At 45.6% G+C, this 96,144-nt stretch carries 81 protein-coding genes and 8 pseudogenes; 65 read left to right on the top strand and 24 right to left on the bottom strand.

The window, feature by feature from the left end; all coding sequences use genetic code 11:
* Nucleotides 1-611: 611 nt before the first annotated feature.
* The 4 genes from BM283_RS06985 to BM283_RS06970 all read right to left on the bottom strand — a co-directional run bounded on the left by BM283_RS06985 (nucleotide 612) and on the right by BM283_RS06970 (nucleotide 7,006).
* Nucleotides 612-1,055, bottom strand: coding sequence for a response regulator transcription factor (locus BM283_RS06985; protein ID WP_254776247.1), 444 nt, complete (start codon nucleotides 1,053-1,055; stop codon nucleotides 612-614).
* A gap of 179 nt (nucleotides 1,056-1,234) precedes the next feature.
* Nucleotides 1,235-2,641 (bottom strand): TolC family protein, encoded by a 1,407-nt coding sequence (locus BM283_RS06980; RefSeq protein ID WP_254776246.1) that lies wholly within the window; start codon nucleotides 2,639-2,641, stop codon nucleotides 1,235-1,237.
* Between the two features lie 13 nt (nucleotides 2,642-2,654).
* Entirely contained in the window at nucleotides 2,655-5,897 is a 3,243-nt protein-coding gene (locus tag BM283_RS06975; protein ID WP_090691348.1) for an efflux RND transporter permease subunit, read from the bottom strand.
* A 23-nt stretch (nucleotides 5,898-5,920) separates the two neighbouring features.
* Nucleotides 5,921-7,006 carry an efflux RND transporter periplasmic adaptor subunit gene (locus BM283_RS06970; RefSeq protein WP_090691346.1) on the bottom strand — a complete coding sequence of 362 codons (1,086 nt, stop codon included), beginning with the start codon at nucleotides 7,004-7,006 and terminating at the stop codon, nucleotides 5,921-5,923.
* Between the two features lie 501 nt (nucleotides 7,007-7,507).
* On the opposite strand from BM283_RS06970, the gene BM283_RS20325 reads away from it, so the two are divergent.
* From BM283_RS20325 to BM283_RS06925, 12 genes and pseudogenes are all read left to right on the top strand, one after another.
* Complete coding sequence (locus tag BM283_RS20325; protein WP_302848279.1) at nucleotides 7,508-7,633, top strand: hypothetical protein; 126 nt, start codon at nucleotides 7,508-7,510, stop codon at nucleotides 7,631-7,633.
* 170 nt (nucleotides 7,634-7,803) lie between these two features.
* A pseudogene (locus BM283_RS06965) lies at nucleotides 7,804-9,128 on the top strand (IS110 family transposase).
* 432 nt (nucleotides 9,129-9,560) lie between these two features.
* A complete protein-coding gene (locus BM283_RS06960) occupies nucleotides 9,561-10,178 on the top strand; it encodes a hypothetical protein (RefSeq protein ID WP_217646466.1) in 618 nt (205 codons plus the stop codon).
* Nucleotides 10,153-10,452, top strand: coding sequence for a hypothetical protein (locus BM283_RS19385; protein ID WP_217646465.1), 300 nt, complete (start codon nucleotides 10,153-10,155; stop codon nucleotides 10,450-10,452). The genes BM283_RS06960 and BM283_RS19385 overlap by 26 nt, the downstream gene beginning before the upstream one ends.
* A gap of 22 nt (nucleotides 10,453-10,474) precedes the next feature.
* Nucleotides 10,475-11,167 (top strand): response regulator transcription factor, encoded by a 693-nt coding sequence (locus BM283_RS06955; RefSeq protein WP_090691343.1) that lies wholly within the window; start codon nucleotides 10,475-10,477, stop codon nucleotides 11,165-11,167.
* Nucleotides 11,151-12,464 (top strand): sensor histidine kinase, encoded by a 1,314-nt coding sequence (locus BM283_RS06950; RefSeq protein ID WP_090691340.1) that lies wholly within the window; start codon nucleotides 11,151-11,153, stop codon nucleotides 12,462-12,464. Before BM283_RS06955 ends, BM283_RS06950 begins: the two co-directional genes overlap by 17 nt.
* 45 nt (nucleotides 12,465-12,509) lie before the next feature.
* Nucleotides 12,510-13,019 (top strand): annotated as a pseudogene (locus BM283_RS06945) (transposase); the annotation flags it as partial.
* A 360-nt stretch (nucleotides 13,020-13,379) separates the two neighbouring features.
* Nucleotides 13,380-13,889, top strand: coding sequence for a DUF1993 domain-containing protein (locus tag BM283_RS06940; RefSeq protein ID WP_090691337.1), 510 nt, complete (start codon nucleotides 13,380-13,382; stop codon nucleotides 13,887-13,889).
* A 159-nt stretch (nucleotides 13,890-14,048) separates the two neighbouring features.
* Nucleotides 14,049-14,258 (top strand): annotated as a pseudogene (locus tag BM283_RS18740) (IS5/IS1182 family transposase); the annotation flags it as partial.
* Between the two features lie 585 nt (nucleotides 14,259-14,843).
* Nucleotides 14,844-15,176 carry a hypothetical protein gene (locus tag BM283_RS06935; protein ID WP_090691334.1) on the top strand — a complete coding sequence of 111 codons (333 nt, stop codon included), beginning with the start codon at nucleotides 14,844-14,846 and terminating at the stop codon, nucleotides 15,174-15,176.
* Nucleotides 15,177-15,190: 14 nt separating this feature from the next.
* Entirely contained in the window at nucleotides 15,191-15,502 is a 312-nt protein-coding gene (locus tag BM283_RS18735; protein WP_090691332.1) for a hypothetical protein, read from the top strand.
* Nucleotides 15,503-15,741: 239 nt separating this feature from the next.
* Nucleotides 15,742-15,975 (top strand): hypothetical protein, encoded by a 234-nt coding sequence (locus tag BM283_RS06925; RefSeq protein WP_090691329.1) that lies wholly within the window; start codon nucleotides 15,742-15,744, stop codon nucleotides 15,973-15,975.
* A 133-nt stretch (nucleotides 15,976-16,108) separates the two neighbouring features.
* Here BM283_RS06925 and BM283_RS06920 read toward each other — a convergent pair whose 3' ends face one another.
* Entirely contained in the window at nucleotides 16,109-17,083 is a 975-nt protein-coding gene (locus BM283_RS06920; RefSeq protein ID WP_090691326.1) for a LysR family transcriptional regulator, read from the bottom strand.
* A gap of 176 nt (nucleotides 17,084-17,259) precedes the next feature.
* Here BM283_RS06920 and BM283_RS06915 point away from each other — a divergent pair, with 176 nt between their 5' ends.
* The 5 genes from BM283_RS06915 to BM283_RS06895 all read left to right on the top strand — a co-directional run bounded on the left by BM283_RS06915 (nucleotide 17,260) and on the right by BM283_RS06895 (nucleotide 21,995).
* A complete protein-coding gene (locus BM283_RS06915; RefSeq protein ID WP_090691323.1) occupies nucleotides 17,260-18,735 on the top strand; it encodes a ribulose-bisphosphate carboxylase large subunit in 1,476 nt (491 codons plus the stop codon).
* 21 nt (nucleotides 18,736-18,756) lie between these two features.
* The gene (locus BM283_RS06910) at nucleotides 18,757-19,191 is read left to right on the top strand and encodes a ribulose bisphosphate carboxylase small subunit (protein ID WP_090691320.1); all 435 of its coding nucleotides are present in this window, start codon (nucleotides 18,757-18,759) and stop codon (nucleotides 19,189-19,191) included.
* A 271-nt stretch (nucleotides 19,192-19,462) separates the two neighbouring features.
* Nucleotides 19,463-20,392 carry a CbbX protein gene (cbbX, locus tag BM283_RS06905; protein ID WP_090691317.1) on the top strand — a complete coding sequence of 310 codons (930 nt, stop codon included), beginning with the start codon at nucleotides 19,463-19,465 and terminating at the stop codon, nucleotides 20,390-20,392.
* 36 nt (nucleotides 20,393-20,428) lie between these two features.
* Complete coding sequence (locus BM283_RS06900) at nucleotides 20,429-20,770, top strand: hypothetical protein (protein ID WP_090691314.1); 342 nt, start codon at nucleotides 20,429-20,431, stop codon at nucleotides 20,768-20,770.
* 40 nt (nucleotides 20,771-20,810) lie between these two features.
* Nucleotides 20,811-21,995 (top strand): class II fructose-bisphosphate aldolase, encoded by a 1,185-nt coding sequence (locus BM283_RS06895; RefSeq protein WP_090691311.1) that lies wholly within the window; start codon nucleotides 20,811-20,813, stop codon nucleotides 21,993-21,995.
* Between the two features lie 764 nt (nucleotides 21,996-22,759).
* Here BM283_RS06895 and BM283_RS06890 read toward each other — a convergent pair.
* Complete coding sequence (locus BM283_RS06890) at nucleotides 22,760-23,071, bottom strand: hypothetical protein (RefSeq protein WP_090691308.1); 312 nt, start codon at nucleotides 23,069-23,071, stop codon at nucleotides 22,760-22,762.
* 760 nt (nucleotides 23,072-23,831) lie between these two features.
* Between BM283_RS06890 and BM283_RS06885 the strand changes: the two genes are divergently transcribed.
* A complete protein-coding gene (locus tag BM283_RS06885) occupies nucleotides 23,832-24,941 on the top strand; it encodes a tyrosine-type recombinase/integrase (RefSeq protein ID WP_254776244.1) in 1,110 nt (369 codons plus the stop codon).
* A 15-nt stretch (nucleotides 24,942-24,956) separates the two neighbouring features.
* Here BM283_RS06885 and BM283_RS06880 read toward each other — a convergent pair whose 3' ends face one another.
* Entirely contained in the window at nucleotides 24,957-25,778 is an 822-nt protein-coding gene (locus BM283_RS06880) for an IS630 family transposase (protein WP_090691305.1), read from the bottom strand.
* A gap of 295 nt (nucleotides 25,779-26,073) precedes the next feature.
* Between BM283_RS06880 and BM283_RS20505 the strand changes: the two are divergent.
* The 10 genes and pseudogenes from BM283_RS20505 to BM283_RS06830 all read left to right on the top strand — a co-directional run bounded on the left by BM283_RS20505 (nucleotide 26,074) and on the right by BM283_RS06830 (nucleotide 35,300).
* Nucleotides 26,074-26,409: pseudogene (locus tag BM283_RS20505) on the top strand (DNA methyltransferase).
* A gap of 68 nt (nucleotides 26,410-26,477) precedes the next feature.
* Nucleotides 26,478-26,708 carry a hypothetical protein gene (locus BM283_RS06870; protein ID WP_090691301.1) on the top strand — a complete coding sequence of 77 codons (231 nt, stop codon included), beginning with the start codon at nucleotides 26,478-26,480 and terminating at the stop codon, nucleotides 26,706-26,708.
* Between the two features lie 31 nt (nucleotides 26,709-26,739).
* Nucleotides 26,740-27,081 (top strand): hypothetical protein, encoded by a 342-nt coding sequence (locus tag BM283_RS06865; RefSeq protein ID WP_090691299.1) that lies wholly within the window; start codon nucleotides 26,740-26,742, stop codon nucleotides 27,079-27,081.
* 94 nt (nucleotides 27,082-27,175) lie between these two features.
* Entirely contained in the window at nucleotides 27,176-27,382 is a 207-nt protein-coding gene (locus tag BM283_RS06860) for a hypothetical protein (protein WP_090691296.1), read from the top strand.
* A 784-nt stretch (nucleotides 27,383-28,166) separates the two neighbouring features.
* The gene (locus BM283_RS06855) at nucleotides 28,167-29,252 is read left to right on the top strand and encodes a glycosyltransferase family 4 protein (RefSeq protein WP_090691292.1); all 1,086 of its coding nucleotides are present in this window, start codon (nucleotides 28,167-28,169) and stop codon (nucleotides 29,250-29,252) included.
* On the top strand, nucleotides 29,249-30,520 hold the full coding sequence (locus BM283_RS06850) for an MFS transporter (RefSeq protein WP_090691366.1): 1,272 nt from the start codon (nucleotides 29,249-29,251) through the stop codon (nucleotides 30,518-30,520). The genes BM283_RS06855 and BM283_RS06850 overlap by 4 nt, the downstream gene beginning before the upstream one ends.
* On the top strand, nucleotides 30,501-30,746 hold the full coding sequence (locus tag BM283_RS18010; RefSeq protein WP_139225213.1) for a hypothetical protein: 246 nt from the start codon (nucleotides 30,501-30,503) through the stop codon (nucleotides 30,744-30,746). The genes BM283_RS06850 and BM283_RS18010 overlap by 20 nt, the downstream gene beginning before the upstream one ends.
* Nucleotides 30,743-31,576, top strand: a complete 834-nt coding sequence (locus BM283_RS06840; RefSeq protein ID WP_090691285.1) for a BON domain-containing protein — start codon at nucleotides 30,743-30,745, stop codon at nucleotides 31,574-31,576. The genes BM283_RS18010 and BM283_RS06840 overlap by 4 nt, the downstream gene beginning before the upstream one ends.
* Before the next feature lie 71 nt (nucleotides 31,577-31,647).
* Nucleotides 31,648-32,907: an MFS transporter gene (locus tag BM283_RS06835; protein WP_217646464.1), complete on the top strand. Its 1,260-nt coding sequence runs from the start codon at nucleotides 31,648-31,650 to the stop codon at nucleotides 32,905-32,907.
* Between the two features lie 227 nt (nucleotides 32,908-33,134).
* Nucleotides 33,135-35,300, top strand: a complete 2,166-nt coding sequence (locus BM283_RS06830) for an amylo-alpha-1,6-glucosidase (RefSeq protein WP_175492055.1) — start codon at nucleotides 33,135-33,137, stop codon at nucleotides 35,298-35,300.
* 244 nt (nucleotides 35,301-35,544) lie between these two features.
* Here the strand turns inward: BM283_RS06830 and BM283_RS06825 are convergent.
* Nucleotides 35,545-36,770, bottom strand: a pseudogene (locus tag BM283_RS06825) (IS66 family transposase); the annotation flags it as partial.
* Nucleotides 36,771-36,855: 85 nt separating this feature from the next.
* Here BM283_RS06825 and BM283_RS20320 point away from each other — a divergent pair.
* Nucleotides 36,856-36,990, top strand: a complete 135-nt coding sequence (locus BM283_RS20320) for a hypothetical protein (RefSeq protein WP_302848278.1) — start codon at nucleotides 36,856-36,858, stop codon at nucleotides 36,988-36,990.
* A 488-nt stretch (nucleotides 36,991-37,478) separates the two neighbouring features.
* On the opposite strand, the gene BM283_RS06820 is transcribed toward BM283_RS20320, so the two are convergent.
* A complete protein-coding gene (locus BM283_RS06820; protein WP_139225212.1) occupies nucleotides 37,479-37,859 on the bottom strand; it encodes a hypothetical protein in 381 nt (126 codons plus the stop codon).
* A 518-nt stretch (nucleotides 37,860-38,377) separates the two neighbouring features.
* Between BM283_RS06820 and BM283_RS18005 the strand changes: the two genes are divergently transcribed.
* The 4 genes from BM283_RS18005 to BM283_RS06805 all read left to right on the top strand — a co-directional run bounded on the left by BM283_RS18005 (nucleotide 38,378) and on the right by BM283_RS06805 (nucleotide 39,730).
* Nucleotides 38,378-38,641 (top strand): hypothetical protein, encoded by a 264-nt coding sequence (locus tag BM283_RS18005; RefSeq protein ID WP_139225211.1) that lies wholly within the window; start codon nucleotides 38,378-38,380, stop codon nucleotides 38,639-38,641.
* Nucleotides 38,641-38,895: a transposase gene (locus tag BM283_RS06815; protein ID WP_090691273.1), complete on the top strand. Its 255-nt coding sequence runs from the start codon at nucleotides 38,641-38,643 to the stop codon at nucleotides 38,893-38,895. The genes BM283_RS18005 and BM283_RS06815 overlap by 1 nt, the downstream gene beginning before the upstream one ends.
* Nucleotides 38,858-39,124, top strand: coding sequence for a transposase (locus BM283_RS06810; RefSeq protein WP_090691270.1), 267 nt, complete (start codon nucleotides 38,858-38,860; stop codon nucleotides 39,122-39,124). The genes BM283_RS06815 and BM283_RS06810 overlap by 38 nt, the downstream gene beginning before the upstream one ends.
* Nucleotides 39,125-39,499: 375 nt before the next feature.
* Nucleotides 39,500-39,730, top strand: coding sequence for a hypothetical protein (locus BM283_RS06805; RefSeq protein ID WP_090691267.1), 231 nt, complete (start codon nucleotides 39,500-39,502; stop codon nucleotides 39,728-39,730).
* A 296-nt stretch (nucleotides 39,731-40,026) separates the two neighbouring features.
* Here BM283_RS06805 and BM283_RS18000 read toward each other — a convergent pair whose 3' ends face one another.
* On the bottom strand, nucleotides 40,027-40,341 hold the full coding sequence (locus BM283_RS18000; protein WP_139225210.1) for a hypothetical protein: 315 nt from the start codon (nucleotides 40,339-40,341) through the stop codon (nucleotides 40,027-40,029).
* Between the two features lie 780 nt (nucleotides 40,342-41,121).
* Here BM283_RS18000 and BM283_RS20500 point away from each other — a divergent pair.
* From BM283_RS20500 to BM283_RS06775, 7 genes and pseudogenes are all read left to right on the top strand, one after another.
* Nucleotides 41,122-41,382: pseudogene (locus BM283_RS20500) on the top strand (hypothetical protein); the annotation flags it as partial.
* 333 nt (nucleotides 41,383-41,715) lie between these two features.
* Nucleotides 41,716-43,032, top strand: a complete 1,317-nt coding sequence (locus BM283_RS06800; protein WP_254776239.1) for an alpha amylase C-terminal domain-containing protein — start codon at nucleotides 41,716-41,718, stop codon at nucleotides 43,030-43,032.
* A gap of 361 nt (nucleotides 43,033-43,393) precedes the next feature.
* Nucleotides 43,394-44,470 (top strand): gluconate 2-dehydrogenase subunit 3 family protein, encoded by a 1,077-nt coding sequence (locus tag BM283_RS06795; protein ID WP_090691261.1) that lies wholly within the window; start codon nucleotides 43,394-43,396, stop codon nucleotides 44,468-44,470.
* 50 nt (nucleotides 44,471-44,520) lie between these two features.
* A complete protein-coding gene (locus BM283_RS06790) occupies nucleotides 44,521-46,362 on the top strand; it encodes a GMC oxidoreductase (protein WP_090691258.1) in 1,842 nt (613 codons plus the stop codon).
* 5 nt (nucleotides 46,363-46,367) lie between these two features.
* The gene (locus tag BM283_RS06785) at nucleotides 46,368-47,510 is read left to right on the top strand and encodes a cupin domain-containing protein (protein WP_090691255.1); all 1,143 of its coding nucleotides are present in this window, start codon (nucleotides 46,368-46,370) and stop codon (nucleotides 47,508-47,510) included.
* 17 nt (nucleotides 47,511-47,527) lie between these two features.
* Nucleotides 47,528-48,775, top strand: coding sequence for a cupin domain-containing protein (locus BM283_RS06780; RefSeq protein WP_090691252.1), 1,248 nt, complete (start codon nucleotides 47,528-47,530; stop codon nucleotides 48,773-48,775).
* Nucleotides 48,776-49,051: 276 nt separating this feature from the next.
* Nucleotides 49,052-49,423, top strand: coding sequence for a Kelch repeat-containing protein (locus tag BM283_RS06775; RefSeq protein WP_175492054.1), 372 nt, complete (start codon nucleotides 49,052-49,054; stop codon nucleotides 49,421-49,423).
* 206 nt (nucleotides 49,424-49,629) lie between these two features.
* Here the strand turns inward: BM283_RS06775 and BM283_RS06770 are convergent, their stop codons facing one another.
* Both BM283_RS06770 and BM283_RS06765 read right to left on the bottom strand, forming a co-directional pair.
* Nucleotides 49,630-50,109 (bottom strand): hypothetical protein, encoded by a 480-nt coding sequence (locus tag BM283_RS06770; RefSeq protein WP_090691244.1) that lies wholly within the window; start codon nucleotides 50,107-50,109, stop codon nucleotides 49,630-49,632.
* A gap of 100 nt (nucleotides 50,110-50,209) precedes the next feature.
* Nucleotides 50,210-51,688, bottom strand: coding sequence for a tyrosinase family protein (locus BM283_RS06765; RefSeq protein ID WP_090691241.1), 1,479 nt, complete (start codon nucleotides 51,686-51,688; stop codon nucleotides 50,210-50,212).
* A gap of 573 nt (nucleotides 51,689-52,261) precedes the next feature.
* On the opposite strand from BM283_RS06765, the gene BM283_RS06760 reads away from it, so the two are divergent.
* Nucleotides 52,262-52,582, top strand: a complete 321-nt coding sequence (locus BM283_RS06760; protein WP_090691238.1) for a BON domain-containing protein — start codon at nucleotides 52,262-52,264, stop codon at nucleotides 52,580-52,582.
* Nucleotides 52,583-52,729: 147 nt separating this feature from the next.
* Here BM283_RS06760 and rlmKL read toward each other — a convergent pair whose 3' ends face one another.
* Nucleotides 52,730-53,785, bottom strand: a complete 1,056-nt coding sequence (rlmKL, locus tag BM283_RS06755; RefSeq protein WP_090691236.1) for a bifunctional 23S rRNA (guanine(2069)-N(7))-methyltransferase RlmK/23S rRNA (guanine(2445)-N(2))-methyltransferase RlmL — start codon at nucleotides 53,783-53,785, stop codon at nucleotides 52,730-52,732.
* A gap of 906 nt (nucleotides 53,786-54,691) precedes the next feature.
* Here rlmKL and BM283_RS06750 point away from each other — a divergent pair.
* Nucleotides 54,692-55,546: an Hsp33 family molecular chaperone HslO gene (locus BM283_RS06750; RefSeq protein ID WP_090691232.1), complete on the top strand. Its 855-nt coding sequence runs from the start codon at nucleotides 54,692-54,694 to the stop codon at nucleotides 55,544-55,546.
* Nucleotides 55,547-55,878: 332 nt separating this feature from the next.
* Complete coding sequence (locus BM283_RS06745) at nucleotides 55,879-57,189, top strand: DUF3422 family protein (protein WP_090691363.1); 1,311 nt, start codon at nucleotides 55,879-55,881, stop codon at nucleotides 57,187-57,189.
* 383 nt (nucleotides 57,190-57,572) lie between these two features.
* Here BM283_RS06745 and pnp read toward each other — a convergent pair whose 3' ends face one another.
* The 4 genes from pnp to BM283_RS06725 all read right to left on the bottom strand — a co-directional run bounded on the left by pnp (nucleotide 57,573) and on the right by BM283_RS06725 (nucleotide 62,181).
* A complete protein-coding gene (gene pnp / locus BM283_RS06740) occupies nucleotides 57,573-59,681 on the bottom strand; it encodes a polyribonucleotide nucleotidyltransferase (protein WP_090691229.1) in 2,109 nt (702 codons plus the stop codon).
* A 122-nt stretch (nucleotides 59,682-59,803) separates the two neighbouring features.
* Nucleotides 59,804-60,073, bottom strand: coding sequence for a 30S ribosomal protein S15 (gene rpsO / locus BM283_RS06735; protein WP_090691225.1), 270 nt, complete (start codon nucleotides 60,071-60,073; stop codon nucleotides 59,804-59,806).
* 249 nt (nucleotides 60,074-60,322) lie between these two features.
* The gene (locus BM283_RS06730; RefSeq protein ID WP_090691222.1) at nucleotides 60,323-61,771 is read right to left on the bottom strand and encodes a sensor histidine kinase; all 1,449 of its coding nucleotides are present in this window, start codon (nucleotides 61,769-61,771) and stop codon (nucleotides 60,323-60,325) included.
* 2 nt (nucleotides 61,772-61,773) lie between these two features.
* Complete coding sequence (locus tag BM283_RS06725) at nucleotides 61,774-62,181, bottom strand: response regulator (protein WP_090691219.1); 408 nt, start codon at nucleotides 62,179-62,181, stop codon at nucleotides 61,774-61,776.
* 481 nt (nucleotides 62,182-62,662) lie between these two features.
* On the opposite strand from BM283_RS06725, the gene nhaC reads away from it, so the two are divergent.
* Both nhaC and BM283_RS06715 read left to right on the top strand, forming a co-directional pair.
* Nucleotides 62,663-64,078, top strand: a complete 1,416-nt coding sequence (nhaC, locus tag BM283_RS06720) for a Na+/H+ antiporter NhaC (protein ID WP_090691216.1) — start codon at nucleotides 62,663-62,665, stop codon at nucleotides 64,076-64,078.
* A 91-nt stretch (nucleotides 64,079-64,169) separates the two neighbouring features.
* Nucleotides 64,170-64,568 carry a TIR domain-containing protein gene (locus tag BM283_RS06715; protein ID WP_090691360.1) on the top strand — a complete coding sequence of 133 codons (399 nt, stop codon included), beginning with the start codon at nucleotides 64,170-64,172 and terminating at the stop codon, nucleotides 64,566-64,568.
* A gap of 5 nt (nucleotides 64,569-64,573) precedes the next feature.
* Here BM283_RS06715 and BM283_RS06710 read toward each other — a convergent pair whose 3' ends face one another.
* From BM283_RS06710 to BM283_RS06695, 4 genes are all read right to left on the bottom strand, one after another.
* Nucleotides 64,574-65,764, bottom strand: coding sequence for a MalY/PatB family protein (locus tag BM283_RS06710; RefSeq protein WP_090691213.1), 1,191 nt, complete (start codon nucleotides 65,762-65,764; stop codon nucleotides 64,574-64,576).
* On the bottom strand, nucleotides 65,761-67,872 hold the full coding sequence (gene ovoA / locus BM283_RS06705; protein ID WP_090691210.1) for a 5-histidylcysteine sulfoxide synthase: 2,112 nt from the start codon (nucleotides 67,870-67,872) through the stop codon (nucleotides 65,761-65,763). The genes BM283_RS06710 and ovoA overlap by 4 nt, the downstream gene beginning before the upstream one ends.
* Before the next feature lie 233 nt (nucleotides 67,873-68,105).
* Entirely contained in the window at nucleotides 68,106-69,269 is a 1,164-nt protein-coding gene (dinB, locus tag BM283_RS06700; RefSeq protein WP_090691208.1) for a DNA polymerase IV, read from the bottom strand.
* 76 nt (nucleotides 69,270-69,345) lie between these two features.
* Entirely contained in the window at nucleotides 69,346-70,086 is a 741-nt protein-coding gene (locus BM283_RS06695; RefSeq protein ID WP_090691205.1) for a DUF72 domain-containing protein, read from the bottom strand.
* A gap of 201 nt (nucleotides 70,087-70,287) precedes the next feature.
* Between BM283_RS06695 and BM283_RS06690 the strand changes: the two genes are divergently transcribed.
* From BM283_RS06690 to lipA, 14 genes are all read left to right on the top strand, one after another.
* Complete coding sequence (locus BM283_RS06690; protein ID WP_090691202.1) at nucleotides 70,288-70,764, top strand: hotdog fold thioesterase; 477 nt, start codon at nucleotides 70,288-70,290, stop codon at nucleotides 70,762-70,764.
* A 255-nt stretch (nucleotides 70,765-71,019) separates the two neighbouring features.
* A complete protein-coding gene (gene hrpA / locus BM283_RS06685) occupies nucleotides 71,020-74,781 on the top strand; it encodes an ATP-dependent RNA helicase HrpA (protein ID WP_090691200.1) in 3,762 nt (1,253 codons plus the stop codon).
* An 88-nt stretch (nucleotides 74,782-74,869) separates the two neighbouring features.
* Nucleotides 74,870-76,771: a type I restriction endonuclease subunit R gene (locus BM283_RS06680; protein ID WP_217646463.1), complete on the top strand. Its 1,902-nt coding sequence runs from the start codon at nucleotides 74,870-74,872 to the stop codon at nucleotides 76,769-76,771.
* Nucleotides 76,659-77,387 (top strand): type I restriction-modification enzyme R subunit C-terminal domain-containing protein, encoded by a 729-nt coding sequence (locus BM283_RS19380; protein ID WP_254776238.1) that lies wholly within the window; start codon nucleotides 76,659-76,661, stop codon nucleotides 77,385-77,387. Before BM283_RS06680 ends, BM283_RS19380 begins: the two co-directional genes overlap by 113 nt.
* Complete coding sequence (locus BM283_RS06675; RefSeq protein ID WP_090691197.1) at nucleotides 77,384-78,829, top strand: restriction endonuclease subunit S; 1,446 nt, start codon at nucleotides 77,384-77,386, stop codon at nucleotides 78,827-78,829. The genes BM283_RS19380 and BM283_RS06675 overlap by 4 nt, the downstream gene beginning before the upstream one ends.
* A gap of 14 nt (nucleotides 78,830-78,843) precedes the next feature.
* Complete coding sequence (locus BM283_RS06670) at nucleotides 78,844-81,369, top strand: DEAD/DEAH box helicase (RefSeq protein WP_090691194.1); 2,526 nt, start codon at nucleotides 78,844-78,846, stop codon at nucleotides 81,367-81,369.
* Nucleotides 81,366-82,976: a type I restriction-modification system subunit M gene (locus BM283_RS06665; RefSeq protein WP_254776236.1), complete on the top strand. Its 1,611-nt coding sequence runs from the start codon at nucleotides 81,366-81,368 to the stop codon at nucleotides 82,974-82,976. The genes BM283_RS06670 and BM283_RS06665 overlap by 4 nt, the downstream gene beginning before the upstream one ends.
* A gap of 196 nt (nucleotides 82,977-83,172) precedes the next feature.
* Entirely contained in the window at nucleotides 83,173-83,769 is a 597-nt protein-coding gene (locus tag BM283_RS19375) for an amidohydrolase family protein (RefSeq protein WP_217646461.1), read from the top strand.
* On the top strand, nucleotides 83,730-84,575 hold the full coding sequence (locus BM283_RS19370; protein WP_217646460.1) for an amidohydrolase family protein: 846 nt from the start codon (nucleotides 83,730-83,732) through the stop codon (nucleotides 84,573-84,575). The genes BM283_RS19375 and BM283_RS19370 overlap by 40 nt, the downstream gene beginning before the upstream one ends.
* A gap of 540 nt (nucleotides 84,576-85,115) precedes the next feature.
* Nucleotides 85,116-86,255, top strand: a complete 1,140-nt coding sequence (locus BM283_RS06655; RefSeq protein ID WP_254776234.1) for a D-alanyl-D-alanine carboxypeptidase family protein — start codon at nucleotides 85,116-85,118, stop codon at nucleotides 86,253-86,255.
* A gap of 16 nt (nucleotides 86,256-86,271) precedes the next feature.
* Nucleotides 86,272-87,141, top strand: coding sequence for a D-amino acid aminotransferase (locus BM283_RS06650; RefSeq protein WP_090691188.1), 870 nt, complete (start codon nucleotides 86,272-86,274; stop codon nucleotides 87,139-87,141).
* 32 nt (nucleotides 87,142-87,173) lie between these two features.
* A complete protein-coding gene (locus BM283_RS06645; protein WP_090691185.1) occupies nucleotides 87,174-87,440 on the top strand; it encodes an HP0495 family protein in 267 nt (88 codons plus the stop codon).
* 54 nt (nucleotides 87,441-87,494) lie between these two features.
* Complete coding sequence (lipB, locus tag BM283_RS06640; RefSeq protein ID WP_090691182.1) at nucleotides 87,495-88,109, top strand: lipoyl(octanoyl) transferase LipB; 615 nt, start codon at nucleotides 87,495-87,497, stop codon at nucleotides 88,107-88,109.
* Between the two features lie 4 nt (nucleotides 88,110-88,113).
* Nucleotides 88,114-89,058: a lipoyl synthase gene (gene lipA, locus BM283_RS06635; RefSeq protein ID WP_090691179.1), complete on the top strand. Its 945-nt coding sequence runs from the start codon at nucleotides 88,114-88,116 to the stop codon at nucleotides 89,056-89,058.
* A gap of 998 nt (nucleotides 89,059-90,056) precedes the next feature.
* Here lipA and BM283_RS19900 read toward each other — a convergent pair.
* Nucleotides 90,057-90,467 (bottom strand): annotated as a pseudogene (locus BM283_RS19900) (IS982 family transposase).
* An 892-nt stretch (nucleotides 90,468-91,359) separates the two neighbouring features.
* Between BM283_RS19900 and BM283_RS06610 the strand changes: the two are divergent.
* The 3 genes from BM283_RS06610 (at nucleotide 91,360) to BM283_RS06600 (ending at nucleotide 92,945) form a co-directional block, all read left to right on the top strand.
* Nucleotides 91,360-92,103: a retropepsin-like aspartic protease family protein gene (locus BM283_RS06610; protein ID WP_090691164.1), complete on the top strand. Its 744-nt coding sequence runs from the start codon at nucleotides 91,360-91,362 to the stop codon at nucleotides 92,101-92,103.
* Between the two features lie 229 nt (nucleotides 92,104-92,332).
* Complete coding sequence (locus BM283_RS06605; RefSeq protein ID WP_090691162.1) at nucleotides 92,333-92,629, top strand: type II toxin-antitoxin system RelE/ParE family toxin; 297 nt, start codon at nucleotides 92,333-92,335, stop codon at nucleotides 92,627-92,629.
* Between the two features lies 1 nt (nucleotide 92,630).
* The gene (locus BM283_RS06600) at nucleotides 92,631-92,945 is read left to right on the top strand and encodes an addiction module antidote protein (RefSeq protein ID WP_090691159.1); all 315 of its coding nucleotides are present in this window, start codon (nucleotides 92,631-92,633) and stop codon (nucleotides 92,943-92,945) included.
* A 9-nt stretch (nucleotides 92,946-92,954) separates the two neighbouring features.
* Here BM283_RS06600 and BM283_RS19895 read toward each other — a convergent pair.
* A pseudogene (locus BM283_RS19895) lies at nucleotides 92,955-93,600 on the bottom strand (IS5 family transposase); the annotation flags it as partial.
* A gap of 122 nt (nucleotides 93,601-93,722) precedes the next feature.
* Nucleotides 93,723-94,145 (bottom strand): helix-turn-helix domain-containing protein, encoded by a 423-nt coding sequence (locus tag BM283_RS06585; protein WP_090691150.1) that lies wholly within the window; start codon nucleotides 94,143-94,145, stop codon nucleotides 93,723-93,725.
* A 214-nt stretch (nucleotides 94,146-94,359) separates the two neighbouring features.
* Between BM283_RS06585 and BM283_RS06580 the strand changes: the two genes are divergently transcribed.
* The 3 genes from BM283_RS06580 to BM283_RS06570 all read left to right on the top strand — a co-directional run.
* Nucleotides 94,360-94,653 (top strand): hypothetical protein, encoded by a 294-nt coding sequence (locus BM283_RS06580; RefSeq protein ID WP_090691147.1) that lies wholly within the window; start codon nucleotides 94,360-94,362, stop codon nucleotides 94,651-94,653.
* Between the two features lie 83 nt (nucleotides 94,654-94,736).
* Nucleotides 94,737-95,765 (top strand): phage/plasmid replication domain-containing protein, encoded by a 1,029-nt coding sequence (locus BM283_RS19890; protein ID WP_139225209.1) that lies wholly within the window; start codon nucleotides 94,737-94,739, stop codon nucleotides 95,763-95,765.
* An 89-nt stretch (nucleotides 95,766-95,854) separates the two neighbouring features.
* The coding region (locus BM283_RS06570; protein ID WP_090691144.1) for a major capsid protein at nucleotides 95,855-96,144 on the top strand (290 nt) is incomplete at its 3' end.

The following is a 96,144-nucleotide window of genomic DNA, read 5'->3' as shown; positions in this document are numbered from 1 at the left end:
AGTATTACTGATTGGTTGCGGTTGAGAGTAATAGGTCGAACGTGCCAGATTCAACAACTGGCATTGACGAACCTGACTAAGACTCCCATGGGGCTAAATCATCTCTTTGCGTTCTACAAGACTTAATGATTGAGCTTTCTCACTAAAAAATCGCGTTCTACCGTCAATTGACCAATAACCCGCTGCAGGTCATCTGTTGTAGGTTGCTCCTTATTGGCGGCAGTATTATTTTTAGAAAATAGCTCGGCAGCTTGCTCAATGAGTTGCCGTTTCCAGCTATTGATCTGCGTGGGATGGACATGATAACGCGCGGCTAATTGGGGACAGTTTCATCACCGCGTATCGCTGCCAGCACTAGTTTTGCTTTGAATTCACTCGAATAGTGTATGCGCTTTTTACTCATCGTCATTAAGCTCCTTTTTAATTCTGCCAGAGCTTAACAACCTGTACAGTTTTTGGGTACCACTTCAAGCTGGCCTACATGGACTTTTCTATCAAAGAAAGCAAGGTTTGGGGTAATGATCAAGAAAATAGACTGCAGCTCTACATACGGCCTGTTTGGAGCATTGCCCCGGCCTTGATGGAAATCGCTGGGCAGGCCAAACCGCGGACTATAAGGGTTTCGTCAGGACTTTCACACGTGCTGCCAGTTCTCGCAAAGAAAAAGGCTTAGTCAAATAGTCGTCAGCCCCTGCATTAAACGCTTCTAATACATTTTCAAGCGAGTTTCTGGCTGTCAGCATGAGCACTGGCATGGTCCGCTGTGCGTCTTGACGAAGTCTTCTGCAGAGATCGACACCATCTATATCCGGCAACTCCAGGTCTAGAATAATAGCGTCATAATCTTTCGTAATCGCCAAATGTAAACCCGTCGTTCCGTCACCTACCGCATCAATCGTATAACCAAAAGTTTCTAGATAATCATAGATGTTGGAGGCAATATCCTGGTTGTCTTCTATAATAAGAATATTCATGGGTGCGCTCACCGATAAATTTTGAAACAAGTCACGACCAATCAAGCAAAGTGGTCTGGGTGCCGGTATCAATATTGTCATGATTCAGGCTGGCGTTGATAATATGTTTGGAATGGTTTTGCAGCGGCAGGCTGGCAGAGATTTGCACCCGAAGGTTCTCCTCTGCCAAGGTTACATTGGATATGGACCAGGTAGGTATAGTTGCCGCCGAAACTAAACCCTACCCAGCCATGGATGGATGAAATCGAGATACCTGAGGCTCACTGCCACCCTCCACCAAGTGATCTATAAAGATCCACCATTGCGTCAATTTGCTTTTGTTTCATTTCAATTAGATCCGCTTTGGCATCCAAGGTCTCCCTTTGTGCCAACAGCACATCCAGGTAGTCCGTACGAGCAGATTTGAATAGATTGTTAGCGATATCAATTGATTTGCTGAGCGCTTCAACTTGCTCTGACTTAAGCTGATAGCTTTTGTCGAGGTTATTGATATTTGAAACTTGATTCGCTACTTCAGTATAAGCTCTGATAATTCTTTGCTCATACTCATAAGCTGCCTGAATCTGCCTGGCATTGGCATTTTTATATTCCGCCTCGATGGCATTCCTATTGACCAATGGAGCCACTAATTCTCCCGCGATCATGGCCGCCAATGACTCTGGGGTATTGATCAGATACTTAACTGCAAAAGCTTCAAATCCTATTCCAGCCCTTATGCCAAAGGAGGGATAGAAGTTAGCCCTGGCCACCTCTATATTTAATGCCGCCGCCGATAGCTCAAGCTCTGCTTGCCTAATATCAGGCCTATTTTGCAGCAATTGTGACGGAATGCCTGTCTTAAGCATGAAGGGTTTGAACTCCATAAAACTACCAGAAGCACGCTGGATAGGTTGCGGCGTCCTCCCTAGCAAAAAATTTATCCGATTTTCAACAACAGTAATGCTCTGATTAATTTGGTATAGTCTACTTTTGTTTTTTGCCACTTCTGCTTCATAGCGTTTGATGGCAAGTGTACTTGCTCTTGCGTACTCTTGCAGACGCCTGACCATCGTCAGAGCATTTTGCTGAATACTAATATTTAACTCTACATTGTTAAGCTGGTTGTCCAAGGAAAGCAGTTCATAATACGAATGGGCAATTTCAGCGACCAGGTTAGTCACTAAAAAATTTCTACCTTCTTGTGACGCCATATACTCGAAAACAGCGACCTGCTTCGCATTCCTCAACTTTTTCCATATATCTATCTCCCAGGTTGAAAACAGCCCAAAGCGATAATCCCCCACGTACCTAGGAAAATGCCGGCCTTCCTTTACTGGCAGATTTTCTTCAACAGCGCCAATTTGTGTAAACTCGCCGACTCTTTCCTTACCTGCACCAGCACCAATACCTACAAATGGCAAGTATTGGGCTCGGCGTGCTTGAATTTCATTCTGTGCAAGATTGATACGCTGCATCACGATATTAATTTCTTTATTATTTTCAACAGCTATATCCAGCAAACTTACTAAATTAGGGTCACTAAAAAAATCTTCCCATTTAATATTTGCCGCATTGTCCTCATCCGAAACACCTTCTTTAAAAACAGTAGGAAGATGTGTGTCTTCTTTTTTGATGAGTGCATCAGGTATGCAGGCTTGCAGCATAAGTACCAACGCGCTTGAAGCCATAATCTGAAGTAATTTAGTCTTTGATCTCATTTTTTGGAGGGCCATAGTCATAAGTCTCGGTTAAGGGGCCAATGTCTTCATTTTTAATCTCATCTGAAGGGCCATATTTATAAGTCTCGGTTAAGGGGTCAAGGTCTTCATCTTTAATTAATTTTCTACCTTCGGCTAATTTGGCAAATATATAATAAAGCCCTGGAATAATGATGACACCAAACACGGTACCGAAAATCATCCCGCCCAGCGCTGAGGTACCAATTGTCCTGTTGCCGACTGCCCCCGCTCCCGTGGCCATCGCCAAGGGTACCAACCCAGCTATGAAAGCAAATGACGTCATCAAAATCGGTCGGAAACGCGTTTGTGCACCCGCAATCGCTGCCTGCATAACCGTCATGCCTTGGGCTTGCTTCTGGGATGCAAATTCGACAATCAATACTGCATTTTTCCCGAGTAAACCAACTAACATCACCATTCCCAGTTGTGAATACACATCATTGGCGAGCCCTAATTCTTTTAATAAAAGGAAAGCACCAAAAATACCGGGGGGCAGAGAAAGTATTACAGCCAAGGGTAAAAGAAAACTTTCGTATTGCGCGGCCAGCACCAAGTAGACAAACAAGATAACGACAAAGAAAATCGCCAGTGCTTCGTTGCCCCGGCCGGCTTCGTCATATGTTAAGCCTTCCCAGGCAATGTCAAAACCTTTTGGCAGGGTGTCTTTTGCGACTTCCAGGACTGCATTGATGGCGTCGCCGGTGGTATAACCTTTTGCGGGTTCAGCGCGAATTGCTGCCGTGTTATAGAGGTTAAAACGCGTGAGCTCGTTGGGTCCCTGCATTTTCTTCATGGTCATGAAGGCGGATAACGGTACCATTTCACCTTCATCATTTTTCACAAATAATTTCAGCACATCCTCGGGGGCACGCCGAAATTGCGGCAAGGCCTGAACGTATACTTTAAAAAAGTTATTGAAACGGATAAAGCCCTGTTCATAGGTACTGCCGATCATGATGTCCAGGTGATTCATCACATCATTGATGTTAACCCCTTTTTGCATGGCAAGCTGATTGTCGATGATCAGCTCGTATTGTGGATAATTGGCCGCATAAAAGGTAAACAAACCGGTCAGCTCTTTACGTTCACGCAATCCTTTCATGTAACTTTTGGTAAGCTCATCGAATTCATAGTAGTCTGTATCTAGTGTCTTATCTACCAAGCGAAATGCCAAACCCGATGCCGCGCCGTACCCCGGCACCGCCGGAGGTTGAAAATACTCAATGACCGCACCCATGTCATGGCTTTTTTCTTCCAACTCTTCGATAATCTCCGTTACAGAATGTTTACGCTCCGACCAATCTTTCAAATTGATAACAACGGTCCCTGCATTTGACCCGCGACCTTCAGTGAGTACTTCATACCCAGCTAGAGAAGAAATTGATTGAACACCGTCGATTTTTTCAGCTAGCATTTCCAGTTCTCGTGCCACTTTGTTGGTTACTTCGATGGTTGAGCCGGGCGGCGTTTGGATAATCGCATAAATCATGCCTTGGTCTTCGCCGGGAATAAAGCCGGAAGGCAAGAATCTACTGACCATGAAAATACCGAAGGAAAACACGGCCAATATCAAAAGCGTGACAATGCGCCGGGTGACCATGATGTTCATCAATCGGATGTAACGCCCGGTGACTTTTTCAAAAACAAAATTAAAACCATTGATGAAAAGGCTGATGGGATCTTTTCGTTTCGGCTGACCATGAGTATTTTTAAGAATCATGGCACACAATACCGGAGCAAGCGATAGCGCCACAATTGCTGAAATAATGATCGACGATGCCATAGTGATAGAGAATTCTCGATAAAACACCCCAACCGGTCCTGGCATAAATGCAATAGGGATGAACACCGATACCATGACCAGCGTAATCGCTACAATGGCGCCGCCGATTTCTCCCAATACTTTTCGAGAAGCTTCATAAGGGCTGCAATGCTCATCGGCCATTTTTGCATGCACAGCTTCCACTACCACAATGGCATCATCGACCACAATACCAATAGCCAGCACTAAAGCAAACAAGGTGATAAGGTTGATAGAAAGCCCGAACGCGGACATAACGGCGAATGCTCCAACCAGCGAAACCGGTACCGCGAGGATGGGGATCAAAGTAGAACGCCAGTCGCCAAGAAAAATAAAAACCACCAGAGAAACCAGTACGAAGGCTTCTAACAAGGTGTGTAACACTTGTTCGATGGACGCCTCGACGAAACGCGACACATCATAGTTGATTGCGTAGTCCATACCCTCTGGGAAGGATTTTTTCAATTCTTCCAGTTTTGCCTTCGTTTCCGCTATAACTGTTTGCGCGTTAGTGTTGTAATTTTGCTTAAGCACGATAGACGCCGAAGGGTATCCGTCTTTGTCAGAGTAAATATTGTAAGACGAACTATTCAGGTCGACCTCAGCTATATCTTTTAGGCGTAGAATCTTGCCTTCCGAAGAAGCTCGAATAATAACGTCTCCGTATTCTTCCGGCTTATTGAAACGCCCTTTATAGACCAGCACATACTCCTTGGACTCGGCGGCTTTGCCTGTGCTTTGCCCGAGACGACCGGGACGCCCAATGATGCTTTGTTCTCCCAGGGCTTTCATCACATCGTCTATCGAGACATGATAGACTCGCATCCGTTCCGGGTTCAGCCAAATGCGCATCGCATATTGGCGAGCACCCAGTATGTTCGCTTGGGCGATTCCCCTAATGCGCTGAATCTCTGGAATGACATTGACGAAGGCGTAATTATATAAAAGTTTCTGATCAGCGTTTTTGTCCGTGCTGAAGATATTGACATACATAAGCATGCTGGGCTGGACGAAGTTCACGATCACGCCTTCCAAGTTTGTCAGCACTGGCAGTCGGCTCGTCATCTGATCCACACGCGCCTTCACGTTGACCATCGCAATATTGGGATCAACGCCTTGATCGAAATACACTTGAATGGTTGCTTCGCCGGCGCTGGTTGCATCCGAAGTGATGTACCTCATGCCGGGCACGCCATTGATAGCACGCTCTAAGAGGATCAAAGACGATTTCACCAATACATCGGCACTGGCACCGGGAAATGATACCGAAACCGTGACCCGAGGCGGTGCAATATCTGGAAACTGGGCAACTGGCAATGATTTCATCGCCAATAAACCCATAAATAAGAACATCAGTGATAACACAATCGCCATCACTGGCCTTTTAAGAAAGACACTAAACATGGCTTAATCCTTAAACTAAACAGTTATTCGGTATACAACTCTAACTCCGGGACAATCTCTTCGGGCGGTCTTAAATTGATACTCACTTTGTCTCCAGGACTAACTCTTCGTATACCTTCAAGCAACACCCTGTCGCTTTCATTAAGGCCGTCTTTAATAAGAAACAGTTTTGTCATCTCGGCCGCTATATGGATAAGCCTTTGCTCCAGCTTTTCTTCTTCATTGATGACGTAGACATAGTTTTTATCCATGATTTCGAACACCGCTTTTTGCGGAATAATCAGGGCATTTGGGTAATGCTTGGTCAATAGGATGGTTCCTGTCTCCTCATGTCTTAGAAGTTTGTCCGGGTTAGGAAATAAGGCACGAAATTGAATAGTGCCGAAAGTGCTATCAAAATCACCTATAATCGTCTCAATGACACCCTTGTGATCATAAATCTTGCCGTTTGCCATTTTTAGTTGTACGGTTTCACCAATTTTGTCGCCTTCTTGCATTTTAAAATTCAGGTAGTCTGCTTCTGGAACGTTGAAATAGACCCACAATTGTCTGATATCAGATAGCTCCGTCAGCAACTCGCCTTCATCGAGAAGACTGCCGATCCTGGCATAAAAAGGACCCATAATTCCATCAAAAGGCGCTCTGATATCGGTAAAACCCAAACGGGTTTGCGCTAACCTCACCCTTGCATTAGCCTTATCTAGTTTTGCTTTTCCCAAAGCAAGCTCATTGGGCGATACGATATTCTCATCAGCCAAACCTTTGGTATTAAGGTATTCGATCTTTGCAGATTGCGCTTCGGCTTTCGCTTTTTGGTATTCTGCCTCATAAACTTTGGGCATAATTTTAAACATGGGCTGTCCTGCTTTTATCCACTGCCCTTCATCCACAAAAATACTCTCTAAGTAGCCCTTTTCCAAAGCGCGGAGTTCAATATGCATAATGGCTTTAATCAGACCGACATAGGGCGAAGGTAAAGAAATGTCTTTACGGAACGGTGTCGTTGCCTCAAATTTTGGCAGCTCATGATGCGTTTCAGTTTCTGTGTTACACCCATTCAAAAACAGAGCGGCGATTAAGCTTAGAACTACGGATAATTTAGTAATCATTTTTCTATCATTTAGGTTGTCAGGGAGCAAAGTATTTTGTTAGGGGAAGCAAGACCAAGTCTATTTTCTATTTTAATGAGAACCAAAAAGTCTGCATGGTGCAGCTTAACGAGTGCGGATATATCTTTCCTAACAGACGCATAGATAGGACAGAACTTTCGCACAACGATACTATTTGATCTGGTCAAGCCTTTCCCTCCCGTCCGCAGGTCGTGTTAGGTATTCCTATTGGATCTCTTGAAACCAGAATTCCTTAGCTGCCTTTCTCTCACAGCTAGATTAGGCTAATAAATGTTAGAAAGGGATCAAGAAAATGCTAAAAGAATGTTAAGACAAACACTCTTTGTATTTCACGATCTAGTTCTTTGTTAATCGGTTACAAAAGACTGAGCAAATAGTTTTGTTCCTACGGACTTTCGAAATACCTTGACGGGGGACAATTCCTACCTTCGGAGCTAAATAGGTCATGTGTTGAGGAAAAATGCTGCAGAGCGACTATAAGTGTACCGACAGCGACAGGAACAACAGAATAGCGAAATAATCGACCCGACACCGCAAATCGCGCCGAAGAAACACAAAGCGGCTGGATTATGGCAAAGTGGAGTGTGGCGCTGCAAAGACCGATAGAGCAATGGTGCCTATTGCCCGTAGAATAGCGTGGTCATGGGTGACGTCATCGACATAAGTGAAACGACTCGGCGGTTCATAGCCGTAGAGACAATATCCCGTTTGAGAGAGTGAGCAAGACAACGTACCCGATGCAGCGCCACATTTCACCATGAATAATGGAGCAAACCATGTCCAGACGCAATCGCACGATCAACCTTAAACCGGGCAAATCCCGGGCCGCCCTGACCATCACCCACCCCAACGCAGCTGGCATTGACATTGGCAGCGCCTCTCACTTTGTTGCTGTGCCACCTGAACGGGATGATGAACCGGTACGGGAGTTTCCGAGTTTTACGCATGACCTTAATGCTTTGGCCGACTGGCTCGACGCCTGCGGCGTAGATACGGTTGCCATGGAGTCTACTGGAGTGTATTGGATTCCCTTGTTCGAGTTGCTGGAATCGCGCGGCTTCACTGTGCTGTTAATCAACGCACGCCACGTCAAGAACGTCTCGGGTCGTAAATCCGATGTGCTCGACTGCCAATGGCTGCAACAACTCATGACCTATGGCTTGCTTCGTGGCGCATTTCGTCCTTCTGATGAGGTATGAGCATTGCGTTCGCGGTGGCGTCAGCAAGGAATACTCCAGCAAACCCAAGGACGTCATGTGCAGCACATGCAGAAAGCACTTACGCAGATGAATATCCAGCTCACCAACGTCATCTCCGACATAGTGGGGGAAACAAGGCAGAAAATTCTGCGCGCCATCGTTGCTGGCGAGCGAGATGGACAGATATTGGCTGCGATGAAGAATGTGCGCATCCGCGCCAGTGAGGATGAGATTGCCAAAAGCCTGCAAGGCAACTGGCGCACCGAACACCTGTTTGCACTTAAGCAGGCGCTTGCCATGTTCGACTTCATCGGCTTGCAGCTGGTCGAGTGTGACCGGGAAATCGAGGCCCAATTGCAAAGCCTGCAAGTGCATGACGGTGAGCCAGCCAAAGGTAAGAAGCGAAGCCGTCCCCGCAACGCACCGAAGTTTGATCTACGTACACAGCTGTACAGGATGTGTGGAGTCGATCTCATGCGCATTGATGGTATCGATGCCACCACCGCACTCGCGGTGTTTCCGAGACCGGGACGGACATGTCATGCTTTGCTACGGTCGGCCATTTTATGAGTTGGTTGGGGCTGTGCCCGGGTACCCGGATTACCGGCGGCAAAGTGATGAGCGACAAGACTAAACGGGTAACGAGCCGCGCGGCCCAAGCCTTAAAATTGGCCGCATCGGCATTGCGTAGCAGTCAATCTGCGCTTGGCGCGTACTTCCGCAGAATGTGTGCATGCATGGACAAGCCCAAAGCCGTGACTGCGGCTGCACACAAGCTTGCGCGGCTAATTTACACGATGCTCATCAACGGTGAGGAATATATCGATCGAGGTCAAGATTACTACGAAAAGTGGTTGAAGAAAGTGTGCCGACTCAGATCAATCTTGCAGAAAAGTTATTAGTGGGAGCTCTTGAGTTTCCCAACGGCCTCCTCATAAACAGGAACCAGGAGCAAGCAGCCACTCTACGTTTTATCCGTTAAAACTGATTTTATTTCCATAAATTTGGTCAAGGCCACCGCCTTTAGACGGTGGCCTTGACTTTAAATGTGTGGATTCATGCGCGTTTAGCTTGGTGCGCGGGTAGACGATTTTAGTCGTCTGCACCCAAGCTGCGCTAACCCACCTGCTTCCAGTAGACGGCAGTTTTGTTCCTGACTTTAAAAATTAACATTTTCTTGACATTGTTTTAACTATACTGAGCCATTCATTCAATAGTAGTCTTAAAAAATATGATAACTAAATGCGAATTAAGAGCTGAAATAGAAGCCAGTCCATCAATAACGTTAAACTATTAGGAAAACATCACCCAACCTCAATCAATCAAGGTAACGAATGAACTGGCAAAACCGATTAATAACGATTTATCTCTATGTTTGCAAGCATTATCAGCAAACTCTTTGGGTTTATAGTCAAAGAATGAGCAACCACGCGGATTTAAGCTTTAGCGACGAAGAAGTCATTACTCTCTTCCTGTTCGGTGTAATGGACAAGCATCGAGAGATCAAAGGTATTTATGAGTATGCGGATCGCCACTTACGCGATTGGTTTCCACGACTTCCAAGTTATGTGGCTTATGTTCAGCGCCTGAATCGGGTAGCCGATGTGTTTGCCCCCTTGTTAGCACTGATTCAGCAAGAACAGGAAACCAGGAATGCCGGGCAGGTTTGGTTGACTGATTCATTTCCGGTCATCCTTGCGAGGCAAGGTCGCCGGTTTAACGCGTGTGTAGCGAAACAGTTGGCGGATTCAGGCTACTGCTCAACCAAGAAGTTGTACTATCATGGTGTACGGGTTCATATCATAGGCCGCCGCCAACCAAGCTCATTGCCGATCCCTGAGTACATCGGTGTGACTGGCGCGAGCGACCATGACGGCAAGATATTTGATCAGATTCGGCCACAATTGCACAACAATGAGCTGTACGGTGATAAAGCTTATCAACGGGCCTGACGCTGAATATATCAGGCGAGCTCAGAATCTGACCGTCCTGACACCGGTTAAAAAACAAAAAGGGCAGCCCCATCTGAAGCCACAGGATCAATGGTTGGCTACCGCAGTTTCTCGCGTGCGGCAACCAATTGAAGCATTATTTGCCTGGATAGAAGAAAAAACAGGCATTGAATGTGCCAGCAAAGTTCGTTCCTATAACGGGCTTATGGTACATGTATTTGGAGAGCTGGCTGCGGCTCTGTTTTTCTGGAATTTTTTACGAGTCAGCTCCTAATTCACATTATAGGAACACATTCATGAATGTGCTTATTATAGAAGATTCTAAAGAAATTGCCGCAAGTATCTGTGATTACCTGGAAACTTTAGGTTATACAATAGATGCCGCAGGCGATGGGGTTACGGGCTTACATCTTGCTGTCACAAAGAATTACGATGTCGTAATCTTGGATCTAGGTCTGCCAGGAATCGATGGTCTTGACCTTTGTCGTCGGCTTCGTCAAGATGCATTGCGGCTTATACCAGTGCTCATGTTGACTGCTAGAAATACACTGGAAAATAAACTAGACGGATTCAAAGCAGGCGCGGATGATTATTTGCCGAAGCCATTCGATCTAAAAGAGCTTGCAGCCCGAGTTAAGGTATTGTCTGAACGTATCAGCCGCATGCCGGCCTCGAAATTTCAAGTCGGAGATCTTTTGCTTGATGTGGATACGCATAAAGTGACTCGTGCGGGTAGGTCTATCCATCTCAATCCGATATTATTCCGGTTAATGGTGTTTTTGATGCAAAATCCCCACCGGGTGATCAAGCGTAAAGAAATCGAATATGCAATTTGGCAGGACGATTCGCCTGATAGCGATTCCTTGCGAACCCACCTTTCGTATCTGCGTCAGGCTATCGACAAACCATTTGATCAACCGCTATTGCACACCGTGCGCGGATTTGGGTACAAACTAACCGATAAGCATAAGCATGCAAAAGACGACTAATCGCATCACTCGTCGTATTACCATTGCGTTTTTAATATTTGGGGTTGTGTTAACCCTTATGCTTGGGCTGGGCTTGGTCGCTGCATTCAAATCAGTCGAGAAAACCATGCTCGACGATATTTTGGCTGCTGAACTCCAGCATTTTCGATCCGAGATTGAGAATGCGCACGCACACAGCTTTTTTCATTCACGTACAACGAGCATTTACGTTGCACCTCTTGACGCAATATCTCGTCTGCCAGAGCATGTGCGCCATCTTTCCCAAGGCAAACATGATTTGGTATATAAAAATAGAAACTATCGAGTCCTGGTTAAAGACATTGATAGCAATCGTTACATTGTAAAATTTGACGATACAAGTATCCGTGAGCGTGAGCAGGAGTTTATCAACTTGACTTGGATATATTCGATTACCGTCCTGATCGTTGCTCTCGTTATCGGTTTGAAAGCATCGCATCAAATTATTCGCCAAATCAAACAACTCGCTAATCAGATTACTTCATTTAAGAACAAACCCGATGCCTATCTAGACTTATCGCAATTCAATAATGACGAGATAGGTATTCTGGCACGTGAGATACAGCACTATCATGATCAACTGCAGCAAACTCTCCTTCGGGAAAAGGAATTTGCAAGAAACGTAAGTCACGAATTACGAACGCCGGTTACAAGCATAAGTCTGGCTGCACAAATATTAGCGATGAAAAAGAATCTGTCTGTGGAAGAACGCAATCGAATTCAGAGAATTCAAAGAGCTGTAGATGAAATGTCAGAATTAATTGAAACATTTCTCCTGCTGGCACATAATTCCAGTAAACCAACTAAAAAATATAATTTCGTTGATTGCGAGGTAGGCCCAATTGTTCACAGAGTAATCGAACAGCAACGGATATGGTTAGGCAGCAAACCAGTCGACGTCGTCGTCAAGGAAAAAGAGCAATTAATTGTCTCTGCTCCATCAGGGGCTATCAGTGTTCTGGTTGCCAATCTTGTTCGCAACGCATTTTTATATACTGAGCAAGGTACTACTATAGTGGTGATAACATCCAGTAAATTAAAAATTATCGATACTGGCATCGGAATGGATCCCTCAACACAGGCTGGAGTATTTAATCATCGAGCAAGGACCAATCTAGGCGATATGAATAAAATTGGCGGCTTTGGTTTACCCATCGTGCAACGTATCTGTGAGTGTTATGGGTGGAAGGTATTTTTTGAAAGCAAGCAAGGGCTAGGGTCTCAGTTTACAGTGCTATTCAATGTTTCCCGTCAGCATAAATTGGACAAAATAGCGTGATTGCATAAGAGAGGGTTTTGGTTCATCGTTACTTAAAAGGAAACGATGATGACAGAGAAGACCAATCAAAACCGCAGTGTTGAGAAAACCGTACGCGATATACGCCGTGCTACCGGCCGTAATTATTCAGTAGAAGAAAAGACCGGATCGTGCTGGAAGATCTACGAGGCGAAGACAGTATTGCAGAGCCATGCCGTCAGGAAGGCATCAATGCCAATGTCTATTACCGCTGGTCAAAAGAATTTTTGGAAGTCGGGAAGAAACGGTTAGCCGGAGATACTGCTCGCGAGGCGACGTCCGTGAAGTCAGGAATCTACGAGGCGAGACCCGTGCACTGAAAGAAACCGTGGCGGAATTGTTAATGGAAAACCGCCTGCTTAAAAAAAGCATGATCGGGGATGGGGAGAGCGGTATATGAGATATAGCGCTTCTGAGAAATTCGAGATCATTCGTTTGGTTGAACAATCCAGTTTATCAGTACGTCAGACATTACTTCAACTTGGCATTCGCGGATCCACTTTCTACAATTGGTTGAAGCGCTATCAATCAGACGGCATAGATGGAACAGCTGGGCGCGAGTTGATTCAATTTGACAGACAAATGGACGCCTTGGCATTCCCGAAAAGTTTTGATTCCTACTGATAACTTTATAGAGAAAGATGACTACGGTTTTCGACTTATCCAAGGAGATAATTGGTAATGCCTGCTTCTCACAGTGTGCCCGCAATCTGGGTTCTACATGTCAAAAGTTTATTTATCCGGCGTTACTATGCTGGGCCTACTTGTAGCTTGCCTTCTTGGATTCCGTTTTTGATTGCTTACTTCAAGTGTTGAATGCACAACATCATGCCCATTCATGAGATACTCAATGTCAACGTATAACAAGCACTGAATTCAATTAACTGATATAAATATATGACTACTTATATGTACACTACGTCCGTACCTGTTTTCAAACAGCTACTGAAGAGCCTCAGTGCTATTTTGACCAAGGCTGAGGCATATGCTATCGAGAAGAAATTTGAACCAAAAGTATTGCTGGATGCGCGATTGTTCCCTGATATGTTCCCCTTGATCCGCCAAGTGCAAGTCGCAGCCGATTTCGCCAAGAGTGTATCAGCGCGGCTGGCAGGAGTTGAGGTTCCGGTGTATGAAGACAACGAACAGACCTTCGCTGATTTGCAGGCACGAATTAGCAAGACCTTATCGTTCATCGAAAGCCTGACGCCCGCGCAATTTGAAGGCAGCGAAACGCGTGAAATCGTGTTACGCCCGGGCACGCCGAAAGAGAAAAAACTGGTTGGCCACAACTACCTGTACAACTACGGCATTCCTCAATTCTTCTTCCATGTAACCACTGCCTATGCGATTTTGCGGCACAATGGTTTGGAAGTCGGCAAAGGTGATTTTATGGGAACCTATTAAAGTTGTTCAGAAGAGATTAATCAGAAAAACAGCTCCTCTGATTGTTCCTCATTATGGCCTCACCTCATGATTAAGCAAGTGCCAAGCGTGTTTTACTCTCATAGACATTATCCAAGGAAGGATTCTTTCGATACAATCGGCTAAAATCAGCTCCCAAAAATCGATGGCCAAGGACTTCCTCATGCGATTGTCATTACGACCACTGATGTGATGGATCGCAAGGGTGCTCTCCTTGCGCTCGGACGATGTGTTGGAGAATTGCAGCAATTGCAATGCATTCTGGCTGATGGCGGATACCAAGGCCTGACTTTCGCCGTCATGCCGCAACGCTGGATGGTCGAGCGGGCTTTTGTTTGGCTGAAAAAATGCTGAAGACTATGGAAAAACTGCACACGAAAACTCAATACTAGTTTGCGCGTGGATGAAGGGTGATAAAGCTGAAAAGATGAGTGCGATTATAGATAAAGCTTTTGTTTCTGGTCCTTAGTTATTAATTCTATATGTGGCGACCAGGATCTTCAACACCACAACAAGATGGCTCTAACCTTAGCCTTTCGCTGTTTTTCGGTTTCGCACTACCGGTTTAAAACTTTTGTAGGAGAAAATGAAACATTTTTTTGAGGCCTATTGCTGAATGGATTGAAAAGAATTTATATTCTACGACGGAAAAAGCCCCGGATATAACATCCCCTTGCCTTTAGAGTTCTTACCATTCAAATAAACGAAAGGGTAGGGATTCATGATCCATTTTCCTGTGCGGCGCAAAATAAATATTGATAACGCGCCATCAGCAGAAGTGATTGCTGGTTTGGTTCTTATCTGTAATTACATATTAGAGCCTGTTCGTGAGTGGCTTGGTATATCGCTCCTACAAAAAAGGTGTAACTGCATGAGCCTATTAACTATCAGGGGAAGTAATACACGCCACGGACTCATCAAGTAGGGGCTATCAAAATGCAAGATCAATTTCCTCATTCAATGGAGTTATGTGCTCACAAAACCAAGACCGAGAGTCTTGAGAAAGAGATAGAAACTCTCAAAGCTTCTCAGAACAGCAAGATACTGGAGCTTGGGAAACAGATAAGTCATTTGGCTGAGATTGCTAGGGAAAATGCTGATTTTCTTTTACAAGACAAAGCGAGAAGGGGTGGTTTCATCAAAACCATGCATACGACAGCAACGTTGATCGGTTACGCAGCCATCATATTTGTATTGCTGGTGACCGTTAATTTCATGACGGGGCTGGATTTTTTCATCAAATTTGCTACTTCATTAATTGTGAAATGATATAGAAGAAAGAATTGTTTATTATCATTAAAAAAGAGAAGAATGACGAGAAAAAATATGTTTTCATCATTTCACATAGTAATAATGATTGCACTTACAGGAATGGTCTCTGCGTGAACGGATTTCCCACCATGAATAATGAAGCGACCTATATCAAGCATGAGGTGGATATCGGTCAGGTCATGGCAACAGCCACCAATGTGAACATGATAGATGTTGACCATCAAATCGTTCAGTATGCTGTGAGTAATTCAATAACTTTAAAAGCAAGTGGAAAGCCGAGACCGATAATTTTAGTTTGTCAGATATTTCGCAGAACGAGTTGATAGCTGATTACTTGGATCTACGCAATCGTTATTCAGAAGTCAACGCGATCGCGCATAAAAATTGAGGTAGCTATGACGGTGAAAACTGCCAAGGATGGTCTGGGGTGTGGGGTGGGTGGCTGCGGCTGCTTCCATGGTGGCTAAGGTACATTAAAGCCTCATGAATACAGATCACCTGTAATGAATTGACTCTTATATAATTCTACGTCGGCCGAAAGGGAAGGAGAGCCGGTCGGCTGATGATCGAAAGCAAGTTTATCAAGAACCATCGCTGTTCCGGAGCGGAAAATGGGGCTTTCGTACATGCTACTAATCGCAGCAAAGGTGGACGAACAACAAAAATACATCTCGTGACTATCGGCAAAGGGCGTCCGTACGTTATGCGTAATGATTCACACACATCCGCGGCCAAGTCACCGACCACAAGGCCGCAAAAGCCCATCAGCACATTTACACCTGCCTGTGTCAGGTGACTGATCATCTTTCCCAGCGAGGCGTTTTTTACTAATCACTAGACCGATATCCTGTATACTCAACTGATCAAACCATGAGTTATTGGAAAATTCCTATAAATGTATGATTGAGTAATTCCTGGAAAAAACGACGTTATCCACCGGATTTTATACCGGTCCCATTTATTAGCAGCGGACAATGGCCCGTGATGGCATGGCGGCAGGATAAGTCTCCCAGAGAATGATGTGCCTGGCGCAAATAGTCCAGGAAAGTTTGCGCCACAATCGATAACTTCTTGCCAGATGGATATGCAAAATACCAATGCCGTTCAATTGGAAAACCTTCGACATCTAATACTGCGAGCTGCCCCATCGGCGCATCCAATGCCAGGGTATGGCTGGATATTACCGCGATTCCCAAATGTCCGACAATCGCTTGCTTGATGGCTTCATTGCTACCCAATTCCATGCGAACCTTTAGTTTTTTGTTGCGTTCCGAAAAAAAACGTTCGGTCGCCATACGTGTACCCGAACCAGGCTCGCGCATTATGAAAAGCTCATCACAAATGCGGTCAATACTGATGTTCTTGTGATTGACTAGCGGATGATCCGCAGCCGCTAGCACGACTAACTGATTATCCAAGAAAATCTCTGCCACGGCATCAATCCCTTCCGGAACTTGACCCAAGATGTAAAGATCATCCTGATTGTTGGTTAATCGCTCCAGAACACGCTCGCGGTTGGTCACTTTTAACGCTACATCAATGCCAGAGTATTTCTGGCAAAACATGCCTAATAATCGCGGCGTGAAGTATTTGGCGGTCGTTACAACTGCAAGCCGCAATTTCCCGGATTTAAGGCCTTTCATGTCCGACACAATCATCTCGAATCGGGAAAAATGCTCAAAAATACTCTGGCAAGTCTGATACAGCTCTTTCCCCGCATCGGTCAGATAAATTTTTTTACCTATCTGCTCAAAAAGCGGTAAGCCAATATCATCAGTCAGCTTTTTGATTTGCATCGACACAGTCGGTTGCGTCAAAAATAATTCTTCAGCCGCACGAGTGAAACTATTCAAGCGTGCAATAGCTTCAAAAACCTCCAATTGTCGAATGGTGCTGTGGCGCATGGAATTTGAATTCTCCTTTCCATATTTCAATAGATTATTATCTATTGAGACTATCAAAATAATTGATTATTATTTATGATTCCCTAATTGTATACTTTTTTTGAACCGCAGGTAAAAAATCCTCCTGACTCTAGCAATCTACCGCGCGGGTTCATTTAAATAACTTGGAGATAACCATGACTTCAGAAACTATTAAAGAAGGAAAAGAACGGTATAAATCCGGCGTAATCCCCTACAAAAAAATGGGCTACTGGGAACCGGACTATATTCCCAAAGACACCGATGTGATTGCGTTGTTTCGTGTCACACCACAAGAGGGTGTGGAACCGGAAGAAGCGGCCGCAGCCGTCGCTGGCGAATCATCAACTGCAACTTGGACTGTGGTTTGGACCGACCGTCTAACAGCGTGCGAGTTATATCGCGCCAAAGCATATCAAGTTGATCCAGTTCCTAATACTGGGCCAGGTACCAAAACCGAACAGCAATATTTTGCATATATCGCCTATGACTTGGATCTGTTCGAGGAAGGATCGATTGCCAACTTAACCGCTTCCATCATCGGTAACGTATTCGGCTTCAAAGCTGTGAAAGCATTGCGGCTGGAGGACATGCGTATTCCGGTTGCCTATCTCAAAACTTTCCAAGGACCAGCAACTGGTATTGTGGTCGAACGTGAACGCTTAGATAAATTTGGCCGACCATTACTCGGTGCCACAACCAAACCGAAGTTAGGGTTATCCGGTCGCAACTATGGTCGAGTGGTCTACGAGGGACTCAAAGGCGGCCTCGATTTCATGAAAGACGATGAAAATATCAATTCGCAACCTTTCATGCACTGGCGCGATCGCTTCTTATTCTGTATGGAGGCAGTTAATAAAGCATCAGCCGCTACCGGTGAAGTCAAAGGGCATTATCTGAATGTCACGGCAGCTACCATGGAAGACATGTACGAACGTGCTGAATTTGCCAAATCGCTGGGCTCGGCCATTATCATGATCGACTTGGTGGTTGGTTACACGGCCATTCAATCGATGGCGAAATGGGCTCGCAAGAACGATATGATCTTGCATTTACATCGTGCTGGTAATTCGACTTATTCCCGGCAAAAAAATCATGGCATGAACTTTCGGGTCATTTGTAAGTGGATGCGCATGGCCGGAGTTGACCATATTCATGCCGGAACCGTTGTTGGAAAACTGGAAGGAGACCCACTCATGATCAAAGGTTTCTACGATACCTTGCGTGAAGCCAGAACCGAGAAAAATCTTGAACATGGCCTGTTCTTTGATCAAGAATGGGCATCCTTGAGAAAAGTGATGCCAGTGGCATCCGGTGGGATTCATGCCGGCCAAATGCACCAATTGCTCGATTACTTGGGTGAAGACGTGGTGTTGCAATTCGGTGGTGGTACTATAGGACATCCACAAGGCATTCAAGCAGGCGCAACCGCTAACCGCGTAGCACTCGAAGCCATGATCATGGCGCGTAATGAAGGCCGCGATTATGTCAAAGAAGGACCTGAAATTCTCGCCGAAGCAGCGAAATGGTGTACGCCATTGAAACTGGCATTGGATACTTGGAAGGATGTCACGTTCAACTATGAATCCACCGACACCGCAGATTTTGTACCTTCAGCCACTGCCAGTGTTTAATGGGTTAAAGGAGAAAATATCATGATGACAAATCCAGGCAATCGTCTCACACAAGGGCAGTTTTCTTTTCTGCCGCCGTTAACGGATAAACAAATCTCAGCGCAAATCAAATATGCGTTGAACAATGGATGGGCAATCGGTGTTGAGTACACGGATGACCCTCATCCGCGCGATACCTACTGGGAAATGTACGGTAATCCAATGTTTGATTTGAAGGATCCTGCGGGAATACTGATGGAAATCAACAATTGTCGTAAAACATTTCCCAATCACTATATCCGGGTAACTGCTTTCAACTCTACACGTGGTTTTGAAAGCCCGACCATGTCTTACATTGTCAATCGACCTGAAAAAGAACCTGGTTTCGGTCTGATTCGTCGAGAGACGGCGGGTAGAAATATTCAATATTCCATCCATTCTTATGCAACAGATAAACCGGAAGGAGAGCGTTACTAAAATTGCTTCAATCCTCTCTTTACTTCGAACATGTAAAGGGAGGAGGAGAATAATGATACTTTCGTATCGCATATAGAAATGAACGCGTGTTCGATTACTTTTCGTGGGAGAGGCAGCATGAAACGAGAATCTAAACACCTCAGAACTGCTGAAAATCTTTCGGTTGATTTGGATGCTGAATTCTATAAGTCGATTGAAAAAGCAAGTTACATTTGCGTTTATTACTTAAGAAAATACTCAGAATCTAATTATCTTGCTTAAAGGACTTATCATGGCTGAGCAATCTAAAATTCTAAAAGCGGATGAACAGTTCGTCGATTTAGATGCAGAATTTCGAGAATCCAACATACGTGAAGTACTGGACAAACTGGACCGCGAATTGATTGGATTAAAACCAGTCAAGGCTCGTATTCATGAGATTGCAGCGTTGTTACTCGTGGATCGCGTCCGCAAGCGACTCGGATTATCAGCGGGCGCTCCAAGCTTGCATATGTGCTTTACTGGTAATCCTGGTACCGGCAAAACGACTGTAGCATCGCGCATGTCTGAAATTCTGCATCGCTTGGATTATGTGCGGGAAGGACATTTGGTTTCGGTAACACGAGATGATCTGGTTGGTCAGTACATCGGACATACCGCTCCGAAAACCAAAGAAGTGATTAAACGGGCCATGGGTGGGGTATTATTTATTGATGAAGCCTACTATCTCTACAAACCAGAGAATGAGCGCGATTATGGAGCCGAATCTATTGAAATCCTGTTGCAAACAATGGAAAACAATCGTGATGACTTAGTGGTTATTTTGGCGGGTTATAAAGATCGGATGGATAAATTTTTCCAAAGCAACCCAGGTATGCGATCACGGATCGCGCATCACATTGATTTTCCTGACTATGGCGTCGATGAATTAGTCGCAATAGCCAAGTTGATGCTAGCGGCCCAAAACTACCGCTTTAGTCCAGATGGAGAAAAAGCATTTATCGAATATATCCGGTTGCGGATGGCCCAGGAATTTTTTGCCAATGCCCGCTCGGTAAGAAATGCACTGGATCGGGCTCGTCTACGCCAAGCTAATCGATTGTTTACAGGAGGCAAAAAAACACTCACTAATATTGACCTGATGACCATTGAAGCAGAAGACATTAGAGCCAGCCGAGTTTTCCTTGAAGGAAAACCGGATACTGCAACCGGTCCTGCTTAAATATCATGTAATCACACACCATGGAATCGTGACGAGATGGATGATACCTTAATGCATCCATTACGCATTTTTCCCAAACAGATCAACGCTGTTTGCTATAACCAGGTCCGTTTAGCTTTGTTGCGAGTAGGCGGCCCATTGCGTGTTGCATTACTTCAGCATCGCGGCTTGGAAGTCATTCTGGATAAGGAGATGTGGTTATGCGTCGATAGTAATGCTGACGATCAGCCGGTCATGGCGTGGCGGGAATTCAAAATTCGCGGAAGAAACAATTTGCACTTACCGATCGCATGTGAATTGCAATTATACCATAGCTGTGCGGGGCTTATCATGGGATCCGCGCTGGATGATCTGGAACAAGCTCTCGAAAAAATCTAATTTATTAAAGATAAAATACTAACCGATTCCCGAGGACAATATGCCGTTAGTTGATATGCGCGATATGTTAAAACATGCTTATCAAAACAACTACGCAATTGGTGGTTTTGGGCTGGTAAGCCTGGATTTTCTGGAAGCTATCATCATAGCTGCCGAGTCTTGCCGTTCTCCTGCCATTCTTAATCTATCTGAACCACTCTTCGATCGACATGATTTTAAATTGATCATGCCAGCTGTCGAGCGGGCGGCACAGCAAGCCAAGGTGCCGGTCGCAATCCATTTTGATCACGCCCAAACACCTGAATCAATCTCTCAAGCAATTAGCCTGGGATGCAATAGCGTCATGCTGGATGTTTCCGCTGAAACGTTTACCGTCAATATCGCCCAAACTAGCCGCGTTGCAGAAACGGTACACGCATGCGGCGCTGCAATCGAAGGCGCACTCGGTTTTGTTGGCGGCGCAGAAGGAGAAAATGCAGTAAACCATTTGGGCGAAGCTTGTTTTACACCGGTTGCAGAAGCAAAAGCATATGTTAATCGTAGCGGTGTAGATTTCTTGTCCGTTTCCATTGGCACGCGGCATGGCCGCCAGCACCACCACACCAAGCTTGATCTCAAACGCCTGAAGCATATCAATCAAGAAATCGGAATTCCACTCGTACTTCACGGCGGCAGCGGTTTGGCTGAAGACCAGTACCACAAATTAATTTTGAATGGCGTTGCAAAAATCAATTGCTATACCGAACTTTCAGATACAGCTGCAGCAGTTATTCGTTGCAATGTGCAGGGGCATGCTAAAAAAGGTTATATCGAGGTGCTACAGGGTATTAAAGATAAACTCATTGAGCGCATCAAAATCTTCATGCACCTATGGGGTTCCTCTGGCCGAGCAGCGGAAGTACTCATGCAATGCCGTACTTGGCAACTAGCGGAACAAATTGTCATCTTTCAGGTTGAAAAGTGTCATTTACTACAGATCAATACATTAATTGAACATGGCCAGGAACAATTAAGCTCTGTGCCAGGTGTGCGCCAAGTTTTCTCCGGCTGGTCCATTAACGACCCCAATCAGATCCACATCTGCTGGCGGGTACAATTTGTTCATCACGATGTCATCAATCATTGCAGCCAAGTTATCAATGATCGTATTTTCAGCCTACTATCAAACTCAGCCAATCCAAAACTGAGCATTGCATTCTCTCCATCCATATCTAGAATGCTTTAAAAGATCCTGAACTGAGGTCATTTTTAGTGCCAAAAATTGAGAGAGGTATTAACTTATGATACGAATTCACCCGATGTAATTTTCAATTACTTGCCGGAATTAATAATTAACTTTTGATTTAGAAATGGAATAACTCACTCTAGGAGGCAGTAAATGGTATCAGTAGGAAAGCGGTTCAAACCTGAGCAGACCGTGAATCTATCACACGTGATTAAAGTCATAATGGCCAATGGCAGGACTTTGATGAAAGCATTCAAGCAAGCATAAGTAGCTCGTGCTCTATGACTCAGCTGCTTTCTCCCAGGCAGTCTTGTTGCTCATGACTTGGTCAAGTGTTTTGTGACAAACTAGTTAAACGACATCTTTAAGTTCTGCCATATTAGCTTCAAATTGGATTGTGTTTCTATAATCAGCAAATTAAAGTAAGCAGTAACTTGCTCTAGCTCACTCTTTAAGGTTTATGCTTATACGTAATTCCTACTTGTCATGAATTGTACTAACTAAAAACCAGATCTTCAAAACAACAATATATATTTCGCTAAACTTCTATCCACAATTTTCGTGGATAAGGCTGTGGGTAACTGCTTTATGTCTAGGAAGGGTAATGGTTATTTAGAGTGCTCTAAAAAGATGCTCAGCTTCTCCTAAACTTCTTCTAAATTCCAATCAATGAATATTATGGCCAATCTGGTTGAGTATGAAGAGTTAGCGAATGCTTATATTTGATTTCCAGGCGTTGTTTGCTGCCCTATGCCGCAAGAGCATCAAACTACAGGATTACATTTCTGACAAAATCGAGCCACATATTTATTGTTGATAATTTCAAGCTTGCTTTCATGACCACGCTCTTTACTCAATGTAAGCACTTTATGCCATGTATTGGTATTAAAACTTTTTCTGCAAATGCCGCAATCTTCAATCGGTAGAACGTCTGACCATGTGGCTTCGCCACCTGCAAGGGTTAAATATGAGCTAGCAGCCTCAATCGCATATTGCTCATAGCAATAATAACCGAGTATGGCTGCTTCCCAGATATTGACTTCCGGCATCGCGTCGGGCGCTTGCCAAAGGCACATTTGTGTATTTCATCTAAGAGAACATATCGAGGGCCTAATCCGAGATCTTTACCGCATGTTTCGCAGTCCATGATCATCCTCCTCAGTACAAGAGCCTTTGGCGACGCTATGGGCTCGATAATCTGAAAGCGTCGTGTCCTACAAAGCGCCCACGGTCATCAATTGGCCTTGGGCGCTTTGCTTTTTCTCATACATCTTTCAACGAGGAACATCATGATAGTTCTCAATGATCCCGATTAATCAATCGCGCCCCTGATTCCACCATACGCCGTATAATGCAACAGTTGTTTTCATAAGTATGCGCCGATGAGTTATAGGACTGCTACCTGCACGGCACACAATGAATTCGAATCTCATTAGATTGAATATCTATCTTCAAGGTGGTGATTCTCACAAAGGAAAATTCATGTGTAGAATAATAATAGTGCATCCGAATAGAGAAAATTACTCTAAGATTATATATCTCGTTCTAAATTGAAAGGAAAGACTAAAGGGAAGAACAATTTAGCATACTGATTATAATAATATTAAATATCAATTGATTAAGATCGAATAAAGGCTGACTCTCTCTCCGACAATTATCTTCAAAACGTCGCCACCAATACCAAATTTATCCTTATAAATAAATAACTTCATTAGATTATAGCTAACCTTAGCCAATCTTGTGAAATGTGAGTAACATTATAAATTTGTGAGTAATTATAATACTCACAAAAAAGTTACTCACATTCTCATATAAACATATGCTGCAGGGGTTCGCATGAAGCTGACAGATTCAATCATTAAAGCAGCTAAGCCCAAAGATAAGCCTTACTCGCTAACTGATGGTCAAGGATTGGTTTTATATATTCAACCTTCCGGCGCCAAATGGTGGCGATATCGTTATCGTATCAATGCCACGGCAAAAATGCTTTCTCTCGGCATATATCCTGATGTGACATTGAAAGAAGCACGTAATCAGCATGTACGCTTTAAAGAATTACTCGCAAAAGGGATTGACCCTTCACTATACCGTCAAGAACAAAAACAGAAAGAAGCCATCGCAGTAAAAAACAGTTTTGAATCGGTGGCACGCCAATGGTGGAATCATTGGAAACATGGCAGAACGGAGCGACATGCAGGTTATACGATCAGGCGACTGGAAACGGACGTATTCCTTATTATCGGCAGCAAACCCATCAATGAAGTTACTGCACCAGCACTAGTAATGATGATTAAAAGGATTGAAGCAAGGGGAGCCTTGGATATTGCTGGGCGTGCATTAACTGCATGTGGACAGGTATTCCGCTATGCAATAGGCCACGGATTGGCAGAACCCAACCCAGCAGCAGATATCAAACCTTCTGATGTACTGAAACCCACCAAGAAAACTAATTATGCACGGTTGGATCAGAAGGATTTGCCCGACTTACTTCGCAAAATAGATGAATACGACGGGCAGCCATTGGCTAAGCTAGCTCTACAATTAATGGCATTAACGTTTGTTCGAACTAGTGAATTGATTGGCGCAAGATGGGATGAAATAGAACTGGACAAGAAAATATGGCGTATTCCAGCACAGCACATGAAAATGAGAGCACCGCATATAGTGCCATTATCCGATCAGGCTTTCACTGTATTAGAGGAAATCAAAAATCTATCTTCTGATGAAACTCTACTATTTCCTAGTGAACGCAGAGACGGCAAAACGATGAGCAACAACACCATATTGTATGCACTCTACCTTATGGGATATCACTCTCGTATGACTGGCCACGGCTTCAGGGGTATCGCTTCAACAATCCTTCATGAACGTGGCTATAACCATGACCATATTGAATTGCAACTGGCACGCAGAAACGTGATACAGTATCAGCAAGCTATAGCCTAACCAGTTAAGAATGATTCAGAATGTATAGGATTTGAAGAGCATCTCAACGGTCTGGTTTTGTTGTTTACGCAGTGCTTTGGCCTGTGCCCATGTATGTTCAATGGGATTAAGATCAGGAGAATAAGCGGGTAAGTATTCAAGGGTGTGCTCAGCGTTTTGTATGGCCTCTTGCGTATCCTGCCTCTTATGGAAGGTGGCATTATCCATCACAACGACGGCATGTGACGGCAATTTAGGCAGCAGGTCCTGCATCGCCCATCCGTGAAACACATCGGCATTGATATTGACTGAAAACAGGCTGACGGTGAGCAATAGCTTTCCGATCAGGGCGCCGATCGCGTGGGTACGACCTGGCGCATGCCAGTCATGGGTGCCATGGCATCTCTGGCCAGCAGGTGCATAACCGTGTGCGCGCGGTGCATCCTGTGCAAAGCCACTTTCATCAATGTAAACAATGGCCCGGCCTGCAGCTTCATAGGCAGCCATCTTCTCCTGGAAGATGCGCCGTGCGTGATCAATTGCTTTGGGATGCTTCAGAGTTTTTTTATAGGTGATGCCAAGCTTTTTGAGCGCCAGAAAAATAACGTTCTGCGCTACACCCAAACGTTTTGCCCGCTCATACTGATAAGCATCAGGATAATCTCGAATATCCTGCCGCAATACCTCAAGATCAATCTTGCGTTGACGAAACCCTTGAGGTTTACGATGGATGTTCTTAACCCAGCGCGTCACACTGGCCACGCCAACATCAAACCGGGCCGCCACCCCGGCTATCGTAGGTCCTTCTTTCTCTCGGACAGACAGGACTTTACGGCGGTAATCTAATGAATATGCCATCTTTACATTATAATCAAAATTATCTGGTTATGCTATATAACCATGCCTTGTATTTGGAACCACGGGCACACATGATGCAGGACTGGGCTGACTATCTGGAAGCGTTAAAGACAGGTGCAGCTATATTACCATTTCGATCAGTGGGGTAGTGCTTACAATACCTAATCATGCAATTCAATTATGTATGAAGGATAAAAACATATTTCAACATATGCTATCTTTCTGATATTCATCATTGAATATACAATTGTAAACCAGTGTTATTAAACGCTAATCTTCTTCTAGCACCGGACACTTGAACCTCCGCAAACGCATGGCAAGGATTCGGGTATTTGACCCCGCCTGCGGTTCAGGAAATTTCCTAGTGATCGCCTATAAAGAGATGCGCGCCATTGAAGCAGAAGTTAATAAACGGCGTGGTGAAGCAGATTGACCCTCCGAAATCCCACTGACAAACTTTTTTGGAATTGAATTGCGCGATTTTCCAGCTGAAATTGCCCGTCTTGCCTTAATCATTGCTGAGTATCAATGTGATGTGCTTTATCGCGGACAAAAACTTGCTTTGATGGAGTTCCTGCCGTTGGATGCCCAGAACTGGATTACCTGCGGTAATGCTCTGCGGTTGGATTAGCTGAGTATCTGTCATTACTGAATGGCATCGCTTGTCAACCGCATTTAAGGCATGATAGAAGTTTAGTAATGAATGCTGGTTATGATAAAGCAACAGGCATGTTTGGTGCTTTTGATGAGAGGCAATTCAATGTTCCAAATCATCCAACTTTCAATCAGGCGGAACAAGCTCTGATGGAATTATCTGAATTACTTAATGAATTTGCATTTAAAACTGAACATGATCGGGCCGCAGCAATTGCCGGTATTTTGACTGCTGTCATAAGACCCTCATTATCACTAGCTTCGATGATTCACTAGCATTGGAAGCGGTAAAAGCTATTTTTGTGAATTGTTAACTGCTTTTGCGACACCCCAAAAAGGAAAGCCCCTTGCGTTTCCCGCTGATGATGAAGAATGTCGGAAGTTATTGCTGGCAGAGTTATTAACTGCTCCTGCTGTTATCGAATTTGATAATCTGACTGGGGATTTAATACCACATAAATCGTTATGTACTGCGCTTACCAGTAAATTCATATTTGGGCGGATATTGGGGCAAAGCAAGACTGTTGAAGTTGGCACCCGTACTTTGTTCTTATCGAGCGGAAACAATGTTGATCCGATACGCGATATGACACGGCGAACAGTCACTATGTATCTTAGACCCTACTTGCGAGTTACCAGCAGCCCGTGACTTCCGCAAGCAACCGGTTATTGAGGTCAAAAGAAATCGAGGTCGATATGTATCACTTGTTTTGACCATTATTCGCGCTTGGATATGTGCTGGTATGCCAAAAACTGAATGTAAAACTATCGCCAGTTATGCTGAGTGGTCAGACTACTGCCGGCAATCATTGCTATGGTTGGGTTTGCCAGATCCAGCGGCCTGTATTTTTGAATACATAAATGATGACCCCGACCGGGAATTACTGGGGGATTTCTTGCAGGCTTGGCATAACAAATTTGGTAAACAGCTACGCTGGTTAAAGAAGTAGTATCTGCAGCGCAAGATTATTTTAACGGCAAACCATTTAATGAAATGCTTAATGAAACTGTCACCGATATTGCAGGCGAGCGGGATGGAACTATTAACCCTAGACATCTAGGATGATAGATAAAACGTCGTGCTGGACGTGTAGTCAATGGCTTGCGATTTGTAAAAGATGATACAACGCGGAATGCGGCAAAATGGAAAGTTGAGTCGGTTTCGTCGGTTTGGTCGGTTTTTTCCCCTCGTTTTTATCAAAAATAGTACGTGTGATTTTTTTATTTAGATTGAAAATGCTCGATCAAATTTAAATTTCTTGTCTTGTTAAAACAGGAGAAAAGCAACAATGAAACGATAGAAAAGAAGTAAGGTCGCTGGAAATCAGGAGAGTCCGAAAATCCTAATGGACGCAAGCCTGGTACAGGCAAAATAGCAAAGCTGCGAGAGAATATTGCAGAACATATGCCCGAGATTATTAGTCAGATGGTAAGCAAAGCTAAAGAAGGGGATGCCAGGCAGCCAGATTATTAGTGGAGCGGGTTATCCTGCAAATCTTTTCATTTGCGTGTCAACCAAAAATTTTTTGTTACGTTACTCAGCAGATAAGGTACAAATCATAAGTAGGAAAAAAGGCAGTATATTGCACTAACATTTGCTTTATAGAGAGGAAGAGTCAGATTAAAAAAGAAAGACAACTCTGAAAGAAAAGTTACCTATATTTCCTAATGCCTGTAATGTAATTATGAATAAGAGTACTTATTTTCTTATACACATACAAAGGAGTCGTTCCAATGAAAATTGCGCAAGTGTCACCCCTATGGGAAAGTGTGCCACCAAAGATGTATGGAGGGACAGAACGGGTAGTCTCTTACATAACCGAAGAACTCGTTCGCCAAGGGCATGACGTAACATTATTCGCGAGTGGCGATTCCTTAACGAAAGCGAAACTGGAAGCTCCTTGCAATCAAGCACTTCGTCTCTACACTGGCATCTGTAGCCGGGAGGCCCCGCTAATTTCGATGATGGAACAGGTCTTCAGCGTGGCTGACCAGTTTGATGTGATCCATTCGCATCTCGATTTTTTGGCCTTTTCTCTTTCGCGGCGTTCCCCCGTGCCGGTGGTTACCACATTGCACGGGCGGTTGGACTTGCCGGAACTGGCGCCAGTATTCCGTGAGTTCTCCGAATTACCCTTGATTTCCATTTCAAATTCGCAGCGAAGTCCATTACCTTGGTGTAATTGGTTGGCTACTGTGTATCACGGATTGCCCAGCGACTTATACAGTGCTCATCCTGAACCGGGTCAATATTTGGCATTCCTTGGGCGTATTGCCCCGGAGAAGTGTCCAGACCACGCCATCGAATTGGCCAAGCGGGTCGGCATACCATTGCGAATTGCGGCAAAAGTCGATCAGGCCGATCGAGCTTATTTCGAACGTGTGGTTGAACCGTTACTGGATCATCCGTTGATTGAGTTTGTCGGTGAAGTGACCGATGTGCAAAAGAATGATTTCATCGGCAATGCTCTTGCTATGGTTTGTCCTTATGATTGGCCCGAACCGTTCGGATTGGTTTTGATCGAGGCGTTGGCTTGTGGTACGCCCGTGCTCGGATACCGCCGCGGCTCTATCCCCGAAATCATCGAACATGGGGTGACCGGTCTGATTAGTGAAGACCTTGATGAGATGACCAAACATGTCGAAGGCATCTCCTTGATCGATCGGCGGCGATGCCGCCAGGTATTTGAAGAACGGTTTACCGTCGAGCAGATGGTGCGGAATTATGTCCAGGCGTACCAACAAATACTGAGCGGGCCGCAAGTGTTTCCCGGAAAGCGAAACACGATTGCAGAAGGGATGTCTGCGAAATGGCTATGAAAGAGAAGGATGTTACGGTGCAGTCTGCCACGAGTGGTTGGAGATTACTCTGGACCAAAGATTTTGGGATGCTCTGGGCCGGACAGGCCATTTCCCAGATCGGGGATGGCCTGAGCAAAGTGGCGCTCCTCTGGTTCGTCTATGAACTTACCGGGTCCGCACTCAAGATGACCGTGATCGGTCTTCTGCAGACCATTCCACCGTTGGTCTTTGGTCCTTTGATCGGCGTCTATCTGGATCGTCTGCCGAAAAAAATGGTAATGATTGTCGTTGACTTGGTGCGTACGCTGACCGTACTGCTCATTCCCGTATGTTATGCCTTTGACGTATTGACGCTCGAACGTCTCTATGTGCTCGTGTTCTTGAATTCGATTGTCTCCACGATTTTTGGGCCGGCGCTATCATCGGCCGTTCCCTTGATTGTCGATCGATCACAATTGACCTCGGCCAATGCGCTTATTCAAAGCACGACGAACGTCGGAGTTCTGCTGGGTCCGGCCTTGGGCGGCCTGGGCATTGCAGTGGTCGGAGTGCAGAACGTTCTGTATTTCAACGCCGCGGCATACTTTATTTCCGCGTTGTGCATCATTCCGATCGCCGTACGCGATAGTCACGTGGTCAAACGGCTGGAAGTCTTGTCTACCCCCATCATCCAGGATCTGGCCGTGGGGTTCCGGTTCGTCTTTATCCAACACCGAATTGTATTCGCTTTGATGATTACAGCCGTGCTCTATAATTTGGCTATCAGTGGTTTTGTGTTCATGCTGCCTGTCGTCGCGAAAGAAGTGTTGCAGGTCGGACCGCTCGAGTTGGGATGGATCTGGTCGGCATTGGGGATCGGAATGCTGGCGGCTTCCCTCTGGTTGGCGTGGGTACCACAAGGCGATTTTCGCAATCGCATCGGTCGAATCGCTAAGTTCCTGGCAGTGGGAGGTCTGGCGGTCTGCAGTCTTGGATTGATAGAGACGCCGTTGTTAGCGAGCACAATGTTGCTGATCAGCGTCATCGGCGGCACCACATCGGTGTATTACCCAGTCGTGTCAGCCACGCTCCAGGAAGTCACGCCCGAACACCTCTTAGGACGTGTTTTCACCACGTTTAGTACTGGAGGAATGGCTTCTGCTATGGTTGGCATGGCGGGGTTTGGATGGGCTTCGGATGAAATCGGTCCGGCTGCAAGCCTGGTCGGTATCGGATTGGCCCTGTTGCTCACTGCAATGGTGACGATTCATGTGAGTCGTCGAGATTATGCTCCAGCCACGACCTAGTTATCCGGAATTTCTCTGGACCACGGGTTTACAGAGCCCGTGGCCTCCGTATGATTGCCTTGTTTCATCTTCTCGCGCATGTGGTTCTCGTGCTTACCCAGTTTATCGTGTATTTCCGGTTTCTTTCGCAGCGGTGAATCGAATGCCTTACAGTGCGGCGCGTACAGCAGGACAAATCCGTGGAGAGGATTCGGACGTGATTCAGCATGAAGACGTGATGCCATGATCTTTTTCTTCCGTTCATTCAGATTTGCTGCATTGATCGCTCTGATATGCAGCATGGCGTTGGTAGATGGACGAATCCTGCTCGGCGCCGAATCTCTCAAAATCAACCCTGAGGTGGTGCCGAAGCTTAAGGAGACCGAACCGACGATCCATGAGTTTGAACATAAACTCAAGGAACTGGAACAGGAGTCGGAGGAGTCGGAAGCGAAACCAAAGGATATGGAATCGCACCAAAAAGAAGTGGAAAGGGTTGCCGACGAACGGCCATGCCCCCAAGTCAATCCGCCAGCAGACAACAAACCGGCGGCAAACGGCCAGTCGTCCACAGATCAGACGCCAACGGACAAAACCAAGTTCGAGGAAGCCGAAGGGAAAAAATCGATACACTCGCTGATAATCACGGCCAAGCTAGCGCTCATGGCTGATTCCCGACTTTTTCCCTATGACATTGAAATTGACGCAAAAGGCAAGGATCTGGTCCTTCTCGGCAAGGTCACCAGTGACAGCGAAAAGCAGACGGCGGCAGATATTATCCGTTGTCTCGACGGAGTGCATGCGGTCGAGAATCGTCTGAAAGTGAATCCAAATGCCTCTCATGGGCTCGTCGTCGAGCGAGACAAAATCATCACTCAACTGATAAAAGAACGATTCGAAAAGAGTGGAACATTGCAAGCGGTGAAATTCGAGGTAAAAACGGAAGGAGGAGTCGTTACGTTGACTGGATCTACGCGATTTCAGGTCATTATTCTGGAGGCGGCTCAGGCGGCTCGCCAGGTGCCCGGTGTCAAGGCGGTGAACACCAGTACCGTCCGGCTCATTACAGCTGAGTAAACGGTTCCATATCCATAGTGCCCAAGCTGGTTTCATTCCACGAATTCTAACTCACTATGAAACGATGCAACATGAATGAATCCGGGCTGAGCCCGACAGTTAGCTGGTCGCCGCAATTCCTCACACGAGACTTTACCCTCGTATGGTGGGGTCAGATGGTCTCGCAGGTCGGTGATGGGGTGTCCAAGCTGGCGCTACTGTGGTTCGTCTATGCTATTACCGGTTCTCCGCTTAAGACCACGATCATCGGCTTGCTGCAGACGGTCCCGCCGATTCTGTTCGGGCCTTTCATCGGGGTCATCGTCGACCGGCTGCCCAAGAAATTACTGCTGATCGGTAGCGATCTCATCCGTGCCGTGGTACTTGGTTTCATACCCTGTTTGATCTCGGTCGAATCCTTCAGCATTGAGCTTCTTTATATCCTGGTTTTCGTTCATGCGGTTGCGACGGCCGTGTTCGGACCGGCGCTGACTGCCTCGATTCCGCTCTTGGTCGCCCGGCATGAATTTACGGCGGCCAATGCGCTTTTACAGACAACGACGAGCATTGGCATCATCATTGGCCCCGCACTGAGCGGCATAGGAATCGCAACGATGAGTTCACAAGAGGTGCTCTGTATCAATTCTGTCAGTTATCTCGTCTCGGCCGTTTGTTTCCTGATTATTCGCTTTCCGGCAGCCGAATCGGCCTCGGCGGTGGTAACTTCGCTGACCAATATGTTTCAGGATGTGCGGAACGGATTTCGGTACGTGTTGTTCGATCAGCGGATGATCCTACTGTTAATTGGTGTTGCTATAGCCTACACATTTTCAGCAAGCGCCTTCAGCACTTTGTTCCCAGTGTTCGGGAAGGAGATGCTGGATTTAGGTCCGATCGAGGTCGGCTATTTCTGGTCTATCTACGGTGTAGGGCTTTTGGTGATGTCGCTGGGGTTGGTCTCTCTGTCCGGTTGGCCACTTTACCGGCGCATTCAAATGATAATGGTGTCCAGTCTGGTCAGTGGGTTCGCCATATGGGGATTGGTCTTGACTTCCAATCGTCTTCCCGCCGCGCTGCTCTTGTTCGTGATCGGTATAGGAGCTGGCGCGGTGACTCCGATTGCCTGGGGCATCCTGCAGGAGATCGCGCCGCGGGCAATGCTGGGACGTGTCCTGGCCATTTACAATCTTGGCGCGATGGGAGCAGCCATCGCAGGGATGACGTTGTTCGGCTGGATGACGCAAGAGATCGGGGGACTCCCGAGTGTCGTAGGAATCGGAACTGGATTCTTTTTGACCGCCATCGTCTCGGCTTATGTCATCCGCTGGATGAGAACAAATTGGACGGAATAATTATGCTGCCGAAGAGCCTGAGGCGATTAAGCTTGCGACGCAGCTCTCCACGCATTGACCAATAGTGCTGGGACGAAGATTGAATGGTATATTGAGCATGGTCGGTAAGAAGAGTATAAGGTGATAAGAGGAATTGGACTGCCGCGTGATCATTCGTCCGGGTCTGTCCATTGGATATTCGCGGATGAGATCGTGTAATCATTTCGGCAAGCGTAATGGAGGTTTTTGTGGAAGAGATTATCAACATCAATGATCAGTTTTATATTCTTGCCAGCTCGTCCATGGCGGACAATCGGACCCGGGTGCTCAAGCATGGAGAAACCTTCGGTGTCTTCGATCGCTATGGCGATATTCAACTGGTCGGTCATGGAACACAGGGCTTGTATCACGAAGGGACGCGGTTCCTGAGCCGGGAGGAATTGTTTCTGAACAATGGTCGGCCGATGCTGCTCAGTTCCACCATCAAGGAAGACAATGCGTTGTTGGCGGTCGATTTGACCAATCCGGACCTATATCACGAAGGCCGGATCGACATTCCGCGGGGTAGCGTGCATGTCTTTCGCTCCCGGTTTTTGTGGAACGGAGTGGGATATGAACGATTTCGTTTCTCTAATTTCAGTCTGGCCGTCATATCGATACAGATCGGACTCCGGTTCGAATCGGATTTTGCAGATATCTTTGAAGTCCGTGGCACAAAACGGCAACATAAAGGGAAACAATTGCACGGGGTGGTGGAAAAGAATGTTCTCGTCTTGCCCTACGAGGGACTCGACGGAGTGCTGCGTCAAACCAGGATCATGTTTTCGCCGATTCCGACAGAACTCAGTGTGACGCAAGCGCTGTTTAATATGACCTTGGACCCAAAGGCCGAGACGTTGGTTACCGTCACGATCTGCTGCGATATCGGCGCGAACCTGCGGACCTGTTTTGCGTACGATCATGCAGTGGCCGAGACCGAGATGGAGCTCAAAGCCGAACAAAGCCAGGATTGCCTGATTCATACGTCTAACGAGCAATTCAATGAATGGTGGAACCGTTCGTTGGTAGACCTTCGCATGATGGTCACCGAGACGGCCGAGGGGCCCTATCCGTACGCTGGGGTTCCCTGGTTCAGCACGCCATTTGGCCGGGACGGCATTATTACGGCGCTCGAAGCGTTATGGATCAAACCGCAGATCGCTCGCGGAGTGCTCGGTTACTTGGCGTCGGCCCAGGCGAAGGAACTGAAGATGGCGCAAGATGCCGAGCCGGGGAAGATTCTGCACGAGACGCGAAAGGGGGAAATGGCCGCGCTGGGAGAGATTCCCTTTGGACTGTATTACGGCAGTGTAGATTCGACACCGCTCTTTGTCATGTTGGCGGGAGCCTATTATGAACGGACGGGCGACCTCGCGTTAATGCGCACCCTTTGGCCGAATATCGAACTGGCCCTTGATTGGATCGATACGTATGGTGATCAGGACGGCGATGGATTCGTGGAGTACAATCGAAAGTCCCAGACAGGACTGGATAATCAGGGCTGGAAGGATTCGAGTGATTCGGTTTTTCACGAGAACGGAGAACTAGCGGAGGGCCCGATCGCCTTGTGCGAAGTACAAGGCTATGTCTATGACGCCAAGCAGCAGGGCGCTAAATTGGCGGAGGCGCTCGGATTACCGGAACGAGCGAACGAACTCCGTCAGCAGGCGGAAAAACTGAAACAACAATTTGAAGAGGTGTTCTGGTGTGAAGACTTGTCCACTTACGCACTGGCGTTGGATGGGCATAAGAAAACCTGTCGCGTGAGAACGTCCAATGCGGGTCACTGTCTGTACACTGGGATCGCTAGTCCCGACCGCGCCGTTCGGTTGGCCGACACCCTGATGAACAATGATCACTTCAGCGGATGGGGGGTGCGCACGTTGGCGGATGGGGAGAGACGCTACAACCCAATGTCGTATCATAACGGCTCCGTGTGGCCTCACGACAACGCAATCATCGCAGCCGGTCTTGCCCGATATGGTTTGATGGCTGACGTGGAAAAGATCATGACTAGCTTGTTTGATGCCAGCCTGGTCGTGGATTTCCACCGGTTGCCCGAATTGTTTTGCGGGTTTGTCCGCCGACCCGGCCAAGGCCTGACCCGCTACCCTGTCGCCTGTAATCCCCAGGCCTGGGCTGCGGCTTCCGCCTTCATGGGTCTTCAAGCTTGTCTGGGTATATCGATTCATGCGTCTGAGGCCAAAGTGCAGTTTATGTACCCGATACTCCCGGTATTCCTGCATGAGTTGCAGATCAAGAATCTGCAAATAGGAAAGGCCTCAGTGGATCTGCTTGTCCGGCGGCATAAACTGGATGTCGGGATTATTGTCATGCATCGGCAAGGCGACATAGAGGTCGTGGTCGTCAAATAACAAGCCCTAAGCCCTCATTATAACCCCGGCATATTTCAAAATAAGATTAGGTGGATTGACATCATAATTTTATTTCAAAATCAAACATGACAAAAGGCAAGCCCAAACAGCATAAATAATATGACAAAGTGAAATCGACAAAGTTAGGTGTGATTTAGAAATGGAATAAGATTAATCAAGGGGCTGTAGTAGATTAGCCTAATTGTTAAGCTAATCAAATGTAAGCGTTCAACGACACCACCTGTCATTCTCTCTGGCTTAGTGATTTAATGAACTCCGGTGTTAGGGGTAACAATTGATCGATATGGTCTATTTAGGCCAGGCGGGAAGTTTAATGAGCGTATCTTTGAGCTATTCAGATGGGTCCAGTCCATTAAGTTGAGCGGTACCGAACAGAGTTTGGATAGCGGCTGCGCGTTGGCCGGCACGCTCTGAGCCGGTAAATAGCCAATTTTTTTACCCAGTGCAATGGGACGGATAGCATTTTCAACCGGGTTGTTGTCGATGGGCAGATGACCGCTTTGTGCGTAACGAATCAGACTTGGCCAGCGTTTGAGAGTATAGTCCAACGCTTTGGCAGAGCCACCGCCGTTGGCAGTTTGTGAGCGGGTTTGTATCAGCCAGTCATGCAGTGCATTGAGTGTGGGCAGGCTTTTTTCTGCACGCAGTTGTTGACGGTCTTCGATCGTCAGGTGTTTGCCTTCGGCCTCAATGGCATACAGCATGCCGATGCGTTGCAATGCTTCCATGGCCATGGAGCTGTTATTGGCCTGGTGCAGCTCGAAGCATTTACGGCGCGCATCAGTCCAGCAGCCTAGTTCAGTGCAGGACGATGCTGATGAGAATAAGGGGTTGTATCCGCCGTAATCATCCACCAGCAGATGACCTTGCCAGTCTTGCAGGAAGTTTTGTGTATGCCCGACCACTACGGCCAGCTTGATAGTCGAAGATGATGATGCGCGGCCCAGGTTCCAGATCATTGCTGCGATAGGCCCATAAATAAGCCTTACGAGTCTTGCCATTGCCGGGATCAAGTTGAGCCACCGGGGTTTCGTCAGCATGAAGCGTGCTGCCCTGTAAAAGATGCCAGGTCAGGCGATCTACCAGCGGTTGCAAGGCGACACCAACACGGCCCACCCATTCGGCCAGGGTAGAGCGGGATAACCTCACCTCTTCACGCGCAGCGATTTGTTCAAGACGGTAAAGGGGAAGAGGGTTCAGATATTTGCTAGTCATCACCCAGGCCAGCAAGCCGGGCGCGGCCATACCACCATCGATTACAGCGGGTGGAACAGGCTCTGCGGTGATGATTTCACAGGTTTTGCACGCATATTGCGCACGAATGTGGCGATGGACAAAAAATCTTGCCGGCTCCATATCCAGCTGCTCGGTGGTGTCTTCGCCAATTTTGACCAGATCACAGCCACATTGCCTGCACTGACAGGATTGCGGCTCGTGATAGTGTTCAATATATGAAGATAAAACATTGCTTAACACTTCATGGCAACTGGTGAGTTAAAACTCTTGCCAGATTTAATTTGAAAAGATTTGGTAAATGATCATCAAGCTCAATGCCATTCTGCCTAAAATGAGCCCGTTAAACCCGCAGTACCTGACAAAAAAGCAGAGTGTCTTCCAGAAAATAGTTGCTTTTGTTGAGAAGTTTAAAGGCGTGGGTGAGCAGGTCTAACGGGATCGCTTCATCCGTTTGGACAACCTTCAAGACTGTCGTGCAGTCAGCAGAGCTTCCTCCCTAATTCAGGGCGAATAAATGTAAACATTTATAGAATTTCTCGATACTTATTTACGGTTGAAATGTTGTTAAAATGTTTAATAATTTAAATACAAATGGTTGTGAGTTGTTTACGACATTTCGTATACACAACCATTTTAACCAGTGCTGCTTAAAGCAACGTTAGCCATCGAGTGAAATTATGGATAGCCCCCTATTCAGACGAAGATTTTAGGGGGATACTAACTTCGGCCGATAAGTACATCGCCCGCGGACTCCAAGAACAAGTGTCACTGTCAAAGTTGTTCAGTGGCGATGACATGAAACCTATATTCTGATCAATAAGCAATATAGCCAATCTGGTGAGCATGAAGAGTTAGCGACATCTTATAATTGGTCTTCTTTTAATTCAATCAGCTGTTTGTTGTCCTCTGCCAGCAAGAGCATCAAGCTACGGGGTTACATTTCTGACAAAATCGAGCCACATATTGATTGTTGATAATTTCAGGCTTGCTTTCATGACCACGCTCTTTACTCAATGTAAGCACTTTATGCCATGTATTAGTATTAAAACTTTCTTTGCAAATGCCGCAATTATCGATCGGTAGAACGTTTGACCATGTAGCTTCGCCACCTGCAAGGGTTAAATATGAGCTAGCAGCCTCAATCGCATGTTGCTCACAGCAATAATAACCGAGTATGACAGCTTCCCCGATATTGACTTCCGGCATTGCGTCGGGTGCTCGCCAAAGGCACATTTGTGTTTCATCTAAGAGAACATAACGAGGGCCTAATCCGAGATCTTTACCGCATGTTTTGCAGTTCATGATCATCCACCTCAGTAAATAAAATTAGATGAGGCTGATTTTCTTATTACCTTAGTCAGATTGAAATTGTACTTTGGTCGTACTAACTCAAAATATCTGAGACCATAAAATACCCTAGTGCAATCAATAATCTAACCCAACAACCACAAGAGCCTTCGGCGACACTATGGGCTCGAGAATCTGAAAGCGTCGCACCCTACAAAGCGCCGTCGGTCATCAACTGGCCCTGGGCGTTTTGCTTTTTCTCATCCAATTTTCATAGGAGGTACACCATGCTAGTCCTTAATTGTCCTGCCTTTAGAGGCCGTATCCCAGACCCAACCATCCGCTGCCTGTTACAGCAGCGGTTTTCGGAAGTTTGCGCCGGTGAGCCCTACGACCACAACCTCCACGGCACATAATGGATTCGAATCCTAATTAACGTGAGTTCGGGATAAAAAAGCAGCAAAAGGAATCTGAATTCCTTATGATGAAATGGTTTTCAAAAAGAGTTTCCTCATGAGAGGAGTCAGATTCCGATGGATACTATACTATTGATTTTTTGTGCAATTGACGATTTTTGTAAAGAGTTTGAGCCGAGGTGGGAGCAACGCTTGTCGGGGTCATCGCTGAAACGGCGTCGTCGCCGGGGGGAGCTGTGTCTAAGTGAAGTCATGACTATCATGGTGGGGTTTCATCTATCCGGTTACCGGACGTTTAAACACTATTACCTGAATGACCTGTTGAAGTATCAGCGGCCCCATTTTCCAGGGTTGGTGAGCTACCACCCTTTGTGGAGTTGATGCAAGGTAGCCTGGTGCCTTTGTGCTGTTTTCTGACCAGCCGCTTTGGGCAATGTAGTGGCATCAGCTTCATTGATTCGATCAAGATCAGTGTGTGCCACAATCAGCGTATTTGGTCGCATAAAGTAATGGCAGAGTTTGCTGCCCGGGAAAAGACCAGCGTGGGTTGGTTTTATGGATTCAAGCTGCACCTGGTCATCAATGACCAGGGAGTAATTGCCAGGGGTAAAAATAACAGCGGGCAATGGGGATGACCGTGATCCGGTACCGGAACTGGCGCGCTCCTTGTCTGGGAAACTCTTTGGTGATCGGGGTTACATCTCGCAAACGCTCTTTGAGCAACTTTGGGAACAAGGCGTGCAGCTTGTTACCAGGGTACGCAAGAACATGAAAAACAAACTGTTGCCGCTATTTGACAAAATCCTGTTACGTAAACGCTCGATCATTGAGGGTGTCAATGACCAATTGAAGAATATCTCATAAATCGAGCATTCCCATCATCGCAGTCCAGTTAACTTCTTTGTTAATCTGATCTTCAGTAGTTATCTGCATTCTGCTGAAAACAATTTTGTCATCAGACTCTCTTCTGAAGACTGAATACTATTCCCTGACGACCGTGACTATCACGGTTATTGCGGTGGGAATGTCGCTTGCTTGGCTCGGAGGCACTTGATGAACAACATCGAGGTTAGCAGAATCGTTTGTTTCACGAACTGCCGGGAAGATTCTTCCATGATAGTGGAAATCCTTGAGCGATACAGATACCTTCTCTCTATGTGATCAATAGTTCAATTTCAATACCACGATGTCGGTGGCCCGGCTGATACTGAACATCTTGCTATCATTTGTCCTGTTCGAATGGAAGTTACCAGTGAGTGCATTCGTGGCAAAATTACTGCTAGCAAGAAAAAGGGGGGATGGATGGGTGGCATACCGCCACTTGGCTATGATGTCGAAAATCGCAGGCAGGTACCCAACGAGTATGAAGCCAGAATCATCCAGCACGTCTCTCAACATTTTGTCGAGTTGAGCTCCAGTGCTATGCTGGTCAAGGAATTGAGGTTAGACGGTATGATATCCAAATCATAGAAAAGCTGAAAACTTGTTCAATTTTAGCCCCATTAACTCTAAGGGTTTATCCTTTTGTGCTGGTACTCAAACACTTGCTGTAGCGGATAGCCCCAAGCCAGAAAGTCGTGTTTTTTACTTCATAATAAATTCTTATAACCGAGTGTTGAGCTAATAAAAAACTACTGCTTAGGCAGGGAATACGCTATCCGTCTATAGTTGGTTTTGAGATCTCGGCTACCTACTCAAAATAGGTGGCTTCAAAATAAACTGTAAAACAACACGAATAATATCTTTAATAACGAGTGACTTAGTGATTACTTACCCTGGTTACCAGGATTAACAGAGCTATCTGGGGTATAAGGAGTTACGGAGCTTCCCGGGGTATAAGGTGTAACTGAGCTATCCGGGATATAAGGAGTAACAGAGCTTCCCGGAGTACTAGGGCTAACAGAACTACCAGAGGTATCGGGAATATTAGATGTATCAGAATTATTAGAGGTACTCGGAGTACCAAGGCTATCAGGGTTATCAGAAGTACCAGGAGTATTAGTACTACCAGCAGGCATCTGGTCATTCGAAGCATTCTGAGAAAATACTATGCTGGTGAATATCAATGTACCAGTTAGCATTATTGTTCCTACCAATGTTAAAGTTGATTTATACATAGCTTTGTCTCCTTAACTTATAGCGAGAAGTATAGAAATAAGCTTAATGCATGAAAAGTTACATTAGCTAATTCTCTTGTAATCAATTAAATAAACAAGAAATCATCAAAATGGAAGAAATGATCAATATAGAAGAAATTATCAACAAAGTAGACAAATACCCTAAGCGATGTGTAGACAATTAATCAAGGCAATCCAACTTTATTACTTATCAATATAAGTGAGTAGCAAAAAACAAAGCAATAATGCAAATGTATACAATTTTTATTTTTTATGGATAAAGCTACATAATTGTATAAAAAATAATTTTTGAAAATCAAATATTAAATATCTTATAAATACAGATATATAAAATCATAAATTATTTATTCTGCTTCGTAAAATACCTACAGTTGTGAGTTCGCCTTGCCGGTCAGCATAAACCTAGTTTTTAGAGGTTTCCTCAGGTAAAGGTGGTTGTCTCGCTGTTTCATAACTATTTTAGGAAACTTTGGACTCGATAAAACTCAGCATACCTCACTTTAATAATGTGAATAGTTTTGAGGACCACTTCACGGAAATAATGATTCAGACTTTATCTGTTGAAGAAGCTACCTCTTAAACCAAGTAATAGTACAAATTTACTAATTCCTACGTGTTTGCACGTATTGCATTAGCCTGCATATTAGATAAGCTATTGAAGAATAGGTATTTTTAAAAAGAGAGCTTCTTTTTTTTATAAACCTTATCTAAGGACCTAATCTTATGCCGGCATCGCTTGAGCACACTCACTCCGGGACACCAATGGGAGCAAACCTCATCGCTGATGGTGCTACATTTCGTGTGTGGGCACCATATGCCCATTCCGTTCATGTTGTGGGTGATTTCAACGGGCATCTACGTACCGATACCGGTTTACTTACGCGCGACAACCACGGTCATTGGCTCGGTTTTATTCCAGGTGTGCGTGATAGGCAGCGGTACTTGTTTTATATAGTTGGTGACGGGAGTGAGGGGCCCAAACGTGACCCTTACGCGCGCGAGTTAGAAACACCCTTCCCCAGCAAATGCATTATCCGAAAACCGGATTTTCCTTGGCACGAACTCGGCTTCGTCACGCCGCTTTTTCATGAGTTTGTGATTTATCAACTTCATGTAGGGACGTTCTTCACTCCGAACCTTCCAAACAAAGCCGGCACATTTCTTGACGTCGCGCTCAAAATCCCCTATTTGACTGAGTTGGGCATCACTGCGCTACAACTTATGCCTATCCAAGAGTTTCAGACGCAGTTTAGTCTTGGATACAACGGAACTGACTATTACTCTCCTGAAATGGATTACGCTGTGGCAGATGCAGATTTGACATCTTACGTCGCCAAGGTGAATGAGCTATTGGAGTCGAAGGGCCAGCAGAAATATGAAGTGGCCGAGTTATATGGCGAAATGAATCAACTGAAAGCGCTTGTGGATATCTGCCATCTGTACGGGGTGGCCGTACTGCTTGACGTAGTCTATAACCATGCCGGCGGAAGTTTCGGTGATGAGAGTATATATTTCTTTGATCGACAAGCGACTACCGACGGGAACCGTAATTCGCTCTATTTTACGGATAAGGGCCACGCGGGCGGGCTTGTTTTCGACTTTGCCAAGCCGGAAGTACGCGATTTCCTTATTCAGAATGCCAAATTCTTCCTGAACGAATATCGTGTGGATGGCTTTCGCTATGATCGTGTTGAGGTAATCGATCATGACGGGGCGCCATATGGCTGGAGTTTTTGCCAGGATCTCACGACAACGCTCCTTGCAAACAACCCAAGTGCCATGGATCTCGCCGAGTATTGGAATGTCAACCCCTACATCGTGAAGAGACTACCAGAAGGTGCGGGGTTTGATACGACTCTGACAGACGGATTTCGGATCGCTATTCGTAATGTCATAGCAAATGCAAGCGTGCCAGACGAGCGACCACTCGATATGACGGTGCTTGCGCGTAACCTCTGGCCAGACGGGTTTTACGAACACTGGCATTTTGTACAAGGGCCAGAGAACCATGATATGGTTTATAAGGGACGGGAACTACGCATCAGCAATTTAGGTGATCCTTCGAACGCGCGTTCATGGTTTGCCCGAAGTCGTGCGCGGGTCGCTACTGGGTTGAGCCTGACTGCACCTGGTATCCCCATGCTCTTCATGGGACAGGAGTTCCTCGAAGATAAGCAGTGGTCCGACGATTTCGTTAATGACCATAACTTGCTGTTATACTGGGCCGGACTTGAGCAAGGAGACAGGGACATGATTGACCATCTCCGCTTCACAAGGGAGTTGATCCATCTGCGCAATAGCCGCCCAGGTCTAAAAGGGCAGGGATTCCGCATAGTGCATACGCATGATCAAAATCGAATATTGATCTTTCACCGGTGGGTGGAGGGCGAAGGCCACGATGTGCTCGTAGTCGTTCATCTAGGCAACGCTCATCGCTTTGGCTATCGTATTGGTTTTCCCGGAGGCGGAAATTGGCGCGAGGTCTTCAACAGTGACGTATACGATCATTGGGTAAATCCTCAAGTTGCCGGTAATGGTGGTCAGGTGTGGGCGGATACGCAGCCGCTGCACGAGTTCAATTTTTCCGCATCGCTCGTGCTACCAGCAAATAGCCTCTTAGTTTTTGCGAGATAGCTGCTGGATCTTATACTTGAGATGCGGCTGAGAGCTCATATCTCATGCGGAAATGCTACAGAAATTGGAATGCCTCAAGTCTTCTATTTAAGAATAAAAGTAGTGATATTTCATGCCCATTCTTTTTCAACATTCTTGCTATTATGGTTAAAAATGCATGCAAACGTATTATTGTTTAAATATTAGTTATCACTTATTTTAATTACATAAGGAAATTTGAGCCATCGTTCTTGCTGAGCTTTAATTCGGGGGCATTTATTTATGCACTTTCCCATTACAACAAGCTGTTAATGTGCATTATTTGATAAGGAAACTTAAATTGTCTGGTTGAGCATTAGTAGTCAAGAACAAGGAGAAATAAATGGCAGTTCAAGTTCTGGACCCTGATCCTGAGTATGTATTGAACCATTGTACTAAATATTTAGCGAGGGATAATACAGATCCACGACATAATTTTGGACAATTTGGCAGTGATGACACCAGGGCTAGCATCGCTGAATCATGGCGATTTCCTCTCATCGCTACTTATAGCGATGGGACAAGTTCTAAATCTAATTATGCAGTTAACCAAGTAACTTTTGTCTATCAGAATCGGGGTGTTGTTTCTCCTATAAGCGTTGGCGTAATTGGCACTTTTGCCACACTTTATGAACCCATTCCCCTTCGACCTATTCAGTTTTTAGGGGAAAATACTGGGTATTTTGCCTTGACCGTCATTGTACCGAAAGCTGAAGTCCATTTCTATAAGTACTTGGTTAATAATCAATATATTATAGATCCGATTAACCCACAGCGAGTTACTCTCGATAACAATAAGACCTGGTCACGATTTTTCACCCAATTCTGTACTCAGCCCCTCAGTTTTGAAGATTGGGAATATGCTATCTTGCAGCGGCTTGTGGCCCACATCTTGCCATTTCGTACTCGAGAAGGACAGAATTTCATCGATCGCTACTATAATATTCTTGATAAGCAAGACAAAGCTGCTCTTTTCCCATCTGCTTACCGTCTTGATGAATCAGTGGGCGCAACCAATTATATTGACTGTATTCTGGCACGAGAAGAAAACCATCATTTGATTGATTACAAAATCTGCATTAGCGAAATTAATCAAGTGTTGAGGCAACGGAATCCTTTTATCGACCCGCAGGACATATCAGTAGAAATGTATGCCCAGCTCTATAACGAGATGGCGGCAAATACTGTTCCAGGTTGGGATTACAGTAAGTATGGTAGACCACGCTACTTTTGGGAGCTTTTACGACGCCACACCTTTACAGGCGCTTTTTCCCATCCTAAATATGGTGGAAATATTGGAGCAGCAGGATGGGCATACCTTGCGGAACGGTATTTTGACACAGCGACAAAAACCACTTTATTCAACTGGCAACGTGCAATTGAATCCCCGTTAGGGATCAATAAGGACTATCACGGCTAAAAATGACTACCACGGTTTGAACAGTCCGGCATTTGTGAGTAGGAGTTATTATGCAAACCAGATTTGATGTAATAATTATTGGTAGTGGAGCGGGAGGAGCACCGATAGCCTACACATTGGTCAAAGCAGGCAAATCAGTTCTGATTTTAGAAAAAGGCCCGTTATTTAAGCCGCAATATCAAAATACGAATGGATTGAGTGACTTTAAACGCGATGAGTTAATCTCCGATGGAACGGAAAAGCGAGTCCAGGTCCCTGGAGTAGCTAACTATGGAGAAGGTTTTTACTCCAGTCACGTAGAGCCAGATATTAATGATGAGCCCCATGTCTACCGTGGGGCAGACGGACAAGATCGCGCTACAATTGAAGGCTATACCGCTCAAGTTGTAGGGGGTGGCACCCAGCTATATGGGGGAGTATCTTTGCGTTTTACTCCCACTGATTTTCAATTGCAAAGCTTCAATGCGGGTCGCACTGATCTCAAAAATGATCCTGATGGGGATGTACAGCGGGAAGCAAGGGACTGGCCAATTAGCTACGATGAACTTGAGCCCTATTATACCCAGGCTGAAGAATTAATTGGTTTCAACGGAACGGTTGATAATCAGCTTAAACGCTTTAGTAAGGACAACTACCAGCCTCCCCTGGAACCGAACCCTATAAGTCGTTACGCCAAAGCTGGAATGGAGCAGTTAGGGCGAGAGCTTAACCCTATCGATCCAATATTACCTTACCGTACTCCTCTGGCAGTGATCACTCGCGATCACCCACCAAGTGGGCGAAAAGTTCCTACCGATCCAGAAACCTTAAAAACCAGCTACGTTAATCGCTACGGCTGTCCCCTTGGTGCTAAATCGAATACTTGGGTAGCTCTTTTGAGTCCAATCTCCGACCAACCGAATTTTGAGATTCGTGCAAACTGTATTGTCACCCATCTAGAATGTGACGGTGCCAGGATAAATCGTGTGATGTATCGGGATCCATCAGGGAGGCAACTATCTGTCGAAGGTAACCTGGTGGTGGTAGCTTGTTCTGCAATTGAATCGATTCGATTGCTAAAGCTATCTGCAAGGTTCAATAGCGAATTTGATCAACGCATCAACCAAAATGACCTGTTGGGAAGATATTTTTTAACCCATTGTTTTGGAGGCGCCAGCGCTCTCATGCCGACCCGGAATGACAAGTCAATGGCCTTAGACGCCGACTGGGCGACAGATTGCTGTGCCACAGAAGATTTTTTGAAAAACAATGGTTTATGGGCTGGAGGTGCCATTTATAACAATACATCTGACCAGGCTTTGCCTCTTTCCATAGGACGTAATCATGGAAGTCAGGATCTTGATACGCTCTGGAAAGGCTTTATTGACGATACTCGTTTGGCAGGCCAAGGTTTAGCAGATTTCTTGGATGAAAACATAGGGAGAGGGCTATCTGTAAGTTTTATGGCTAACCAGGTGCCTCAAAGAAACAACCGAATTGAGCTGCATCCAACCATTTCAGATAAGTGGAACCGACCGGTAGCTTATATCATCAAAACATGGCACAGACATGATCAGTATTTGATGGATACTTTGGCCGGGATGTGTGGAAAGATTCTCAAATATGGTGGAGAAAATAATACCGGAGAATTTCAATTTCTGTTTGAAGGTCAGGGTGGTATTTTCAATGCTGAGAACGCCCTGGCACGCATTGCCAACCATATTCTAGGTGGAGCACGATTCGGGACTGACCCCCGTGATTCGGTCTTGGATATTCATTGCCGTGCCTGGAATTTTGACAATCTATACGTTACGGATGGCTCATTTATGCCTACCTCAGGTGGCGCGAACCCAACCTTAACGATTCAGGCTAATTCCTTTCGTGTTGCTGACGAATTGCTTAAGAGGTTGTAAAAACTATGGATCCCGCTTTTAATACCATTCAGACAAATCCCTGGAATGAAATATTTAAAGTCGTTTTTTTCCCTGATCGCATTTATCACGCCCAATACTTAAATGCCACTCGTAGTGATCGCTACCGATACAATGTCCAGGAAGTTCGCAGTTACTTCGATATCAATGTTATTAAGGGAGAAGTCTACTTAGACAGCCAGTTTCTCAGCAACTTCCTGCGAATAGAATATAGAGCCAGTCGCTTGGTTGAGCAGGCCCGTGAAAAGCGGCGCTTCCTTAGGGATCAGCTCATTGCTTGGGTCAAACTCATGCCAGACAATATGACAAAAATGGCTGAGTCGAGAGTTAAACTCCACTACTGCCCCTGGGTAGATGCGTTTCAAGTAGAGATTTGGGAAACATTAGAGCCACCGGGTAATTCTTTTCATGATTTCCAAGTATTGGATCAGATGGGCCGAGACTGCCCGATTACACGAGTACGAGCTTTTAATCCAGCTTTACAGGAGATCAAGTCTTTAAGGCAGCTAGAGCTAGCATTTCGTGAAAATGACCGCGATCTGCCCACGGGGTACACCATTAATGACAATGATACAGTATGGGATAACGGATATTTGAGATCTCACCAGGAACCTCGCACATCTAGCCCGAGTTCTCCCAACAATACTATCCTGGATCAGAATTATCTCATCAACTTCCAGCGTGGCTGGTACTTACAAACACCCGATATTCAACCTGTCCGTTATCAAAATGCAATGATGGATTCTGACAATCAGGAATTGCACGATGACAATATTATTGAGATGCGTTGGGTAGTTCAGCGTGAGTTGGGTGGGTCAATGATATTTTTCCACGAAGTCACCATACCGCCCGGTAAAGTTGAAGGTAATCATCAGCACATTGGCACTGAAGAGCTGTATTACATCACCGAAGGTGAGGGGATAGCTTATCTACGGGTTGGGGACGATCCGGCTACTGATTCATTCCCCACGGTGGAGCGGCAGGTGATGGGCTTGGGCTTCAGAGATTTCAAAGAACTTCCTGTTAAACCAGGTAGTGTCATCTACACGAAGAGTGGAGGAATGCACGGCATCCGCAATAATGGCACTATACCGCTCAAGTTTGTAGCTTTTCTATACCACACGGTCTAAAAGGGAAAATATTTTCTATGTTTATTGTTCACTCGGATATTATTGTTGAGGTGCCATCCGGCACAACCCCCAATTATGACCAAAGCAATCCGCTGCTGAAATTGATGAATTTAATGGAGCGATCGCAGCTGGCTGCAGAGCGTGAATTTTATCTATCTGAACATCTACAGTATCTGTTCCCCTATCACTCACTCACTTTCTATGGTCCCCAAGGAGGGGACGCAGGTATCCTTGACCCATCGCTGCAAGATAATAAGACCGACTTCCAGAAACAGAACGTCAAAGAATTTGTGAGCACTGACACAGTGCTCATCAGAGGCCTGGTAACTATTGGAAACTGGACAGGTCCATTCCTGCGTGTTTCCTATCGCGGGGGACCTGATTCTCAATTATCGGCTTCAACCAATAATCAATTAGGTGAAAAAATCAAACTCTGGATTAAAGTTGCTAACGTAGGGCCTATCATTGTCCTAGTGCCATACAATCCACGCAGCGATCGTTATGAAGTTGAATTTTGGGGTTATCCTGGTAGCGATCTAACCACACTGCTGGATACTAAAGGATTAGAAGCACTACAACGAGGAGAATTGATCGTCCAAAACGCTCTCGTGCAAGGAAATATGCATGACTTTAACCGGGAAAAATTGAATGATCTCTACATGATAAATGTTGCACCCAGCAATTCCATGCACCCAATCTTACCACTACATATAGAGCTAGCTTGGGCAGATTTTTACGAACAAAAGTGGGACTCACAAAACGGAGCTAACTACCACTATGAATTTAACATGATTTTGCGAGGTTGGGACAATTTCCTGGGAGCTGGGATCAGCCCTAACCCTCATGGAGGAGTTGGCTTTTTGGAATACCGGAATTTGATGTCTAATTATGGCTATTATTCAGGCCGAAATGAATTAGGACGTCAGTTAAATTCCTGGAACTTCAATGCGTTTGGTACCAAAAATCATAACAACAACTTTGAGCCATTCTTTACTGTCGATTACATGGATTTACATCTCTTAAAAGCAAGGTGTGGCATTGGTCTGCACCGCCATCGAGATAATCAGGAAATGTTTTTGATGATGGAAGGCCAAGGGTTTATGGTAATCGGAGATTGGTTAAAGATGCCCCAACGAGAGCGATGTTTTGAAATCCGTACTTTAAGATCGGGACATTTTGCTATGTTGAAAGGTGGCAATCTCCATGCTCTGATTAATGCTACGGATGAAGATATTTCTCTATTCATGTGTGGTGGCTACGATTAGCCTTTATTATGTTCCATATAACGTGAGCTTGACATAAGGATTAAACACTGCAGTTAGAAAAGTCTGTGCCTAATATTAAGGCAAGACTGCTTCTCTCGGAAAGTATAAGCCACTAACTCCACTATCAGATGAACAAAGAAGTTAAATGGGCTGCGATGACGGAAATACCCAATTTACGAGATATTTTTCAATTGGTCATGGCAGTATTAATGATTATTTTGATTATAAAGTAACTATCTATCATCCTTAATAATGACCACTTCGCGGGGAATCAGTATGAACCTATCCAAGCATGCTGTAGGAGCTTTATTGATGTTTTTGTTGAGTAATGAGTTAAGTGCTCAAGATAATATTCCAGCACAATCTTATGAATGGAGAACAGCGGCATCTGCACCTCTCGGAGCTGAGGAGGTGATAGGCGTTTCCACTAAAGATAAATTTTACATGTTCGGTGGATTAGGGCTCAATTGGGAGCCGCTTGGTATGGTGATGGAATATGATCCGAAAACCGATAAATGGACACGTAAAAATGACATGCCCGTCAAATTGCATCATATGGCGTTGACTTCCGTAGAAGGTAAAATTTATATGTTCGGTGGGTTTTCAATGCCCAAAGAAGGTCAAGATGTAGGTACCGGTTACGGATAGCTGGATATATGTAGCTGGAGGTAGAGCTGGTTCTGTCTTCATTTCAGTCGAGTACTAATGAACCAGGTCTAGTCACTAATACAGATCGACATGATGTTTTACATGTCATTACTAAATAAGCTGGCGTTTATTATTTAACGCGAGTTCGGACATAAGAATCACTACACTATTCCTTTTGCGCTTTTCTTATCCCGAACTCACGCTATTTACTCCAGGTGGACAGAAATAATCTGGAGGCGGCTCTTTTCTAATTTTCCTTCAGGATGGACCGGCAGCATCCGAAATAGCACAAAATGCTGCTCTGCTGTTTCACGGACGGGTAATGGAATGGACAAACGAACCTCTCCCGTTTGCCCCTGACGGGCAGGAGGGTAGTGAGTGATCCATCCAAGGGTGTTCTCGTTCATCCAGTCTTCCTGCTTCTGAATTATTATGCTATCGTCCGTGTTGAGTTTTACGGGAGAAAATATGATTTGGATCACGCTATGCTCTTGCTTGGGAGCAGCAAGCACCTTATAGCGCACAACTAAGATAGTAGACGTTTTTTTGTCTTCGATCATCCCCTTCAGAGCCATCTGCACGATGCGGTCTTTGTCTACGACCATATCCGCATAACACCTTTGACATAAAAACATCAGCAATACTGCGACCAGACTCCCGATGGCAACACGTCTCGATGGTTTCATGCTCATCCTATTCTATGGCAGTAGGTAAGTTCCCAGCTTAAAATTCCGTTATAGCCAGCAGTACGCTCGAGATGGTAAGAAGTTATTGCTCCATCCAGCATCAATCAAGCCGTATAATTTCTAAATCTGTAACAGTAAAGGAAGCAGTATTCTTACTTTCAGCGGCTGCATTAACTGGCATCAGTTGCACCTTGATATCATCGTTCAGCCTGCCTGCTCCAGCCTGTGCCGTCAACGGCGCAGTAATGTCTACCATCACACTGGTGCCATGCTCCATGCTTGTCGTCTTTGCAGAGCCAAAAAAACCGAAACTTCCAGCATAATGGGGATCGGTTGAAGGCGTTTCTGGAGTCAGATAAGGGCAATTCACAAAAACATTCACTACCAGACCGTTATTCCCGCCTTGCGGCCAGCCGACATTTTTTAGAACAGCTATAACGCGCGCACCTTCCGTGGCCAGGAGCTTCTCGCCCGCAAGGGTAGTGCGAAACACGCGGCTGCTCTGGAGGTTTCTGAGCAAATTCGTGGTTTTAGCCGAAAGACTGGTTTCTTCGCCAACACTTGCGGTGATGCTTGCTTTTTTCGTTCCTAAGGACATAGATTTCGCGCTTTTTAGCTGTTCTGCTAGCGTCGCTTGAAAGGCACTCGAAATTTCGGCGTTTTTCAACATCGCTTCAAAACGCTCTTTGCCAATCAAGTCGTCATAGGTATACCCCAGTTTGGTAAAGTCTCGCACTTGCTGGGAAGTAAAGGTGATGGGATTACCGTCCTTGTCTACAAACATGTCGCTGTAAGTTTCGTCGTTGTCCTGAGTAGTGTTACCTGCAGCTTGCCATTTTGCCCACATGTAGTCCACCATGCAGTGGTGCATCCAGAAAATTGGGTCGAGTGGAGATAAGCCATCACCAATATGCCCGGGCAACCCTCTTGCCGGGAAACCAGCAATGACATGCCCATTGTTGTGTGGCTGCCTTTCCAGCATGTTGTTGAAGTTTACAAATGAAGATTGACGCAAAATGGTCTGCAAGTTTCTTTCCGTAAAGCTACCACTACGTACTGGATCACTTTGCAATCCTGTACCCTTTTGCAGAGCCCTTATTGGAAGACTGTCGATTCGTCCCCAGTTAATCCCATTATATTCCCCCGGATCATTCCAGTGTGTGACATTAAGTAGAGGGTTGTCGTAAAAGGGGTTGGGAATAATCCCATTCTTCTTGCTCCAATCCCAGTAATGCAGTGTAAAATTGCTGTCGCCAATCAGTTCTCCGCAGATTTCCTCAAACATCGCTATATATGGGCGGTGCCACGATACAAAGTTAAGGGTACCATGCTGGCAATAGTCTGCATGAATGGTTGCCTGACCCCACCAGCTACGCAGGTCGGTATCAGGCAATGCGTGCATGGCCTTTACCGCTTCGCCATATTTTTCAAAGAATGGATCATTGTCTGCAAGGGTCATCAAGTTTTTTCGAACCCGCAAGTGGGTTGGCTGCGCCCATAATGTATTGCTCATTCCAAATACCGCTGGGATGGCCAGGCAGGCTGCAGAAATTTTAAGGAAGTTGCGTCTCGATACCATTTATTGCTCCCCTTTATTGGTAATATAACTATGAAGAGTACTATGCGAAAGAACTAACAAGACATCCAATTTGCTGCCTTGTTGGTCAACACAACCAGGTTAGCGCAGCTATTGTTATTTAATTAAAGCTGTTTTTCCAGTACTGCAATAGAGATAATGTGATTAGTCAAATAAAACCAGATATTTGCTAAGCTCCTTCTCAAATTCTATTGCTGACCTATCCTCACCTATCCTTAATAGCTTATAGATGTGATGGACATTATAGTAAAAATAGATGCTTGTATATTAGTTATGGCAGAATCTCTAGTTTAATATGCAATGTTTGTTCGTCATTGTCTCGTTTCAGGCTGCACCTGATCATTAATCGTCAGGGAATTGCTGGGAATAAAAATCTCAGCAGGCAATATTGATGCCTGTTGTCTAATACTTGTGTCGGTGCCTGATGAGTATGAACTTATGGCATTGTTTATACATCCAATAATTTATGTAGGTGAGCATTTATAAACCGAGCGTCCTTTACGCTAAAAATAACGAAGGATGTTTTTTCCGTCAATCCTCTAGGAGAGCATTGCTATGACACAGCTTAATAACCGTTTCTCCACTTTCTTTTTAATTGCTGTAATGGCTTTTTTCTTGGGTTGCGCCTCAACGCCCAAACAAGAAGGAACTGGAGAATATTTCGATGATTCTGTCATTACCACGAAAGTCAAAACGGCAATTTTCCAGGAGCCCACACTAAAATCCTCTGAAATCAGCGTTGAAACCTTTAAGGGTGTTGTTCAACTGAGTGGTTTCGTCAGTTCCAAAGCCGATATTGACAAAGCGACCGAAGTGGCGCGTAGTGTCGAAGGCGTGAAATCTGTTAAGAATGTCCTACAAGTCAAGGGACGATAGATCGCTACATGGTTAATCGTAACCTATTCATTTCGGCTCTAGACTAACAGAAGTGATCTGTTAGTCTAGTCATATTTACAAACATTTCGGCATGACTATCCGTTAGGAGTATAATCTTACTCTTTCTGATGATATGCACGTACTCATTCATCGGGAAATTCTCCAGCAATAATGAATTTTAGTATCACGAGCGAAATCCAAAGGGATCATCTCTGCGCTGATATCTTCAATAGTCAAATCCATCAGCGCTTCTCTATCCATTTTGAAGCGACGGAAGTTGGTTGAAAAATACAATACTCCACCTGGCGCCAACAACGCCGCAGCATTGCGGATCAATTGTACATGATCACTCTGGATATCGAAGGCTTTACCCATTTTCTTGGAATTGGAGAAAGTTGGGGGGTCAAGAAAAATCAGATCAAAGTGTTGCTTTTGTTTTGAATCAGCCTGTTTAGCCAACCACTCAAGACAATCAGCACGCACCAGCTTGTGATCGCCACGGATGCCGTTGAGGTCGAAATTCCGTCTCGCCCAGTTCAGATAAGTTTGGGACATATCGACCGTGACACTGGCCGTCGCTCTACCGACCGCGGCATGTACCGTAACGCTCCCGGTATAGGCAAATAAATTTAAGAAACGCTTGCCGTTAGCTTGTTGTTGAATCAACATACGCATTGGCCGGTGATCGAGAAACAGGCCGGTGTCCAGATAGTCCTCAAAATTCACCCAGAATTTGCACCCGCTTTCTTCAACGATATAAAAGCGACCTGAATTGCCATGCTTTTGGTACTGATCGGTGCCTTTCTGCTTGCGGCGAATTTTTAAAAATATTTGCTCAGCTGGAATTTCTAACACCTTCGCTACTTCTGCCATCGCTCCCACGAGTCGCTGGTGGGCCTTGATAGGGTCAATCGTTTTCGGTGGCTCGTATTCCTGAACATTGACCCAGGTTTGCTCACCTTGATAAAGGTCTATTGCTACCGAGTATTCCGGCAAATCAGCATCGTATAATCGGTAGCAATAGACCTGATTCTGTTTGGCCCATTTCGTTAGTTTTTTCAGGTTTTTGCGTAAACGATTGGCAAACATTTCCGCCTGACTGTCGGACTGACTGGTTTGGACAGATCGGTCGGTTTGCTTGACGTGCTCTTGTTGGGGCTTAGCTTGAGTTTCAAAGAAAGCTTTTTTCAGATGATGATCCATTATACTATCTTACAAAAAAGAGATTCAGGGTGAGCGATTTCTTGTCTAAAACAAGGTAGTGTTATTTTGTCAAAGTATAAATTGTTCTGCTAAAAGGCTAACTTATGGCTGCTTTCTGTTATCACTAGAACTTGCAGCATCAAGCGCATTAGCTTGATGCCAGCAAAATGAAGTTTGGTTGAAATATCCAATACCACTTCAACTAACTAGTGTAACAAAACTGAACTGCCAGAACGTTCAGCTTGTCACACTTACCCATGCAGTTCAGTAGGCATAGCATCACGGTAATAAATACCCTGCAAGAAGTTCTTGGGTTGAATACTATTTAGCCCCAAGGTGTACCGGAACAGGTTAACATTAATTTAATTAAAACTTTGGAATTTAAGAAAAAAAAGTCAAGTCAAACTTACTTGAGCAGAGGGCCTATATTGCCTCTATTTATTTGTTGGTATGTTGGATTAATGTTATCTCTCTTCATCCCTATTGAGCTAGCCAGGTAAAGCTTTACTACAAGTTTGTCCTATAATTCAATATAACCATGAGCAGTTACTCAATTTTATTTAAAGCAGGATTAGTATTCCTAATATTTAGCACATGAAATTCTCTAGTTGGCTTCTAAAATAATATTGACATTAAGAAATAATTCACAATTTTTTAAACAATACTCACCACTTCAATTAAATTCGCCTCAGCATATAATATAATTATAATTAATTTATTAAAAACATATATTTAAATCTTAATCCAATGAGTAAATATTATTACGGATAACTATCTTGGTATCAATATTTACAAATTACTCACAAACTTATCCACAAAAAACATAAACAGATATTTATCTGATTAAGTGATATCGTAAATTAGCAACTTTACAGATTTAAATAGCATTGCAAAGGAATCATTAAAATGAACAACTACGTACAACGTTTTCTATTAGAGAATCTGGATATACGGGGTGCAGTGGTGCATCTTGATAGCGTATGGCAGCAAATGCTACAAGATCGGAATTATCCGGCATCCGTCGTCCAGCTACTTGGAGATATGAGTGCTACTACGCTTTTACTGAGTAATAATCTCAAGCAACTTGGACGCCTAACCGTGCAGCTAAAAGGTGATGGTCCGGTTCCTATGTTAGTTATCGACTGCGATGAAAGTCTTCATTTGCGCGGGATGGCTAAACATGTACCTCAGGTAGGAATGTTACCAGTACCTGATTTACTGGGGGATGGTCAGCTAGTGCTGACCTTGGACATGTTGTCCATGCGCGAGGCTTACCAGAGCATTGTGCCACTTGATGGTGACACGATTGCCGAAGTCTTTGAGCACTATTTCAAGCAGTCTGAACAGCTTCCTTCACGTTTATTCCTGACGACATCAGATAATGCCATTTTCGGCATCCTGCTGCAGAAGCTTCCCACCGCCGATCAACAGGATCCAGATGGATGGACTCGTATAGAAGCACTTGCCGCAACGGTGCAAGACCAGCCTATGTTCAGATTAACTGCTGAAGAAATTCTTACTCGCTTGTTTACGGAAGAAGCCATCCGCATTTTTGAAGCTCAGAAGGTCAGCTACGGCTGTCACGAAGATCCAGCCAAAATCTATAATATGCTGCAGTCTTTAGGCCGTGCAGAAGTTAATGCTATTTTGCAGGAATGTGGCGAAGTTGTCATACATGACGACATCTGCAATCGCGAATACCGTTTTGACGCGCTAGCTATAGACGCCATCTTTCGTGAAGCCGGGCCGACAATACATTGAGAGATCATGTTCTGCGAATATATTATAAACGGCATGAGTTACACTGCTGGTATGGTCTAAAAAAACCATTTAAAAACTATCTGCCTTGCAGTTGTGGTGTTAAGAACAGACAGAAAATTAATTATTTATCAGGTATAAACTCCAACTCGATTCATCCCACTTGTTATTAAACTCTGATAGTTAATTCAGAATTATCCACTAGAAAATTCTTTTAACTAACAGAAGATACTGAAATATCGCTTTAATCAATATATGGTAATCTTTGTTTTAAATATTCATAAATTTCAGGAATGCTAAGCAATATGGATTTTTCTCCTTTGGCTTCACAAACAATGACTAATAAACACGCTTTGCTTGGTAAGCACCCCTTAGGTCTTCCGGAATATTCAGAACGACACGATCTTCATGCTGAGCTTAATGCGGATGTTTATGAGTTGGTGAGTATTCCTGCTCAACTCTCTCATTTGGTACTTTTGTCTGATCGGCAATGGGTCGATCAGGAGCGCCAATTATTGGTTCAACTTTGTCATCGTAACGATATTTTGCCGCCTAATGCTCACTTTGATCAGTTCAGTGCCGACTTTGGAGATTTTCGTTTACGTTGGGAACGCCATACCGAATATTCTACCTATACAGTTTATTGTAAAGGTTCGTTCGATATTCCTTTTGCTAGACCAGCCATTACCTCTGTACCACCAGATTGGTTAGCCAGCCTGCCCGGTGAAGTGTTGGTTGCGACGCATATTGCACTGGATGATCGATCTCGTCCTAGCCGTAGTCTAAGTGAGCTAGCCAGTCTATTTGCATCCAATACCGTGATTGGTTCCAAAGTATCAGGAGGCAGCGCCAGTGTTTGGAGCGACAATCAAATTCATGCAGATGGTTTTAGCCGAATCTTGATCCATGATGATAATCTCCGAAGCCGTCAGGTTGGAAGGCTGGTGCAACGTTTGCTGGAAATTGAGACGTATCGTATGCTCACTATACTGCCATTGACACTCATGCGTAGGATAGTTCCTCAGTTGGAGCGTTACGATGATCGCTTATCAGAGCTGATTACTAGTAATGATTTGCCCGGAATTGAAGATGAGCAGCGTCTTCTAGGGGAATTGACAAGATTAACCTCCGAAATCGAGAAAATCTCTGCCCAGACTAGCCATCGATTTAGTGCATCGCAGACGTATTACGCTATCATGCAGCAACGTATTGCTGAATTGAGAGAGGAGCGTATCGAAGGGCTGCAGATGCTTTATGAGTTTAGAAAACAGCGTGTAACTTCGACAATGGGAACTTTCGATATCGTTCGCTCACATTTGGAGACGCTTTCTTTACGGGTAACACGCGCTTCATCCATGCTGCGTACACGCGTCGATATTTCCACGGAATCACAAATCCGTGATTTATTGAAATCTATGGATAATCGTGCACGTTTACAATTGCGCTTGCAAGAAACCGTGGAAGGATTATCAGTGGTCGTACTGAGTTACTATTTGCTTGGTATAGTAGGCTATGGGCTTAAGGCAGCGAAAGCTGCAGGATATCCTATCAATGTAGAATTAATCACTGGGATTGCAATTCCAGTAATACTCACGATCGTTTATTTCGGAGTAAGGCGTCTGCGCCGACGGGTGAAAAATAAATAATCCTGGATTTCTGAGTTGGAGGGGAGGTGTGTATATTTTTATTCCATGTGCAGGGCATCACGCAATGAAGTCGGATAGTTGTTTCATTCCAAGAAATTGGAATGCGGTTAAATTACCTATTTACAAAGCAACGTCATCCGCAGCAGAACGAGTCATCAATTAATGAACCCAGGAAATTAAAGCATTTTATATTTGCCACCTCACTCCTGTGGCTGCTTTATTGGTATTTATTTTAAGAGCAGGCGGATGACAAAGAGTAGGAAATGCCTGGAAAATTTGAATAATCGAAGACACAAAGTAAGCGTTATCTTATATTTACTTCAAATATGGTAACGCTTACTTTGGCAAATTTGGAGTTACATTAGAATAAGACTAATATTGTATTAGGAAGGTACGCTCTCTGTTTCGACCTCAGTAACCGCTTTCATGCTTAAACGGAGCCGACCTTTTTCATCAGCCTCCAGGACTTTTACTCGCACAGTTTGTCCTTCTTTAAGATGAGTGGCTACGTCTTCAACACGCTCATGAGCAATTTGAGAAATATGCAGCAAGCCGTCTTTGCCAGGCAATATACTCACAATTGCGCCAAAATCGAGCAATTTTAATACTACGCCTGTATATATCTTACCTACTTCTACTTCTGCGGTAATATCCTCGATACGTTTCTTTGCAAGCTCCCCACCCTCACTATTGATGCAGGCAACCGTAACTGTACCGTCATCACTGATATCTATGGTCGTATTGGTTTCTTCAGTGAGCGCACGGATGACGGCGCCCCCTTTACCGATCACATCACGAATTTTCTCCGGATTAATCTTAAACTTGATAATGCGCGGAGCGTGAGTCGAAATATTTTCCCGGGTAGCGGGAAGAGCGTTCTTCATGATATCCAGGATATGCAACCGACCTTCTTTAGCCTGTAGCAAGGCTACCTGCATAATCTCTTTGGTAATCCCTTGAATTTTTATGTCCATTTGCAGTGCAGTAATACCCTTCTCAGTACCTGCCACTTTGAAATCCATATCGCCCAAGTGATCTTCATCACCAAGAATATCGGTAAGCACAGCAAAGCGATTCCCTTCCTTAATCAGTCCCATGGCAATACCTGCCACATGCGCTTTTAAGGGAACGCCTGCATCCATCAATGCAAGACAACCTGCACAAACCGAAGCCATAGAGCTGGAGCCATTGGATTCCATCACTTCCGAAACGACTCTTAACGAATAACCAAATTCTTCAGGTGGAGGAAGCACTGCTTCCAATGCACGTTTTGCGAGACGACCATGGCCTATTTCGCGTCGCTTTGGCGTACCGACACGCCCAATTTCTCCGGTAGCAAAAGGAGGCATATTGTAATGAAGCATGAAGCGTTCGGTATAATCTCCCTGTAGGGTATCAAATTTCTGCTCATCGCGTGCGGTTCCTAATGTGGCCACGGCCAGCGCTTGTGTCTCACCTCGTGTAAATAATGCTGAGCCATGTGTTCGTGGAAGTACACCATGGCGTATCGAGATAGGGCGCACAGTTCTTGTGCCACGTCCATCTATACGGGCTTCTCCATCAAGAATCTGACTACGAACAATGCGAGCTTCGAGTTCAAAGCCGATTTCTTTGACGGACTGCTCATCAGGACCTTCTTCAGCACCGACACCTAATTCTGTGTAGACACGTTGCCAAATTTCTTTAATGGCTTCGTTTCTAATTTGCTTTTGTTTTAATTGAAAAGCATTACGCAAATCTGCTTCTGCCAATTGTGAAATTCTTTCAATTAATACCGGATCATTTTCAGCTGGTTTCCAATCCCATGCAGTAACGCCAGCTTCATCAACAAACTCATTAATAGCATTAATGACTGCTTGCATTTGCTCATGACCAAACGTAACGGCGCCTAGCATGATCTCTTCAGATAATTCCATTGCTTCTGATTCAACCATTAAAACCGCTTGCTGTGTTCCAGCAACAACCAAGTTAAGCTGAGCTTCTTTTAATTCGGTGGTAGTTGGATTGAGTACGTATTCATTATTGATATAACCAACACGGGCGGCCCCAATAGGACCATCAAAGGGAATCCCCGAAAGTACTAGCGCAGCAGAAGCACCAATCATGGCTGCAATGTCAGCATCCACTTCAACTTCAGCTGATAAAACGGTTGCAACCACTTGTACTTCATTATAAAAGCCTGCAGGAAATAATGGCCGAATAGGACGATCGATCAATCTTGAAGTAAGGGTTTCTTTCTCGGAAGGGCGCCCCTCACGTTTAAAGAAACTTCCGGGAATACGACCTGCAGCATAGAATCTTTCTTGATAATCAACGGTCAAGGGAAAGAAATCTTGCCCTGGTTTGATATTTTTATCTCCGACGACAGTCACCAATACGACTGTATCATCCAGCGAAACTATCACTGAACCATGAGCTTGTCTCGCAATTTCCCCGGTTTCCAAAGTAAGTCTATGGCGACCGTAGGTAATACTCTTCTTTACTAGTTCCAATTAGCAATCCTTCTTTATTGATGTAATCATCCTTGTTTGATTGGCTGTTTCCCTACTTGATAACCCATTTTTATTGTTTAATTAAACGATTACTTAATTAGGGAAGAAAGCTAATAAATTAATTATTTGCGTAAACCAAGGCGCTCAATTAGCGCAAGATAACGATCGTTGCTCTTCTTTTTTAAATAATCCAGTAGTTTACGTCGATGACTGACCATTTTAAGTAAGCCGCGGCGAGAATGATGATCCTTAACATGTGTTTTGAAGTGATTGATCAAATCATTAATACGAGTAGTCAAAAGTGCCACCTGTACTTCAGGAGATCCCGTATCACCTGCGGCTCTTTGATAATCACGCACCACCTGGGCTTTTTGCTCGGTTGTAACTGTCATATAATTAATTTTCTCCAGTTTTTGTTAATTAGCCTATTTCAAGAATCCAGAATTTTACCTTTTAATAGGTTATTTGTCCAAAACTTACAAAGTGTTGGGTATTGTGATACCGCTGGAGAGATTTTAACCTTCTCGATAATTTGCATAAAATACTATTCTGATAGAATTCAGACTAGTCAGCTTCTAAAATCCATCAATATCCTTTTACCTTTTTTTTCCGCTTAGTCTACTTTTCTTTGGTATAAAACATCAATATGTAAGCTCATTATGATTCTCCTTTATAAATTGTATATTCGGGAAAATGGCAGAAAATGCTGTCCCCAAGCCCGGTTCACTGGCAACTTTAAGTTGTAGATTATTGTTAGCTGCGGCAATTTTGACAAGGGATAGGCCAATGCCGCTAGACGACTGATTATGCATCACCGCTCTTGGAGAATAAAAATACTCGTCAAAAATATTCGGCAAGTCCTTTGCTTCGATGCCAATTCCATGATCAGCAATGGTTACAATTGCTAAGTTACCTGACAGTTCAATGATAGAGGTAATATCAATTTCTGCATTGTCATAAGAATAAGTGATTGCATTGGCAATGATGTTTTCAAATAATATTTCTATCTGATCTGGAATACCAAAGGCAAAAAAATTTTGCATCGATAACTTTATTTTAATATTTCTTGCATTTGCTACTGGTTCTAATTTATCAATGCACTTATTAATAGTTGCTGAAATATCAACGTATCCCATTGCATTGGTATTTCGTCCGGCGGTTTTCAGTCTTTCAAGCCTGAGTACATCCAGGATTAAATTTGACATATTATGTCCACGTTTATCAATTCTGGTTAGCACATCTTCAATTTCACGCGACACCTCTCCACAATATCCCTCTTTGACCAGATTAATTTTGCTACGGATAGCATCAAGCGGTGCCTTAAGTTGATGTGTCACCAGCATAGCGTACTGATCTTTTGCAATTTGGGCTTGATTGATTTGATCATAGGCATCCCGGAGATATTGCTCATGCTTTCGAACAACCAGTGTAAGGCGTGAGACAACATACCATACAATAAAAAATAAAGTATCGAGTGCAATCATCCATACTAGAACTCTACCTTTTTGTAAGCTTTCATTCGAAAAGCGTGGATCTATAAGAATTGATTGTGATACTTGATAGAACATTTCATTTTCAACGAGTAAAACAATCGTGTACATCGCGGAAACTATGATTGCAACAAATAAGCTTTCCAGCGCCGAGAAAAAGATACATGCTAAGGCAATATGGAGGATATAGAAGAAGGGAGCAGGCGTTGCGGTACTGCCAACATAATGCACAACTATCGATAAACATAATAAATCAACAATGATCTGCAGCCAAATGTTGATTGAAGGTGAGTTGTATTTTAAAGGCTGGCAAAAATCCAATGCATAAATATAGGCAAAATTGGCGGCACTCAAAATAACGGTAATTGCAAGCGGCCAAACTTGTTGTTCTCTGATTCCCAGTTGAGTGAGCTCCTCAGATGCTATTAGAGCTACGATCTGAAAAAGAATCAGTGCACCAATGACAGCCCATCGAAAAATGATAAACCAGCGAATGTTATCTCTTAATATTTCATCACTTAATTTTTGTTCACCTTCTTTTTTCCCGTCCAGGTTAAATTGCTGTTTAGGCGTGCTCCAGGAGAAATCGGCAGTAGCCATGCTTAACCATCCTGAGAAGTACTCATTTCGGGCTTGGCTGTCTTCAGACGCTCACGGACGATTGACAACAAAACGGAGGGTTCAATAGGCTTTTCAATGATACAGATCCATTCTTGTGACTTATTTTCGAAATAAGGCAAAATCATATCACCGAGTGAAGTCATAAAAATTGCCTGCATTTTAGGGAAACGGTTGTGCAATTCTACATAGGTATTCAAGCCTGCATCCATTGATTCGACCATAACATCAAGAATAGCTAAATCAGGAATTACAGCAGGATCATTCAATGAGTTGAGAAAATCATTCGCTGTGTGATAGCTGTCGACCTCATAGCCGTGCTTTTTTAGGATTTGACGAACAGTATCTCGAATATCAGGATCATCATCAACGTGGGCAATTCTTTGTGTCATATCCATCTCCTTTATTCAATTAAAGAGCAGCTAATGTCAACAGATCCTTAAGTGATAAGATTCAACTTGAAAGTAGCTATTAATAGCATAGTTTCTATTAAGCTATTCACGAAAAAACAAGTGGTTTTCCTCATTCTTCTTAAATTTACAAGAAAAAAAATACTACACCTTGCTGTTCTCAGCGCGCAAGAAATTTTGATGAGTATATGAGTATATTTGCGTAGCAGGAAATTGATTATTTTTTGAACAGACAGATTAGAATTAAATATTGAGAGGTCATGAGTATTTAAAAGCTTTTACATAGTTGTTTGATAGCGTGTGCCTGGATGAACTGCATGACTACTATTCAAATGGATATAGCTTGACTGGCAAATTTCACCTTTAACTTCTCTGTTTTAAAATCAGTGGTGATGCGAATCATGCTTAAGATACAAGCTGCAGCACACAAGAACTGATTAGATTGATCAATAACTGAACAAAAATGACACAGACTAATTCTCTTAAACAAGAAGATCGCAGAGAACCCTCTATTCTCCAAGCGATTATTTGTTTGCTTGGTGTGTTTTTAATGATCTCGCTGGGACTCTTTGTGCTGGAGATCCATATTCATACCATCATTTTCATATGCTTGCTATGGGTAGGTATCCATTCAGCTATGCTGGGTCATACTTTCACTGATATACAGCATATGATGAATACGGGTATCAGTCATGCGCTGCCTGCTATTTATATTTTTATCCTGGTTGGAATGATCATCGCAAGTTTTATGCACAGTGGCACAATTGCCAGTCTTCTGTATTATGGGCTGGAATTACTCAACCCTACAGTATTTCTTGCAACCGGATTAATTTTATGTAGTCTCATGTCACTGGCAACGGGCACTTCCTGGGGAACGGTAGGAACGATAGGGGTGGTACTCATCAGTATTGCAGAGGCGATCGGTATTCCGCTGGCTATCGTAGCGGGCATGATTGTGTCAGGCGCAACCTTTGGTGACAAATTATCACCTATGTCAGATACAACGAATCTCGCCGCTATCAGCGCCGGCACCAACCTCTATCGCCACATTTATGCCATGCTGTATACCACCATCCCAGCCTTTATACTGACGCTTATCCTATTTATCTTTGTAGGGCTTCAATATGAAGACTATGCATTGCCTGCAGAGGAGATAACAGCGATTCAAACTGTGCTAGCAAGCACATTCCAATTAAATCTATGGGTCACGTCGTTACCGTTGTTGTGCATGTTCGGCATGAGCATTAAAAATTATTCTGCGGCAATAAGCATGTCATGCAGTATCGTACTGGCCATGGTGATTGCCATTTTTTATCAAGAAAGAAACTTCATCGAGGTATTGAACGCGCTCTGGCTCAATCAGCCTGGTAGCACAGGCATAGACCATATCGATTCCTTGCTTGGTCGTGGGGGCATTTATAGCATGGCCTGGACCTTGTTGTTATCGATTATGGCGTTGGCGTTGGGCAGTATCTTGCACCACGCAAAATTTCTTTCCGTTATTCTTGAATATGTAATTTTCCGTATTAAGCATGTGCGCACGCTCATTGTCACGACGATAGTGTCTGGATTTATCAGCAATATAGGAATGGGGGAAGCGTATATTTCGATCATTCTGAATTGTCAATTATTTAAGGACGCTTATCATAAAGCCCAACTGGATAGTGCGATGCTTTCTCGCTCGGTAGAAGAAGGGGCCACGATGACAACAGCGTTGATTCCATGGACTACGGCAGGCGCTTTTTATGCAGCAACACTCGGTATTTCAGTATTAGAGTATGCGCCTTATGCTTTCTTGAATGTGCTTAATCCTATTGTTTCTGTGATAATGGCGAGCCTGGGTATAGGATTACTGCAACGCCTGCGCGTTGACGCTTAATTGGCTCAATGCTATATTCCGTCCAGTTAAGAAAGAATCTAAAAGGGATAGATGGATATCCCGTGCTGAAAACAAATCAGGGAGGAGCAAAATGGAACCAACGAATCAGCTTTTCGTCAGCTTTGCACTCAAGGATGCTGAGCTTAGAGATAAGCTTATAGAGCAGATAAAGGAAGAGAGTCCTGAAATCACATGTGTCTTCATGCCCGAAAAGAGATCATGGGAGAGCGCATGGAAAGAGGAATGCCGGGAAAAAGTTAGAGGGTGTAATGGAGCAATTGGTCTCATCACCCCCAACACCATTCGGGCTGATGGACAATTATGGGAACTGCGTTGTGCTTTTGAAGCCAAAATGAAGGTAATGCTGATTGGCGATGAGGAAGCCTGTGACATGCCCGCCAGGAAATTTCCTGATCTTTTGAAAGACGAAGATATCCTGCCATGGAACAGTTCCAATATCGCCATGTTTCTTGGTAAATTACAACGATAGTCGTTTTATAATATTCTTCCTGATCTTATTTTTACCCGCTTGTAAGCTTTTCTAATATTTTCAAGTGCTATCATAATATTGTGGCGGGGCGTGCCAATATTCATGCGCATGAAACCGCTGCCGTTTTTCCCAAATAAAGCGCCAGGACTTAATCCGACTTCAGCTTCATGCACAAAAAAATGCTTAAGCTGCTTATCGTTCATATTCAGGGCGCGGCAATCCAGCCAAAGTAAATAGGTTCCTTCAGGTTTAATTAATTGAATGTCTGGCAGATGTTCGGCCAGGTAGCCGTCAACCTGATCGCGTGTATTTTTTAGATACAGCATCAATTCATTCAGCCAGGTGGTTCCGCTCCGATAAGCCGTTTCAAATGCCACCATGCTGAAGGGATTAGCCGCACTGATATGCATCATGTCAAAAAAATGCGTGATCGCAGTACGATGTATTTTATTCGGTACGATCAGGGCAGACAGATGAAGTCCCGGAATATTGAAGGTCTTGCTCGGTGCAACAGCCGTAATGATATTTTCTGGATTTCCAGTCAGACTTGCGAGGGGGCGATGCGGGTTTTCTGGATAAACCAGATCAGCATGAATTTCATCCGAAATAATCACCCAGTTATGTCTGGCAGCCATTTCAATAAGCTGCGTTAACTCAGATTTGCTCCACACTCTTCCCACAGGATTGTGGGGAGAGCAGAATAGCAGCATGCGCGCATTAGCACCGATCTGCTCCAGTTGATCGAAATCGATCGTGTATCGACCCTTCGCCAGATGCAAAGGATTGAGTATCAATTGTCTATCTGTTTTGGTGACTGCCGAAAAAAAGGGAAAATACACCGGTGGCTGTATGATGACTTGCTCACCTGTTTGAGTGAGCGTCATAATCGCCGTCGTTATCGAGGGTACTACGCCAGGGCTGAGAATAATCCACTCACGCTCTACCTTCCACTGATAGCGCAGCCATAACCAGTCGATGAGCGACTGGTAGAGACTCTCCGGGATCAGCGTATACCCGTAGATGGGATGGGTAGCCCGTCCGATCAGAGCATGCGTGATTTCGGCAGGGGCAGCGAAATCCATATCGGCCACCCACAACGGCATCACATTGGCATTGCCGAAGGTACTCAGACGTCCATCAAACTTAGTGCTATTCGTTCCGATCCGTTTGATATCGCGGTCGAATAAATCACTCACGCGATTTTCTCCCAAATCGTTACTTCTGATAACGTATGCTGAAATTTACGTTTAGTTTCACGGATGACGAAGGGAACTTCCTGTGGACCTTGAATCAGTCTGAAATGACTGCCCAGTATTTCTTTTAAACCATCCAACGTAGTGAAACTCTCCCCATCCCGCTTAAATCCACCGATCCATGCTTCCCGCTTAGTGTGCTCTTCTAACCAGGTATAAGGGGAGGCAAGCAGCAACAATCCACCAGGATTGACACGGCTGTGTACGTTTGCCAGAAATTTGGCCGGATCATATAAACGATCGATCAGATTAGCTGCCAGGATAAGATCATAGCCAGCCAAAATGGGCTTGAGGTTGCAAGCATCCCCTTGAAAGAACTCAACCTTATGCTTGACATCATCCAGCCCCAGGTTTGCGAGCGAACGCTCTTTATAAAAAACCAGCTCGCCTTCATCGGTTAGGGTATAACGCAGCACCCCTTGTTGAACGAGCTGCACGCCTTGATTAATAAAACGTGCAGAAAAGTCGACCCCTGTCACATGATTGAAATGTTTGGCCAATTCAAAGGTGGCTCGCCCTGAGGCGCATCCGAGATCAAGCGCCTTATGTGCGGGTCGATTGCCCATGGCAGCAATAGCAAGTTTAGCCAAAGCAGCCGGGAAATTGGGCACATCGAAATACGTATCGCCATAATGAAATTCGGCATACTCGGACAGCAATTTATCTGTCTCATAATGAGAGCTGGGCTGGAAGGCAGGCGTATCCGTAACAACATAGCGAAATCCGGCGTGTTGAAAGAAATGCCGGCGAAAGGCATAGCGCGATGCCTTCAGTGCTTCATTACCACAGGCAATCCAGGAGCCGCCTTTGATGAGATTATGCCGGTCATCAAAAGTAGGCGTGGTGAAATCATCATAGTGTGGATGAACTTCGAACCCCTCAAATGGGTAGGTGGGTGTTTCTGTCCATTGCCAAACGTTCCCTACGATATCGAAGAATTCACCCTGAGGAAACTCATTAATGGGGCAACTCGAAGCATAATAATCGAGATGAATATTGCCAGCGGCTGGGGCATTGTGAGGTACCTCGGATAACTTGGCTACATCATACAACCGGTACCACTCATCTTCGGTGGGTAAACGCATCGGTAGGCTGCTGGTTTTCGCTTTCCAGTTACAAAACGCCTTGGCTTCATGATAGTTGACTTCTACTGGCCAATCCCAGGGCATCGGCACTTCTTCGGTCATCAAGCGGAAATACCAATCATTGCCTTGTTTGAGCCAGAAGGTGGGGTATTGCGCACGCGTATGTTTTAACCAGCCACGGCCTTCCTCTTCCCAGTGATCCTCTACGCCATAACCATTGGCTTCAACAAAAGCCAGAAATTCCTGGTTGCTCACCAGATAACGGCTTGCCTGGAATGCCGGGATTTCTGCTGAATGGTGGCCATATTCATTGTCCCATCCAAAAACAGGATCGGTGTTGCTTTTACCGATCTGCACCTTGCCAGCCGGCACAGTCACCAATTGATTCTCCGGAGCCGTTCCGCTTTTGCGACAGGGCTGCCAGGCAGGATGGGGTTGAACATATTGCAGTGCATGCTGACGAATCAATACCGAAGAGGTTTCCAGATGGATACGCTCATGCTCGATACCCATTACAATGGTCCACCAGGGGCTTTCCCAGCTAATCGGCAGAGTCAGGGGCGTATCACTGATGAGCTTATCGACGATACTGCGCATGGTACGGCGGTATGTCATCACTTCTTCTACCGATGGCCAATCATAATGAGTCGTATCCAAATCATCCCAGCTCATCTCATCGACGCCGACTGCAAACATTGATTCTACTTTTGGATTAATTCGCTCAGTAATCAAGCCGGCCAGAATCAGCTTATTAGTGAAGAAAGTAGCAGTATGTCCCAAATAAAAAATCAGAGGATGCCTCAGCGTGATCGGCTTAACGTAATAAGCCTCATTGTTGCGTAACGTTTCAAAAAGTTGCTCGTAATAATCCAGCGTAGTATGAAAATAGGATCGTATCTCTTCACGTTTAGCATTAACGTCGTTACCATCAAGTACCGGTGTTCTCTGAAAAAGTTTTTTAGACATAAGATATTGACAAACCTGCTTATTTATAACTTTTGGAGCGGTTATTATACTCTTTCGAACTTTATAGGTCATATTTAACAAGGAAATAACACATTTAGCGTACCCATCGGTAGTAAATGGAAACACGACAATTATTCCCTGACATAATGATAAAGGCATAAACAACGAATAGGAATACAATTCGCTTAATTAACAGAATTAACAGAAAATTTGAATGGGTGACTTGATGATGGCTATTCCTGGAATGCAAGGAGCAATTCGCCCTGAGTTAACACATTCGCTACCTGCAGCGAGTGGGTAGAAGACAGCATACTGACCCGTACGCCAAGCAATCGCAGCTTTTTCTCCAGGGGTACACGTCGTAGACATTCCCGCGCAGCCTGGCGGATAGCAATAGGATCGGCAATGAACGTAGACAAGGTGATATCTCGGGTGACAGTATGGAAGTCTTCGAAGCGCAATTTAATACTAATGGTTCGACCAAGGTAGCCTTTACGTTTCAGATCTTGTGCAACACGTGTACACAGGGCGGTAAGTGCTTCCGATAAAGCAGTACGATCATGGCGTGGATGAAGGTTATGCTCAAAAGTAGTTTCCCGGCTGATCGATTTAGGTTCCGAACGAGTCATGACTGGACGATGATCAATACCATGCGCGACCTCAGAGAGCCAGGTGGCGTAGCCGCGACCAAAGTGTGTCTGAAGCAAACTTAATTCGACCTGGGCCAGCTCGGCGATGGTCGAAATGCCGAGCAATGCCAGTTTCTTTTCTGCTTTGGGGCCAATACCATTGATTCTACGTACTGGCAGCGGCCAAATACGTTCCGGAATATCAGACAGATCCAGAATAGTGATGCCATCCGGTTTTTCAAAATCGGAGCACATTTTCGAGAGCAGTTTATTGGGCGTAATCCCCATTGAGCAGGTGAGACCGGTGGCATCGAATACTGCTTGTTTGATACGTTTCGCCAGCGTCAAGCTATCCTCTGGCAGACTGCTGAGGTCAATATAAATTTCGTCGATGCCGGAATCTTCGATTTGCGGCGTAATGCTTGCCACGGCAGTTTTAAACAGCTGTGAATAATGGCGATACGCCTCAAAGTCAACTGGCAGCAAAATGGCATCGGGAGCAAGTTGTGCCGCTTTCATTAGGCCCATTGCAGAGAATACGCCAACTGCGCGCGCTTCATAGGTGGCTGTCGTGATCACACCCCGGCCTGCATAATCACGTAACCGTGAGAAACGCAGGCTTCCATCTTCCAGTCGCACCGGCTTATGCTCCGATTTCCCGCCAATGACCACAGGCAACCCGCGTAATTGCGGATAACGCAGCAGCTCAACAGACGCAAAAAATGCATCCATATCAAGATGAGCGATACGACGGGATAAGAAATTCATTGTTTATCAGTTATTAATGTCTGCGGCTCGGCTTCGCGTCAGGTTTGCTTTGGAAATCGAATTAACCCCGGTTGCATTATTGCGTACTGTGCAGCATAGTTTGCAAGGTTAGCGCATTTTGTGCAGCAGCATAACCGCTCTTGGTATTATCGAAATAGCAATACACGGTATGACCGCGCGCTGACCAGTTAGCAAAAGTATTGGCCCAGTCAGATAAAGAACATTTGCTATAACTGCCCTCATAAGGACCGTTTGGGCCATGCAGGCGCACATAAATAAGATCGGTAGTAATTTCCCTGGGTGAAAGAAAGCCATCCAGATCAAAGATGCAGAAGGCTGCCTTGTGCAGTGAGAGCAGTTGATAAGTTTGTGCGTTATGCCAGCTAGGGTCGCGAAATTCAAAGACATATCTGAAGTCATTGCTGAGCGTCTCCAGAAAAGCAGACAAGCGCTCGGGATTGAAATGCCAGCGAGGCGGGAGTTGGAACAAAATGGGTCCTAGTTTATCTTCCAGGATGCGTATTCGTTCCAGGAAAGTCTCAGTACTTTGCTTCGGATCGTTCAGTCTTTGTATGTGAGTGATGTAACGGCTGGCTTTGACGGTAAAGATAAAGTCTTTAGGGACTATGTCATACCATCGCAGCAATGTTTTTTTATCAGGTAATTGATAGAACGAATTATTGATCTCGACAGTTTTAAAGTATTTTGCATAATAGCACAGCCATTCTTTCTGGGAAAAACCCGGGGGATAGAATAAGTCTCGCCAGTGAGAGTATGACCAGCCGGATGTTCCGATGAAAATAGTACTTTCCATCATATCGCTCGCTCCTGAATGATTTGTCTTGGCTGTAAAACAGGCTGCTCAGAAACAAAACTATCATGCCAGCCTGAAAAGCATGGCTATCACAAAGTAACCTGTCAATTTGGCCATTGCCTTTATAATATTCTGTTTAGCAGAGTTTGCGGTATAGAACGCTTTTAATTTTTTAAACGATCAATCATCAATAAAGGGAAACTAGTGAGCACGATTTGGTTCAAGGAGTACACACTCGATTATCTGGAAGGGCTGCGCAACGCTAATATGGGTGCGCATATCGGCATCCGTTTTGCCGAAATTGGCCCTGATTTTCTAACAGCCAAGATGCCGGTGGATAAAAGGACAACCCAACCGTTTGGAATTTTGCATGGTGGTGCAAGCTGCGTCTTGTCAGAAACGCTGGGCAGTGTCTCAGCCTGGATGACGATCGATCCGGAGAAATATCGCGCAGTTGGGCTTGATATCAATGCCAATCATATCCGCGCGGTCACCAAAGGCAATGTCATCGGGGTATGTACCCCGCTGCATATTGGTCGTCGCACTCAGGTCTGGCAGACAGATATCACCGAAGAGGAAACCGGCAAGCGTGTAGCGATTTCAAGATTGACTGTGGCGATCATTGAACAGGGTACATTGAGTACTCAAAAAGAAACTGTGATCGTGAGCAGAGAATCGTAATGGCTTTTAACTGTCTAATCCTTTAATTCGGCAAGCAGATTGTTGAGGGCACCTCGAAAAATTCATATTTGCGAGCATCCGCTTCGCGGATTGCCTGCTCTTCGCTGTTCACAAAAAATGTTTCCTTACCTATCAGTTATATGCTGCGTCAACATTTTTTGTTCTCGCCTTGTCTTGTTTATAACTCTGAATTTTTCGAGGTGCCCTTAATGCTTGTTTTCGTTCTATCCTTAAGTTTCTGTCATTAAGTTTTTCATGAAATTACCACTTGCTGTCACTGAGCTGGATCGACGTCTCGCCAATCTGCCCAAACCCACCTATCCAGAAGAGCTGCCCGTCGTTGGCAAGCGCGAAGAGATCGCACGCGCTATTGAGGCAAACCAGGTAGTCATTGTGTGTGGTGAGACCGGTTCAGGCAAGACCACCCAGTTACCCAAAATCTGCCTCGAGCTTGGGCGCGGGGTAGCCGGGCTGATCGGGCATACCCAGCCACGCCGCATCGCCGCCCGCACGGTGGCAATGCGGATTGCTTATGAGCTGAATAGCCCGCTGGGTCATGCGGTAGGTTATAAAGTGCGTTTTTCCGACAGTGTCAGCAAGGATACTTATATCAAACTGATGACAGACGGTATTCTGCTGGCAGAAACGCAAGGTGATCCGCTGTTACGCGCTTATGACACCATTATCATCGATGAAGCGCATGAGCGCAGCCTCAATATCGATTTCCTGCTGGGTTATCTCAAGCAGATACTGGTAAAACGGCCTGATCTGAAGCTGATTGTGACTTCTGCCACTATCGACGCGGAACGTTTTTCCCGGCATTTTCATAATGCGCCCGTGATCGAAGTATCCGGCCGGCTGTATCCGGTGGAAGTACGCTATCGCCCCTTGGCTTCTGAAGATGAGGAAGAGGTGGACTTGCAACAGGCGATTATCGATGCAGTTGACGAGCTGATGCGGGTAGGGCCGGGCGATACCCTGATCTTTCTGCCGGGTGAACGGGAAATCAGAGAAACTGCCGAATCCCTGCGCAAACATGCCTTTAGCCGTGCGGGTGGCGGGGCAGGGGTGGAAATCCTGCCATTGTTTGCGCGCTTATCGTTTGCCGAACAGGAACGCGTATTCAAGCCCGGTAACATGCGGCGCATCGTACTGGCTACCAATGTAGCGGAAACCTCCCTGACCGTGCCGGGTATCCGTTATGTGATCGATACGGGTCTGGCGCGCGTTAACCGTTACAGTTACCGCAATAAAGTCGAGCAGCTGTTGATCGAAAAGATTTCCCAGGCTTCCGCTAATCAGCGAGCCGGGCGCTGCGGGCGGGTGATGAGTGGCATCTGCGTGCGTCTGTATGGGGAAGAAGATTACTGCGCGCGCCCCGAGTTTACGGACCCGGAAATTCTGCGTTCATCGCTCGCGGCTGTAATTTTGCGCATGAAATCGCTCAAAATCGGCGATGTGGAGAACTTTCCGTTTATCCAGCCACCGCTACCACGCATGATCGCGGATGGTTATCAACTGCTGGCTGAACTGGGCGCAGTCGATGACAATAATGCGCTGACTGCGATCGGCTGGCGGTTGGCCAAATTTCCAATCGACCCGAAAATTGCGCGCATGATTTTGGCGGCAAAACAGGAGAACTGCCTGAGCGAGATACTGATCATTGCTTCCGCCCTAAGCCTGCAAGACCCGCGCGACCGGCCGTTCGAAAAGCAGGAAGCAGCCGACCGCGCGCATGAACCTTTTCGTGATGAGCGCTCGGATTTTCTGAGTTTCTTGAAGCTATGGGAATTTTTTGATGAGCAGCTCAAGCATAAAAAATCCAACAAAAAACTGATCGCCCAGTGTCAGGAGCATTTTATTTCCCATCGCCGCATGCGTGAATGGCGTGAAATTCACGGGCAATTGCATAATCTGGTGATGGAACTGGGATTCAAACCGAATCAGGTACCGGCAAATTATGACGAAATCCACCGCGCCTTGCTGGCAGGACTGCTCGGTAATATCGGCTTCAAATCTGAAAGCGAAGGCGAATACCTCGGCGCGCGCGGCATCAAATTCTCGATTTTTCCGGGCTCATCACTGAAAAAAGCCAAACCCAAATGGATCGTTGCGGCGGAGCTGACTGAAACCGCCAAATTATATGCCCGCTGCGTGGCCGCCATCGATCCGTCCTGGCTGGAAAACATCGCTGGCAGGCTCTGTAAAAAACATTATTTTGACCCTCATTGGGAAAAGCAGCCTGCCCAGGTCGCCGCTTATGAGCGTGTCACGCTCTATGGTCTGACGATTGTGCCGAAACGGCGCGTGGCGTATGGCCGGATCAATCCCAAGGAAGCGCACGAGATCTTTATCCGCAATGCGCTGGTCGCAGGGGAATACGTGACCAAAGCGCCATTCTTCGAGCACAACCGCAAGCTGATTGAAACCATCGAAGAACTCGAGCACAAGGCACGCCGACAGGATGTGCTGGTCGATGAGCAGGAAATTTTTGCGTTTTACGATACCATTATTCCGGCGGATATTTATGGTGGAGCAGCTTTTGAAAAATGGCGCAAGCAGGCGGAACAAACCAATCCGCATCTGCTTTATCTCACGCGTGATTACCTGATGCGCCATGCAGCAGGCAGTGTTAACGAAGTACAATTCCCAGAAACGGTCAGCATCGATGGCCATGCCTTCCCTTTAAACTATCGGTTTGAGCCAGGGCACGTATTGGATGGCGTAACCATCACTGTACCGCTGCCTTTTCTCAACAAGCTTACTGCGGCACAGTTTGACTGGCTCGTACCAGGGCTGGTACGGGAAAAAATAACCTGGTATTTCAAATCGCTGCCCAAGCAGATCAGGCGCAATCTGGTACCCGTGCCCGACTATGTCACCCGTTTTCTGGAGCAGCAGGAACCAGCAGAACCCATGCTGCTGTCAGAAGCGTTGGCTCGCTTTATCCAAGTCCAAACAGGCATCAAAGTGCCGCTGGACAGTTGGGACGATAAACCGTTACCGCTGCATTTGCAGATGAATTACAAAGTCATCGATGATGCCGGCCAGGAACTTACCATGAGCCGCGATCTCACAGAATTACAGGCACAGTTGGGGCAGGCCGCGCAGTTGACCTTTGCCCAGTCTGGCACAGCCGAGCAAATCAGCATTGAGCGCGATCAGCTCACGCGCTGGGATTTTGGGGATCTGCCCGAAGAAATCACTTTCACACGTGCAGGCAAACACATTACAGGCTATCCCGCCCTGATCGATCAGACCGATCATGTCGCCATACGCCTGTTCGATACCCGTGACGCTGCCGTAAGCAACATGCGGGCAGGGGTGCGGCGATTATTGAGCTTCGAGCTTAAAGACAGAATGAAGCAACTTGAAAAAAATCTGCCGGGGCATAAACAGGCGATCATGCAGTTGAGCACCTTGATCGATCCGGACACGCTCAAACGAGACATGCTCGCTGCCATCAGCGACCGCGCCTTCATCGGTGATGACCCACTGCCACGTAGCGAAAGCGAATTTAACGCCCAGAAACAGCGTGCGCGGTTACGCCTCAGTCCCGTAACCGATGCTGTCGCCCGACTCATCCAGGACATCGCGCAGGAATACCAGACACTGAAACAACGCCTCGCTGCCAGCACGATCAGCAATCCTCGCCTCAAGACTGAACTGACCGATCAACTCAATCACCTGATTTATCCTGGCTTTCTACATGCAACCAGCTGGGAGCGACTGTCGCATCTGACACGCTATTTGAAAGGTATGGTCTTGCGCCTGGATAAATACGCCAGCAATCCCTCACGCGACGGCCAGCATGCCGTTAGTATCGCGGCATTATGGAATCAATACCTGCAGCGCCTGGAAAAACATCGCAAGGCTGGTATTAGCGACCCCAATCTGACCGAATTCCGCTGGCAAATCGAAGAGTTGCGTATCTCGCTGTTTGCGCAGGAATTGAAAACCCCTTATCCAGTATCGGTCAAACGCCTGCAGAAGTTGTGGGAAACAGTGCGCGAGTAAATTATAGAAAGACTAGCTGAGTAACCGCTTTTTATGCTATTGTCTTGCCGCTCATGACTTGATGATCTACCTACCATACTAATAAAAATTGCCACTGGAACAACACGCAAGGGAGAATATCGATCGTCTGCTGACGGCAGCAGGCTGGTTGGTGTGCGATGCGGAAAGAGTTAATATTCATGCCGTACGCGGCGTGGCTATTCGCGAATTTCCACTGAAAACCGGATATGGTTTTGCAGATTATCTGCTGTATATCGATGGTAAAGCAGTAGGGGTAATCGAAGCCAAGAAAGCAGGCATTACTCTTACCGGCGTTGAAACGCAATCGGACAAATACACACAAGGCTTGCCGGATGGATTGCCGCGCTGGAGTAATCCGCTGCCGTTCTCGTATCAATCGACGGGAAACGAAAACCGCTTTACCAATCGCCTTGATCCCGCTCCACGTTCGAGGTCAGTATTTGCATTTCATACACCAGTACTGCTGGCGGAATGGCTGAACAATCCACCAGCACACACTGTACAGCAGAGCCTGCCGCAGTATTATCAAACGGGCAGTACTTTCCTTGCTCGCCTGCAACAGATGCCACCTCTGAAAGAAGAAGGGCTGTGGCCTGCCCAGATCAAAGCCATACATAATCTGGAACAATCACTCAAGGAAAACCGTCCGCGCGCATTGATTCAGATGGCTACTGGTTCTGGCAAAACCTTTACTGCCATCTCCTTTATCTACCGCCTGATCAAATTTGCTGGCGCCCGACGGGTACTGTTCCTGGTCGACCGCGGCAATCTTGGCGACCAAACGCTCAAAGAATTTCAGCAATACGCTTCGCCCTACAACAATTTCAAGTTCACCGAAGAATACATCGTTCAACGTCTGCAATCGAATATAATCGATACCACCGCGCGCGTATGCATCTGCACCATCCAGCGCATGTATGCTATGCTTAAAGGCAAGGAGTTGGCGGAAGACCTCGAGGAAGAGCCGGTGGACAAGCTCGGCGGCCTGTTCAAACGACCGGAACCGATTGAGTATAATCCGGCTATCCCTATTGGAACCTTCGATATTATCGTGACTGACGAATGTCACCGTTCCATCTACAATCTGTGGGCGCAGGTGCTGGAGTATTTCGATGCTTACCTGATTGGTCTCACTGCCACACCCAGCAAACAAACCTTCGGTTTCTTCCATCAGAACCTGGTGATGGAATACAATCACGAAATGGCCGTGGCCGACGGCGTCAACGTCAACTACGACGTCTACCGCATTCGCACCCAGATCACTGAAAGAGGCTCGAAGGTGGAATCCGGCTACGCCGTGCAGATCATGGAGCGCGACACGCGCAAAAAGCGCTGGGAACAGCTCGATGACGATTTCAGCTATGACCCAAACCAGCTAGACCGCAATGTGGTTGCCCCGGACCAGATCCGCACCATTATCCAGACTTATCGTGACAAACTGTTCACCGAAATTTTCCCTGGCCGCAGCTGGGTACCCAAGACGCTTATCTTTGCCAAGGATGATGCGCACGCGGAAAACATCGTCGAGATTGTGCGTGAGGAATTCGGCAAGGGCAACAATTTTGCCCAGAAGATCACTTACCGCAGCTATGGGGCAGGGGGCGCGAAACCCAAAGACCTCATCAACGAATTCCGCACCAGCCCCATGCCGCGTATCGCTGTCACAGTGGACATGATCGCCACCGGCACCGATATCAAGGCAGTGGAAGTCGTCATGTTCATGCGCGCTGTCAAATCACGTGCTTTCTTCGAGCAGATGAAAGGCCGCGGCGTACGCGTGATCAAGCCCGACGACCTGCAAAGCGTCACCCCCGACGCCAAAGCCAAGGACCACTTCGTCATCGTCGATGCGGTAGGTGTGTGCGAGCAGGACAAGACCGACTCCCGCCCCATGGAGCAGAAGCCCACCATCAGCTTCGAAAAACTCATGCATCAAAAAGAAAAACGAAGTTGTCATCGACATCATTAGCGCCGATGAAATCATCGACGTCGGCTTCTCGCCTGAAGCCCTCGACCGCGCCAAGGGTGTGGTCCAATCCTTCGAGCAATTCATTCAAGCGCACAAGGACGAAATCACCGCTCTGCAGGTGCTCTACAGCAAACCTTACAAACAACGTCTCACTTTCGATGCCGTAAAAGAACTCGCTAATGCTATTGAAAAGCCGCCGTATTTATGGAACGAATCGCAACTGTGGAACGCTTACGCTGCGTTGGAAAAATCCAAGGTCAAAGGCGCCTCTGGCCGCCGCATCCTTACCGATCTGGTTTCGCTGGTGCGCTTCGCCATCCACCAGGACAACGAACTCATCCCGTTCCCTGAACGTGTCAACGTCAACTTTAATGCCTGGGTAGCCACTCAGAGCCGTCATTCCGGCGAAGGCCGGAATCCAGAGCCTTTCACCCGCGACCAATTCCACTGGCTCGAAATGATCCGTGACCACATCGCTGCTAACCTCAGCATCGAGCCTGATGATTTCGAGTTGCCACCATTTACGCAACAGGGCGGACTCGGCAAAGTGTATCAACTGTTCGGCGATCAGCTGAGCGCGATCATTGAAGAATTGAATGAGACGTTGGCAGCATGAATAACACTTTTATCGCGGACGATACGTCGGCACATGACGAATGGCCAGTCATCCCAATCGAGCAAGTGGCTGAAATCAACCCTCGCGTTGATAAGTCAGCTATTCCTGATGATCTACCCGTATCGTTTGTACCGATGTCTGCAGTTGGCGCTGGCGACGGCACAATTCGCGTTGATGAAACACGACTGGCGCTTGAAGTGAAAAAAGGCTTCACTGCTTTCCTCGAAGGCGATGTTCTCTTTGCAAAGATCACACCCTGCATGGAAAACGGAAAGATGGCGGTCGTGCCGAAAATCGTTAACGGTTACGGCTTCGGTTCAACTGAGTTTCATGTGCTTCGGCCAAAGTCTGGAATGGATGCGAAGTATCTCTATTACTACGTGTCGAGTCAGAGTTTTCGTGCCAAAGCAGAGAGGAATATGACTGGTGCTGTCGGTCAGCGGCGCGTGCCTGCGCCTTACCTCAAGGAATGCACGATTCCCGTTGCGCCTCTCGACCAACAAAAACGTATCGTCGCAGAAATTGAAAAACAATTCTCCCGCCTCGACGAAGCTGTCGCTAATCTCAAGCGCGTCAAGGCCAACCTCAAGCGCTACAAAGCCGCCGTCCTCAAAGCTGCCGTCGAAGGCCGCCTTGTCGAAACCGAAGCCGAACGTGCCCACCGCGAAGGCCGCCGCTTTGAAACCGGCGAACAACTCCTGCAACGCATCCTCGAAACCCGCCGCAGCCAATGGAATGGCAAGAGCAAATACAAAGAACCAGCCGCACCCGGCACCTCTGACCTACCCGAATTGCCGGAGGGTTGGGTGTGGGCAACTGTCGAGCAGCTTTCATATGTCAATGTCGGTTATGCATTTAAGAGCAGTCAATTCGAGGCTGAGGGGGTTCGATTGCTCCGAGGGGAAAACATTGAGCCGGGACGCCTACGCTGGGAAGACACTCGTTATTGGCCCGTGGAGAAAGTAGAAGGCTATCGTTCTCTCCTCGTCCAAGAAGGAGAAATTATCTTGGCGATGGACCGACCCATCGTCACTGCTGGCCTGAAGTTGGCCAGAGCCAGCCATGCAGATCTTCCATGTCTATTGGTTCAGAGAATGGCACGAATGCGTTGCATCAACCGCGAAATGGAAGGCTATTTGTATGTAGCTATGCAGACACAGCGGTTTGTGCGGCATCTTTTAGGCGGCCAAACCGGAACGCAGCTTCCGCATATTAGTGGGTCAGGTATCGCTTCATTTGTTTTGCCACTCCCATCTATGGTTGAACAACACCATATCGTTGCCGAAGTAGACCGCCGCATCACTCTCCTGAGCGAAACCGAGGCACAGGTGGACACCAACCTCCAACGCGCTAAATCACTTAGACAGACTATTCTCATGAGGGTGTTTTCTGGGCTACTGGTAAAGCATCTCTCACCATCTAAAATGATTGCCACAAGTTAGAGGAAGAAAGAATCATGGAAAAGAAAAGGCCAGAGTTTCGCAAACCAAGAGCCACGCAATCGTACGAAACACCCGAAGAGTTGTTCGCCAAACTCCCTAATCGCGCTAAATCGCACGGCTATCTGCGCGGTCCACAAACTGATGCGCTACGCGACTATATGAAGTTGCAGGATAAGACCGACATTGCATGCGAATTACCGACGGGCACCGGAAAGACAATTGTTGGACTCCTCATTGCAGAATGGCGTAGACGTCAAACAGGTGAGAAGGTTGCTTACCTTACACTTACAAATCAGTTGGCGAGGCAGGTACTGCGCGAAGCAGAAAATCTTGGAATCGATTGTGCAAACCTTATAGGGACAAAAGAGACTCGTGACTCCGGTGAAGTAGGCCGCTATACGACGGGACGCGCGATTGGTATAACTACATTTTCAAACCTATTCAATGTCAACCCAGTAGTTCAGACCTCAAACGTTTTGGTATTCGACGATGCTCACAGCGGCGAGCACTATGTGGCCGAGATGTGGACAGTGAGGATTGATGCCGAGGACGACCAATATATATACCAAGAAGTATTGGCGGCTCTCCGCCCTGCATTATCTGAATCACAATTTCGTATAGTTACCGATGAAGCAGGGTCCGCAACGGTTGAGTTAGCAGATGTTCTTACGCGTGCAGATGTCGTTACTAACGTAACCACGGCGCTTAATGAAGCCGAAGAACGGAGAATCCACTTCCCGTGGATTGTTATCCGAAACAATCTCAATGCATGTCTATTTTTCGTGTCGGGGCGCGAGATAGTAATACGACCGATTGCGCCACCGACACATACTCATGCGCCATTCAGTGAAACGAAACAGCGCATCTACATGTCTGCAACATTGGGTGGGGAGGGCGATTTGCTCCGAGGTTATGGCATTACGGGCATTGAGACAATTCGCGTAAAACATGCGCAATGGGGGCGACGTTATATTTTTATGCCAAGCCTTTATTTCGAAGAGGAGAAGTGTCCACAAGTAGTTTCCTCGATTTGGAATGAAATGAGTGAACACCGTGCACTGATCCTTGCGCCATCATTCCCAATTACTGACCGCACTTTTAATTCTATTTCTGCTGGCATGAACCCGAAACCAGACAAACTAGGTGCACGGGATATTGAGAATAGTCTCGACCCATTTACAAGATCGGACAGCGCAGTGTTGTGTCTAGCCGGTCGTTACGATGGTGTTGATCTTCCTGGGGATGACTGCCGGTTACTCGTTATGGCTGAGAGTCCGGGGGCTATTGGGGCTTTGGAACGTCATCTTCGTGAGCACTGGAAACTAGGACCATTGCTTCGTCGCCGTGAGCGAACGAGGTTAATTCAGGGTATGGGGCGTTGCACGCGTGATGCAACCGACTTCGCTGTAATCATATTATTAGGGCAGTCACTAGTCGACAGTATTACGCCATCAGTGTTCTCAAAAACCCTCCCTGGCGAGATACAGCGCGAGCTCACATGGGGCATGGAACAGGGAGAGGTGGCCCGAGAGGATGCTGATGCGCTCACGGAAATGATCGTTGGTTTGCTTAGTGATGAAGAATATCGAAAGAATGCTAATGAAAACATCGTGGAGTTGGATATTCCAGACCAAGCCGTCGATGAGCTTGGGGACGAAGAAAATGGCAAGGCTGAAGTTCTTTACTTTCGAGCAATGTGGAGTGATGACTACACCGGTGCGTATCATGTAGCACGACGAATAGCTGACGATATCAACAAGCCCGAGCTGGCAGGCTATCGAGCGTGGTGGTTGTTTCTTGCAGCTATCGCTGCACAATCAGCAGGAGAAACAGAGGGGGAGATCGATTGCCTGAAGAGAGCAAAGGCAATTGGGATCAATTCCGGTTTTCTGGATAGACTGCTTCGGCTGCGTAGTAAGGGGGCAGTAAAGCCAGTCCATGATGACGCACTGGATGTGCAAGCAGAATCCGTCTGGAACCAACTTGTAAACTGGGGCTGGCAAGGACCAGCTTTTAAAAAGAAGTTGGACGAGATGACGGAGGGCTTGTTGCAGCTGAACAATTACACCAGATTTCACATTGGCTTGGAGCGACTGGGACAGTGTCTAGGTGCCGAGGTAATTCGCTCCACAGCCGATGGTGCTCCAGACGTTGTGTGGGTTTTTCATGATCGGTGCTATACATTCGAGGCAAAGGCAGGAACGCAGCTTTCGAAGAAGTATGTGCTACAGGCAAAAGGTCATCCCGATTGGGTAAAAGCCAAGCGCCCAGAGCTGAACGACTTCTCTGTACAGCCACTGATAGTCTCTGCATGGAATGAAATTGATGAGTTAGCAAAGCCGCACATCAAGGGGCTTAATTTCATATCAACCGCAGATATTTTGAGCTATGGACAAAAAGTTGCAGCTGAGCTCAACAAACTGCGCACGCAATTTGGTGGTAAGGACTTCGGGGCAGTTCGTGATCAGTTGAAAGCTGAAATACGACAGGCGCAATTAGACTGTGACTCAATCGAAAAGCTACTTGGCACTTCTTTATGAAGTTGCAGCAGAGAAATGTGATGGTAAGCGATACTTCCCAAATCGTCCAAAAACTCTGGAACTACTGCAACGTACTACGCGACGATGGCATGTCGTATGGCGACTACGTCGAGCAATTGACTTATCTACTGTTTCTCAAGATGGCTGATGAGCGCACCAAAACACCATACAACCAGAAAAACCCAATACCTGAAAATTACAGTTGGCCGAGTCTGATCAAAAAAGACGGTGACGAACTGTTCGATCATTACCGCCATACGCTTGAGGCGCTGGGCAATGAGAAGGGCTTGCTCGGGCTAATTTTCAATAAATCACAAAATAAATTCCAAGACCCGGCCAAGCTGCGACGGTTGATCGTGGATCTGATCGACAAGGAAACCTGGGTGTCGATGAGCGCCGACGTGAAGGGCGATGCCTACGAGGGTCTGCTGGAAAAGAACGCTCAGGACACCAAGTCCGGCGCCGGTCAGTACTTCACTCCGCGTCCGCTGATTCAGGCCATTGTTGATGTCATGACGCCGAAGCCCGGCGAGACCGTGAGCGACCCGGCCTGCGGTACCGGTGGCTTCCTGCTCGCAGCGCACGACTATGTGGTAAAGCATAACCCGCATATGACCAAGGAGCAGCGCAAGCAGCTCAAGGAGGAAACCTTCAAGGGCTGGGAGCTGGTGCAGGCCACAGCGCGGCTGTGCGCTATGAACATGTTGCTGCACGGCATTGGCAGCCAGGAATTCGAACCCATCGTAGTGTCTGACTCGCTCGCCGCTGACCCTGGTGACCGCTTTGATCTGGTGCTTACCAATCCGCCGTTCGGTAAGAAGAGCAGCACCACAATCGTGGGCGAGGAGGGCAAGGCGAGCCGTGAGCGCGACATCGTCGAGCGCGGCGATTTCTGGACGACCACCTCGAACAAACAGCTCAACTTTGTCCAGCATGTGAAGACATTGCTCAAGCAGAATGGACGCGCTGCGGTGGTGGTACCGGATAACGTGCTGTTCGAAGGCGGGGCGGGTGAGACCATCCGCCGCAAACTGCTGCATGAGTGCGATGTACATACCTTGCTGCGTTTGCCGACGGGATTGTTTTATGCTCAGGGGGTGAAGGCAAATGTGCTATTTTTCGACAAGAAGCCTGCTTCTGAGACGCCTTGGACTAAAAAACTGTGGATTTACGACTTGCGCACTAACATGCATTTCACGCTGAAAACGAATCCTTTGAAGCGGGCAGATCTGGATGAGTTTGTGAAATGCTTCAAACCTGAGAACAGGTTTAACCGTACACCCACGTGGTGTCCAGAAATGGATTCCGGCCCGGAGGCCGGAATGACGGCGAAAGGGAAGGAGAGAGGTAACGCCCCTCACCCCAACCCGGAGGGAGAGGGAGTAAACGGTCGCTGGCGTGCCTTTGATTATGAGGAGCTGATCAAGCGCGACAAGATCAGCCTGGATATTTTCTGGCTGAAGGATGAATCTTTGTCGGATTCCGACAATCTGCCAGCGCCGGATGTGATTGCACAGGAGATTGTAGAGGATCTGGAGGCAGCCCTAGAACAGTTTCGTGAGATTCTCAATGATGTCGATGTTTTCTCAAAAGGGGAAGGACTATGATGTGGCAACTTCTACATTACTGTGTCGTTACTGGGACCATCCCCATCATCGATCTGGCTATGGCTTGTCAGGCAGCGGTACTGGGAAGGTTCAGAAGTTGGGTTGACTAGGAGGTATACGATAAAAGCGGATCACAAGCTCAGAAATACATTCAAATTGTTAGGTAATCTCACATCAACGGTTAGAGATGAATGAAATGATATTCAAATATAAGCGCTGGTATTCTGTGATTCTGGGTTCCTTCATGCTGAGCGTGATAGCCGGTTCCTTCTGTGCATTGGCACTAGCGGCACCTTCAAAGACTCTGATTCGTGGCGCTGCCCTTATTTTCACCATGGATTCTACGATAGGCACAGGTGAGTTAGGGATTATCGAGAATGCCGATATTTTGCTGGATAAAGACAAGATCGCTCAGGTAGGTAAGAATTTGCAAGAGAGTGGTGCTCAGGTTGTGGATGCGACGGGCAAAATTGTTATGCCTGGTTTTGTGGACGTGCATAATCACTTATGGCAATCACTCATCCGTGGCTGTGGCACTGACAAAAACCTCATTGGCTGGCTAGATGCTTGTGTGTTCCCACTGTTTAATCCTGATATTACACTTACTGAAACTGAGGCTTACGCTGGCGTTCGGCTCAGTACTCTGGATCTGATTAACACAGGAGTTACCACAACTGTCGACTGGTCGCATGCCTTTACACCCCAGTTCGTACGGGGGAATATTCGCGCTCTCAGTGACTCTGGATTGCGGTTGTGTTCGCTCATCTTGGTACCGCTGATCCTGCCAGCATAGCTGATATGAAGCTTGTCAAGCAGACAATGATTGACCCCAACCCCAGAGCCACTTTTCAAGTGGCTTCACACCCTTCGGAGGCATTTCGATCCGATCTTATTGCAATGTCTAAGCTGGCCAAGGAATTGGGCGTAAAGCTGCATGTGCATTTGCTTGAGAATATTGCGCAACGTGAAGATAAAGCATTTCATGTGCTAAAAGAGGCGAATGCACTAGGGCCAGATCTGCTGGGGGCTCATGGGATACATCTCACTGATCAGGAAATTAATATCCTGGCTGAACATGATGTGCGTATCTTGCATAATCCCCTTAGTGATATGCGCTTAGCTTCTGGGGTCATCCGTTTGCCTGAGCTGAAACAGGCTGGTGTTCAAGTAGGTCTAGGCATTGATGGCGGAACGAATGATACAAGTGACATGTTTAACGATATGCGCGCTGCATTGGGGTTGCAACGCGCCATATCGCTTCAAGCTGGCATATTTCCTCGGGTTGCTGACGTGCTGCGTATGGCCACGGTGGATGGAGCCAAGCTGTTGGATATGTTTGATCGCATTGGCTCCCTGACACCTGGTAAAAAAGCCGACTTAATTATCATCAATCCGGGAAATGTCAACTTTGCTCCGAGCTTTGATTGGGTCAATCAAATCGTTTTTAACGGCCAGCCTGTGAATGTTGAGTGGGTATTTGTCGACGGGCAATCCTTGAAAAGAAAAGGAGAGCTGGTGGACGTGGATCCTGAGACGATTATGGAAGCGGCGCAGAAGGCTGCCACTCGAATCAGGCGCGATCTATTACCATGTAAATAGTACAGAAAAAAGAGCTAAACTAGTTAGCTGGGGCATAGTCTTGCCATGCTACTGACCAATTCACCTTTCGGTAAGAGAGCAGCCGCATGCGTGCAGTATGTATCCCTTGCTGCGGTTACTGTCCGGATTGTTTTATATCCAAGATATGAAGGAAAATGTGCTGTTCTTTGGCAAGAAACTTGCCGATGAAATCCTCCGGGCCAAGAGAATCCGTACTGTCTTTATTTTCCCATTCAGGTAGCATTAATCTTCATTCTTTATAATAGGTGCATCGCATCAGAGAATTTAAATGACAGCCAATATTATTTGTTATCATACCCTCTTTGTACTTCAATACTGCAGCTATGGATAATCAAATCCAATCCGCGTTTACTCATGATTTAAGCTGGATATTCGTGAATTTGTTAGATTACTCAAGCAAGTTTCCTCTTCTCTCCAGGTATTCATCAAGAAATATTATGTTGTTCCCTGTCTGACAGATTAAATTAAAAACCATCCGTTCTATGTAGTTAGTTTAAGAATTTTGATGAGCAAGCTATAATGAAATTTTCCCGTATTCTTATGAAGAGCATTCTTTGGTTAGTGCTATGTTTGGCAGTACTTCCTGTTTTTGCACAGCAGCCTACCTTGTCGGTCGCAGCAAAATCTTACATACTCGTTGATTTTCACACCGGTAAAACACTGATCAGTCAAAATGAGCATGAGCGTCTTGAGCCAGCCTCACTCACTAAGCTGATGACAGCTTATGTGGTTTTTTCCGAGCTAAAGCAGAACCGTATCAAATTGGATCAAGTGGTTCCCGTTTCTAAAGCAGCCTGGAAAATGGTGGGTTCTCGCATGTTTATTCAACCCAATAAGCCGGTGACAGTGGATGAATTGATTCGTGGCATGATTGTGCAATCCGGAAATGATGCCTGTGTTGCGCTGGCTGAACTGATTGCAGGGTCTGAAGATATGTTTGCCCATAAGATGAATGAGGAAGCGGCTCGTTTGGGTATGACCAATACGAATTTCACCAATTCGACTGGATTGTCCCATCCCAAACATTACAGCACGGCACACGATCTTGCACTCTTGTCGGCCGCCATTATTCGTGAATTCCCGGAATATTACCCTCTCTATTCATTGCGTGAATATACCTATAATGGCATTACTCAACCCAATCGTAATCGATTGCTGTGGGTGGATCCTACGGTAGATGGCATGAAGACAGGCTGGACGGTGGCTGCTGGTTACTGTTTGATTACGTCATCCCAACGGGATGAGCGCAGGTTGATTTCAGTCGTCATGGGAACTGCATCAGCTAATGCACGTTCCAAGGAAAGTCAACGTTTATTGAATTACGGCTATCAATTCTTTGATACGGCGCATCCCTATAAAAAGGATCAGGAAATTACTGTTCTGCCAATCTGGAAAGGGGCACAGAATACGCTCAAGGTGGGATTTGACCGTAATATCTATTTTACTTTACCCAAAGGGCAGGCTGAAAAAATAAAGGCCAAAATGGAATACAAGCAGCCTGTCATTGCCCCTATCAATCAAGGGCAAGAAGTAGGTACCGTTAAATTCAGCCTGGGTGATCAGGAAATCGCAGCTTATCCACTCGTTTCCCTGGAAACGATAGGTGAAGCCGGTATTCTTGGGCGCGCCTGGGATAGCCTCCATATGCTCTTTAATTAATTCCTGGAAAAAAAATATGATTTACCTCAATGGCAAGTTTATGCCGATTGAAGAGGCTTATGTACCGGTACTAGACCGAGGATTCATTTTTGGTGATGGGGTTTATGAAGTCATCCCCGTCTACTCGCGCAAGCCATTTCGCCTCGCAGAGCACCTGGCTCGCTTGCAACATAGCCTGAATGGCATCCGGCTTAACAATCCCCATACGAATGAAGAATGGCATGCTCTTATCGAGCAGATCATTGCCAGTAATGCTGCTGACGATCAATATCTCTATCTGCATATCACGCGCGGGGTAGCCAAGCGTGATCATGCATTTCCGGCGGGTGTTTCTCCTACTGTGTTCATGATGAGCAACCCATTGTTAGTTCCACCCCAGGAGCTATTGTTGACGGGCGTGCCGGCCATTACTGCTTCCGACAATCGGTGGGGGAGATGCGATATCAAGGCTATCGCATTGCTGCCGAATGTCTTGCTGCGTCAACTGGCGATTGATGCGGGGGCTATGGAGACCATTCTTCTGCGTGACGGCTTTTTAACTGAAGGTGCCGCCAGTAATATTTTTATCGTAAAAAATAATGTATTGTTAACGCCCCCCAAGAGCCATTTGATGTTGCCCGGGATAACGTATGATGTCGTGCTGGAATTAGCTCAAGCCCACGCCATTCCCCATGAGGTAAGAGAAATCGCAGAAGGGGAGCTTCGTACAGCGGATGAAGTGCTGCTGACTTCTTCCACCAGAGAAGTCATGCCAATTGTATCACTTGATGGGAAAGCCATTGGGGATGGCAAACCAGGAGCTATGTTCAAGCAACTTAACCAGCTTTATCAGCAATATAAGGCAAGTACGATGCGTGCTGGAAATTCTGCCGTTTTATCAGAATAATGAGTTTTGGGATATAAACGGTTACACAGACTATGACAGAACAGCCTTCGCTTATTGAATATCCTTGCGATTTCCCCATCAAGATTATGGGTCGAGCACAGCAGGGGTTTACTGAAACGGTGCTGAATATTGTCAAAACTCATGCACCAGATTTTAAGGAAACTTCACTGGAAGTAAGAGCGAGCAAAAATGGTAACTATTTATGTATAACCTGTACGATTTGGGCGGTTTCACGCGCACAACTCGATGCACTCTATCAGGAGCTTCATGATCACCCCATGATCATGCTGGTATTTTGAAGTTTCCATAAGGTGGAAAATTTACGGTTTAGGCCAGAGCAGATATCGTTGGCCATGAAAATAAGAGAACTGGGTACGGTAGATTATCTCGTAACCTGGCAAGCCATGAAGGAGTTTACCGCTCATCGTACTGAACATACACCTGATGAAATCTGGCTGCTGCAGCACTCACCAGTCTATACCCAGGGTATTGCCGGCAGACCGGAGCATTTGCTCTATCAGAATAATATCCCGGTTATCCAAACCGACCGCGGCGGGCAAATTACTTTCCATGGCCCAGGACAGCTCATCACCTATTTATTACTTGATCTGCGCCGTTTGAAGCTGAATGTAAGAGAGTTAGTCAGAAAGATGGAGAGGGCTGTGATAGACTTGCTACAAGAATATCACGTGCATGCAGAGGGCCGCGTAGATGCGCCAGGCGTTTATGTAAGTAATGCCAAGATTGCCTCATTGGGATTAAAAATTAAAAATGGTTGTTGCTACCATGGGATTGCATTGAATGTAGACATGGATTTAACCCCTTTTTCTGCAATCAATCCATGCGGTTATGCGGGACTGCGTGTCACCCAAACCAGAGATCTGGGTATTGCCGATAAAATGGAAGTGCTAGGCTCGAAAATGATCAAAAAACTACAATTAAAACTTGCTGAAGGGAGTAACATCTAACGCCATGACCACTGATAGGCACGAAAGAGGAATTGCTAAAACAGCGCGCAATCCAATCAAAATAACGGCTCAACAGCCTAGTGAGATACTGCGCAAGCCATCATGGATACGGGTACGCTCATCTAATAGTCAGACTTATACCGAAGTTAAACGCTTGCTGCGGGAGCATAAACTGCATACGGTGTGTGAGGAAGCTTCCTGTCCTAATATTGGCGAATGCTTTGGTAAAGGAACCGCCACTTTCATGATTTTGGGCGATCTTTGTACCCGGCGTTGTCCTTTCTGTGATGTGGCGCATGGCAGACCCTTACCACCTGATTCTGAAGAGCCATTACATCTGGCAAAATCTATCGCAGCATTGAAGCTTAAATATGTCGTGATCACCAGTGTGGATCGTGATGATTTGCGCGATGGGGGAGCACAACACTTTGTCGATTGCGTGCGTGAGATCCGGGCTCATTCACCACTGACTAAAATTGAACTTCTGGTGCCGGATTTTCGTGGCAGATTGTCGGTTGCGTTGGAAAAATTATCTGCGTGTCCTCCCGATGTGCTCAACCATAACCTTGAAACAGTGCCACGTTTATATAAGCAATGCCGCCCGGGTGCCGATTATGCGCATTCTTTAAAATTGCTGAAAGATTTTAAAGCTGCTTTTCCAGCTATTCCTACCAAATCCGGTTTAATGTTAGGACTGGGAGAAACCGATAGTGAAATTATCGAGGTGTTACGAGATTTGCGTGAACATAATGTCGATATGCTCACCATCGGCCAATACCTACAACCCAGCATCGGACACTTGCCTGTCATGCGGTATGTATCACCCGAAGACTTCAAGGAGTTTGAGCGTATGGCCATAGAAATGGGCTTCAGTAACGCTGCCTGTGGCCCTATGGTGCGTTCCAGTTACCATGCCGATCAACAAGCACATGAAGCAGGGGTGAAATAGCTTTTTGACAGCGTTCGATATAATACTTTGATTGGAAGGCCTGAGAGACCTGATAGAATGCTTGGGTCTATTAGATCATGTGAGTAGGGGCTATATAAAAAAATAGCAACACATCGAAAAGACGGTGCATAGCAGAAAGGTGATTAATAAACTAAGCTCTGCACCGTAAAAATGGAGAAAGCTATGAAAGAAAACCGGTACACAGCAGCTTAGGGGAGAGAGAAGAACATTAGCAGTTGTGTACCGTAATCCCATAAACCAGGATTACTTGTTATGACTTAGTATTTCCGAGAAAGTTTAAATATAGCTGTAAATAAGGGAGTTAAAGCAGATCATGCACGGCTTCTTGAACGGATTGATAAAGTGCAAAATTTGTCATAGTCTTCTTGCTATACTTTATCTTTTTTATATCCCTCTTGGCGCTATATTTCGGCTATAAACTGCACTTAAATGTAATTAATAAAACCCCACCTGAAATAATCAAAGATAATCAAAGCCAACGAGAAGCCGGAGCAAATAGCCAAGGAATCATCAGAGAAAAAAAGAGAGGTGCCAGTAAGGCCTTAGGAGACGGCCTTAGGAAGAAGGAAACGCTGGCACCGAAGAAGCTACACAAAAAAGATACTATGTATTGACTATTATACGGTTCAGCATTACGCCCTTATGACATCTTTGTGACATGCGCATACTTCTTGATCGATTCTCTAAATGTTGGGAAATGCCTTCGAGATTTTGCTGAAGGCAAAACTTTATAGCATTTACTGGTTTATTCGAGCCGCTCATAAGCCATCTGAGCGTCTTAAATATTATGGATATGCTGAGGTCGAAAAAAAACGCCTAATTAACTTAAGTGTCGATCGTGGACTACGTTTGCTTTGCCATCATCTGGTTAACTGAAACCATTTCTCGGAAAGAAGCCCAATAAAGCGAAAGGTGTAAGCCACCAGTCCGGCTATCAGATTAACAAAAAAGTTAACTGGGCTGCGATGGCGGGAATGCTAGATTTGCGAGATATTTTTCAATTGGTCATTGACGGCCTCAATGATCGAGCGTTTACGTAACAGCAGCTTGTCAAAAAGTGGCAACAGCTTGTTTTTCATATTCTTGCACACCTTGGTGATGAGCTGCACACCTTGCTCACACCTTGCTCCCAGAGTTGCTCAAACAAGGAGTAACCGCAAGATATAACCCCGGTCACCAAAGAGCTTGCCAAATAAGGAGCGCGTCAACTCTAGCACCGGGTCACGGTCATCCACATTGCCCGCCGTGATTTTGACTCCTAGCAATTCCCCCTAGTCATTAATGACCAGGTGCAACTTGAACCCATAAAACCAATCCACACTGGTCTTTCCCCGGGCAGCAAACTCTGCCATTACTTGATGCGACCCAATGCGGCGATTGTGGCACACACTGATCTTATCGCCTAACAAGTTAAGTATGATTCAGAATGTACAGGACTAGAAGAGCATCTCGACGGTTCGGTTTTGTTATTTACGTAGTGTCTTGACCTGTGTCCATTTGTGTTCGATGGAATAATGAGAATACTCTTTGAATCATTTCTAACTGGTTTGTCTATAGTCGAATCAATGAAGCTGATCCCACTGCAGCGTCCAAAGCGGCTGGTTAGAAAACAGCACAAAGGTACCAAGTACCTTGCAATAGTAAACCATACGTCACAGAACCACACACCAGCGCCACAGCCCGAAAAAATCGCACCTGTTACTTATACGCTTGTCTCAGACCGTGTGGACTGGTCAAGAGTGTCGGCGTGCGTATCTAGCAAAAAACAATGTATCTGCGATGGTCACAGCGTAGAACGGCTGGTGATACCTGATGAAACTTGTCGGCTTGCGTCGAAACATAGCTTTCCACGTTCACCCAAACCAACTATCTCAATAAAAATACTTAAATAACGACTAGCTATTTTAAGTTTAAGTACATTATTGCCGTTATTAGCATCTTAATTAAATTAGATAAGATGAGAAATGGGTATACAAGATCGTGATTATTATTATGAAAAACGTGATGAACAGAACCTAATTAGAAAAGATAGAATACATACTATAAAGAACTCTTCTAATAAGAGTTCATTTAAAGCTATAGCCCGAGTTATTTTTATTTGGTTTTCTATAATATTATTTTTTTATAATTTTTTATTACTATAACCCCCAATTACAGAATAAATTTCAAACTATTCAAAAATCATTTACTGATGAAAATTTAGCTACAAGTTTTGCGATTTTACGCAATTGTGAACCCGTGCCTTCTCACGGCTCTTCTTATGTTATTGAGCCATCAGCAATGAAACGTTCAGATATACTTTATTCTGGGTTGGAAATACAGAATAAACATAATTATCCAATAGTGGCGGTTTTGTCTGATTTATCAGGTACCAAAAAATTCTTAGCTGTTTCGGTATCCTCTGGTAGCACTACTCAAGTTAGTATGCCGATTGGTCAATATGGGATGCAGGTTTTAACTGGGTCTGAATGGTGTAATCTCAAGGAAGGATTTTCAGACGGAGCAAATATATCTATTACCAATGGAATTTTAATCAACGTGGGCGAGACAAGCTTCTTACGGCTTAATGCTACAGGGCAACGGCCAGAGCAATTTTCGATTAATTTTGATGTGCCTCGCTCTTATAATTCTAAAATATTAAATCAGCCTGCTGAAGTGTCTAGCTTAAAGAGGCTTGACCTACTACAAACTCGTGAAGGCCATTATTTCAGCTCAGGAACTATAAACCAATTACCAGTCGTTTTTATGATTGATACTGGAGCCACTAATGTATCAATCTCTTCAGAAGTTGCGTCTAGAGCTGGTATAAAAAAGTGTTCTCCTAAGCTTGTATCTACTGCTAATGGCAATGTTAATGCTTGTACAGCAATTGTGCCTAAAATTACGTTTGGGAAATTTAAACTTGATAATGTAGAAGTGACAATTATGCCTAATATGTCATCTGATTCTTTATTAGGTATGAATGTTCTAAAGAATTTCCGAATTGAACAGGTAGGTAATATTATGAGAATCTCTTCACAGTAATATCTTTATTCTGACTTATAGAACACATAAAGGCGACTAGCAGAAAATAAGGGTGGTACCCTGACAGGTCGGGTCGCTTACCCCGAAGGGGTAGGATGTCAGGGGGAACCCTTTTTTCGTCGCGGGTAAAACCGCAATGTCGCCAGCTTCGCATTGTTTCCAGACTCTCAGCCCCTTACAAAGCATGCGATATTGATCATACGTAGTTATTAAACTACACTACATTGAAATGGTCGAAATACAACAAACTGAAACATTTAAAAAATGGTGGGGGAGACTTAAAGACGAACGTGCCCGCGGCTTGATTCTTTCGCGATTGGGACGCCTTACCTACGGCCACACTGGCAACGTAGAACCTATAGGGCAGGGAATTAGTGAATTACGTGTCCATTATGGTCCAGGTTATCGAATTTATTTTCAGAAGCGAAAAAACGCCATCATTGTTTTACTCTGCGGTGGCGACAAAAGCACGCAGGATAGAGACATTAAAACTGCAAAGCGTTTAGCTGAAGAATGGAGCGAATGACATGACTGAAAAACTGACTACTTTTGATATAGCTGAAGAATTGACCTCTTCCGAGGCCATAGCGGCGTATATGGCCGATGCTTTTGAATCAGACGATGCTAGCTATATTGCCCACGCGCTAGGCGTTGTTGCCCGATCTAAAGGCATGAAACAGATTGCGGAACAAACTGGTCTTTCCCGCGAACAGCTTTACCGTTCTTTTAGTGAAAACGGCAATCCTACCCTTAAAACAACGCTAGCTGTCATGAAAGCTCTTGGCATCAAGCTGACAGCAAAAGTATCGACAGACGATGAAACAACATTAGAAGCCTTATGATTATCGTCATGCTGTAGCATTCTCCACCAAATGCCGGTATTGATACAAACCCAATCCATATCTGCATTACCTTTCAACGAGTTGCGCTTTCTCGGTATCACAGCCCGAGCTCTCTTCTACGTTATCTGTTCCCGTAACCATTTGCTGTCATAGCCCTTGTCCGCAATCATCGCTTTTGCGTCAGGCAACCTGGCAATCAAATCAGGTGCGGCAGAACAGTCATTGACTTCTCCACCGGTAATTTCAAACTCAACTGGCAAGCCATAACCATCAACCGCTCCATCAACCGCTAAATGGATCTTTGCGGTATTGCCTGCACGGCTTTTGGCCTTCAGCCTGCGGTTCTTGACTCGCTGCTCCCACACTTGGCTTTGCGCTTTAAATAGCTGCCATCAATAAATTCCCATTCCCAATCCAGATCAATAGTCAATGCTTTGAAAATATTGATCCATTTCCTGCTCAATGACCATGCATTGAATCTTTTATAGATGGAATTCCAGCAGCTGAACGCCTGGGGTAGGTCGCTCCACGGACAGCCAACCCGCATTCGATACAGTATTCTTTCTACTGTCATGCGCAGATTGCACTTGTTACCAATCGATTCTTGAAGCAGAATCTTCTCCAGCTTCGACCAGTACTCATCATTGAGCATCATTCGGGCATCGCAAACTCGTTTTGTTGGTGATATGGGAGCCCCAATATCACGAGTTTGTTTCTATTTATGAAATACTTATCTTAAAACGTCAATAGACCCTAATAACTTATAGAAAAAATTCATTAGGTAATCAGTTTTTCTCCTGATTCTTTTACGTCTATTGAATTGCGTATAATGTGTAGATTGTCACCTATAAACGACAAATAACTAGCGCTAGCGGGCTTTATCGGTGCCAATGTCAAAACCGTTGTGACAAGTAGAGCAATTGTTACACCAGCTGCTGCACTTCTTGAATTTTTCAAACAGCTCTCAAAAACCTTCCTTCTTCTTTCGTCTTTTTCTGTAACTAAGTTACTTGCTGCTATTACTTCTAGCGGATCGACTTCAATATACTTCGCTAATTCTATACATACAGCGTCGTTTAATCCGTTTCTTCCTGTTTTTACTGTCCTCAGGTAACTATCTGTTACACCAAGCATTTTAGCTAGCTCTATTTGCTTTCCTGCTTTTTTTTCTCCCATTTCAATAAATGTTTTTATGTTCATAGCATAATCTCCTTGACAGTAGTAATTCCTACTGATAGTTTATTCAGTAGGAATTACTACTGAATTGTTAAAGCGTCATCCTACAGTTCAAATTTCCTTGCGTCAAATGTGGTCATTTTGTGAAGAGCCTCGAGGAGCAGGAGCGGACGCTTCAGCGTCTGCGACGCGACGAGAAGGCGATGAATAATTTAAATGTTAATAATCGGGAGAAAAAATGAGAGTTTTAGTATTGAATGCAAAACGTACCCACGGTCTTAAAAAAGCAGATGGCAAACCTTATGAAATGTATGAGCTGACCGTTGCTTTGCCCATTCGTCCAGTTGCCCAAGGTAACTACAACATGGAAGGCTTTGGTTACGATGTAGCGTCACTTCCACTTGACCCAGCAGCTTATCAAAAATTTGCCCCAGTTCTTACCCAGCCCAGAATTTTTGAATTGATCAAAGAGCCGATGATTATGTTCGGAGAATTGAAAGATACTGTGGTCGGCTTTAACGATCCTAAATAGTTCCAATGGCTAGTAACACTATGCCATTCAGTCTCAATTTGAGACTTTTTCACTGTTAAGTACTTTAATTTCAGGTTGGGAAAATGAGCTATGCGGAAGAAAAAAACATCTTTATTGACTGGATCACCATTAGTCAAGTTCATGAAGGCGCAAGCCTCCCAGTCATCGCAAACGGAGCAGTCGTCTTTTATGACGGATTCGGTATACCGCGTTTTGAAAAAGCTAGCCCCGCGCGCTTTGTCGGCTCATATGAAACAAGTCTGCAAATCAAATGTGACGGTAGCTTTGTTTCACTCTCAGGAAACGTTGGAAGGTTTTCTCGTCGTGACAACCTTTTCAACCATGGTTGGCGAGAAACTCTCGCGAAATGTAACCGAGTCATGCTGGATAAATCGCTCCCAATTTTCACTCCTCGGGGGCTTTCGCCTGATCTCACAGAATCACGCGGTGCGCGTCTTTCACGCTTGGACATCACCGCTAATTTTGCGTGTGGTTCCGAGTCCCAAGCTCGACACCTTATCCGCCGGCTTGCTGATCGCTCCGTCTCACGTATGAAAAAGGGTAGAGCTGGTGATGAGTCTGTCTGGTGGTCTAATACTCGTCATATGATTAAAGCTTATATCAAACACATAGAAATGGAGAAACACGGCATGAAAACAGATGATCCTGTTTATCAATGGTGCAGAGACAATGGAATAGTACGTGTAGAAGTAGAACTTAAGCGCCGTATGCTGCAAAGCGAAGAACTCGACAAACTGGAAAATATAACTGACGAGAAAATTCATCAAATTTTTGAGGAAGAAACAGAAATTTTCCGCCGTGTTGATCGTAGTGACGAGCCTGACATCTTGGATTCCATTCCTGCTCGTTATCGCCTCACGGCTGCTGCATGGCTCGCCGGCGAAGATATTTCTACCCTTATGTCGAGAGCAACGCTTTTTCGTCATGCCAAGATTTTACGGGAATACGGAATAGATGTACTTGAACCTCGCAATATCACCAAATTCCCAACCAAAGTACACGTTATCGAACTTAAACCAGTTTCGCCTCCTGACTGGTACAAGTTCGATGACGAATTTAATCAACCTTTGAAACTTGTAGTGAACAAGTAATGCACAACCTCAAGCAATTGTTACAGCGTAACGAATGCTTGGGGGTGTGCACAACCAAAACCATTAAACATTTTCAAAAGGAGTTTTAAATGAATCAACTTAAGCAACAAATTCAAGCACTTTTGACGCTTTCTCTAGCCGTTCTAATTTATCCCTTTATGCTAGCTACCAGCTTTCTTAAAAGGGCGCTATTGTCGATTTCTCAACGATTTAAGCGAATGGTCTATCGCACTGTTGCTTTATTCGCTTTTTTCATTGCTGGTCTATCAAGTGCCCATGCTGCTGTACCTGCTGATGTCACCACTGCTATTACTACCGCCGTTACTGACGTTGGAACTGTGGGTGCTGCTATCCTTGGTGTGATCGTTGCAATCATGGC

The organism is Nitrosomonas sp. Nm34 (assembly GCF_900113925.1).
Classification (GTDB): domain Bacteria; phylum Pseudomonadota; class Gammaproteobacteria; order Burkholderiales; family Nitrosomonadaceae; genus Nitrosomonas.
Note: the sequence above shows the minus strand (reverse complement) of the source record. Positions and strands in the feature narration are given on the sequence as shown.

Excerpts from the sequence above, each read along its gene's own strand:
- BM283_RS06985 (WP_254776247.1), bottom strand. The coding sequence starts at position 1,055 with ATGACAATATTGATACCGGCACCCAGACCACTTTGCTTGATTGGTCGT.
- BM283_RS06980 (WP_254776246.1), bottom strand. The coding sequence starts at position 2,641 with ATGGCTTCAAGCGCGTTGGTACTTATGCTGCAAGCCTGCATACCTGAT.
- BM283_RS06975 (WP_090691348.1), bottom strand. The coding sequence starts at position 5,897 with ATGTTTAGTGTCTTTCTTAAAAGGCCAGTGATGGCGATTGTGTTATCA.
- BM283_RS06970 (WP_090691346.1), bottom strand. The coding sequence starts at position 7,006 with ATGATTACTAAATTATCCGTAGTTCTAAGCTTAATCGCCGCTCTGTTT.
- BM283_RS06960 (WP_217646466.1), top strand. The coding sequence starts at position 9,561 with ATGAACTGGCAAAACCGATTAATAACGATTTATCTCTATGTTTGCAAG.
- BM283_RS06955 (WP_090691343.1), top strand. The coding sequence starts at position 10,475 with ATGAATGTGCTTATTATAGAAGATTCTAAAGAAATTGCCGCAAGTATC.
- BM283_RS06950 (WP_090691340.1), top strand. The coding sequence starts at position 11,151 with ATGCAAAAGACGACTAATCGCATCACTCGTCGTATTACCATTGCGTTT.
- BM283_RS06940 (WP_090691337.1), top strand. The coding sequence starts at position 13,380 with ATGACTACTTATATGTACACTACGTCCGTACCTGTTTTCAAACAGCTA.
- BM283_RS06935 (WP_090691334.1), top strand. The coding sequence starts at position 14,844 with ATGCAAGATCAATTTCCTCATTCAATGGAGTTATGTGCTCACAAAACC.
- BM283_RS06925 (WP_090691329.1), top strand. The coding sequence starts at position 15,742 with ATGATCGAAAGCAAGTTTATCAAGAACCATCGCTGTTCCGGAGCGGAA.
- BM283_RS06920 (WP_090691326.1), bottom strand. The coding sequence starts at position 17,083 with ATGCGCCACAGCACCATTCGACAATTGGAGGTTTTTGAAGCTATTGCA.
- BM283_RS06915 (WP_090691323.1), top strand. The coding sequence starts at position 17,260 with ATGACTTCAGAAACTATTAAAGAAGGAAAAGAACGGTATAAATCCGGC.
- BM283_RS06910 (WP_090691320.1), top strand. The coding sequence starts at position 18,757 with ATGATGACAAATCCAGGCAATCGTCTCACACAAGGGCAGTTTTCTTTT.
- cbbX (WP_090691317.1), top strand. The coding sequence starts at position 19,463 with ATGGCTGAGCAATCTAAAATTCTAAAAGCGGATGAACAGTTCGTCGAT.
- BM283_RS06900 (WP_090691314.1), top strand. The coding sequence starts at position 20,429 with ATGGATGATACCTTAATGCATCCATTACGCATTTTTCCCAAACAGATC.
- BM283_RS06895 (WP_090691311.1), top strand. The coding sequence starts at position 20,811 with ATGCCGTTAGTTGATATGCGCGATATGTTAAAACATGCTTATCAAAAC.
- BM283_RS06890 (WP_090691308.1), bottom strand. The coding sequence starts at position 23,071 with ATGTGCCTTTGGCAAGCGCCCGACGCGATGCCGGAAGTCAATATCTGG.
- BM283_RS06885 (WP_254776244.1), top strand. The coding sequence starts at position 23,832 with ATGAAGCTGACAGATTCAATCATTAAAGCAGCTAAGCCCAAAGATAAG.
- BM283_RS06880 (WP_090691305.1), bottom strand. The coding sequence starts at position 25,778 with ATGGCATATTCATTAGATTACCGCCGTAAAGTCCTGTCTGTCCGAGAG.
- BM283_RS06870 (WP_090691301.1), top strand. The coding sequence starts at position 26,478 with ATGAATGCTGGTTATGATAAAGCAACAGGCATGTTTGGTGCTTTTGAT.
- BM283_RS06860 (WP_090691296.1), top strand. The coding sequence starts at position 27,176 with ATGCCAAAAACTGAATGTAAAACTATCGCCAGTTATGCTGAGTGGTCA.
- BM283_RS06855 (WP_090691292.1), top strand. The coding sequence starts at position 28,167 with ATGAAAATTGCGCAAGTGTCACCCCTATGGGAAAGTGTGCCACCAAAG.
- BM283_RS06850 (WP_090691366.1), top strand. The coding sequence starts at position 29,249 with ATGAAAGAGAAGGATGTTACGGTGCAGTCTGCCACGAGTGGTTGGAGA.
- BM283_RS18010 (WP_139225213.1), top strand. The coding sequence starts at position 30,501 with ATGCTCCAGCCACGACCTAGTTATCCGGAATTTCTCTGGACCACGGGT.
- BM283_RS06840 (WP_090691285.1), top strand. The coding sequence starts at position 30,743 with ATGATCTTTTTCTTCCGTTCATTCAGATTTGCTGCATTGATCGCTCTG.
- BM283_RS06835 (WP_217646464.1), top strand. The coding sequence starts at position 31,648 with ATGAATGAATCCGGGCTGAGCCCGACAGTTAGCTGGTCGCCGCAATTC.
- BM283_RS20320 (WP_302848278.1), top strand. The coding sequence starts at position 36,856 with ATGATCATCAAGCTCAATGCCATTCTGCCTAAAATGAGCCCGTTAAAC.
- BM283_RS06820 (WP_139225212.1), bottom strand. The coding sequence starts at position 37,859 with ATGAACTGCAAAACATGCGGTAAAGATCTCGGATTAGGCCCTCGTTAT.
- BM283_RS18005 (WP_139225211.1), top strand. The coding sequence starts at position 38,378 with ATGGATACTATACTATTGATTTTTTGTGCAATTGACGATTTTTGTAAA.
- BM283_RS06815 (WP_090691273.1), top strand. The coding sequence starts at position 38,641 with ATGCAAGGTAGCCTGGTGCCTTTGTGCTGTTTTCTGACCAGCCGCTTT.
- BM283_RS06805 (WP_090691267.1), top strand. The coding sequence starts at position 39,500 with ATGGAAGTTACCAGTGAGTGCATTCGTGGCAAAATTACTGCTAGCAAG.
- BM283_RS18000 (WP_139225210.1), bottom strand. The coding sequence starts at position 40,341 with ATGCTAACTGGTACATTGATATTCACCAGCATAGTATTTTCTCAGAAT.
- BM283_RS06795 (WP_090691261.1), top strand. The coding sequence starts at position 43,394 with ATGGCAGTTCAAGTTCTGGACCCTGATCCTGAGTATGTATTGAACCAT.
- BM283_RS06790 (WP_090691258.1), top strand. The coding sequence starts at position 44,521 with ATGCAAACCAGATTTGATGTAATAATTATTGGTAGTGGAGCGGGAGGA.
- BM283_RS06785 (WP_090691255.1), top strand. The coding sequence starts at position 46,368 with ATGGATCCCGCTTTTAATACCATTCAGACAAATCCCTGGAATGAAATA.
- BM283_RS06780 (WP_090691252.1), top strand. The coding sequence starts at position 47,528 with ATGTTTATTGTTCACTCGGATATTATTGTTGAGGTGCCATCCGGCACA.
- BM283_RS06775 (WP_175492054.1), top strand. The coding sequence starts at position 49,052 with ATGAACCTATCCAAGCATGCTGTAGGAGCTTTATTGATGTTTTTGTTG.
- BM283_RS06770 (WP_090691244.1), bottom strand. The coding sequence starts at position 50,109 with ATGAAACCATCGAGACGTGTTGCCATCGGGAGTCTGGTCGCAGTATTG.
- BM283_RS06765 (WP_090691241.1), bottom strand. The coding sequence starts at position 51,688 with ATGGTATCGAGACGCAACTTCCTTAAAATTTCTGCAGCCTGCCTGGCC.
- BM283_RS06760 (WP_090691238.1), top strand. The coding sequence starts at position 52,262 with ATGACACAGCTTAATAACCGTTTCTCCACTTTCTTTTTAATTGCTGTA.
- rlmKL (WP_090691236.1), bottom strand. The coding sequence starts at position 53,785 with ATGGATCATCATCTGAAAAAAGCTTTCTTTGAAACTCAAGCTAAGCCC.
- BM283_RS06750 (WP_090691232.1), top strand. The coding sequence starts at position 54,692 with ATGAACAACTACGTACAACGTTTTCTATTAGAGAATCTGGATATACGG.
- BM283_RS06745 (WP_090691363.1), top strand. The coding sequence starts at position 55,879 with ATGACTAATAAACACGCTTTGCTTGGTAAGCACCCCTTAGGTCTTCCG.
- rpsO (WP_090691225.1), bottom strand. The coding sequence starts at position 60,073 with ATGACAGTTACAACCGAGCAAAAAGCCCAGGTGGTGCGTGATTATCAA.
- BM283_RS06730 (WP_090691222.1), bottom strand. The coding sequence starts at position 61,771 with ATGGCTACTGCCGATTTCTCCTGGAGCACGCCTAAACAGCAATTTAAC.
- BM283_RS06725 (WP_090691219.1), bottom strand. The coding sequence starts at position 62,181 with ATGACACAAAGAATTGCCCACGTTGATGATGATCCTGATATTCGAGAT.
- nhaC (WP_090691216.1), top strand. The coding sequence starts at position 62,663 with ATGACACAGACTAATTCTCTTAAACAAGAAGATCGCAGAGAACCCTCT.
- BM283_RS06715 (WP_090691360.1), top strand. The coding sequence starts at position 64,170 with ATGGAACCAACGAATCAGCTTTTCGTCAGCTTTGCACTCAAGGATGCT.
- ovoA (WP_090691210.1), bottom strand. The coding sequence starts at position 67,872 with ATGTCTAAAAAACTTTTTCAGAGAACACCGGTACTTGATGGTAACGAC.
- dinB (WP_090691208.1), bottom strand. The coding sequence starts at position 69,269 with ATGAATTTCTTATCCCGTCGTATCGCTCATCTTGATATGGATGCATTT.
- BM283_RS06695 (WP_090691205.1), bottom strand. The coding sequence starts at position 70,086 with ATGATGGAAAGTACTATTTTCATCGGAACATCCGGCTGGTCATACTCT.
- hrpA (WP_090691200.1), top strand. The coding sequence starts at position 71,020 with ATGAAATTACCACTTGCTGTCACTGAGCTGGATCGACGTCTCGCCAAT.
- BM283_RS06675 (WP_090691197.1), top strand. The coding sequence starts at position 77,384 with ATGAATAACACTTTTATCGCGGACGATACGTCGGCACATGACGAATGG.
- BM283_RS06670 (WP_090691194.1), top strand. The coding sequence starts at position 78,844 with ATGGAAAAGAAAAGGCCAGAGTTTCGCAAACCAAGAGCCACGCAATCG.
- BM283_RS06665 (WP_254776236.1), top strand. The coding sequence starts at position 81,366 with ATGAAGTTGCAGCAGAGAAATGTGATGGTAAGCGATACTTCCCAAATC.
- BM283_RS19375 (WP_217646461.1), top strand. The coding sequence starts at position 83,173 with ATGATATTCAAATATAAGCGCTGGTATTCTGTGATTCTGGGTTCCTTC.
- BM283_RS06655 (WP_254776234.1), top strand. The coding sequence starts at position 85,116 with ATGAAATTTTCCCGTATTCTTATGAAGAGCATTCTTTGGTTAGTGCTA.
- BM283_RS06650 (WP_090691188.1), top strand. The coding sequence starts at position 86,272 with ATGATTTACCTCAATGGCAAGTTTATGCCGATTGAAGAGGCTTATGTA.
- BM283_RS06645 (WP_090691185.1), top strand. The coding sequence starts at position 87,174 with ATGACAGAACAGCCTTCGCTTATTGAATATCCTTGCGATTTCCCCATC.
- lipB (WP_090691182.1), top strand. The coding sequence starts at position 87,495 with ATGAAAATAAGAGAACTGGGTACGGTAGATTATCTCGTAACCTGGCAA.
- lipA (WP_090691179.1), top strand. The coding sequence starts at position 88,114 with ATGACCACTGATAGGCACGAAAGAGGAATTGCTAAAACAGCGCGCAAT.
- BM283_RS06610 (WP_090691164.1), top strand. The coding sequence starts at position 91,360 with ATGAAACGTTCAGATATACTTTATTCTGGGTTGGAAATACAGAATAAA.
- BM283_RS06605 (WP_090691162.1), top strand. The coding sequence starts at position 92,333 with ATGGTCGAAATACAACAAACTGAAACATTTAAAAAATGGTGGGGGAGA.
- BM283_RS06600 (WP_090691159.1), top strand. The coding sequence starts at position 92,631 with ATGACTGAAAAACTGACTACTTTTGATATAGCTGAAGAATTGACCTCT.
- BM283_RS06585 (WP_090691150.1), bottom strand. The coding sequence starts at position 94,145 with ATGAACATAAAAACATTTATTGAAATGGGAGAAAAAAAAGCAGGAAAG.
- BM283_RS06580 (WP_090691147.1), top strand. The coding sequence starts at position 94,360 with ATGAGAGTTTTAGTATTGAATGCAAAACGTACCCACGGTCTTAAAAAA.
- BM283_RS19890 (WP_139225209.1), top strand. The coding sequence starts at position 94,737 with ATGAGCTATGCGGAAGAAAAAAACATCTTTATTGACTGGATCACCATT.